The following is a 115,343-nucleotide window of genomic DNA, read 5'->3' as shown; positions in this document are numbered from 1 at the left end:
ACTTTCTATACCCCTACTTTTAAAAGAAGAAACCGTATCTGAATATTCTCTATCTGCAAGAGATGTCAACAAATGTTTACCTTCTTGTAAAGCAATAGCTAATGTATCACGCTGTCTATAATATGATCTAGTACTGTTTATCCAATAGTCAATATGGTTATATGTATATGTGTCACATTTTAATCTATTAGATAAAGATATTTCAATTTGTAAAGCCATCTTACAATCAAAATTATATAACCTTTGGCAATACTCAACAAATAACGTATTATCATCTGCATCTAATTTCCCCATCGCAGTCAATAAAGTACCTGCTGATTTAAAAATGCATGTTATAGGTGGTGAAGAAGTAATATATATCATAGCAGAACTCACACGAGGTGAAAGTTCATCAAAATCTACACTATCACCAACCTCAAATTCATGTAAATAACAACAAAAACAATAATGTGAATATCTTTCATGTTTAATATGCTCTATAAAATTATCTTGTATATGTTTTAAACTTGTATCATACTCCCAACCTTGTAGTTGAAATTTATCTCCTAAACTATTTGATAGTTCTATTATTTCCACTTGTCTCCTTTGCAGAGCTTCCAAATGTTCTATTTCTCTATCATATTTTTCTAAAATTGATTGACTGTGCTGCGTAGACTCTGCAAAGTCAACAGAAATATCTTCTAATGCTAATTTCTTTAACTCTAATAATCGCATTATAGATCGTTCAAAATCCTCATTCAATCCAATCTGTTGTACCTCTACTTTTTCCTTATGCTCTTCTGTAAATAAATCTACTAATAATTTATTCTTAAATTCAAGGTGATCAGATAAATATTTAGATCCAAAAACCAGAATAATAGATAGTAATGATAAAGCAAGAATTCCAGTTACTAGATGACCAATAACGCTCTCCTTTTTCAAAAATACTCTAATCAAATGTACTATTAAAAGCACCAATAACATAAAAAATGCAATACAAGCAACAATTGAATAATATTTAGATAATGTTTTATTAAAGTTTAACATCTTTAAGTTGTATTTTAATATATTAATTTTGATGCTAACACCTATTATTTTATTAATCAAGAATAAATATTAAGATTTTTATAATAAAAAGTTGATTATTATTAAAAAAGAAAAATAATATATGTGTGTTTATAATATATTTACTAGTATTTTAACTATATTATGATAGACATTTATCAATTAATATTATTATATCTAAAAGATATATAATTGATCATTAATATTTATAAAAATAGCACTTATAAAATAAAGTTCATTGATATAGATAATACATTACTTTTAATATATATTTTATATTTAAGCAATATCTTTAATATATTAAATTTATGCTTCTGCACAACAAAAATCATACACTAACTTATTAGTATCAGCATCAAGTTTGATTTTTACATTTCCACCATTAAATAATTTACCAAATAATATCTCTTCTGCTAAATACTTCTTAACTTTTTTAGAAATAATATTTTCTATATTTCTTACACCATAAGCATCATTATAACCAGACTGAGCTAAATACATTAACACATCATCAGCTACATCTATATGCACATTTTTCTTTGCTAATTGCTCTTTAAGCTGATAAATAAACTTTTTAACTATACGTAACATCACTTCTTGATCTAAAGATGAAAATGAAATTATAGCATCCAACCTATTGCGAAATTCTGGACTAAAGATCCTTTCAATTGCTTTTTCATTATCTCCATGAGTAAAACTTTTATTTCTAATAAATCCTATAGAACTTTTACTTAACTCAAAAGCACCAGCATTAGTTGTTAATATAATTACTACATTATGAAAATTAACCTTTTTACCATAAGTATCAGTAACACACCCATAATCCATTATCTGTAGTAATATATTATATATATCACTGTGAGCCTTTTCTATTTCATCAAGTAACAATACACTATACTGATGTCTTGAAATAGAATCAGTTAATAATCCTCCTTGATCATATCCTACATAACCTGGAGGAGACCCTATAATTTTAGAAATTGCATGAGATTCCATATATTCAGACATATCAAATCTTATTAATTTCATACCCATATGATTTGCTAACTGCCTCGCCAATTCAGTCTTACCTACTCCAGTTGGCCCAGAAAATAAATAACTTGCTAAAGGTTTGTTATAATTTCTAAGCCCTGCTTTGGCAATTTTAATCGAATCTACAAGATGAGAAATTGCAAAATCTTGACCAAATATATCTTTTTTTAGATTTTCTTCTAAATTTTTTACTCTATCCAAATCATTAAACAACAAGTTACTACATGGTATTTCAGTAATCCTAGAAATTATATGCTCAATATCACTTCCAGTAATAACTTTATTACCAGTGTTATGCAATTTACAATATACACCTGCTTCATCTATAACATCTACAGCTTTATCTGGAAGCATTTTTCCTGAAATATACCTGTCCGATAATTCTGCAGCATATTTAATTGCTTGATTAGTATACCTAACTTGATGATGTGATTCATAATAAGATTTTATTCCATCTAATATCCTTAATGTTTCACCAACTGATGACTCCTCAACATTAATTTTTTGATATCTTCTAGCTAGTGCTCTATCCTTTTCAAAATTATTATTATATTCTTTATAAGTAGTAGCACCTATACATCTTAATGTCCCTCTAGCTAAAGCAGGCTTTAATAAATTACTTGCATCAAGAGATCCACCACTAGTAGATCCAGCCCCAACAATCGTATGAATTTCATCAATAAACAATATTGCATTTTCCTTTGCTTCTATTGCCTTAATAACAGATTTTATTCTCTCTTCAAAATCTCCACGATAGCGTGTTCCAGCTAATAATGCACCCATATCTAAAGAATATATTACCATTTTTTTTAACTGATCTGGTACATCACCTTCTATAATTTTTAATGCTAATCCTTCAACAATCGCAGTTTTTCCAACTCCAGGATCACCAACGTATAATGGGTTATTTTTCCTTCTCCTTAATAGAACCTCCATTGTTCTCTCTAATTCATATGCTCTTCCTATTACATAATCTATTTTTCCTTTTTTTGCTGCTTCATTTAAATTAACACAATAGCTATCTAGAGTTTCATTATCCTTCAATATATCTTTATTTACGTTACCTATCGATTTTCCATACTCGTTATATTTTACAAATTCCTGATCTACATTAAACTCACCAGCATATAAATTATTATTAGAAGTATAATTTACAACATCTATGTATTTTATATTTTGTTCATGTAAAAAACATGCACTATAAGAATCCTTTTCTGATAAAATTTCAGCAAGAATATTTGCACCTGTTACCTCACTCTTACCAGAAGTATGAGCATGTATAATAGCTCTATGTATTAAGCGTTCAAAAATAGCAGTAGGCTTAACTTCTGAAATACCCTTATCAATTAAAGTAGGTATTTCATATCTCAGAAAATTTATAATTGTAATTTTCAGTTTATCAATTGATACACGAAAAGCATAAAAAACACGCCTTGCATCTATATCATCAGTTAAAGCTAATAAAAGATGTTCCAAAGTAGCATACTCATGATGAAAATCAAATGCAATTGACAGTGCCTTGTGTAAACTAGCTTCTAGATTCTTTGATAACACTGACATCTCCAATTTCATAATTTAAAAAACTCTACCACCTAAGAATTAAAAATAAGTTGAAAATAAAAATATAAGCATTACAGGATCAATAATATTCAATACATTTTTAATATTATATGCATTAAATAACATATAATATATACAACATTAACATCCTATAAAGCATCAGATATGGAAAGTTATATAACTCAATTTTTTACATTATTGATATTAGAAATAATTTTAGGAGTAGATAATATAATTTTTATCTCACTTGCTGTCACAAAAATATTACCTGAACTACGTAATAAAGCAAAATATATAGGGTTATCATTAGCATTAATAATGCGTATTGCTGTATTATATGGAGCATCAGCTATACTAGCTATGAATAATCCTATTATTTCATTATTTCAACTTGATATTTCTCCTAATAATTTATTTATGGTATTTGGAGGAATATTTTTAATTTATCAAAGCTTATCTGAAATATGGAACGATATTTTTAAGAAAAATGGTAAAATTCATAACTTAAAATCAAATTTTTATTATGTAATACTACAAATAATAATAGTAGACTTAATATTCTCTATAGATTCAATACTAACTGCCATAGGAATTACACATAACATTCTTATTATTCAAATAGTATTTGTTGTTTCTATCATATCTACAATTTTGTTTTCACATTACATCATAAAAGCAATTACCACATATAGTAATATTAAAACTATAGCCATTATGTTTGTATTAGTATTAGGCATACTCTTAACACTAAATGGAATACACATTAAAGTATCACACAACTACCTATACTTTACGTTTGCTTTTTCTATAATTACTGAAGGGATAAATATAATAAGAAAAAAAGTAAAATAATAAATATAATAGTATTCTTTAATATTCTAATACATTGCTTTTAATACCTGCAGCAGCAGAATGCATTACTTAGATTCTAGTATTTGATTTACTCTAACAAAATATTAAAACAATAATCTCGTCGCTAAAAACATATCTAGGCATATACCTAAGATCTACTTAAGAGTCTGCTTTTTCTATAATTACTGAAGGAATAAATATAATAGGAAAAAAAAGTAAAACAATGAATATAATAGTATTCTTTTTTACTATATTCTAATATATTGCTTTTAATACCTGCAGCAGCAGAATGCATTACTTAGATTCTAGTATTTGATTTACTCTAACCAAATTATCAAAACAATAATCTAGCTTAAAATATAATCTAGGTATATACCTAAGATCTACGTAAGAAAATATTGCTTTTCTAATAAAATAAGAAGAGTCATTTAATTCTTTTATAAGCGCTTCTTTATCTGAACATTCTTGAGAAATTATAACAAAAACAGTAGCATCTCTTATATCACTACTCACTTCTACTTTAGATATAGTTATATGACTATTAAACAAACAAATATCTTGCATTAATACTCTAGATATCGCCCTATTCAATACTGAAGCAACTTTTAAATTCCTAAAACTTTCAGATTTATAAATCATTTAATAACTCTAATTTCTTCTACTATCTCTAATATATGAATTATATCACTTTCTGGATATATTTCTTTTGAATAATCTAACAAAATACCACATTCAAACCCAGCAGCGACTTCTTTTACATCATCTTTAAAACGACGTAAAACCTTAATTTTCCCTTCATGAATAACATTATTATTACGAATCAATTTTACTAAAGCACCTTTCCTAACTATTCCATTTGTCACATAACATCCAAGTACACTTCCTATACTTCCAGAAGAAAACACTTTTCTTATAGATAAAGTACCAACTTGCACTTCTTGCTGTAATGGTTTTAACATACTACTTAATATCTTTTTTACATCATCAATTATATCGTATATAACTGAATAATGCTTTATTTCAATACACTTCTGCTTTGCCAATTCTTTTACTGAAGCATCTGTTTTGACATTAAAAGCTAAAATTATAGAATTCGATGTTTCAGCCAATAACACATCTGACTTTGTAACGTTCCCTACACCCTTATATAAAACATTCAACTTTATATCCTCATGAGTTATTTTACTGATTGAATAACATATTGCTTCAACAGACCCCATAACATCACACTTCAAAATCACATTTAACTCATCAACCACACCACAAGCTAATATGCTATTAGCATCCATTTTTGGTTTTGCATTTGCTTCTAATTCTGCATTAAATAACTCTTGTCTATAACTAATCAACTCACGTGCCTGCTTTTCAGAATCCACAACAATAAAATTAGTTCCAGAGTTAGGTACATTATTTAACCCTAACACTTTTACTGGCATTGACGGAATAGCAACTTTTTCACTTCTTCCATCACTATTAAACATATTACGCACTTTACCATATGAATTATGACCAACAACAATAATATCACCAGCTTTTAATGTCCCTTTTTGTACTATTAAAGTTGCTACCACCCCACAATTTCTATCAACTTTTGATTCAATTACTACTCCAGATGCTCTAGTATCATAAACAGCTTTCAACTCTAATAACTCTGCCATTAATAATATACTTGACTTCAATTGATCTAAATTTATCCTTTCCTTAGCAGATACAGGAACTACAATAACATCCCCACCTAAACTCTCTGCAACTACTCCATGATTAAGCAAACTATTAGTAATTTTATCAATATTAGCATCATGCTTATCAATTTTATTAACTGCAACTATCATCGCTACATTAGCTGCTTTTACATGATTAATTGATTCAATAGTTTGAGGCATAATACCATCATCAGCAGCAACAACTAATACTACTATATCAGTAACATTGGTACCACATGCTCTCATAGCAGTAAACGCCTCATGACCTGGTGTATCAATAAAAGTAATTCTCTTATCGCCATCAAGCATTATTTGATATGCACCTATATGTTGTGTAATGCCTTTAAATTCCCCATCTGCAACATTTGATTTGCGTATAGCATCAAGTAATGAAGTTTTTCCATGGTCTACATGCCCCATAACAGTTACAACTGGTGCTCTAGGAAGTAATTCCTTATCATTACCATCAGCATATAAATCTTCTTCTAATTTACCATCATTCACTAATTTAAAAGTATGATTAAAAGCTTCTACAATAACAGAAGCATGATCTGAATCTAAAAAATCTGTTGGCTTAATATCACGTCTCCCCATTTGAAATAACATATGTTGTACATCTTTTACTCGTTCAGACATACTACTCGCTAACTCCTGTACAGTAATCTTCTTAGGTATAAGAACCTTGCGAGTAATTTTATTCTTTACAGAACTAGTAGAACGATTCTTCCTACTTTTATGTGTTTGAATAACCTGCTTATTATTATCTTCTAATTCCTCTTCTATTACTAATTTTACATGCTTACTATACATATTATTAGAAACCCCTTTCTTAGGATTTCCTTTCTTTTCTTCATGCTCTTTTTCATACTTTTTAAGTTTTTTCTCTTCAATGCCTTTAGGCTGCAATATATCACTTATATTACTGCTTTCAACTTGGTTATCTACCTGACTCTCTTCTTGTACATTTTCAACAACATTCAAAGATACAGTATCAGTATTATCATGAGCCTCTTCAACTACCTGCTCTTCAACTTTTTTACTACTCTCTTCCTCAAGAGTAACATCATCACTTTCACTTTTTTCAACAGATGTTGACTCTGTTACTTGAAGATTAACATCACTTGTATCTTCTTTGATATCTTCCTTTTTTTCACATATATTAGCATTCTGTAGAGCATTCATACGAGAAATTTGCTCTTGTATAGTTAAGGAATTATTACTTTCATTATCCTGGTAAGCATTATCATTTTGCAATACTACAGAAGCTTGTTCAATATTATTAATATCTTTCCTTTTTTTACTTTTACGAACTTCTACAGTGGTCACAGACTTCTTTAAAGAAAACTTTGTACCTTGATGTATATTTGAAGACAGTTTTAACTTATCACTAAGCTTGAGTGTTGTACGTTCAATTTTACCTGACATCAACCCACTATCTACAACACTTTTAGACTCATTCATAGACAACTACCCAAAAAACAAAAGTTATAACCATCCTATTTTCTTACGAGACTCTAATATAACAGAGTCTACTTGATCCTTAGTCAATGCAATATCAGGAATAATATCAAAAAACTCATCTGTACACAATCCAGCAATATCTTCAAGACTGTTGATACCATTTTTCGACAACGCTATAATATCACTCGGCCTTAAAAATGGTAACATAGTAACATCCTTATCAACAGATAAATTATCTAAAATCTGTTTCATTTCAGCATCTTTACGCACTAAATAATCAGCTGCTCTACTTTTTAATTCCTCTGCAATTTCCTCATTGAACCCATCTATTGCAGAAATATCACTAACAGATGCTTGATCTATATCTTCAATACTAACAAACCCCTCAGTAAATAACAATTGCCCTATTATTTCTTCAACATCCAATCCTTCAACAAATATTTTTGAACCTGCACTCAATTCTTTCGCTTTTCTACTTGATTCAGTTTCATCTCCTATTACATTTATTTTCCAACCAACCAACTCAGATGCTAATCTGATATTCTGCCCATACCTACCAATTGCTAAACTTAGTTGATTTTCAGGAATAATTAACTCTACTTTTTCCTTATCTTCATCAATAATGACTTTTAAAACTTCTGCAGGAGCTATAGCATTAACTATAAATTTAGCAAGTTCTGGAGAATATAAAATCACATCAATCTTCTCTCCATGTAATTCAGAAATAATACCCTGAATTCTTACACCTCTTGCACCAACACATGCACCTACTGGATCAATATTTTTATCAGAAGAAAAAACCGCAACCTTCGACCTTGAACCTGGATCCCTAGCTATTGCCTTAATTGTAACTATTCCATCATATATTTCTGGGATTTCCTGCTTGAATAATTGCTCCATGAATCCTTTATTGATTCTTGAAAGAAATATCTGAGGTCCTGAATTTTCCTTTCTTACATCTTCTATGTGAGCTTTTACTCTATCACCCACACGAAATACCTCTCCTTTTATCAAATTTGAAGCTGATAAATAACCTTCATTTCCATTTAGATCTACAATAACATTATTATATTCTATACGCTTAGCAGTACCATAAACAATATCACCTACACGATCCTTAAAATCTTCATACTGTTTCTTACGCTCTTCTGAAATAATAACTTGAGCAATCTTTTGCTTTGCAATCTTAGCAGAACTATAATCAAGATCAATAACAGGGAGAGGCTCAAGCATTATATCACCAACTTCAACATTTTTATCAATTTGTTTAGCTTCTGCTAAAGTAATCAATTTATATTTGCTTACATCAGAAAAATCTATCTCATTTTCTTTGCCTTCAGGAACACTAATATCACCATTATTATTGATAACTAATACTTGCCTATAAGTAGCTACTACACCAGTTTTTTTATCCACTGTAACTTTAATCTTACAATTCCCATATCTACTACGACTAGTTAGTTGGATAGCTTCCTCTATAGCTCTTATTATAACATCCAAATTCAAGCCTTTCTGATCAGCAATATCCTTAGCCACCCTTATTAACTCTAAGTTATCAAAATTTTGTAGATTAACCATAAAAACCCTTAGTAAAAACCTATGTACAAAAAACTAAGATTTAGTGCACCTGATTATTTAAAAATGACACATATTCAGATAAAACCGCGGTAGGAGTTTATATTATAACTACTATTCAAGTCAAGTAATTTCTCCTTACACTAAACTTACTATACACCTCGTAAGTTCATTTGTTAATTTTATTATATTTCCCTATCATAAGCAACGCAGGAGTAAAAAATAAAGTAATCACAGTAGCTAAACATAAACCAATAGCTATAGTATAAGATAATTCAAACCAAAGCTGGCTTGACGGTGAATTATAAATAACTTGCCGATTAATAAAATCAAAACTTACACGTAACATCATAGGAACCAATCCAATAATCCCAGTAACAACTGTCAATAATATTGGCCTAACTCTAGATAAAGCTGCTCTTACTATAGCTTCTTTTTTATTACATATAGTATTCATATTAATATAAAAGGCATCAAGAAGCAGAATATTATTATTTACTATTACACCAGCCAATACAATAATACCTACTCCTCCCATAACTACAGAAAAAACATGACTTGTGATAAAAAATCCAAAAAATATACAAGTAGTTGATAGAAAAATAGCTGTCATAATAATTAATGTATTATAAATACTGTTAAACTCAGTAATTAGAACCAACATAATAAGTACTACTATTATAACAAATGCTTTAATTAAAAATTTTTGTGATTCTTCTTGATCTTTTATTTCTCCTTTTATTTCAACCAATACCTCTGAATCTAATTCCTCTTTAAATTTTTGATTTAAAAAATTGATCATCTTTTCTAATAAATACCCTTGAGATAAATCAGCCATAATACTTACTGTTCTTATACCATTAATATGATTTATTCCACCTTCTTTACGTTGAGCTTTATGAATAATAAAATCACTAACAGCAGTATATCCATGTAAAGTATTAACAAACAGATTACTCAACGTATTTAAATTACGATATTCCTTAGGAAATCTGAGAATAATATCTACTTCATCATTAATATTATCTGGGTGATACCTATTTAATAATACTCCTCCAGCTATCATTTTTATAAATTTGCTAAGTATAGAAATATCAACCCCAGATCTCATTGCCTTGTTTTTATCAATATCAATTTTCCACTCTATTTCTAAAGATGATCTATTGTCTGTAACATTTTCAAATCCTAAAGAATTATTCATAATAGATATTATCTTATCCGTTGTATCATTAATCTTATTTACATTACGTGAACTAATATCAATACGTATTGGCTTACCAGTGACTGGTTTCATTCTTTCTTCCACAATATTTATAATAACACCTTTCACATCTTGTAGCTTATTTCTTATCTCATTTAATATTTTGTCAGACTTCCTACAAATAGAGCATTTTTTTAATTCCACCTGAATTTTTCCAATAACATTATCGACATCCAATGAATACTCAAACAGACCAGCTTTTACATAAAAAAATTTTATCCCACCTATATCAGAAATCCGTTGTTCAACTTCTCGCAATATGTCATTCCTTTCATGGACAGATAAATTATTATTTGATCTTATAGTGATAAGCATTCTTTCTGATTCAATATTTGGAAAAAACTCTACACCCGGACCAACCATAAAATATCCAAACGTAGAGAAAAACAATATGCTAACTATTACACAAACAAATTTTTTAGGATGATTAAGTACATTATTTAAAATTCTACTATAACCTCTGGTAAATCTACCCAAATGTACAAAATCACCAGTATTTATCGCTATAATTTCTGCTACACTTTTTTTATCAGTCACTGATGGCATTCCAATAAGAGATCCTAAAACTGGAATAAAAATCAAAGCCATAATCCACGAACCACTTAAAGTTGTGATTAATGCAATAGGAATATACTTCATAAATTCCCCAGTAGTGCCAGGCCAAAACAACAATGGAATATATACTACTAATTTTGTTAAAGTAGCCGATGCAACTGGCCAAAACATATCATGTGCAGCTTGCTTAAAAGCTTCCATTTTATTCAAACCACCTATCATTTTTCTATCTGCATACTCAGTAACAACTATGGCATCATCAACAAGCATTCCAACAGCCATAATCAAAGAAAATAAAATTACTATATTTAAGGTATACCCTAATAAATACATAATGATAATACCAAACAAGAAAGACCCAGGTATTGATACGGCAACTAACAATGCAGTCTTAGTTCCCATAAATACCATCATAATTATCACAACTAATAAAACTGAAATTAAAATAGAATTCTGTAATTCATTTAAAACATTCGATATCTCTTCCGATTCATCTTGAAGATAAATAACTGATAAATTGTTTGGCAATATATTTTTGAGATTATTCATAAGTTCTTTTACTTGAGAGATAGTCTCAATAATATTCTTACCAGTTTGCTTTGATATTTCTAGAACTAAACATGGCTGATTATTTACTCGAACAAATTCCTTATTATCTTGATAAATTGGCTTTATAGTAGCAATATCACCTACAGTTACAACAGAATAACCATCAGTTTTTACTGGTATATTCATAATGTCCTCTATATTCTTTAAAATACCTGACAAATGCAGTGTATATTTACCAACTGTAGAGTCCAAATTTCCAATATTCAGAAACTGATTATTATTCAATACAGCCATTATCACATCTTGCATTTGCAAGTTATAGCTATTAATAACACCAGGAGAAATATTTATCTCAATAATATCTTTACTATTTCCAATAATCTTAACACTTTCTATATTAGGTAAACTTTCCAATCTAGATTGCAAATCACTTGCAACTTTAAACAATGTCCTGTTAGGTAAATCACTAACTAAAGCTATACTTAACACTGGAAATAAGCTAAAATTCTCTTCATTTATTATAGGAAAGGTTGCTTCTTGAGGCAATTTAGCACGTATCACATCCACTTTTGATCTTACATTTTCTAAAGCTTCTCTATGGTTAAATCCTGCACTAAATTCTAATATTACATTTGCATAGCCGTTTTTAGCCATCGAAGTAATTCTACTAATACCCTTCACAGATTTTATCTCTTGTTCAATAGGATACACTAAAAATTTCTCTACATCTTCAGATGACATCCCTTGCAATGTAGTATGAATAGATAAAATAGGTTTTTTAATTTCAGGATTCTTTTCTTTGGGAATATAAAAATAAGAATAACAACCAAATATCAATATAACCATCAACAGAAATATCGATACTCTATTCCTTTGTAAGAATATCTCAGCAATCTTTCTCATTACTTTATACTTACTATAATTAATATATTATACAATACCATGACACATAAAAAACATTTCTACAAGTAACAAAACATCATTTAGAACGTTCAATATATTTACAAGCTAGTATTGATGCTTCATACAATAATAACATAGGTATTGCTAATCCTATTTGGCTTAACACATCAGGTGGTGTCAGTATAGCAGCAAGAATAAAAATAACTACAATTGCTACTCTTCGCTTTCGTGACAAACCTTTTGCAGATACTATACCAATCCTAGACATTAATGTTAAAAATATAGGAATTTGAAATGCTACTCCAAATGCAAACATTAGCTGCAATACTAAATCTAAATATTCACTTACTGATGGCATGAATTCTATTGGTACGCCCATTGAAGCATCTCTATTTTCAAATGCAATAAAAAATCTCCAAGCTAAAGGAAATATATAATAATACACCATTGCAGCTCCAAGAATAAAAAGCACTGGTGTCGCTATCAAATACGGTAATAATATCAACTTTTCCTTTTTATATAACCCTGGAGCTAAAAACATATAAAATTGCCATGCAAAAACAGGAAAAGAACCCAATAAAGCAGCCATAGTAGCAACTTTTAAATATACAAAAAATGCCTCTGTTAAATCAGTATATATTAGGGAAAATTCAGAATTAGCACCTTCTAGATCTATTAAAGGAATTAATAAAAAGTTATATATTCTTTCAGAAAAGAAGTAACATACACCAAACATGATACAAAAAAATGCAAAACAAAAAAATACTCTATATCTCAATTCTTCAAAATGCTTAAAAAATAACATTTCGCCAGTTGTAGATTCCATAATTATAGATTACCTTTTTTACTATTGTTTGTAATAAACATTAACATAATTTTCGATAATTGATACAAATTGTTCAAAGATATTACCGCCTTCTAAAGTACACAACTTCTCTCCATTCTGATACACTGCAGCTACAGGCCTCTCACCATAGCCAGGAAGACTAATACCTAAATTTGCGTGTTTACTTTCACCTGGACCATTGACTATACAACCCATTACTGCTACAGTCATATTTTCAGATCCGGGATTATCATTTCTCCACACAGGCATACGTTGCTTTATATAATCATTAATATCTTTAGCTAATTGGTGAAAATACTTAGGATTAGTTCTATTACAACCTGGACATGAAGTTACCTGCGCAGAAAAATTTCTTAAACCTATACTTTGCAAAATTTCTTGACATAACTTGACTTCAATACTTCTTGCTTCACCAGGTTGTTGAGTTAAGGAAACACGTATAGTATCTCCTATACCATTTAACAATAAGTAAGATATTCCTGCAGCACTGCTAACCATTCCTTTTGTACCAGACCCTGCTTCTGTCAACCCTAAATGTAATGGATAATTACATACATTTGACAATACTGTATAAACAGGTATTAAATCTTGTATTTTACTTGTTTTACAAGATATAACTATCTTATTTTTAGATAAGCCAATTTCTTCTGCACGTTTAGCACTTGTTATAGCAGAAATTACCAATGCTTTCTGCAAAACTATATAATCTGGCTTAGGGTTGATAAGTAATGCATTATCATTCATTAATTTTGAAGCTAAATACTTATCTAAACTCCCCCAATTTACACCTATTCTGATAGGGATATCATGTTTTATTGCAAACTCAACAATATCTTCAAAATTCTTATCCCGTTTATTTCCAAAACCAACATTTCCTGGATTAATACGTATTTTTCCTAAAGCAGCTGCACAATCAGGATACTCATTTACCAATCTAGCAATTTCATATTGTCCACATCCTATTATCATCTTAGCACTAAAGCCATGATCTACCAATACATCTCTTATATACGGAACATTTTTCATAGCTTGTTCTGAATTAACTGCAACTCTTACCAATTCAGATCCAGCTTGCGCTAACTCTAAAACCTCATGTGCATCTTTATACACATCTCCAGATCCGCCTAACGCCATTGACTGCACTACTACAGGATTGTTGCCACCAATTACTACATCACCAACTTTCACTTCATAGGTTATTTTATTTTTATTTGCAATACAATTAAACAACCCATCTTCATTTAAAATTCTATCTACAATCTCACATTGCATACAAAAACATAACCTTGTATCAAAGCAAAATTATATACAGTTAACCCTAACAAATCTACCTAAAAATGTATTCTAGTCTTCATAGTACGCCATACCATCATCATCATAATAATACGTAATACTATAATCTTCATCATATTCTTTCATCTTCTTAATACTTTGTAATAACATCTGATTTTCCTCTTCTATAGATATTACTACTTGTTGATCATCCTTTTCAGATATTTTAACATTCTCTTCTAGTAAATTATCTTTTTTATCTTCTGTATTTTGTAGTTCTTCTGTCGTATCATTTTGATCTTCACTTGGCTCGTTTAAGAATGATAGAAAGTGTACAGCTTTATGACTATTTTTTTGTTCATCACTCTCAGATACTTGTTTAGGAGATTCTACATCACTTTTAGGTTGAGAGAACGTAGGCTCCTCACTATCATTAGCAATATTACCTGCGACATTATTATCAGAACCCTTACTATCATTTTCTATTTTTGTAAATTTTAATAATGAACGTAACCCTTTTTCTTTCTTGTCAGCCTTATGATCACCATCATCATTTAACTTAGATGTATCAATAATCATATTCTCAACTACTGGAAGCTTAACATCACTAGGTTTGTTATCTTTAACATCTCGCAGCTTACTCTTATCTTCAGCTTTAATTACCGGAAGCTTAACATCACTAGGTTTGTTATCTTTAACATCTTGTAGCTTACTCTTATCTTCAGCTTTAATTACCGGAAGCTTAACATCACTAGGTTTGTTATCTTTAACATCTCGCAGCTTACTCTTATCTTCAGCTTTAACTACTGGAAGCTTAACATCACTAGGTTTGTTATCCTTAACATCTTGTAACTTATTCTTATCTTCAGCTTTAATTACTGGAAGCTTAACATCACTAGGTTTATTATCCTTAACATCTTGTAACTTATTCTTATCTTCAGCTTTAACTACCGGAAGCTTAACATCACTAGGTTTATTATCCTTAACATCTTGTAACTTATTCTTATCTTCAGCTTTAACTACCGGAAGCTTAACATCAGTAGATTTGTTATCCTTAACATCTCGCAGCTTACTCTTATCTTCAGCTTTAATTACTGGAAGCTTAACATCACTAGGTTTATTATCCTTAACATCTTGTAACTTATTCTTATCTTCAGCTTTAACTACCGGAAGCTTAACATCAGTAGATTTGTTATCCTTAACATCTCGCAGCTTACTCTTATCTTCAGCTTTAATTACCGGAAGCTTAACATCACTAGGTTTGTTATCCTTAACATCTTGTAACTTATTTTTATCTTCAGCTTTAATTACTGGAAGCTTAACATCACTAGGTTTGTTATCCTTAACATCTTGTAACTTATTCTTATCTTTAGTTTTGACCACTGAACTTTTCACATCAACATGTCTATTATCGTGATCTATAACATCATCATCATTTTCTATAGGATCAATAAACTTAGCACCTGCAACATCAACTAAATTAACGCCATTACCATCTACCATTAAATCACAGTTTTCCTCTTTTAAAAGATCCCCATATTCCTTTAACAAGTCAACATCTCTAACTTGAACTTTTGGCTTTACTTTACGTCTTACACTAACTTTCTTACTGCTTTCATCAATACCTGAAACCAGTGCATTTCTACGTTCTTTATAAATTGAGTAAGCACGAGAAAACCCCACATCACTATCAAAAGCTTCACCATCAGGATTATAAACTGGAGAATATTTCTTACTAAACTGATATCTACTCTTATTTGAACACGAAATAACAAAACAGAAAATCAATACCAACAGTACATTCAAGATATTACGTCTAAACATCTAACACCTATAATACATGGTTTATTTGCTTTAATATATTTATACTAAATACACTATGTTAAGTAAACGCATTATTTAACAATATCAAAACAAATATATAACTATTTAAAAGAAATCGAATTTTACTAGTTAACAATTTTTTAAAAATCAAATACTATTAAGCAGTAACAATACTAACTATAACAACTGAAAAATACACATTTAACCCAACAATCAAGTAGAAAGGATAATACACTAATTACACAATATAGTAAATAATTTAATATATTAATATAACTTATCAATAGCACTACTTGCTACTCTTCTACTTACCAGATCACAATCAAGAATACTTGATAGAGAATTAATGCGTCCATAATTGACTAAGTTTAACGTCTCACATACCACACTTACAATATCAAGAAATCTTATCTTCTTATTTAAAAAAGCATCAACAGCAACTTCATTTGCAGCATTTAAAATAATGCTATTAGCATGAACATTAGACGTTTTTAATACTTCAAACCCTAACTTTATACCAGGAAATTTATAAACGTCAGGCTTTATAAATGTTAATTGATTACATGATGCCAAATTTAGTTTTTTACATAAAATAGCTGACCTATCGGGCCAGGACAATGTATACATAATTGGAATCTTCATATCTGGCACAGACATGAAAGCAATAGATGCGCCATCTACATAAGATACTATTGCATGTATTATAGACTCAGGATGTATGATTATATCTAACTTCTCAGCTTTTATTGAAAAAAAATAATAAGCTTCTATAATTTCAAGAGACTTATTAATCATGGTTGCACTATCAACAGAGATTTTTTTTCCCATTTTCCAAATAGGATGCTTAACCGTATCCTGAACTGTAACATTTTTTATTTGATCATAATCCATTGATAACAATGGACCACCAGATGCAGTTAAGGTAATTTTTTCTAAATTTTTTTTACTACTAGAAAGTATTTGATATATAGCATTATGCTCTGAATCTACAGGAACAATATTAACATTTTTTTCTTTTGCTAAACTAAGCAATAGTGTACCCCCACAGACTATGCTCTCTTTATTTGCTAATGCAATAACTTTAATACCAGAATTAATTAAATAAGTCATCGGTATAAGCGCTGCCATCCCTACAATAGCCATCATTGCATAATCCACATCTAAAGATGTAGCCATAACCATTCCGGAATCCCCTGCACTAACTTTAATATTAGTACCAACTAATAAATCTTTTAACTCCTGATATAAATCAACATTAGCAATAACAACCCTTTCTGCATTAATTAACTTAGCCTGAAATGCTAATAACTGAACATTTGATTTTGCAACTAATACTTTTACCTGATACTTATCAAGGTCAGCAAATATTATATCAATAATCATTTGACCAATAGCACCAGTCGAGCCAAATATTGAAACTGTTTTCACATGCTTTAATATTCAATAAATTTATTACATTATATATCGAATATTCAGATTATTATCCATTAAAAAAATTAAAATGTAAAAAAATAACCTATTAAACGCCTAACATCACCAACAAATACAAAAAATATACAATTTATTAACACTGTAAACAACAGAATGAAAGACAAATTCCTGTCTGCTAATGATATATTATTGGAAGTATCACTAAAATCAAAATACATTACCTTAATAATTCGTAGATAATAATAGCATGAAATAACACTTACAATAACAAAAGCTATTGCAACCTTTATAAAACCATTTTCTACCAAACTTAACAACACATCATACTTAGCATAAAATCCAGCTAGAGGTGGTATTCCAGCCATAGATAGCATAATCACAGCTATACAAAATGCTATTACCGGAGACCTATTATGTAAGCCTTTCAAATTTAATAGGTTACAATCATCATCACGATATTGTATTAAAATAGAAAAAAGTCCTATATTCATAACAATATATAACAATAGATACATTATTGTAGCTATATTACTAGCAACAGTATTCATTGCTAATGAAATTAACATATACCCCATATGCCCAACAGCAGCATATGAAAATAACCTTTTTAAATTATTTTGTCTCATTGCTCCAAATGCTGAAACAAATATAGATAATATTGATACACAAATCACTATATGTTGCCAGTCTTTAGATAAACTAGGCAATACTTCATTTAATATTCTAATTAATAAAAATACAAACGTACTTTTTGGAACTATAGAAAAAAATGCTGTCATAACAGTTGAAGTACCTTGATAAACATCAGGAACCCACATATGAAATGGGGCTGCTGATAATTTAAAGAACATACTAATCAAAACCAGTACTACACCTAAAACAGCACCTAAAGGTATATATTCACTATAAGAAAAGAAATTGTATAATTCATAAAAATCAACTTGTGTTGTATAACCATACAACATAGAAATACCATATAACATTATACAAGAAGAGAGCGCACTTAAAACAAAATATTTTATACCTGATTCAGAAGATCTAATTGCATTTTTATCAAAACATGTTAATGCATACAAAGTCACGCTTTGAATTTCAAATGACAAATAAAAAGAAAGTAAATTGTTTGCAGAAATCAAAGTAATTAAACCAAAAACCGCAAGCAAAATCATTATTGAAAATTCATAACAATATTCCCTACCAGATGCTAACATCATGAATAGAACACTACTGCTAGAAAATAAAATGATAATTTTTGCAATAGAAATATACAAACTAGATTTTAAAAGTCCATCAAAAATTAGCTTTGGTTCAACATCTAAATTAATTATGACAATACCAATAGTAACTAATAAACTAACCAATGAAAAAACATGTATAACTTTTTTATTCAGCACAATCCCCAATAATAAGAAGATTAAAGATGAACTAACTAAAAAAATTTCTGGTATTATATAAACAAAATTATTCCAATACATAATAAATAATCTCAAATGCTACTAAAGTACAAAGTTTCTTAAAGACAACTGCTCTATGAATGGAGTTAAGCATTTTAATAAGATATAATAAGGATATAATCCAAATAATAATATAAAAGCAGCTAAAATCACTAAAATAAATAACTCATTTTTATTAAGATTACAATTAATTAAATCACAATTTTGTACACTCCAGATTATTCTTTTACATAAAAACAGCATGTATAAAGCACCTAATATAACTCCAATAGTAATAAAGATTGAAAATAATTTAGAATAATGAAAAATTCCTAATATAGATAAAAATTCTCCTATAAAACCTGAAGTCCCAGGTAAAGCAATCGAAGCCATCGAAAAAAATATAAACATAATGGAAAATTTAGGCATTGTTTTTGCTAATCCACTATATCTTACTATCTCTAAAGTATGAGTACGATTATAAAGTATACCAACACAAATAAATAATGCTGCGGACACTAACCCATGGCTAATCATTTGAAATACAGCTCCTGATATTCCATATTCATTAAAAGAAAATATCCCTGCTGTCACAAAACCCATATGAGCTATTGAAGAATATGCTATTAATTTCTTAATATTAGTTTGAACAAAAGATATTAATGAAGCATAAATTACACCTATGATGCTTAATATCATTACAAAATTTGAAAAATACATACTAGCTTCTGGTAGCATAGGTAGAGAAAACCGTAGTAATGCATATGTACCAACTTTAATAAGAATACCAGCCAATAAAACAGATCCTACTGTAGGCGCTTGAACATGAGCATCAGGTAACCAAGTGTGAAAAGGTATAACAGGTATCTTTATCGCAAACGAAATAAAAAATGCAATCCATACCCACTTCTGTGCTTTAAGGTTCAAATAATTTGATAAAATATAAGTCAACTGTCCTATATCGCTTATTTTACCAGAAAAGAAATATATATATAATATTGCTATTAAAAATAATAAAGAACCACTTAAAGTATATAAAAACAACTTAAACGTAGCATATATCCTATCCTCATGTCCCCACATTCCTATAATGAAAAACATTGGAATTAAAACAGATTCAAAAAATATATAGAACATTACTATATCAAGTGAAACAAACACTCCTACGGTCAATCCTTCTAATAACAGCAGTAAAGCAAGAAATATGCGCAAATTATTTGATTGCATGTTATATAAAGCAAAAACAACAGATAATAAAAATAAAAAAGTTGTTAATAATAGAAGTGGCAAAGATAATCCATCTATACCGACTACAAAACCTGGTGCCAGATTATGTATAAACTGAAAACCTTTATATAAATAATCAAACTTTACAGCTACAATAATATTTATAAAAAATGAAGTTCCAGCACATAATAAAGAAATTACTCTTATAGATAACGAACTTGCCTTAAAATTACTAACTGCTAATAAACATGACCCCAATATTGGTAATAAAACCATCAAAAATAGCATATGCTTTAAAATCTTATATTATTATAAATTAACCACATGATAATACTTATCAAACCCAATAGCATAATAAATGCATAATCAAAAATAAAACCAGTTTGTATCTTAACACTACCCTTTGAGCAACAATTTACTATCTTAGTAATACCACCTAACCCAAAATAATCAATAATTTTTTTATCAACTACTTTAGAAAAGAAACTCGCTATATATCTAACAGGTATTATAAAGATAAGATTATATAACTCATCAAAATACCACTTATTATATAGAAATTTGAATAATCGATTACAATAAAAATTACCAAAACAATTGTAAAAATATTTTAAATAAGCACACACTATTCCAAGTATACTTAAAAATAATGGTAATAATTTTACAAATAATCCCACTTCTACATGCTCATGTATCTTTATACTACCTTTCCAAAATGCAACATCATTAATCAGTAATAAATTTTGTCCCCACATACCAGAAAATATAGAACCTATAGCTAATATCAATAAAGGTACAAGCATTACTTTTCCTGACTCATGTATTGAAAGACTTGTTGATCTTACTTTATGGAAAACTAATATAATCAATCTCCAAGAATAAAAAGCTGTTAAAAAGGCAACCAAATTACATATTATAAAGGCAATCTTACTAACATGATAGCTACTTTCAATAATAAGATCCTTTGAATAGAAACCAGCAAATGGAAAAATACCTGCCAATGCTAAAGACCCTATCCAAGTTAACACATATGTAAATGGTATTTGACGCCAAGAAGCATTCACCTTATGGATATCTTGTTCATGTGTAGCATGAATTATATTACCTGCACACAAAAATAATAAAGCTTTAAAAAAAGCGTGAGTCATTAAATGAAATATGGCTACACTATATGCTGATAATCCACATGCAATAAACATATATCCTAACTGACTACAAGTAGAATATGCTATTATCTTTTTTACATCACTCTGTACAATAGCAACAGTTGCAGCAAATAAACAGGTAAACGCACCAACAATCAAAATAACGTTGCGCGCCATAACTGATAATTCAAATAATGGAGAACATCTGGCAACAAGAAATACCCCTGCTGTTACCATAGTTGCAGCATGAATCAACGCTGAAGCAGGAGTTGGACCTTCCATTGCATCAGGTAACCATGTATGCAAACCAATTTGTGCAGATTTACCCATACATCCAATAAAAAGCAATAAACATATCATATCCAAATAAGGTATCGGATAACCAAAAAAATTAACTACACCTTCAACATATATTGAATCAAGCATGTTAAATATCTTATTAAATTCTAAAGATCCAAATACCCAAAATACTGCTACAATTCCTAATATGAAAAAAAAATCCCCTATCCTATTCATAATAAAAGCTTTCATTGCTGCTTTAGTAGCTGAAGCTTTCTCAAACCAAAAACCAATCAATAAATAAGAACATAAACCTACACCTTCCCAACCTAAAAAAAGTTGAGCAAAATTATCACTCGTTATTAAAATCAACATAAAAAATGTAAATAGAGACACATAAGATAAGAATCTAGATACACCTACATCATGAGACATATAACCCATTGAATAAATATGCACTACTGCTGACACTGTATTAACTATTATTAGCATAATCATACTTAATGAATCTATATACAATGACCAACTAACTTTTAATTTATATAATTCAATCCACGGAAATAAAGTAATAACATAACTATCTTTAAAATTAAAAAATAAGTACCATGACAATAATGATGCACAAACTACTAAGGATGTTGCAACTAATTGAGACATTAATCTATTATTCATCATACTAGCAAAAATAGAACCCATTAAAGGCAAAAAAACACATAATAGTTCAACTTTAACCATAAAACCTGTCCTAATTAATTATGATTAGTCAATAAGCACCTAAAAAATTTTCTACTCTTTCATCTTATTAGCTGTTTCAACATTAATATTTCCACAATTTCTGAAATATACTACAATAATAGCTAAGCCCACTGCAGATTCTGCAGCAGCAACTGTTAATATAAACATAACAAAGACTTGTCCTAAAATATTATCAAGGTATACTGAAAAAGCAGTAAAATTGATATTGATTGCTAACAACATTAATTCTATTGACAGAAGAATAGTAATGATGTTTTTGCGATTAATAAAAATCCCAGACACACCAATAGTAAATAAAATCGCACCTAAAATAAGGAAATGATCTAAAGTAATACCAGCTTCAGTTAGAATTTTCATAATCTACTCCTTGTCGTACTTTAACATTCACATATTTCACAGTAGATGATCTATTAACTTGAGCACCTACACTTTGCCTATATACATTGCCATTTTTAGTACGCAAAGTTAATACTAAAGACCCAATTATTGATATCAAAAGTAGTATCCCAGATAAATGAAACACATACATATACTTTGTATATATTAAGTTACCAATAGCAATAACATTACTTACATAAGAAACAGATCCCGTCACTAATTCAGTTGTTGCAGACTGCTTAATAACAAACACTATATTAACAAATAATATCATTCCACATAATAACCCTATAGCAAGATACTTCGTAAAGCCACTTTTCAATCTTGAATAATTTATATCTAACATCATAACTACAAATAAAAAAAGTACAGCTACAGCTCCAACATATACTATTATAACTAGCATTGCTATTAATTCTGCACCCAATAAAATAAATAATGTACTAGATATAAAAAATGTTAAAATTAAGAATAATACAGAGTAAACAGGATTTGAGACATAAACTACAGATATAGAAGATAATACTATTAATACTGCAAAAAAATGGAACAAAAAATAAATCATTATATTTATATTCTGTTAATAATTAACAAATTCAACAAAAGAGTATAACTACATCAAACATTGAAGTAAACTATTATTACAGCCGAAATGCATAAGTCAATAAGTATTACTAATAATCTATAATTATTGAATTATGTAATAAAATGAAGATGATTTTTTGAAAAATAATTAATTCCAATAAAGTAAAACTATCATGTAATGTATCCATAAACTAAGATCTTAAAATAAAAATCTTTTACAATAGTTTAGTATACTTATTTATCAACTCAGAATAATACTTACCTTATATTAATTGACTATCTTGTTTAACATATTTATAAAAATCTACTTTAAGTATTGCTTTCAACTAACGCGAATATCTGATAAATTATTATTTAAATCGCATAACAATAGAAAAAACATGAGTATACAATGCTTTCAGAATCTCATAATAAATACATTCTCATTGGATACTGGGTCTACTATAATGTGATCCAAAATGCAGACGTATATTTGATATTATTAAATCAGTAAATAAAAAGATTTTTTAAGGTATTATTGTGAAAAAAGGTTATAAATTTTAGTATGTGCTATTGTGACTAGGTTTAAAATGGTTACAGTACATACTGTATAATTGTTTGTATATTTTATACTGATATTAAGCTTCTGATATGAAACAATTTGCGAAATAACGTTTAGTGAGATTGAAGCTGATTTATCAACTTGATGATAATAACTGTATTAGAATAGGTTATTCATAGTACTTCATGTATTTATAGAAAGTAGTAGTAGTAACTTTTTAGTAAAAACTTTAATTTTAGTATGGAAAATTGATTTTGTCAATTATAATGTAGTAGAATATTAATATACTAAAATTTAATATATTTATATCAAAAAATTATATGAAACTAATATCATTGTTGACACAAAATGGTCTTGCTTTAATACCTGAGAACGAATGTATTTATGATAAGTCATCAGACGAGTACATTCCAAAAGATCAGAATATCAATATAATTACTCCAGTTCCTAATATTCATCCTGATTATGTACATTTGATACATAAAGCAAAATTTGGCCAACATTGCCTTATATCTAATGCAGTTTTGGCAAACGACATTTTCTTTATGTATGGTAAAAATCCACAAGGTAAAGAGTTATATTTAGGTTTTGTTGCTCAACATGGTTCTTTACATAATATATATTCTCTTGGATTAATGTTGAATGACGGAAGATTAATAACATGTGGAGAAATAACTACTCCAGGGATATCACCAGAAGAGCACACAATAAACTTGTTTCGTAATAGTCGGGAGTGGATAAAAATTCCTTTTAGGACCAATTCTTCTTGTACATATAGGTTTGATTTTTTTAATATGAGCGGAGAAGTGTTTCATAGAGAATATAGCACCACACATTTGGATCACATTATAGTAGATCCAGTATCCAATGAGAATGTATTTATTATGAGATTCTGAAAGCATTGTGTACTCATGTTTTTTCTATTGTTATGCGATTTAAATAATAATTTATCAGATATTCGCGTTCGTTGAAAGCAATACTTAAAGTAGATTTTTATAAATATGTTAAACAAGATAGTCAATTAATATAAGGTAAGTATTATTCTGAATTGATAAATAAGTATACTAAACTATTGTAAAAGATTTTTATTTTAAGATCTTAGTTTATGGATACATTACATGATAGTTTTACTTTATTGGAATTAATTATTTTTCAAAAAATCATCTTCATTTTATTACATAATTCAATAATTATAGATTATTAGTAATACTTATTGACTTATGCATTTCGACTATAATAATAGTTTACTTGAATGTTTGATGTAGTTATACTCTTTTGTTGAATTTGTTAATTATTAACAGAATATAAATATAATGATTTATTTTTTGTTCCATTTTTTTGCAGTATTAATAGTATTATCTTCTATATCTGTAGTTTATCTCTCAAATCCTGTTTACTCTGTATTATCTTTATAAAGTAGGTCTTCATTTATAATTTTTAAAATAGAATTCTGCTCTGGAGTAGATATTTATGCATTGACCTTAATCACTATCAATAATACAGTCTTTTTAGTAATTCAAGAAAATTTACTTTAAATAACAGTATCGGCTAATATATATTCTATAATGCTAATGCTGATTATTTAATAAGTTCTACTAAAAAAATTTATTCTTAATAAATAGAATTATAGCTTTTTATTACTCATCACAATCTTAAAAATAATTCTATAAAACTAAATCTCTATTCTATCTTCATAATATATCGTCTACTACCATCTACAGGATTCACGGTTACTCTATCCAAAGCTGTATTATGAAATGATGTGTGAAACAACTCACCATTCCCATTAACATAGTTAAACATCTGCATACGACACTGCCCAGAACTTGCATTTATTTTGAGATTACTTTTTAACTCATTAAATAACTTGATCACTTGCTCTTCTGTTGAAAGACCTAACAAGTCTTCACTAACTTTTCCATGTAACGGGATCAATGTATTATCTAACATTATACCATTCTTTGTTACATCACGAACAACGCCATATGGAAGTGTAAAGACCATAAATACAGGACAAGATAATACTGGACTATTACCAAAAATAAACATTACATTCATCTCAGAATTTGCACCACTTACAACAGCAAACTTTGTAAAGTTTGACCTATATAGATAACTATAAGGACTATCTGATGTAGGAATCCCTAATTGCTCATTCATAATGGGATCCATTGTATAAGCAACGCCTAGACTCTTATCATACTTACATGCTGCTTCAGGTAACAAAACAGGCATACCATTTCTAAGCAACAATAACGTTAAGTGCATATTAACTCCAAACTTAAAATTATTAATATCTTTATTAATAATAATAAAATTAAAGTATATATTACACCTATTTAGTTAAAAATTATATAAAAAATAATTAAATTATTGATATGTTAATAAAAGTTAAAAATTTACTTATATATAATCCCCTAACAGTACATTAACATGAAAAACAGATATATTTTTAAATACAAATAAAAACCATAACACATAGAGATTAAGTTAATTTATCATTATTATAATCCCTTATCCGATCTTCAATAACATTTCTAAAATGTCTAATTAATCCTTGTATAGGCCAAGCTGCAGCATCACCAAGAGCACATATAGTATGCCCTTCTACTTGATGTGTAATATTCAATAATAAATCAATGCTTTCAGATGTAGCATCACCTTTTACCATTTTCTTCATGATTCTCCACATCCAACCAGTACCTTCTCTACATGGTGTACATTGTCCACAAGATTCATGCATATAAAAATGTGATAATCTTTCTATAGCTGCTATTAGATCTGTTGATTTGTCCATAACTATTAGTCCTGCAGTACCTAACCCTGATTGTACAGCTCTTAAAGAATCAAAATCCATATTTACAGTGTCACAAATAGACTTTGGAAGCATTGGTACTGATGAACCACCAGGTATTACTGCTAATAAATTATCCCATCCTCCACGAACACCTCCTGCATATTTTTCTATAAGCTCCTTCATGGGAATCCCTAATTCCTCTTCTACATTACATGGGTTATTCACATGACCTGATATACAAAAAATCTTAGTACCAGTATTATTTTCTCTTCCGAGAGATGCAAACCAATCACTACCTCTCCTCATGATCTCACTAACAGTTGCAATAGTTTCAACATTATTAATAGTAGTAGGACAGCCATATAACCCTATTGCAGCTGGAAAAGGAGGCTTCAATCTTGGCATACCTTTTCTTCCTTCTAATGATTCAAGTTGAGCAGTTTCCTCACCACAAATATATGCTCCAGCACCTCTATGAATAAAAATATCTAAATCATACCCAGAATTACATGCATTCTTCCCTATTAACTTAGCTTTATAAGCTTCCTCTAAAGCTTTAGATAATACTAAATACTCATTATAAAACTCACCACGAATATAAATATAAGCTGTAGTTACATTCATTGCAAAACCAGCTATTAATATTCCTTCAATAAGCCTATGAGGGTCATATCTTAATATATCACGGTCCTTACATGTACCAGGTTCTGATTCATCTGCATTAATTATTAAATATGCTGGCTGTCCTTCTTTTCTAGTTTTTGGCATGAAGCTCCATTTCAATCCTGTAGAAAATCCTGCTCCACCTCTACCACGCAATCCTGATTTTTTTATTTCTTGAATAATATGTTCAGGACCTAAGTTTAATATTTCTAAAATATTACTCCAAATACCCCTACTTTTTGCAGATCTCAAAAACGGAGAATATTGACCACTAAGATTAGTAAATACTTTATCACTATCCTTTAACATAAAGCCTTATACAATATTAGAAATTACCAAAAAACTAACAGAATTAATAACGACCTATACAAACACCGCTAACATTAAGACTATACTAACAATATTACATAACTCCTAAAAGTAAAAAACACATCCATTAAAAGAACATGATTAAACGGGTGGGCCTGGGAAGAGTTGAACTTCCGACCTCACGCTTATCAGGCGTGCGCTCTAACCACCTGAGCTACAAACCCCTAAAAGCTACTATAATTTAAGAAACAGAACTAGCTTCTAAGACATCAACAAACGTCTTATTATACACACCTTTCCTAAAATGTACAAAACCTGAGATTTTAGAAAAGATAGTATGATCTTTTCCAATACCAACATTCTTACCAGGGTGATATTTTGTCCCTCTTTGACGTATTATAATATTACCAGGAATTACTTTTTCACTTCCAAACTTTTTTACACCTAACCTTCTACCTCTCGAGTCCCGGCCATTACCGGAGCTACCACCAGACTTTTTCGTAGCCATATTTACTCCATATTGTTAATTTTAGTAACACGTAAAACAGTCATGTATTGTCTATGACCATTCTTTCTTCTATAATTTTTACGACGTTTTTTCTTAAAAACTATTATTTTATCATTTCTACATTGTTCAAGAACTGATGCTGTAACAATTGCATTATGTGTAAAAACAATATTGTTATTCACATCAGCCAACGCAATCACTTTATCCAAAGTAACTTCCTCCCCTACAGAAGCATTTAACTTTTCTATCTTTATAACATCCTGCTCTTTTACCTTATATTGCTTCCCACCAGTTTCAACAATAGCAAACATAATATATCTCTTAACGTTCAAATCAATTATTATTTTTAGTAATTCTGCTCAATATAACATAATATGTCAATAACATTGTTACTCTTTTAAATTAAGTCAACATTGAGAATAAATTTACATTTCACATAAAAGATATTACTATCTTGTAGAATTTTTAAATAACATCATAAAAGCAAAAGGTAATGTTGTGTTTAATATAACAATTAGTAAAATATTAGCTAGACAAATTTTAGACAGTAGAGGGTATCCTACTATCGAAGTAGAAACAATACTATCAAATGACATAAAAGCAAAAGCTTGTGTACCTTCAGGAGCTTCAGTAGGAAAATTTGAAGCTGTAGAATTACGAGACAATGATAAAAACTTCTATAACGGATACGGTGTAACAAAAGCAATTAATTTAATCAACTCAGAAGTTGCTCCACAAATTATAAGTATGAACACTTTAAACCAAGAAAAGATAGATAACGCATTAATTGAAATAGACGGAACAGATAATAAATCAAGAATTGGAGCAAATTCAACACTTGCAATATCATTAGCAATAGCAAAAGCTGCAGCATTAGCATTAAACATTCCTTTATACCAATATTTAGGAGGAATCACAGCAAAAGTACTTCCTACTCCTCTTATCAATGTTATTAATGGTGGAATGCATGCAGATAATAACCTAGACTTCCAAGAATTTATGATTATTCCAAATGGAGCTAATAAATTTGAAGACGCAATAAGAATGTCAGCTGAAGTATTTTTTCAGTTAAAACAAATTCTTAAACATAAGAAACTCAATACTAATGTAGGAGATGAAGGAGGATTTGCTCCAAACATAAGAATAAATACTGAGGTATTCGAAATCATTATAGATGCTGTAGAAAAGTCAGGATATAAAATGTATGAAGATTTTTCATTAGGGTTAGATATTGCTGCATCTACATTCTACAAAGATCAAAAATATAAATTTGCAGATTATGAATTAAATACTCAAGAATTAGTAGAATATTACAAAAAAATAATTTCACAGTATCCCATCATATCAATTGAAGATCCAATAGCAGAAGAAGATATAAACGGGTGGAAACTTATAACACAAGAGTTAGGTAACAAAATACAAATAGTAGGAGATGATCTATTCGTAACTAACTGTAAGTTAATTCAAAATGGAATTGATAATAACATGGCAAACGCAGTACTAATAAAACCAAATCAAATTGGTACATTAACTGAAACTTTTAATGCTATAAGACTTGCTCAAAAAAACAATTACAACGTTATAATATCACACAGATCAGGTGAAACAGAAGACACTACAATTTCTCACATAGCAGTCGCAACAAATTGCGGACAAATTAAAACTGGTTCTTTATCTAGATCTGAACGCCTAGCAAAATATAACGAACTATTATATATAGAAAAACTACTGGGCATTTCAGCAATATACTATGGATCATTATGAGCTTTATCGATGAAGCAAAAGTCTACTTAAAAGCAGGAAATGGTGGAAACGGCTGTAGTAGTTTCCGTCGTGAAAAATTTATTGAATTCGGAGGACCAGATGGCGGTAATGGCGGTAATGGTGGCAATATTGTTTTTGCTACAAGCAATCACATTAACACATTACTATATTTTAGATATAAACAGCATATAAAAGCAGAAAATGGAAATCCAGGTTCTGGCAAAAAGAAATCTGGATCATCTGGAAAAGATATTATTATAAAAGTTCCTATAGGCACTCAATTATATGATGAAGATGGAATATTAATTGCTGACCTTAGTTCAGAAAATCAAAAGGTTATAGTAGCACAAGGGGGTAAAGGTGGAACAGGTAATGCTAACTATAAAACATCTACTAATAGAGCACCTCGGTATTTTACCCTCGGAGAAGCAGGAGAAGAAAAATATATCACATTAAAATTAAAAATTATTTCAGATATAGGAATCATAGGATTGCCTAATGCAGGAAAATCCAGTTTTTTAGCTTCATGTACTGACTCAAAAACAAAAATTGCTGATTATCCTTTTACAACCTTAGAACCACATTTAGGAGTAGCTTTTATTGACAATAGAGAATTAGTATTAGCTGATATACCAGGATTAATTGCTGGAGCACATTTAGGATATGGAATAGGTGACAAATTTCTAAAACATATTGAAAGATGTTCTACATTACTACACATCATAGACTGCACTCTAGATGATATTATTGATTCATATGAATGTATTAGAAAAGAATTATTACTTTATAATAAAGAGCTAATTAATAAACCAGAGTTCATAGTATTAAATAAAAGCGATTTACTAGAGAAAAAAGAAATTACTAAAAAAAAGCAATTATTATCACAGTATACAAAAAAAGAGATATTCGTATCATCGATAAAAGATAATCGATATGCTATTTTATCTACTTTAATTCAATATATACATAAAAAAAATGCCAATGCCGAACCATATATATATGATCCATTTAATATATAACAAATCTCAAACTTTCATTTAAAGTACACACTATATTTTTAATATAGCTCTCAGCTTTGCAGACCTAGACCTAGGATTATTCAATATTTCTTCAAAACTTGGCCTTATCACTTTTTTATTAATTAACTGAAATCCTATTGGTGAAATTACACTACTTCCACTACATAATGATTTAAACATTACCTTTACAATTCGATCTTCCAAAGAATGAAAAGACACTACTATTATTTTTCCACCTGGATTTAATAAATCAGCAGAATCAATTATGCCTTGTTCTAATTCTTCTAATTCTTTATTAACCCATATTCTAATTGCTTGAAATGTCCTTGTTGCAGGATCAATACTATGATTTTTACTACGTGAGATTACAGATCTTACTATAGATGCAAGTTCACCCGTAGTTTTAATTGGTTTCTTTTTTCTTGATTCAGCAATCGCTTTCGCTATCTTACGAGAATACTTTTCACCTCCATACTGATATATAACATTAGCTATCTCCTCTTCAAATGCCGTATTCACAAATACCGATGCATCAACATTACTTATAGAAGTACTCATCCTCATATCAAGAGGACCATCTTTAGAAAAAGAAAAACCACGACTAGCATCTTCCAATTGCATAGAAGAAACTCCTATATCAAATACTATACCATCAACTTTTTTTAATTGAGCTCCATGCAATATTTGCTTTATTTTACTGAATTTACTAACACAAAAATGTACCTTGCCCGGAAAATCATTAACCAGTTTCTCATAGAAAACATTAGTACATTCATCTTGATCAATAGCGTAAACCTGACAATTTGCAGATTTCAAAATTGCTCTAGTATATCCCCCTGCCCCAAACGTTGCATCAACATATACTTTCCCATCTTGAGGATTTAATATGTCTAACATTTCGTTCAATAAAACTGGAGTATGCATGTATAATTTCTTTAAACAACAACATTGTATTACACTTTTAACACAAAAGACAGCGTTTTACTATGCATTTCAATATACTGTCACTCAATTAATAGCCATAATGAACTGTACATTAAAACAATAATTTAAACATGAAAAAAAACTTATAAAAAAACACAAATTAAAGCCCAACGTATTAAAATCTCCAGATTACTTGCAATCAGATATTATATATTTTTATAAACTTTCTTTTCTGTAATCACCATATCTAAAATTTGATCATGGCTTTCAGTAGGTACTATATCACATAATTGTATATCATACGCAACACCTATCACTTTACAATTTGGTTTTAATTTAGAAATAGTATTATCATAGTACCCTCCTCCAAAACCCAACCTATTTAAACATTTATCAAATGCAATAAGAGGTACTATTAATATATTTGGAATCACAGAATTAATTGTATTCCATTGATGAAACAATAATATTTTACTATTTTCTTCTATTACAGGAATTGCTACTATATGTTTTTGCTGCATTAAATAATCCATTAACGGTAATACATCAATTTCACCATCTATAGGTATATATCCAGAAATTATAGACATTTCTTCTATGATAACATTATTGACATAATTCTGTAATAAAGAATAAGACGCTTCTTTTTTATTTTTTACTTCTTTCCTTAACTTTCTATATTTTTTTCGCAACTCAGCTTTCTTATTGACAATGTCTTCAACAACCATAATTCTACTACAACATACCATAATACTCTTTTACATAAGCTAATGCACTAACAACTGCTGTATCAACTCTCAGTATTGTTGTACCTAAAGATAACCCATCACAAAAACTATAGGCAAAGCTTAACTCATCATTTGAAAAACCACCTTCTGGCCCTATAATAATATGAACGTTATTCTTACCTTTTAAAACCTCTGATGGAGGATGACCTTTACCTGTTTCATCACAAATCACGAAATTGTTGTCATCAGTTTTCAACTGCTTTAAATCAATAAAATCAATAGGAAAAGAAATATCTGGTATATCAAGCCTTCCACATTGTTCAGCAGCTTCAATAGCCCATTTTTTGCATTTAGATAAATTTATATTACTTGTTGCTATATGTTGTGTATAAATAGGCTGTATAAATGTTACTCCCATTTCTGTTGCTTGCCTAATGACATTCTGTAATGCAGTATTTTTGACAATAGAAAGACACAATGTTAAACTTTTAGGTACATATTGCCTTCTAATTAACTCATTTACTCTAATTTTAGTATTGCTAGATAATTCAAATATTTCGCCTATCCATTCTCCATCCCTGCCATTAAATAACTTTACCTCATCTAATTTCGCAGCACGCATTACATGACATATATAGTGAGAAGCAATATTATCTAATATTACTATAGAAGATTTACTAAGAGTACAATCCACATACAACCTAACATTCAGCTTTTTTGCCTTTTGTATCATTAGTTTGCAATTTACATTATCTCTCTTATTATCTCAAGAACATTATCAACATGTCCACTAACTTTTACATTTCTCCACATTTTTCTTATTTTTCCATTTTTATCTATTAAAAATGTAGAACGATCTATACCCATATAAGATTTTCCAAACATATTCTTTTCTACCCAAGTACCATATTGCTTTGATAACTCAGAACTTTCATCAGATATTAATTCAAATAATATATTATGTTTCTTCTTGAAATTTTCATGAGATTTTTCACTATCCTTAGATACACCAATTACAACAGTATTTAAATCAGCAAAATCATCCATCGCATCTTGAAAATCTTTTGCTTCCCTTGTACAACCAGGAGTATCATCTTTTGGATAAAAATACAATACTATATTCTTTTCACCTTTATAAGCATCAATACCCTTAAAATGTGGTGCATCATCCCCTATTTCAACTGTCATATATTCCTCCATATAAATTTTTTAAAACAATGCTATAAATATTAATAGGAGTCAATAATTTTCACATATTTTAATACAACTCTGATTGCAGCTTCAATAAATATGTGTATAGTAAAATATCTATACTCAATAATAAACATTATGACAGAACATTACTCACAATTAACAGGAGAACCTGATTTCCCATCAATAGAAGAAGAGGTATTAAAGTTTTGGAAAGAAAATGATACTTTCAAAAAATCTGTAGATAACCGTGATGAAAACAAAAGATTTATATTTTACGATGGACCACCATTTGCAAATGGATTACCTCATTACGGGCATTTGCTAACTGGATTCATTAAAGATACTGTAGCTCGTTATAAAACAATGGCAGGATTTAAAGTTGACAGAAGATTTGGGTGGGATTGTCACGGGTTACCTGCTGAAATGTTATCAGAAAAAGAACTGGGAATATCAGGAAAGTTAGCAATTGAAAAATTTGGTATAGAAAAATTTAATAATCATTGTCGCAATTCTGTAATGAAATTTTCAAAAGAATGGCAGCAATATGTAGATAGGCAAGCACGGTGGGTAGATTTTGAAAATGATTATAAAACTATGAATCCATCTTTTATGGAATCAATAATGTGGTCATTTCATGAATTGTGGAACAAGGGATTAATATACGAATCTGTCAAAATTGTACCATACAGTTGGGCATGTCAAACACCTCTTTCAAACTTTGAAACTAGAATAGACAATGCATACAGACAAAAAACAAGCAAAACTGTTACTGTAGCATTTGAATTATTAGAAAATCCCAAGTTTCCTACAATAGAAAATGTCAAAAAATATAAAATGCTAGTCTGGACTACTACCCCATGGACTTTACCTTGCAATCTTGCTCTAGCTATAAGCGCAAGCATTAAATACTGCGGAGCTATTATTAATCAAGAAATGTTTATTTTTGCTAAAGGATATTTAAAAATTTTCGAAGAACATTGTAAAAAAAATAAAATAGAATATCAGTTATATAATAAAGATATTTTATCTATTAATTTAGAAAACTTACATTATAAACCTCTATTTGAATACTTCGCAGATATTAAAAATGCATTTAAAGTTCTAACAGCAGATTTTGTAGTAGAAGGAGAAGGAACTGGAATAGTACATATTGCTCCAGGATTTGGAGAAGATGACTTTATATTATGTCAAAAGCAAGGTATTCCAAACATTGATGGAGATACATCTAGTTTACTATCAACTATTTGCCCTATAGACGATGGAGCAAAATTTACTAATAAGATTTCAGACTTTGCAAACATGCATGTATTTGATACAAATGATGAAATTATCAGTATATTAAAACAGAAAAATCTTTACTTTAAGACAGATCAATATTTACACAATTATCCACATTGTTGGCGCACAGATACTCCATTAATATATAGAGCAATGTCATCTTGGTACGTTAAAGTCACAAAAATAAAAGATAAGATGATAGAACTTAATAAGACTGTAAACTGGATTCCTAATTATATACGCAGTGGACAATTTGGTAAGTGGCTAGAAAACGCTAAAGATTGGGCAATATCACGTAACAGATTTTGGGGAACTCCTTTGCCAGTATGGAAATCAGATAACCCGAATTATCCAAGAATCGATGTATATGGATCAGTAAAAAAAATATTCGATAATGTCAGAGCATTAGAAGAAGATTTTGACATATCATCTATAAATGATCTACACCGCCCATATATTGATAATCTAGTACGTCCTAACCCAGATGATCCAACTGGAAAATCAATGATGAGACGTGTTAATGATGTATTTGATTGTTGGTTTGAATCTGGCTCAATGCCTTATGCACAACTTCATTATCCATTTGAAAATAAAGAATTTTTTGAAAACTACTTCCCAGCAGATTTTATTACTGAATATATTGCTCAAACTAGGGGATGGTTTTATACATTATTCATATTATCCACAGCATTATTTGATAAGCCACCATTTATAAATTGCATATGTCACGGTGTAGTGTTAGATACTCAAGGACAAAAATTATCCAAAAGACTTAACAACTATGCTGATCCCATGCAAATGTTCAAGCAATATGGTTCTGATGCTATGCGATTCCTAATGTTATCACACACAGTACTATATGGTGGAGATCTATTACTAGATAAAGAAGGAACAATGATACGAGATGTACTACGTAATGTCATAAAACCAGTATGGAACAGCTACAATTTTTTTACTATTTATGCAAATATAGACAAAATAAAAGCAGAAATTATTACAGATCTCAACGGAATAAACAACATAATGGACAGATACATAATATACGAGTGCATCAGTACTATAAAGTCTATATTTAATGCTATGGAAGAGCTAGACAAATGCTCTAATAACTTTGGGTATAATATAAAACTAGCATGCAACAATATTACTCAGTTTTTTGAAATATTAAATAACTGGTATATTAGAAGATGTAGAAGTAGATTCTGGTCATCAGAAATCAATCAAGACAAAATAGATGCGTATAATATATTATATACCGTCATATATTTCATGATAAAAGTTTCTGCTCCATTTTTACCTATTATTACTGAAGCAATTTGGCAAAAATTAAACTTTCAAAAAGAAGAATCTGTACATTTATCATCACTACCAAATATGAATAACTTCATGTTAAGTGATAAAGATCAACAAAATACTCAATTTATGAAATTAACAATAAGCATATGTAATTATGTGCTATCTATCAGGAATATTCATAATATTAGGGTCAGACAACCTCTTAATAAAATAGTTATATATAGCTATAATTGTCCAGAATTACTCAATCTACCTATAGAATACCAAAATATTTTATTGGAAGAAATAAATGTAAAAAGTATATCATTTAAATCTGATATATCTGATATAGCATCGTTCCAACTAAAATTAAACTTTCCAGAACTTGGAAAAAGGATACCTGATAAAATTAAACGTTTAATATTTTTATTAAAAAATAATCAATGGGAAATATTAGAAAATAATCAGTTACTTCTTGGTACAAAAGAAGCAGAACATTATATAATAAATAATAATGAATATACATTAACTCTTAAAGTGCATAATGATTTTGCATGCACTATTAACTTAGACCAAAATTTACTTGGTGTAGTGTTATTAGATCATGAACTTTCTGATGATTTGATAATGGAAGGCATAGCAAGGGATATAGTAAGAGTAATACAACACTCTAGAAAAGATAATAAATTTAATATCTCTGATAAAATAGATGTTATGATATATACAAAAGATAAAATAGTACAAGACTCTATTAAAACATGGTCTCAATATATAGCGCAACAAACTTTATCTATATCACTTATTGCATGTGAAGAGATTACAGATGTTAAAAATATCACAGAGTATTGTAAAACTACAATAAAGGATAAAGATGTATCTGTGTTTTTAAAAAAATCAAACACTTCAGTTTGATTAACAGTCTCATTGACTATTGGAAGAACACTGTATCTAATACTACGTATATTATTTCTATTATAATTACATTATCTAAAACACATCTTTAAAAAAACATATACTACAACTGTTAATGCATTTCCTCTAAAGGAACTATGGAAAATATTTTTAACCCACTACTGATAATATACGCAACAGATTTAGCCAAATATATCCTTGCAGATGTAAGATTAACATCATTATCTATAATAAAACGTCTATTTGCATTCTTATTTCCATATCCCCATAACACATGAAAAGCTTCAGCAACTTCTATTAAATAAAAAGTTATGCGATGTGGCTCTGCAGTTTTTGCAGACATCTCAACTACATTTGGCCATTTTGCAAGTAACTTAATTAACAGTATTTCTTCCTTTGAAGATAACACAGAAAAATCCGTATCCTCTATTCCTAAAATATTTGGAGCATTACGCATTAATGAACAAACACGAGCATGAGCATATTGTACATAAAATATTGGATTATTTTTAGATTGTTCAACAACTTTAGCAAAATCAAAATCCAAAACTACATCACTCTTACGAGTTAACATCATAAATCTGACTACATCTTTACCAACTTTTTCTATAACATCTCTTATAGTTAGAAATTCACCAGATCTTTTCGACATCTTTACTTGCACTCCATCATCAAGAAAATTAACAGTATTGTGCAATTTTATATCTACAGTAGCATTATTATTACTTAATGCCTTCACTGCAGCTTTTAATCTTTTTACATAACCAATATGGTCAGAACCCAACTCTAAAATCATATGTTGAAAACCACGTGATATCTTATCAAAATGATAAGCTATATCGTTTGCAAAATAAGTCCAACTACCATCAACTTTCTGTAAAGCTCTATCTACATCATCTCCGAAATCAGTAGATTTAAACAACATTTGTGTTCTAGGCTTCCAATTTTGCATTTCTGTCCCTTTTGGTTGCTCTAACACTCCATAATATATTAATTGCTTATCTTCTAAAAGTTTCACACACTTTTCTACAATATTATTTTTTAATAACTCAGCCTCTGACGTAAAAACATCATGCTCAATTCCCAACAATGCAAGATCTTCTTTAATAAGATTCATAAGATATTCAAGAGATACATCACGTATAATCTTCATCTTACGGACAAAACTCATCTCTAATAAATCTGTCCCATATTTTTCATATAGAAGCTTTCCTATCTCTCGTAAATATAATCCTGGGTACAACCCACTGCCTATTACAATATCTTGACCTGTAGCTTCTTTATATCTTAAATATACAGATTCAACTAACACGTCTATTTGTGTACCAGCATCATTAATATAATATTCCCTAACAACTTGATATCCTACTTTTTCCAATAAATTCGCTAATACATCACCAAATATAGCACCACGAGCATGTCCAATATGCATTGGTCCAGTAGGATTCGCAGAAACAAATTCTACATTAACTTTCTGTCCATTTCCTATATTAACATTAGCAAAACCCTCTTTTAACATATTAATAGAAGCTACTACTTCATACCATACATAAAGAGAAATACTAAAATTAATAAAACCTGGCTTCACAACATTAATGCTAGATATTTCCTTAATATTAGAAAATTCAGATAGTAAAATTTCTGCTATCTCTAGTGGACTTTTTTTTATATGACTACTTAAAATTAAAGCTGCATTAGTATACAAATCCCCATGATTATGATTATTAGGATAATCAACTATTAACTTACTTAATATAACATCATCCAGCACTATTAATTTCTTATCACTTAATATATGTAACTTTTCCACTATACAATTTTTAACAGTATTAATTAAATTCATCGATAGTAATCTCTTATAATTTCCACTATAACTTCCACTACATTATACAGCTTTCCACCAATATTAAAAGTAAGCAATATAATATTTATTAGCTCACAATATTAGGTACCTACTAAATAACTTGTTGACCATACAGAATTAAATTTCACATCATAAATTATTAATAAACAAAAATTTAAATTATAAATGATTTTATGCTAATTATAGTATAATTCCCGGACATCATTAATTAATACTTAACTAAAGTATATTAAGTCACATAATTATCCAGCAGTAGTTAAATATAATAACACAAGTAATAAATTATATATTCCCCAATTTTACTTACATATGTATGATAGTACATCAACTACTATAAAACGAGCTTTAATGTGAGGTGGCAGGATCAAGGAATAGTAATTGCAATAAGAAAATACGGTGATGATCAAATTATAATTTCTATATTTACTCAAAAACATGGTTTAAAAAAAGGATTAGCAAAGTATTCCAAAAAAGCAACTCACAGGTTACAAATAGGAGATTATGTTAATGTAACATGGAGCTCAAGACTAATAAGTAATCTAGGTTGTTTTAAGTATGAATTAATTAAATCCACTCTATACCACTATATACAAGATAATCTTAAAACAATGTGTATAGCTTTTTCTACTGTTATATTAGATCAAGTATTACCAGAGAATGAAGAAAATTACATTATTTATAATTGCCTAGATATTTTTATTAATTCAATACAATTTCAGGATATTAATTGGAAAATTAAATACCTTAGATTAGAATTAACTCTATTATCAGAATTAGGATTTGGGTTAGATCTATCACGATGTGCTGTAAATAATACAAATGAGAACTTAACATTTATTTCTCCAAAAACTGGAAAAGCAGTCTCAAAAACCGTTGGATTACCATATAGCAAAAGTTTATTACCCCTACCTCAATTATTATATGATGTGTATAATAATTATGAATACAAATATTCTAAAACAGATTTTAAATTAAGCTTAAATGTATTAGGATACTTTTTCAAAAAACACTTTCTGACAGAAAAAAACACAATTTTAATAAAATATAGAGAAGAAATAATAAAACTTATAGATCTACGAGATTAACTTTTTCTTACGCCAACCAACTAAAAATATCTTCTATTAATGCCACTGATTTTTATATAAAACACTACCAACTTGCAGTAAATCCTATTTTACATTACACAATAATTTATTTTTATCAAACTCAAATAATACACATATTAAAAATATATTTACAATTATACAATATAATATAGATTATCATTTTTCACTTAGTAATTAGTCTATGGAAGGAAATGAAAGTGGCGGAATAAATGTGTCTGCATTGCAATCTTACCTGCATCAACAGAATACCGGCAGTGGAGGAGCACCAGAAGATGAAGAAACAGTATTTTCCGTTTTTGTATTTCTTGCATGGTTTTACAAAAATGTACCATGTTTTCTTGACAGTGCAACTGGAAATGTGATTGCCTCAACCACATGTTTAGGAGCAAACTTACCAACTACAGTAGTGTTTGGATCAGAAATGACAAAAAACATTTTTGGATTGCCAAAATTATTACCAGACTCACAATCAGGAGATGCATCTGGCGAAGGAGGAGGTGAAGATGCAGCAGCTGCCAGTGGGGAAAATGATGGAGAAGGTATACAAGCAGCACACCCTGATGATCCATACGCTCACGATGATTACCCACATGCTAACCAAGAGGTTGCTGAGGCTACCGGCAATGGACTCAATAATGTAAATCACGAACTACAACAAGAACCTGAATATCATCATGATCGTTCGCCTAGCCCTACTCCCACTACACATCAACCAAGTCAGTATGACCACGATTTCCATTAATATTATCAAAGCAGCATTACATGCATTACACACTTAACAATATTAAGCAATAATAATTGCAGTTAAGTTTATAGGCCATTAAGCAACTTATCAACCTGCTCTATATATAAACAACATACTAAACAGCAGCATTCTATAGGCTTTAAAGATGGCAATGGTCGGAGCGGAGAGATTTGAACTCCCGACCACTTGGTCCCAAACCAAGTGCGCTACCAGGCTGCGCCACGCTCCGTAATAGATATAGATATGGTATCAAGAATATACATTATATCAATAAAATAATTCTTGTCACCAGACAAAAATAATTTATCATTTTACTTTAACGTAACAAATGTAAACATATATCTACTATCGTAAAAACTGCTAAAGGGCGTAAAATTTCTTCCACACGGTGGCTGCACAGGCAATTAAATGACCCCTATGTTTCATTAGCAAAAAAACAAGGTTATAGATCTAGGGCTACGTTCAAGTTGATAGAAATGGATAGCAAGTTTTCTATCTTTAAAAAAGGACAGTATGTATTAGATCTTGGATCATCCCCTGGAGGGTGGTCTCAGTTTGCAGCACAAAGGGTATCACACAACAATAATAACCCAGTATTTGCTGTTGATATACAAAATATGGATGCAATTCCCAATGTAATATTTATTCAATGTGACATTATTAATGATATAGAACTCTTAAGTGATAAATTTCATAATAAAAAATTTGATGTAATATTATCTGATATGGCACCAAAGGCTTGTGGGAATAAACAAGTTGATCATGCAAATATAATTAATTTATGCGAAATATCTCTTGATATTGTAGTAAGATTTACACGTGAAAACGGAGTTTTCATCACTAAAATTTTACAAGGAGAATATGAAAAAGAATTCTATCAATCAATGAAAACTTATTTTCAATCAGTAAAGTATTTTAAACCAAAAGCAAGTAGAAAAGACTCATCAGAAATGTATTTAGTAGGACTAGGATTTAAAAAAGATTCACAAGATATTAAAACAATTGAATCATAATACAACATTATACTAATCAATAAATATTTATAAAATTTCTTAAAATATTAAGAAATTACTTTACAAACACAATAATAAATACGATATATAAAGTTGTAATGAACAATTAAGAAACTAGTAATGCCGACCTTATATTCACACATTAATTAAACACCTTATGATGGCACGAATTAAGAGTATAGGCTTTTACGGAATACACACAATAAATGTTGATGTACAAATACACGTTGCAAAAGGCATACCTGCTTTTAATATTGTTGGGTTGCCAGATAAGGCAGTTGCTGAATCTCGTGAACGTATTAGAGCTGCTCTAAACTCAATCAATATATCGTTACCCACACAAAGAATTACTGTAAATTTATCCCCTGCAGATTTATTTAAAGAAGGAAGTCATTATGACTTACCTATTGCTATAGGCTTACTAATGATTATTGGGATAATACCAAAAATCAACGACTTACCATACATTATACTAGGAGAGCTGTCATTAGATGGCTCAATAACTTCAGTTTCTGGAATATTACCCGCTGCTATAAGTGCTTATAAACAAAAAACTGGTATAATATGCCCATATAACAATGGAGCAGAAGCATCATTTATCAAAGACATTGCAATATTATCTCCTAAACATCTTATATCACTAATTAATTACTTCAATAACAATGAACCTATACCTGTTTCAAATGATAAACTTTCAATAGAAAATCCAGAATATCTAGATATGAAAGACATAAAAGGACAATTGATAGCAAAAAGAGCTTTGGAAATTGCTGCAGCTGGCGGTCATAATATATTAATGGTTGGTCCTCCAGGTACTGGAAAATCAATGTTAGCAAAAAGATTACCAGGAATATTACCAGATTTAACTTATGAAGAGATAATAGAAATAAATAGCATAACAAGTATTATCAAAAAATCTAACAAATCAATATCAACCATACGTCCTTTCCGTGATCCTCACAGTTCACTATCAATAGCAGCTATGGTAGGAGGTGGAAAAAATATCAAACCAGGAGAAATTACATTAGCTCACCAAGGTATATTATTTTTAGATGAACTACCAGAATTTTCAAGATCAGTATTAGACTCCTTAAGACAACCATTAGAAAATAAAGAGATTCTTATATCCAGAGTAAACACTCATATAAAATATCCAGCAAATTTCCAATTAATTGCAGCAATGAATCCATGCAGATGTGGCTATTTTGGTGATCTATCAAAATCTTGTTCTAAGACTCCTAAGTGTGCTATTGAATATCAAAGTAAAATTTCTGGTCCATTAAATGACAGAATAGATATACACATAGAAGTACCATATATCAATATGCTATCATATGATAATCATAAAAAAGTAGAAAGCTCAAAAACAATAAAAGAACGTATTATTCTTGCAAAAAAATTTCAAAAAAATCGTTATGGTAAGTTTTTTAACGATATGATAGTATCAGAAGATATTATAACAAAATTTTTAACTCCAGATAAATCTGGAATACAACTTCTTAAACATGTATTAAAAAAACAAAACATATCTGCTAGGCAATATACAAAAATTCTTAAAGTTGCTAGAACAATAGCTGACTTATCTTTACAAGAACTCATATCATATGATCACATTGCAGAGTCTTTATCTTACACTCAACAAAAACATATAAAAATATGAAGCTATCAACTAAAAATATATAAAATATTAGTAGTATATTTATATATCTTTTTAAAATATTAATATATTTTCTTGATTTATATTAAATATATATTTAATATTAAATTAAATAATTAATTTATAAGGTTAATAACCATGATACATAACGGTAATAAAAAACATTCTGCTACCAATGCACTTCTCAATGTAGCAACCGTAGTTTCTGCTTTAGTAATGACATTCTCTGCATTTTGCACAATATATTCTGGATTAAACCTTGCATTTAATATAAAAATACCTGGTACTCCTCAAACATCAATGGGTCTTTTTCTTGCATTTGTTCTAACTTTTACAGCAGGTAGCCTATCACTTATAAGCGCAGCAGTAGCAAATAGATTATCACAACCATTCGTTTTAACACAAGAAACATCAAGAAACACATCACAACAAAATACTTCTGAAGATGATCAACATAGGTTAAGAAGCACATCACAACAAAATACTTCTGAAGATGATCAACACAGGTTAAGAAACACATCACAACAAAATACTTCTGAAGATGATGATCAACACAGGTTAAGAAATACATCAGAACTAGATGGCCAAGATAATAATAGTCCACCATCTTCTGTTGTTAGACAATCTACTATGCAAGGAATTCCTAGTGCACAACAAGAAGTATAGAATAGTATTACTCTATACGCAACTTCTCTATGAAAAAACCAGAAAAACATGTACTTAACTTACATCAAGTATCTTATAGCATATATTTTTCTAGTACGACATTATATTTATATAGTGTCGTACACACAAATTCTTTTCCTAAATAATTCAATGTTAAATAAACATGTTTTTTAATCTGTAGTTGAGTTCAGCTCCATATATAAAAAATATACTTAAAATATAGAAAAACAACAATGATGCTATAATGCTGGCTAAACTCCCATATATTATATTCAATTGGTGAAAAGTTTTTATATACCAAGTAAAAACAAAGGATGAACATGTCCATAATAAAGTAACTAATATTGCACCTGGTATTACATCCATTAAACTTTGTTTAATATTTGGTACAATAAAATACAATAAAGTAATAGATATAAACAATACCAATTCACTCACAGTATATTTTAAATATCCTAAATCCTTATTTAACATTTCATAAATCACAGGAAGTAAAATTATACATACCATAGCAATAATTATTGTCAAAGTGATCACAAGAAATTGAAAAATACTTAACAATCTACGAAAAATATAAGAAGGTGGACTAGAAACTCTACATGCTTTATTTAATATAGTCCTTATTCCTTCTACAGCAGATGAAGCAGTCCATATTGTCCCTATAACTGCTAATGTTAATAAGCTATGAGGAGGTCCTGAAATTATTTCTTGAATCCGTGGCATAAGTCCTGAAATAACTTCATGAGGGATATTATCATTGATTAATATAATCAATTTATCATTAATACTAATATCATAGTGGTTTAATAACTGAGCTACGTTCGACACTAATGCCATAAAAAATACTAAAAAAGGAAAGATTGATAATAATATAATAAATGACAAATAACCTGCATGTTCTATCCCATCATGTCTGATCATATCAACCATTGCATAATATATACATTTCAAAAGACATTTTATTTTTTCTTTTAACATATTTTCATTGCCTTTTAATAAATAATTACTGAATTACTAAAAATTAAAATATAAATTTCATCTCTTCAAAACTAAAACATTAAATATTAATACTACAACTATGTTATAACAAATTATATATTTATTTAAAAAAACATATAGCTAGAGAATAATATGCAAGAATTCGAATATATTAAAAATTACATATATAAATTAGATGATGATTCATTAATAGGAGATGATGCTGCTACTATAAATTGTACACAAAATAAATTATTAGTAACAAAAGATATACTTATAGAAGGTGTACATTTTTTAAAACAGTGCAATCCAAATATATTAGCTAAAAAAGCTCTTAGATCAAACTTATCAGATATTGCAGCAATGGGAGCTATACCTTACGGCTACTGCTTAGGATTAGTACTACCTAATAACATATCCCAAGATTGGTGGAAAAATTTTACTGATAGCTTAAGAGAAGAACATGAAAAATTCTGTATAAAACTATTAGGAGGTGATACAACATCTCATAAACAAGATGAAATTATAGTAAGCATTACTGCATTTGGAACAAGTAATGGTAACATACTAAAAAGATCTGGAGCAAAAATTGGAGACTTTATCTATGTTAGCGGCAATATTGGAGATGCTGCACTTGGATTACTTGTGTATCAAAAAATAATCAACAAAAACTATTACAAACTAAAAAATAAATATGATATACCTCAACCAAGAATTAATTTAGGAATCAGCATTAATAAAATCGCGTCTTCATGTATAGACATTTCTGATGGATTAATACAAGATATTGAACATATTTGCAACTCATCTCAAGTAGGCGCATCAATATATTTAGATAAAATACCTTTATCAAATGAAGCCAAAGAAATAATAAACAATACACCTCAATATATAAACTATATTTTATCTGGAGGAGACGATTATGAATTAGTGTTTACGATAAATCCCAAATTCTCTCACCTAATACAAGACATATCTTGTAAAAATAAAGTAAAAATAAGTAAGATAGGAGAGATAACACTAGGCAATTGCGTCACACTATATGATAATAACAGAAATATTATTACACCAACAAATAAAGGATTTAATCATTTTATGTAATAAAATATATTAATACTCAAAAGATACTAAAACATTATACTTAACACCAAATATGAATTAATAAAGACCTTATTTGTTTTCATACAAACAATACCTACATTATCTATGTATACACTTAGCAGTTTAACTAAAAATCTTTTAATCAAAACAGTATATTTTTGAAAACGATACTTTATATCATCACAATAAACTAAAGCATAAAGTATATTACTCGGTTTTTGTATAAAATATGTTATTCCAAATAGGATTTTTTATTTTTTCTAACAACATCTTATGTTTTTTTATTTCTTCCTCACTTACTTCATAAATTCGTGGTTCTATACAAAGATTTTCACATCTTTTATCTATATTACTAGCACTTGAAACGTTATTATTATAAGAAAACTCCAAAGTCTTTGTAAACCCCCCATCAATTGTACATATACCTTTCCTAGCAACGTTGCATCTAATAATGCCCCATGAAACTTTCTATCCTGTAGAGAAATATTAAATCTTCTACATAAAGCATCTAAAGTAGATGAAACTCCAGGAAACTTTTTCCTAGCTAAAACAAGAGTATCAACAACTTGAAAGTCAGAGTTATAACTTTTATTAATCCTATCAAGTTCCATCTTAATAAATTTAATATCAAATCCAGCATTATGAATAACTAAGATGCCATTATCAATAAATTCCAAGAACTTATCGGCTATTTCTGAAAACTTAGGTTTATCTTTTAGCATATCAATAGTAATGCCATGAATTTTTGTTGCATAATAAGGTATATCACGCTCAGGGTTAATATATTCATGAAATACTTTGCCAGTAAAAACACGATCTATTAACTCTACACATCCTATTTCTATTACTCTATCTCCTCCATCTGGATCCAATCCTGTTGTTTCAGTATCCAATACTACTTCTCTAACTCCTTTATAATATGACATATATTTTTCTACCAATCTTTTTACATCTTAAAACATTTAAACACTAAAAAATATTTTTCGCGTACACAATATACTAGATAAAAAACATACAATAAAAAATATTACACTAATAAAATATACAGAAAGAATTAAATAGAAAATCTCTTAAAATTACATATCAAATAGAAACAAAACTAATTCTATTTTTAAACAAAAGGCATAGTAGTATGTATTAATCAGATAGTAATTTATACATACTACATACAAGTAAGTTATAGTAATTCTATCACAAAAATACAATTAAATCTTAGAATTCATACTTAACACCTAGTAATAGCACACTACCATCACGTGAAACTTTAAAATTCTTATTATCTATATTAAAATAATGATAATTTCCAAAAACTTTGTATTGTCCCTTATGACTACTACTTAGAGATAAATTATAATCAATACCTAAACTAAAGTCATAGAAGTGAGTATTAACTTTATTACTTCTAAAATAAGATGTACTAATTGAAGCGTTACTGTACACATATTTTGCACCAATGTTCCAATAATAAGTATACTGATTATCAGGAGAAAACATTTTTAAAGGAGCTTCAGTAGCAGAATAAATCGTATTAATATAACCTGATTTTCCCAAATATCCATAAGAACCTGCAACTATAACATCACGATAAGTAACAGATGTACCAATAGCAAAAGCTGCTAAATTTTCAGCAGATGGATACTTTGAGTATGACTTTAACTTATCAATATCAGTAGATCCATATTCTCCAACAACAGATGCTTGAAAATCAATATCATTAAAAGAATGATTATACGATAATCCAGCACTTACAATATTTTCATAACGTGCTTGCAAAAACTCTATTTTAGACGGAACTATACCTTCTATAGTGACATCTTGAACTTTTTCTTTACCTAATGCATTATATAAAATATTATCTTTATCATTAGGATTTGCTTGTATCTCAGAAGTTGTATCTGCACTTATTACAGGAGGTAGTGTTAATTTTTTAATATTATAAGAACTCACACTTTCGAATAAGTTACTATCATAACCTGTTGGAGAATAACTAATACCAAATTTTACACCCATAAAATTCGGAGATTGATAAGATATCCTGAATGGCAAATTATTAACAAAATCCTTATCTTTAATAGAAATAACATTATTATTACTCCTGTTAAACACACTTTCACTATATAATCCAGGAAATACTTGATACTGTACTTTTCCATCAAGGTTTGATAAGTTTGTGTATTGTAACCAAGCAATACTATTATCTCCAGCTCCTATACTAGAAGCATCTATTTTCATTATAGACTCAACACCTTCTTGATATCCAAATGATAAATTCCCATAACCAGATTCAACAAATAATTGTGCTCCTCTATTATATGCTTTCATCGAAGGAATAAAATTCTCACTTTTCATAGCAGGTATAGCCAATTGAAAATTACCACCATAGAAAATTCCAAGATCAGAATTATTATTTATAGATTTTATATTTAAAACACCATCTAATTTTACTCCATGATCTTGCATTTTTTCTGAATTATTAGTAAACCAAGCATAAGACAATACTTTTCCCCCAAGATCAATTCTATGATAACTCTTAATTGATGGATGCAAACTTGCTTGTTTTACATATTCATTATTTTTTATAAGGTTTACTAGTTTTTTCTGATTTTCATGATTTTTATCTATATTATCTACTGAAAAAGCATCAACATTATACAAAAGCAAGAAAGAAACAAAAGCAGTAGCAAACGAAAACTTTTTCATAAAGATTACCGAAATTAATTTAATAAATAAATATATTAACAATACTTAATCAAGTATAATATACAATGTCAAGAAATAATCTTTATATTGTTAATAAATAATATAAAAATATAATGATGTATATAATTTTTTTACTAAAAATCAAGACAAATCTAAAAAATAATTAAAATAACAATACAAGCAATATAATAAAATTGAAAGGATATCAGAAAAAAATTTAAATAAAAGATAATAAACCTAGCTTTATCAAAAGAACTAAACTATATTCTTAGATGAACACTATCAATACAGTAACGTTATTATGTAGCTATAAAAGACATAAACACATAAGGTATTAAAATATAAAAGTATAGCACTACCCAAACATACACACGCTATACTCAAAAAACACATTACAGAAATTCAAACATACAACATAACCTTTCTCAGCAAATAATCAATAGTAATAATACAAATATTTAAAACTCTAATTTAGCACCTACTAAAAATATGTTACCTGATCCATTACTTGCATTTCTGATAACATTACTTTTATCAAGTCCTGTACCTATGACAGGAGAAATACCTGGTTTTGCACTATTATCATAACCATCGTCATAACGAACATTATCTACAGCAATAGTAATTTCCGAAAATTTATAGTGGTGATAATTTCCAAATAATTTGCACTTCATTTTACTTTGCTCTTTTAATAAATGATACTCAACACCTAAACTAATATCCTGTAATATATTACTACTCCTATTACTCTTAAAATATGTAACACTAATATTAGAAGATTTATATTGATACCCAAAAGCTATATCCCAATAATAAGTGTTAGACCTTTCACACATTGTATATATAGCATTAGATTCCCCATTTCGTGCTGTCTTTTTATGCAGAATGTAGTGCTTTGCAAAACCAGAATGCCCCAAATACCCATAAGCAATAGCAAAGCTAACATTACTATAACTCAATAGAGAACCAATAGATATACCTTGTAAATTATAGTTTTCCGGATAAATATCATAATTTTGTGTATTAAAATGTAGCCTAGGATGAGCATACTCACCTACAAGAGAAGTACTAAACTTAAAGCCATTACTTAAATCATAGCTATAAGCTATACTACCACTTAATATATGTTCATATTTTGCACCAAAAAACACCTGATCTGATTTATTTTTGGAACGTTTTGTTACTATAGATTCCCTTTCCCCTTTTTTAGTGACTTGAGTATCTCCTTTTTGAATAACTGGTAAGTTACTGTCAAACTTTTCTAAATCTGGTAATGTAATTGTCAAGTTTTTTAACTCAATCTGAGATATAGGGATCTTAACTTCTTCTATACTATCTACTTCAATACCAAATTCAATAGGATCATGAGAAGACACTCCTGCTCCTGGCACACCAAGTAACTCAATTTTACCTTTACATGGTAGATATCCTTCTTCTTTGTCCTTAAACTTAATATGAAGAGCATTTTTATCCAGTTCTTGCTGCTTAGACAACTCTAATTCAGCATCTAATTTAGCTGTTCCCAACTTTTTAACTAATTCACTTAAATTGACAGTAGCAGATGGTAACTTTACTTCAAAAGTAGGAAGTTGATTAACCACTTTGTTTGCCTTAACAGAATATATATCAAGTGTTCTACCAAAATGCTGAAATTTATAACCTAAAGGAGAATAACTAAAACCAAACCTCAATCCCATAAAATTAGGAGATTGATAGGATATCCTAAAAGGTAAATTATTAATAAAATCCTTACTACCATCCACAGTAGATGTCATATTATCATTATTCCGAAATACGTTTTCACTATATAATCCAGCAGAAAAAAGAAATGGATACATTGTATACCCTAAAGCATTCTTTTTTTCAGATAATACACCTCTCAGATGCTGTGTCCAACTGCTACTTTCATCTCCAGCCACTATATTAGAAGAATCTATCTTCATCATAGATTCTACTCCTTCTTGATACCCCATTGAAAAATCACCATATGGAGTAGAAGCAAATATTCTAGATCCTCTATTTAAAGCAGCTTTTTTTTCAAAATTTTTCCCTTGAACATGAGGTATAGCTATCTGAAAATCTGCACCATATTTAACACCAGAATCATTTGATTTTATTTCAGCCCCTAAACGTAATATAGCATCACAATTCATACCCCAATCATCTGCACTACCAGATATATCATAGAAACTTTTCTTTTCATCTGATGAAGCCCACATATAAGATATAGCTTGCCCACTTACTAAAGCACGACCTACTTTTGATGAACGATCATACTCGCCATTTCCTGAATCCTTTGTCTTAAAAAGATTTTTTCCATTAATACCATTAGATTGTTTGTTATTTCCATCATTAGGATTAAAAATACCAACATCACCTAACATATCTGCTGAAAATAAAATATTTCCATATAACACAAAAAAAGAAGCTAAAGCAGATGCTACTAAAGTAAATTTCATAACATAACCATCTAGTATTAAGTAAGTTAGATATTAATCACCAAATAATAGTAAGTAAAGTACTTTATACAATTTTTACTAGAATATTAGTTAATACTGGAGGCATTATCATAAATAATGACAAATAATGTTAAAAAAAATAATTATATCCATTAAAAACAAAATTATAAAATATTGGACACACTTAGCATATGAAGTAAAAGAAGTAGTAAAGAACAGAATCTCTACTACATGGCAATACCATAATACGTAAAAAACAACAATAAATTAATAGGTAAAAAAACAGAATATAAAATCACTACACTATTATTAGAAATATCAAAATATACTATGAGCCCTGAGATTTACATTATGTATGATCTAAAGAAACTGCAAATACTTTCAATAACATACTAGACATTTCAAAATATATAACTAATCAAAACAATATATTATATCTCTTAGTACTGCTTATTACATATAACTACACTGTGATTACTAATAAAAGTATTAAACAAAAACTATAGTTTTACATGATAACAACATCTTTCTAAAATAATGAAAATTTAAAAACTTAACTTTGCACCCACTAACAATATACTGCCCTTACCATTCACATGAATCCTATAAGTGTCACTAAATTGGCGAAAAGTATAATAATTGTAATTAGCAAACAAACTACTCTTAAAACCGCTATATTTTAAAATATCATATTCAATGCCTACATTTACATCACTTAATTCATTACCAACCCTATTACTCATAAAGTAAATAACACTTAGACTTAAAGGTGCATACTTATAAGCAATACCTATATCCCAATAGTAATCCATGTCTTTCAAATACAGCCAGTGAATAACACTCCTATATACATACTCATAAGGAACTCCATGTATAACACACTTATCATAAGGAATTCCAGCACTATTCAATTTTCCATAAGACCCTGCTAATTCTATTTTATCGTAACCAACATTCCAACCAATGGATACTGCCTTTAATGTATTATGCCTATAATATCTATTATAGTGCGCTTTATAATCATGCTCTTCATCACCATATTCACCTATCACGGAAGCACTAAATTTTAAATTTTTAATATTATAAGTATAAGAAATACCTCCACTAACAATATGTCTATACCTTGGCCCAACCAAAATTAAAGTATCACTGTTTCGATCTTTTTGTAATTCAAACAATCTCTGATCATACCCAAAAGGAGAGTAACTTACTCCAAACCTTAATCCCATAAAATTCTGTGATTGATAAGATAACCTAAATGGCAAATTATTAATAAAACTCCTAGAAATAATACCAGTTCCTAAATAATAGTCTATGTCATCAAAAACAATATTGTCACTATTACGAAATAAACTTTCACTATATAACCCAGAGTTAAAATTGAAATAATATACTGAATAACCACTTTGACCATCTTTTTTTTCATGCAGAATATTCCTTAAATGCTTTGTCCATATATTAGAATCATCACCAGCAACTATACTAAAAGCATTTAATTTCATCATGGACTCTACACCTTCCTGATATCCAACTGAAAAGTTACCATAAGGAGTTTTAGCAAATATTTTTGATCCTCTATTAAATGCAGCATTATTACCAAAACTTTTTCCTGCGACATGTGGGATATTTATTTGAGAATATGCTCCATATACAATTCCATGTTTATCCGGATTTGAATCAATTTCAATACTAAACATACCATCATGCTTAGCACCAACATTATTAATATTCCCTCCCGTATCTATATCAAAACGCTTACTAACCCTACTAAATTTATTCGAATTCCTAGTATCATCACTTGAATACCAAGTATAAGATATCATATCACCAGCAAATTTAATACGTCCACCTTTTACCAACGCCTTATTATTAATTCCTGAAAATGAATTCTTAGTATTATTTATAAATTTATTATTACTTCCAAAAATACCATCTAATATTTCATCAGAAAAAGCATTATAGGAAGACATCATTAACAGAGAAGTAAAAGCAGAAATCACAAAAAGATTTTTCATAAACACACCCAATTAGTTACACACTACACTAATTACACTATTGCTAAAACAGCAATAATATTATGATATATGATATATATACTTACTAAAAAGTATTATCAATGATAAAATTGCTCTAATTATCCTAAAAAATACAATTTATTATGTTTTAACATAATATAGTATACTGTATAACATATTTTAAATATTAAGAAATTAATAAAATATACCTTATAATACTAGGAATTTATTCTAGTATGCACCCTAATTTGCTAGATAAAAAAATCATACATTAACAAGCTGAAAATAAGGTCTTTTATTACATTGAAATTAAGCACTTAATTTAAGTAACAAGATTTATCATCTACATAATTAACATGTAACTGTCTAAATCAATCATTATAAGATCAGAACATTAGCAAAAAAAACACTTCATTAGAAAAATGTTATAAAAGTACATTTATTTCTTATAAAGATCTTTCCATAATCTTTTATTTGCGAGTATTACAAAAATTGTCAACACTAATAAGAAACTAATAACCTTGATTCCTAATTTTTTACGGGTTTCCATCTCAGGCTCAGCTGCCCACTGTAAAAAATTAACTACATCATAAGCCATATTCTCCACTTTAGAATCTGTACCATCTGTGTATTGTACCAAACCATCAGACAGTGGAGGAGCCATAGACATTTTTCCAGTAGTAAAATAAGGATTAGTATATAATCCACTTTCATCAGGATCATGACTTTCATAGCCAGTTAATAAAGAATATAAATAATTAGCACCATTATGTCTCGCTTTAATTATCAAAGACAAATCAGGTGGAAATGCACCTTTATTAGCAGCCATAGCAGCTTCTTTATTAGGAAAAGGAGGAATAAAGTAATCTGATTTAATTCCTGGACGTTCAAACATTTCACCAATATCATTTGGTCCATCTAAAACCTGATATGATGCTGCAATAGCTTTTACTTCTTCTTCAGAAAATCCTACATCACGTAAATTACGAAATGCTATTCTTTTCATAGAATGACAAGATGAACATACTTCTCTATACACCTGATAACCACGCTGTATAGACTGTTTATCAAATGAACCTAATATACCATCGAATTTCCAATTAATTTTCTTAGGAGATAGATGTTTAAATTCTTCTGCAGCACATACAAATGACACACAAACAAAATAAACTATAAGAAGAAACCGCATTAATATCATTATTTCATCTCCGGCACTGCATCACTTATCGTTTTTGGAAGCACAACTGGCTTTTCATACTTAGACAATATAGGCAACACAATAAAAAAATATGAGAAATAATATAATGTAGATAATCTACTAAGTGTTACAAATGGTTCTCTTACTTCTTGTCCACCAAGCCAAGCTAAAAAACAAAAATTCACTACAAAGAACAGATAAAAGATTCTAAAAATCGGACGATGACTACCACTCTTGACCTTACATTTATCTAATACAGGTAACAAAAACCACACTGCTATAGAGCCAATCATAGTAACTACCCCTAATAATTTATTAGGAATAGAACGCAACATAGCATAAAAAGGCAAAAAGTACCATTCAGGAACTATATGAGCAGGTGTCACCATAGGATCAGCTTCAATATAATTATCTGGATGCCCTAAGTAATTTGGAATATAAAATACAAACAAAAATAAAAGAATAAAAAATATACCAAATGTTATACAATCTTTAACAATAAAGTAAGGATAAATTGGAATAGTGTCTTTACTAGATTTTACTTCTATTCCACTCGGATTACCTGATCCAAACCTGTGCAATGCTATAACATGTAATGAAGCAAGCATCACAATAATAAAAGGTAACAAATAATGTAACGCAAAAAATCTATTCAACGTAGGATTATCAACAGAAAAACCACCCCATAGCCATTGTACTACATCCTGACCAATTAAAGGTATAACAGAAAACAAGTTAGTAATTACAGTTGCACCCCAAAAACTCATTTGCCCCCATGGTAATACATATCCCATAAATGCTGTAGCCATCATTGCAAAAAAGATAAAAATACCAACAAACCAAACTAATTCTCTAGGACTTTTATAAGAACCATAATATAAACCACGTAATATATGTATATACACAACTATAAAAAAGAATGAAGCACCTACAGCATGAGTATATCTTATTAACCAACCATAATTAACATCACGCATTATCCTCTCTACACTACTAAATGCATGTGCAACATGTGGTGTGTAATGCATTGCTAAAAATATCCCTGTGATAATCTGTAGCATTAGTGCAATACCAGCAAGAGAACCAAAATTCCAAGCATAATTCAGGTTCTTAGGTACCTGATATGAAGCTAACTCTTTTAAAAAAGCACCAATCGGCATTCTATATTCTATCCAAGCCCTAATGCCACGCCCTTCCGTTTTTTTTATATTGTCATGTTCAGACATTAACTAATACCTCTTACCTTATATTTATGCAACATCAGTTCCCTTCACTCCTATAACAATAACGTCTTTTTGAGAAAAATAGTAATCAGGAACAGGAAGATTAAGTGGTGCAGGCCCACTAATAATTCTTCCAGACGTATCATATTTAGAACCATGACAAGGACAATACCAACCTTTCTTTCCATCATCTACTTCAACTGGAACACATCCTAAATGTGTACAAATACCTACCATTATTAACCATTCTTCCCTTCCTTGATGAGTACGCTCTTGATCAGACTGTGGATCCCGCAAACTATCTATTTTTACAGCTCTGGCTTCTTCTATCTCTTGTGTAGTACGTTTACGTATAAAGACAGGCTTACCTTGCCACTTTATAACTTTAGTTTTCCCTTCTTTAATATCTGATAAATTTACTTCAACAGTAGACTGTGCTATAACTTCTGCAGATGGACTTAAAAATTTTATCAAGGGATATACTGATGAAAACAACCCAATACCTGCCATAGATAAAGTAGTCAAGCCTAAAAAATCTCGTCTTTTAACTTTTGTCTTAAATACAGAGTATTTATCCTCATCATTATTCATAATTACCCTTCAACATTACAACATAGATAATACTAAAATGCATAACACTAGGCTACATTATAAAAGCAATATCAGGTTATACAAGTACATTTTATTAATTTACTACCCATTTTATACAGTAACATTATACTACTTTTTAACTTTGATACTATCAAACAAAACTATGTAAGGTACTTTATATAGCTATTTCAATTCATACACTGCTTACATAAACAGATTTATATAATATTATGATAAAAAGTAAAGTATCAATATAAACAAACCCTATAGACTCTTAATTCTTACATATATAATTTCTCTCATTATTTAACGTATACTATATAATTTACGTAAGTTACATGTTCAGAGTGAAATAGTAAACTAAAATGTTAATTATGCAAACATTTATATATCTTCAATCAAAAATTTTATAAAATTAAACTATGCAGTATAAAAAAATTATATGAGATCACCTATTATAAAATACATTTTTTCACTTTACAATTAAATTGAGTAATGTGTATTAAACTCTATCTAAAATATCAAATATTTTATTTTTATACTTTTCTAATGTACGAATATTGTTTTCATTTACTAATTCTTTCTCAGTAAGTATGTTATATTTTGAGACTTCTTGTAATAAAACAGTATACATTCTCTTTTTCACATTTAATTCAGTATTTAAAGTATCAATAATACTCTTACTATTCTGACTGATAGATTTATAGTTCTTTTCACTATAAAGAGCTAACCGATCTATTATAAATGTAAACAGAAATAATGATATTAACACATAATACATAAATAATCCAACCAAATCAAATTTCTGACTAAGAACACTATAAAAAGACTCACACAAAAATACTACTAATGCTATACTAAAGGTAACAAATTTTGCTGTTTTGCATAAAAAACCAATATCATAAAATTTCTTATTAGCTGGCAATAAGTACTCTTGTTTTATATCAACGCAAATTTTAGTATCAGAACATAAATTATCAAAAAACCATTCTATTTCCCTTTTCATAATATTAAGTTGTATTTCTAAATTAGCTATATCAATTTTCAAAAAATAAATTTTCTTATTTTGCTCTCTAAATTTGGAATAACATTCACTTTCTTTTCTCAACACTAAATTAGCAATACAAAACATTATTAAACTACTAGCCAATAGCATCACATACATTTTAATATTAACAAATGTTAATGAATGTTCATTCCTACCATATATTTGAAAAAAAACAGTAATTCCAATACTAAACAATAAAATCACAGCTATAGAAACATTATTACTCCTTTTACTACAACGTCGCATTAACATATTAATGCTAAATATCAATAATAGAGAACCTATAACAAAACCAGTAGTACGGATAATTAAATTTTTAAAAGATGACATAGTATTACTTACATTATTTATAATATTATACTAATTCTAGCATAATTTTTAAAAAAAACTACCCTAGTACTAAAATTAAATATAAATATTAATCTATTAATCTATTAATACAGTACATCACTAATAAAAATAGGAATGACACCATAATAATCAAAGGACCAGGAAAAATATCGAATTTTTCAGATAATAGAAGTCCTGTTATACCAGAAAATATAGAAATGATTGTAGAAATTACTATCATTTGTAGTGGTGTTTTTGACATCAACCTTGCTGCTGCTGCAGGAATAACTAAAAAAGCAGTAATTAATAATATCCCTACCAATTGAGCTGCAAAAGCAATAAATACAGATAATATCACTAGAAATTCTAATTTTATAAAACCTACATTCACACCTTCAGATGCAGACAAATCATTACTTACAGATATAATTAACCAATATTTCCATCTATATATTACAAGAGTAATAATTACCAATGCTACTAAAGCCATTATTATAAGATCTCTATTAGTTAACATTAGTACATCCCCAAATAACGAATGTATAATATTATTACTTGCAGATGGGAAGAAAGATAACAATATCATTCCTGAAGACATAATAACGTTAGTAACAATATTTAAAACCGTATCTATAGAATAGATTTTATTAATGCTATAAGACAACAACAACGCAAAAATAATAGAAATACATAAAATTCCACTAGATATACTAATATCCAACAATACAGCTAAAGCTACACCCAAGATAGATGCATGAGAAATACTATCCCCCAAATATGAAAGATTCTTCCATATCATAAATGACCCTAGTGATCCTGTCACTAAGCTCACAATTAATATAGCAATTATTCCATTAACAAAAAAATATTCATTAATAATTTCAAAAAACATAAGAACTTATAATGATATTAACGCTGCACAAACATTTCTATCTTCATATAATAGAACATTATATGTCCGGCAAACTGCTCCTGTAGACATATATTCAATATTAAAACCACGTTTTAAAAAATTGTTTTTCACTTCATTAGGCAAAAATATATGATTTTTACCAGTGCCAATTAATACTATATCTAAAGTTTCATCCAATAATTCAATTATATTTTCTAAGTTAAAAATATTAAGATCTAAACAAGAAATAATTTTATTTGGAAAAACTATGTGAGACCCCAAATAGACATTATCATTTATAAAAAACTCACCTGTACCATAGCCAGTAATTACATTTTTATTAGCACAAATAATAGGCGTAATATCCATAATCTCTCATTTAACAATATTCTTTATCTTATAAATTAATGCTTTACAAAAAACACATAAATATCTTATCAATTTTAATATATATTCTGCAATATATAAAAGTACGTGTATAATTCATGCTACAGAATACAGATTGTCAACTATATAATGAAATACATACACAATGTTAATTCTTAATACAAAGCAAAATACAGTTAACCTAATAAAAAGCATTATACATAGTAACTGTATAAAAATTATTATACAGCTACTATAATAAAATACACTAACTACATAAAAATTGTATACAAGCCATAAACAACTAAGATAGTATACCTACCATGTCCTACAAATTTAAACTATAAAAATACTAACCTTTATAGCATTATTTACTAATGACAAATAGCTTATACCCTACAAGATTAATACTTGCACCCAATTCTGATTCTTTTTTCTTTATTAATTCAGAAATTGTTAATTGATTATCCATCACAAAGATCTGCTCTAATAAAACAACATCTTGGTAAAATTTAGCTATTCTACCATCTATTATTCTTTCTGCTACTGACACTGGTTTATTTAATTGGTCGACCTGCTTCTTTATAATTTCACGTTCCTTATCCAAAATATCTTTATCTAAAAGATCCACAGATAATGCTTCTGGTCTTGCAGCAACAATATGCATAGCTATTTGTCTTGCAAGTACATTTAATTTGTCATTATCAGCAGTAGACTCTAAAGCAACTATTGCTCCTATTTTACCAAGATTATTAACCACAGGACTATGTATATACCCACCTACAACACCAGCATTAACAGATAAGTACCCTATTTTATTAAGATGAATATTTTCTCCTATTACTGCAATATTAGTCATAATTTCATCATGAATACTAGTTCCACTAACATATTCATGTTTTAAAAAATCTTCTATATCTTCAACAGCATACTGATTAGCTAAAGAAACAAGATTTAACACCAATTTTTGAAATTTTTCATTACGAGCAACAAAATCAGTTTCCGAATTCACTTCTAAAATTGCGCCTTGGTTTCCATTAACATGAACTGCTACTAAACCATCTGATACATCCTTAGTAGATTTTTTGTAAGCTTTTGCAATACCTTGCTCCCTAAGATAATTTTTTGCTTTTTCTATGTCACCACCACAAGAATTTAATGCTTCCTTACAATCACCAACACCAGCACCTGTCAAATTACGCAATTCTTTTACTGCATTAATATCAACTTTCATTATTACTTCCTCCTACCAGATTTTCTTCCTTAAGATTTTCAGCATTATCAATAGTACTATTATTTTTATTGTTTTTATGATCTCGATTATTTGCTCTCAAAAGATCTTCTCTTTTTTCTACTGAAAAATCCTTAATACCATCAACATTAATTCCAGATTTAGCTAAATCAGAACGTATTGCCTCTAATATAGTATCTGATACAATTTTACAGAAGAAATCAATTGAACGTACTGCATCATCATTTCCAGGAATTGGATAATCTATACCAGCAGGATCAGAATTAGTATCCAATACGGCTATAACAGGAATATTTAACTTATTAGCTTCCTTAATTGCAATATGCTCCTTATTTGTATCAATTACAAACAAAGCATGCGGTAATCCACCCATATTACAAATACCACCTATAGACCTATCAAGCTTTGCTCTTTTTTTCTCAAAAAGTAATAATTCCTTCTTTGTAAATTGATTATCAACATTTTCTATTAATTTTTCATATTCCTTTAATTTTTTTATTGATAAAGAGATAGTTTCCCAATTCGTTAACATACCTCCCAACCATCTATTATTTATATAATATTGTCCACAACGTACTGCTTCATCAGCAATAATAGCAGAAGCCTGAACTTTAGTACCTATAAATAATACTCTACCTCTCTTAAGAACTATATCATACAGAGCTTTCAATGCATTCTTAAGTAAAACTACAGTATTTTGCAAATTAATAATATGAATATCGTTATGCACTCCATATATATATGGAGCCATTTTAGGATTCCATCTACTTGCTTTATGACCAAAGTGAACACCAGATTCTACTAAATCTCGCATTGTAAATTTTGGCAAATTAACCATTTCATTCTCCTAATTTCATAATAGTTACCCCTCCATGATAACAACCTGCTAAATACAACAGGACCATTATGTTATATCATGTGTGAAATACAATTTTAATGAACAACTCAACAGACAGTATATAATCAATATATTTTAAAATACCTATCAACAAATTATTCTTTAAATGCTTACCATGTTAGCAATTGCTACTATTCTTAGCAAGAAATTTATTATCATCAATTACAGCACTATAATTAGCGTACAATACAAAATAGTCACACCATTAATAGCAACTTATAACTACAGTTTGGATCTACTACATCAATAACTATAACTAAGAATCTATATACTAAAATATTGACTCAAAATAGAATAAGTTTCATACAATGGTAACCCTATAACAGAAGAGTACGATCCATTAATTGATAATACAAACTTACCAGCACTTGTCTGTATACTGCATGCTCCTGATTTTCCTTTCCATTGTCCAGACATTATATAAGAATTGATCTCCTGCATGGATAAATGTTTAAACTTGACTATTGTCATCACATTTCTACAATGCAATTTATTATAAGGAGTATATAAGCAAACAGTTGTATACACTCTATGTCTACGCCCTGATATTAATCGTATACATTCAAGAGCTTGTTCTTCTGTTTCTGCCTTGGGCAATACTCGCCTACCACAACATACAACAGTATCTGCACTTAATATAAATTTATCAGGATATAATACCCTTACCTTTGTTCCTTTTTCTTTAGCTATACGTATTGAATAAACTTTCGGTAATTCCTTCTTTAAAACCACTTCATCTATATCAGGAGATACTACTTGTCCAGGAATTACACCAATCTGTTCTAATAAAGACAACCTTTGCTCTGAAGAAGAAGCTAATATTAAATTATCAAACTTAAGCATCTGTAACTTTCAATCGTCTAATAATTCTACCTTTTCCGACTTCACCTTTATTAATACCATAAGTACTAATTTCTACTAACACCCTGTCATGCATTAGTATACGTATTTTACTTTTTCTTATTTTTCCTGAAGCATGTGCTATAATTTCATAATTATCATTAAGCCTCACCATAAAAGTTGCATCACGCAATAGCTTAATTACAATACCTTCAGCTTCAATTATACCTTCTTTTGTTACCACTATATTTTATAAACAATGAACTTCCTACATTGTAGAATACACAATACCAACCTGCAACATAATTTTTATAATACTGAAAAAGTTATACTAACTTATAAAGTCGCTTGAATTTACTAATTCCGCAGAATTATGACAGATTAAACCTAATTTCCTATTACCTTATACCAATATACGCATTATCTTTCACATACTCATGACCTAAAGTAATTAACTGAATAGTATCAGGAGAGTTAGCTACCCAAACATCACCATTGTCTTCACTATCAATAACCTCAACAGGTATAAACTTTACTCTTTTATCAACAATCACTTTAATTCCCAAATCCCCATCATCTTGTAAATCTAAAGCAGAAGGTGAAATTCTATGAGCTCTATAACTCCCTATAGGAACTTTTACAGAATAAACAGCGCCTTGGGTAAAAATTTTTAAATCATTATTATCAAGTACCATTTCTATCCGATAAGTCCTTGTACTACGATTTATTATTTTGCTAATAAAAACAATAGGAGCATCTACCTCCTCATTTTTTGCAATTAAAACCTTACAAACATCACCTAACTTTAGCTTGCTTAAATATTTCTCTGGAACATAAGTAACAACTCTTATTTTATCAAAGTTAACTAATTGTAGTACTGATAATCCTGAACTAGCAGATACTAACTCACCAACTTGTACATTCACCTTATCTACAAATCCAGAAAAAGGAGCCTTTATCTCCGTACTCTCTAAACTAATCTGTGCTTTTTTCACATCTGCCCTAGCTGATTCCAAAGCAGCAAAAGATAATGCATCATTTATCTCAGACCTATATCCATGCTCATTTAAAGACTGTGAAGCTTTATATTCAAGTTCTCTTTGCTTTAATAGAGCTTTAGTTTGTTTTAATTGTTCTTCTTTTTCATATTTTTCTATTTTGACTAAAATATTTCCTTCTGTTACATATTCACCATCTTTTACTAATACATCTGATACTTTACCAGCAACTTCTGGTACAATATTAACATAACGAAAAGCTTCTACTTCACCTGTTAAAGATAAATATACTACCCTATCTTGAGCATTAGACTCCACTACCTTAATGTTAGGAGAATTATCATGAATAACAACACCTTCTTCTTTTTGCTGATTATACTTTTTCAATACTCCACTACTAATCCACACAATAGCTAATAATAGAATTACAAATGCTATTTTATATTGTAACTTTACTCTTAATAGCTTATGCAACACAATACTTAAACCTCATAAATCACTTTAAAAATGCTGCTTCACATGCATCTTTAAATGCTTCATTAACATCTGGATGTGAATGACAAATGCGGAATATATCTTCTGATGATGCCCTATAAGCCATAGCAACCGCAGCTTCATTAATCATAGTATCAGCATATGCACCAATAATGTGAACACCTAAAATAGCATCATTTTCTTTAGAAGCCAATACTTTTACAAACCCTGATACATTATCTGTAACCTTTGACCTACCATTTGCAGAAAAATTAGACTTACCAACATTATAACTATAATTAACCTTCTTTAAACTTTCTTCTGTTTTACCAATCGATGCAACAGCAGGATGAGTATATATTACGGATGGAATAATTTCATAATCCACATGTGGAACATGCCCAGAAATTAATTCTGCAACAGCAATACCTTCTTCTTCTGCTTTATGGGCAAGCATTGCTCCACCAATAACATCACCAATAGCAAATACACCAGGTATATTTGTCTCATACTTATTATTCACTTTAATAAATCCTCTAGCATCACATTCTATGGAATTATTATCAATCAACCCATTCGTATATGGAACACGCCCAATAGATACAAGAACCTTATCTGCCTCTATTATTTCAGACTTACCATCTTTCACAGACTCAAGATGCACAGCTAAATTACTTCCTTTTTTGTCAATTGAACTAACTTTTGTTGATAATTTAAAATTAATTCCTTGCTTTTTTAAACTTGTAAGCAAAGCTTTACCAATATCACCATCCATACTAGGAGCAATTTTATCTGAAAATTCAACAACAGTAACTTCAGATCCAAATCTACTCCATACAGATGACATTTCTAAGCCTATAGCCCCAGCCCCTATGACTATTAATCTTTTTGGTGGCTCCTTAAAAGACAAAGCTGCAGTAGAAGATACTACTCTTTCTTCATCAATATCAGGAAAATTTGCAACATCAGATCCAGTAGCAATAACTACATACCTACTTATTATCTCCTGCTTACCATTATTTCCAGATATAACAATAATAAAATTATTAGGCCCTACAGACTGTATCTTACCAACACCACATAAATAATCTATTTTATGGCTAGAAAACAAATAACTAATACCATTTCCTAACTCAGCAATGTTTTTATCCTTAAAAGACATAATTTTTTCTAAGTCAAAATTTAAGTTATCAAATGTTATACCAACTTCAGATAAATTATTCTTCAAATGATAATACTCATGAGAGAAATGCAATAAAGCCTTAGAAGGAATACATCCTACTCTTAAGCATGTACCTCCTAAAATTTCATTTTTATCTATACATGCAACTTTTAATCCAAGTTGAGCTCCTCTAATTGCACACTTATAACCCCCAGGACCACCACCAATAACTACCATATCATAATTTTGCATATTTATACCTTATAGTATCATTCAATGAAAAATAACTACCTTACCCTTATTTGTTACAACATAAAGCGAAGAATTTACAAACACTGGAACATAATAAGTTGATGGTAATATATGATTTATTAATTTTAAAGCTCCAGATTTATAATCTATTAATACCACACAGCCATCATCTCCTATGACTAAAACTTCATCATTCATTATAATAGGAGCATTCCATTGATTTTTAGGTTTTCCATGTTGCAACAAGTCATATTGCCATAAAAAATCTCCTGTACTGATATCCATTAACACAAGTTTATTGTCTATCACAGTTGCTATATTACCTCTTTCAATTTTAGAAATACCTTTAACTTTTAAATTTTTTGACCATCTGGTTTTACCAGACTCAATATCAATATTCGATATACTATGTAATTTATCAACAGCAATTACAGTACCATTTGTTGCCTCTAAAGAAATTCCATGAGCAAATGCAACATTAGTATTTGATGCATCGCTTTCCCAAATTTTTAAACCACTTAAAGAATTAAATGCAGCAATTTTTCCATTAGAAAAAGAGAATATAACTGTTTCACCATATGATGCTGAAGACAACGAACTATAGCTTTTTACTTCAGGAAGTGATTCCTGATTACTTGATATTAGTGATCCATCAGACACATTAAAAAAGTATAAACAATTATCTACAGTAACAACCATTAAATGATTTCCAATAATAACAGGAGATCCAGCAATCACACTCCTTAATTCTTTCTGCCATTTTATTTCTCCAGTTTCAAAATCAATACAATAGACATTATCATCTGCTATATAAAATATCATATTTTCAGAGTATAATATACTTGCCCTATACAAATTAGTATGTTTTGTAATTCCTAATTCCCAATAGCATTTTTTAACATTCCCACTATCTACAGAACGCAAGACACCATCTTTAGCTAAAAACACAATCTTATTACCAACAAACACAGGAATAGCATTTTTATGCATTTTCAAAGAAATCTTATCCTTGCTTATCAAACTATCATATTGAACATCATGATCTTTAATATGCTCAACATCATAATTATCACTAGCTTTATATAGATCATGTTCTTCTATTACCTCACTTGCCAATAACAACATAGGGTTAAAGAAAACCAAAACAATTAAGAGTACAATACTGGATCTTATCATTTATATATCAAAAATTATTACATTACTAAACTAACTATATTACTTACAAAAAGAAATCAACTACTTTTACATTATTACGGGATGAACACTTTTCAAAATTGTCAAACCTTTTAAAAAATATTCTACATTTTTCACTGAAATTAATTTTATATATCTAAACACAAGCATACAATAATACTACTTATTACACTTTTACTATTAAAAACTTTAAACCTAATATAATAAATAAAACTAGTATATCAGATAATTAACATTCATTCTTTAACTATATTGTTATATAAATGATAACTTTGCAAAATTCTCAATCATACAATCGTTAATTTCAAGTATGCATTAACACTTTAACAATGTATTCAATCTCCATATTCTTCTGATATCTCAAATGTTTTACACAACATATAATCGTAGCAAAACCTATGTTGCAATTTAAAATCTTAAGTTGTAAAGCTATTGTTCTACTCCTATCAATGTATTCAATACTCTGCTTTCAGTACTTAAATTTTTATAGAATATCCCAGCATAACAAAATCTATACTTCACTTTTAAATAATGTATTTTACTCATCAAAATTATTATTCGAGTATTTCTACACTATACTCAATACACTATTTATTACGTCAAAACATACCATTATTACAAAATCCACCATATCGCACTATAAATCACATATTAATTTAAATATTACAGATTTTCAAAGATTAAACTAAAATTCTTAAAGGAATATCATAATATAAAAATAGATTAATATAATTACTATATTCCCATTCACTCTAAAAATATATCTACTATATCTTAGCAACTATGATATAACATATAATAGTGAAATTTTTCATTGAACATATGACTAACCATTCTGTAATTTTATGCATATTAGATGGATGGGGTAATAGCGAAAATAGTCAATTCAATGCTATTGCTCAATCTTACAAACCCTGCTGGGATAATACAATTCTACAATATCCAAAAAGCCAATTAATTACTCATGGATTAAATGTAGGACTTCCAGATGGACAAATAGGTAATTCAGAAGTTGGACATGTTAACTTAGGAAGCGGCAGGATTGTTTTACAAGATCTATGCAAAATAAATAATGAAATAAAATATATAAAAAACAACCGTTATTTATTAGAATTCATAAAAAAAATAAAGCAAAACAATGGGATATGCCATATAGCTGGTCTGCTATCTGATGGAGGTGTGCACTCTCTTCATACACATATGTTAGATATCATTGATACATTATCTAATTTTCAGATACAAATAGCAGTTCACATATTTTTAGATGGACGTGATACTCCTCCAATATCAGCAATTAAATACATTAATATCTTACGTGAACATATCAAACATTTAAATAATGTAAACATTGCAACAATAAGTGGTCGATATTATTCTATGGATCGTGATAACAAACTAGATCGTACAAGAACAGCATATAAAGCCATGGCATTTGCAGATGCTAAACGTTATACAGATCCATCATTAGCTATCCAGGATAGCTACAATGCTGGTATTACAGACGAATTTATATTACCGTGCGTGATTGGTGATTATAATGGGATGAATCCACAAGATGGGTTCATCATGACAAACTTTAGAAGTGATAGAGCAATACAAATTATAAAAATGATTATAGGAGATATAAAAACCGACAATCATATTACATTAGAAAACACAATAGGTATGGTTAAATATTCAGAAAGCATTAATATCCCATGCCTATTTCCAAACAACAACATCACAAATACATTAGGAGAGGTCATAGCAAATCACAAATTACATCAACTAAGAATCGCAGAAACAGAAAAATACGCACACGTTACTTTCTTTTTTAATGGTGGTAGAGAAGACACGTTTGAAAATGAAGATAGAATTATAATACCATCACCTTCTGTAACTACATACAATTTAATGCCAGAAATGTCTGCAAAAGAAGTTACTAATACAGTTATTGAAAGAATAAAATTACAAAAATATTCTTTAATCATTTTAAATTATGCAAATGCTGATATGGTTGGACACACCGGAAATATAGAAGCAACAAAACAAGCTATAACTGCTCTAGATCAATGCTTAAATAAAATATTAAACTGTATACAAGGTACTAATTATGTATTAGTGATTACTGCTGATCATGGAAATGCAGAAGAAATGTTTGATGTAAAAAACAATATGCCATATACAGCACATACATTAAATCCTGTACCATTCATAATTTGTAATTATAGTAAACAAATTAGATTAAAAAATGGAAGATTATGCGATGTAGCCCCAACGATCTTAGAAATACTCAATATAGAAAAACCAAAGGAAATGACAGGTATTTCATTGATTGAATACATATAAAATTATAATAAAATTCAAAGTCATTGATACTAATCTTAACACATTCAATTAAGAAATTGCTTTAAGATTTAGAATAACTATCATCATATGGATTCTTATTCTTTTTAAAATTTAACCTTATTGGAATCCCATCAATAGAAAAATGCTTCCTCAAACTACTCATTAAATATTGCCTATAAGTTAAATCAATACTATAAGAACCATTAACAACTGCAATAAAAGTTGGAGGTATTACTTTAACTTGTGTAATGTATTTGATCTTCACTACCTTGCCATTACACAATGGAGGTTTATGGTATTCTACAGCTAATTTTAACCATTTATTCAGCACAGAAGTACTAATACGCATTGTCAGACATTTATATAGCTCTATGCTTGTTTCTATTATTTTATTACAATTAATATTTTTAAGTGCAGAAACTTCAATAACCGGAACTTTAAAATTCAATTTATTATAATTACAAATATCTTTTAGCAACTCAGATCTATCTTTTTTAGCAATCATATCCCATTTGTTTAAAGCAATAATAATAGCTTTACCTTTTTGTATAGCAAGTTCAGCAATAGATAAATCTTGTTGCTCTATACCATAAACAGAATCTATCATCAAAATCACAATATCAGACCTATTAATTGACTCAATAGTCTTGTGAACAGAAGTCACTTCTATACTTTCAGTTACCTTTGCTTTTTTACGCATGCCAGCAGTATCAATCAATGTAAATTTCTGACCTCTATATGTATATTCTACATCTATAGAATCTCTAGTTGTTCCAGGTTCAGGACTTACAATCATTCTATTTTCAGCAAGCAACCTATTAATAAAAGTTGATTTACCAGCATTTGGTCTCCCAACAATAGAAAGCTTAATATTATGTAAATCTAATGTATTTAAATCATATTCTTTAATAAATGGCAACAACGCTTCATATAAATCCACTAAACCTAAATTATGTTCTGCAGAAATATAAACTGGACCTATAAAATCAAAATACCCTAAATAATCTATACTATAACATCTCTTTTGACTTTCACATTTATTCGCAATTAATATTATAGGTTTTTTTACCTTCTTTCTTAAATATTTTGCAAACTCTATATTTTTATCATCATGTTCAATCCTTGCATCAACAACGAAAAATATTATATCAGACTCTTCTATAGATAATTTTACTTGATCGAGTACTAATGAAGATAATTTTATTGTATTATCCACTCCACCCGTATCAACAATCTTAAATTTCAATCCACATAAATCAGCATCCCCTTCCCTTCTATCTCTTGTCAAATTAGGAATATTGCTAACAATTGCAGATTTTTGACTAGTTAATCTATTAAAAATAGTAGATTTTCCAACATTAGGTAACCCAACTATAGCTATTTTCAACATAAAAAATTCTACACTTATGATATACTATACAGCCAGACATTATTTAAAGTTATTGAGTATAGCACAATATTACTGTTGATCCTATGGATAACATATTATCAAATTTATAAATCATAGATAATACGTAAAAATACACATTCAACAAACCTCATAAAAGTAAATTATATAGTTAACTTTCAAAGAATTTGCTATATAATTCTCGAGATTTGTTAGATTTATTATGTAAACAATGTCCCAATTAACAAGTTATTATAATTCTATTCTTGTATTATCAGATGGAAAACATTTTTTTGGAAAATCAATAGGAAAGAAAATCTCCACTGTTGGAGAAGTATGCTTTACTACTTCAATGACAGGGTATCAGCACACTATAACTGATCCATCATTTGCAGGCCAAATAATTACATTTACTTTTCCTCACATAGGCAATGTTGGAATAAATTACAAAGATTTCGAAGATCGCAAAATATTAACCCACGGGATCATAGTGAAAACAATATCAGAAGATTCCCACTCAAGTTCATATTCAAATTTAGAACTCTGGATGATAGAAAATAATCTAACTGGAATCTCTGAAATTGATACCAGAGCATTGACATGTCATTTGCGTCAGCATGGCTCACAAAACGGAATAATATATCACTTTGATAACATCAACTCAATAAACTTAGCAAAATTACAAAAAAAAGCTTCTCAATACAATTATAGAGACCATTGTTCATCTATATCATTTGTAAACAACTATAACTCAACAGATGATGATACACTGCTCTATAACATAGTAGTAATTAATTTTGGAATAAAACTAAGTATACTAGATGCTTTATCTAAACTAAGATGTAAAATTCACATGATTTCAGGAAATGAAGATAATTTATCTGAAAAGGTATTATTCATAAAACCCCAAGGCATAGTTTTGTCAAATGGTCCAGGAGACCCATCTGCAATCCCTGAAAACATCATAAAACAAATAAAAACTATTATTGAATCTAAAATACCAATATTAGGCATATGTTTAGGACATCAACTCATTTCATTAGCTTTAGGAGCAAAAATTATCAAAATGTTATTTGGGCATCGAGGAAGCAACCACCCTGTTTACAATAAAATAAATAATAACATAGAAATTACAAGTCAAAACCATGGATTTACTGTCAAAGAAGATTCTTTACCCACAAATGTTCAAGTAACTCATAGATCTTTATTTGATAATACAATAGAAGGTATTCAAGTAAATGATTATCCTATAATTTCAGTGCAATATCACCCTGAAGGAAGTCCTGGACCTAATGACGCAAGTTATATATTTAACCATTTTATTAACTTAATAAGAGAAAATGACTAAAACCTCCTTATATACCATTAAAATATAAAATCTTTTTTATATGAACCTTATAGGGTTTATACTTTCAGGTTTAGTAAGTTTTATGAACATACTTAAAGTTCTATATCTTAACTATAACATAACCCTCAACTTTAAAACGATAACTTACATATCAGAATTACAGTTCATTCAATATTAGGTATCTAACAGTTATACGATAAACAAGGAAAATATATTGATAATTATTAATATTAAGAATATTACCGTTTAGACAATTAAAACGTCACTAACGGTAAAGTTTAATTATTAACTTATCTTGCTATTATTGAAATCTCAAAACCCTATTTCAAATTACATTATCTAAAAGCAATATTACTTTTATAACTGCTATATTACAATATGTAAATTCCAACAAGCAACATATTTTTCAAACTCTAATCTACTAATTTACAATAAAACCAGAACTTTTAATACATAAGACCAAATGGAATATCATTGCTACTATTGGGCATTACTATAACTTGTATATTGCAATATTTTATTATCAATATATAATTAGGTAGATAAAGTTAGGTATGTAAGTGCATCAAAATTTAAAAAAAAATGTTGAAGTGATACTTGCTAATCCAAGAGGATTTTGTGCGGGAGTTTCTAGAGCAATAGAAATCGTAAAGCTAGCAGTAAAATACCATAGTGACAATAGAAAAGTTTACGTACTACATGAAATTGTACACAATAAATATATAATTAATTCCTTAAAGGAAATGGGTGTAATTTTTATAGATACATTAGATCAAGCTGAAGATGGATCAATATTAATATATAGTGCACACGGTATTTCAAAAGAAATAGAACACCTAGGACAATCATGCAACTTAGAGATTATTGATGCAACATGTCCATTAGTAAATAAAGTACATAAGGAAGTGCAAGCTTATGATAAAAAAGGATATCAAATAATTTTAATAGGCCATAAAGGGCATCGTGAAGTCGAAGGTACTATGGGACAAATAACCAACCCTGTACTATTAGTACAAAACCTATCTGACATTGATAATATAGAAGTAACAAATTCAGATAAACTTGCATATGTTACACAAACAACTTTAAGTGTAGATGACACAAAAGAAATAATCAACAAACTAAAACAAAAATTCCCAAATATTAAAGGGCCAGATTTAAAGGATATCTGTTATGCTACTCAAAATAGGCAAACTGCTGTAAAACAATTATCAGAATTAGTAGATATCATATTCGTATTAGGAAGCAAGAATAGTTCAAATTCAAATCGTTTAAAAGAACTAGCTGAATTAAAAACTCCTGCTTTTTTAATAGATTCTTATCAGGAAATTAACTTAGATATTTTAAAAGATGTAAACAAAATAGGAATAACTGCAGGAGCATCAGCCCCAGAAATACTAATCACAGAAGTAATAGATTTACTGAAACAGCACATGAATATCAAGTTATCAGATTTAGAAGTTATAAGAGAGAACGTTGCATTCAATATACCAAAACAATTAAGAGAATACAAACTATAACATATCTGCTATTTTCACAATGGTAAATTTTCTATCTTGCACTTCCAGTATTAAAAAAATTACTCTATTCATTATATATATTCATGGTAGACTTGGTAATAGATTTATTGAATAATACAAATTAAAATCACAATTATAGGAAACTCATGGAGCATTCTATCATTCCAAACATGTCAATTAAGGTTATTAAGTTAACCAAAAATAATCTGCCTCTTCCATCATATTCAACAGATAATAGTTCTGGTATGGATTTATATTCAGCAGTTGTCACAGACGTTATATTAGAACCAGGATGCAGAGTGTGCATTAATACTGGTATTGCAATTTCTGTTCCTAATGGATATGAAGCTCAAGTTAGACCAAGATCTGGACTGGCACTTAAATTCGGTATAACTGTACTCAATACTCCAGGAACTATAGATGCTGACTATCGTGGAGAAATCAAAGTTATCTTAATTAATCTTGGAAATGAAGCATATACTATAAAATACGGAGATAGAATAGCACAAATGATAATAGCTCCAATAACGCGTATTTCATGGGATCTCGTTGAAGATTTTGACAATGATAAAACAAAACGCGGAGCCCAAGGATTTGGTTCAACTGGAATATAAGTTTTTCTTTAGTATTTGATTACATAAATCTCAACATGCATATATAATACCTATACCTAGCATATTATTCATTATAAAAGTGTAATCCTAATATCTAGAACAATAAGCATGATGTTTAATTACTATTATTATCATTAAATAATCAGTACAAAAGTATCTTTATACCTACAATTTTAAAATACATTTTACATAACTAACAATAACAATGACATTCCATGAAATAAGATTTCCAGAAGATATTTCTTACGGGTCAACTGGTGGACCAGAATTTTCAACAAACATTATTGAAACAAATAATGGAAGTGAATATCGTAGAATCAATCTATCATACCCACGCAACAAATACAATGTAATGTATAACACAAAATCAAAAGATCAATTAGTAAGATTAATTCATTTTTTTTACATTCATAAAGGTAAAGCTATTGGATTCCGTTTTAAAGATTGGCTAGATTATAAAGCAAAAAAACAACAAATTGGTATAGGAAATGATCAGCAAAAAAATTTTCAAATAATCAAAACATATAGTATCGATCAATACTCATACACACGTATAATTACAAAACCAGTTATGAATACAGTAAAAATTTACTACAATAACATTATAAAAGCCGATGGGTTTTCTATAAATTTCTTAAATGGTCAAATAGAGTTCAACAATCCACCACATAATGGAGTAAAAATACATGTAGATTACGAATTTGATGTGCCTGTAAGATTTGATTCAGATTACTTACCATACTCTATAAATAATTATAAAGAATATAATTGCAACAATATTGCACTCATAGAAGTAAAAGTTTAGATTTATGCTAAAATTGATATAATCTTTAATATATTTACATATAGAAGTTACTTTACACTGCCTTATAGAAGTTTATATAATAAATAAACATAAATTTCCCTTAACTCTCTATTCAACCTAAAATACTACTAACTCTCTTATGATAGTGGAATTATTCCTGATTCAATAAATTCTGAATTGTAGATTCTGCTTGTTTAATACTTTCTTCTATCGCTTTCATTTCATCAGGATCTGTCACCTGTGCTTTTCTATCCTTTAATGATTCTATCATTGCCTTAAGCTGCTCTATCATTAATGCAATATCTTGTTTTGATAATCTACGTTTTTGTTTACCACTTTGAGGATCTATAAATAACTTATCAAAAGCTTCAGATAATTTATTTGATAATTCTTGCGTACATTGACTCAATATTACTTTAAAAGTTTTCTTTAAAGACTTTGGAGTCACAGTTGCTTTAGTTGACTTTGCTTTTTTATCAGAATTCTCAACTTTGCTTTTGCTAGATTCTTTCTTCTTCTTTTCTGTATCTTTAACATCCAATTGATCACTTGGAATACCCTTATTATCTAGAACTCCGTCCCTATCTTTCATCGATAATATAGCACTAGACTGTACAGATTGTGTTTTTACATTTTGAGTTATCGTACTTTCTTCACCAATAGATGCTAAACTAGCTAACCCTTCAACATCGGATACACTATCACTATTTCCTGAACTATTTTCATCTGTTTCACTATCAGATATATCATCAGCACCCTCTTTAAGATCTTCATGTTCTAAATCCTGAAGTGTTTCATCAACCTGAGTATCAGCTTCACTTACTTCCTCCGGTTCTGTCACACTTTCAGATACAATTCCTTCAGTAAACTTACCTTCTTCTTCATGAGTATCGTCAATACTTTGATCTACAGTATCCTCATGTTCCACAACACCATCTTTATCATCATGTTCCACAACACCATCTTTATCATCATGCTCTACAATATCATCTTTATCACCATGTTCTGCAATATCACCTTTATCTCCTGATGTACTATCTTGAGCATCATAAGGTACTTCATCATGTACTCTTTCATCCTCAACTTGATCCGAAGCACTACTATCACCTTGAGATTCTTCATTATTAACCTGAGTGTCAGCTTCACTTACTTCTTCTGGTTCTGTCACACTTTCAGATACAATTCCTTCAGTAAACTTACCTTCTTCTTCATAAGTATCGTCAATACTTTGATCTACAGTACCCTCATGTTCTACAACACTATCTTTATCTTCATGCTCTACAATATCACCTTTATCACCATGTTCTACGACATCACCTTCATCTTCTGATGCACTATCTTGAGTATCATCTTGACTATCATAAGGTACTTCATCATGTACTCTTTCATCTTCAACTTGATCCGAAGCACTACTATCACCTTGAGATTCTTCACTATCAACCTGAGTATCAGTTTCACTTACTCCTTCTGGTTCTGTCACACTTTCAGATACAATTCCTTCAGTAAACTTACCTTCTTCTTCATGAGTATCGTCAATACTTTGATCTACAGTATCCTCATGTTCTACAACACCACCTTTATCATCATGCTCTACAATATCATCTTTATCACCATGTTCTGCAATATCACCTTTATCTCCTGATGTACTATCTTGAGCATCATAAGGTACTTCATCATGTACTCTTTCATCCTCAACTTGATCCGAAGCACTACTATCACCTTGAGATTCTTCACTATCAACCTGAGTATCAGCTTCACTTACTTCTTCTGGTTCTGCCACACTTTCAGATACAATTCCTTCAGTAAACTTACCTTCTTCTTCATGAGTATCGTCAATACTTTGATCTACAGTACCCTCATGTTCTACAATATCACCTTTATCACCATGTTCTACGACATCACCTTCATCTTCTGATGTACTATCTTGAGTATCATCTTGACTATCATAAGGTACTTCATCATGTACCTTGTCATCTTCAACTTGATCCGAAGCACTACTATCACCTTGAGATTCTTCACTATCAACCTGAGTATCAACGTCACTTACTCCTTCTGGTTCTGCCACACTTTCAGATACAATTCCTTCAGTAAACTTACCTTCTTCTTCATGAGTATCGTCAATACTTTGATCTACAGTACCCTCATGTTCTACAACACTATCTTTATCTTCATGCGCTACAATATCACCTTTATCACCATGTTCTACGTCATCTTGACTATCATAAGGTACTTCATCATGTACCTTGTCATCTTCAACTTGATCCGAAGCACTACTATCACCTTGAGATTCTTCACTATCAACCTGAGTATCAGCTTCACTTACTTCTTCTGGTTCTGTCACACTTTCAGATACAATTCCTTCAGTAAACTTACCTTCTTCTTCATGAGTATCGTCAATACTTTGATCTACAGTATCCTCATGCTCTACAATATCATCTTTATCACCATGTTCTGCAATATCACCTTTATCTCCTGATGTACTATCTTGAATATCATAAGGTACTTCATCATGTACTCTTTCATCCTCAACTTGATCCGAAGCACTACTATCACCTTGAGATTCTTCACTATCAACCTGAGTATCAGCTTCACTTACTTCTTCTGGTTCTGTCACACTTTCAGATACAATTCCTTCAGTAAACTTACCTTCTTCTTCATGAGTATCGTCAATACTTTGATCTACAGTACCCTCATGTTCTACAACACTATCTTTATCTTCATGCGCTACAATATCACCTTTATCACCATGTTCTACGACATCACCTTCATCTTCTGATGTACTATCTTGAGTATCATCTTGACTATCATAAGGTACTTCATCATGTACTCTTTCATCTTCAACTTGACCTGAAGCACTACTATCACCTTGAGATTCTTCACTATCAACCTGAGTATCAGTTTCACTTACTCCTTCTGGTTCTGCCACACTTTCAGATACAATTCCTTCAGTAAACTTACCTTCTTCTTCATGAGTATCGTCAATACTTTGATCTACAGTATCCTCATGCTCTACAATATCATCTTTATCTCCTGATGTACTATCTTGAGTATCATAAGGTACTTCATCATGTACTCTTTCATCTTCAACTTGACCTGAAGCACTACTATCACCTTGAGATTCTTCACTATCAACCTGAGTATCAGTTTCACTTACTCCTTCTGGTTCTGTCACACTTTCAGATACAATTCCTTCAGTAAACTTACCTTCTTCTTCATGAGTATCATCAATACTTTGATCTACAGTACCCTCATGTTCTACAACACTATCTTTATCTTCATGCTCTACAATATCACCTTTATCTCCTGATGTACTATCTTGAGTATCATAAGGTACTTCATCATGTACTCTTTCATCTTCAACTTGATCCGAAGCACTACTATCACCTTGAGATTCTTCACTATCAACCTGAGTATCAGTTTCACTTACTCCTTCTGGTTCTGTCACACTTTCAGATACAATTCCTTCAGTAAACTTACCTTCTTCTTCATGAGTATCGTCAATACTTTGATCTACAGTATCCTCATGTTCTACAACACCATCTTTATCATCATGTTCTGCAATATCACCTTTATCTCCTGATGTACTATCTTGAGTATCATAAGGTACTTCATCATGTACTCTTTCATCCTCAACTTGACCTGCAGTACCACTGTCATCTTGAGATTCTTCACTATCAACCTGAGTATCAGTTTCACTTACTCCTTCTGGTTCTATCACATCATCAGATAGCATATCACTGAGTTCTTCAGTCTCTGTACTATATTGCTGTGACATATCATGTTCAGGCTCAATATCAGGATTATCTACATTACCTTCTAAATAACCTAAATCTAAAACACTATCACTCAAACCATCAACATCGGTGTATTTAGAATCCTCTGTTCCTTGTTCCATATCCGCAACAGCCATATCACTTACTGATACTGATGAATCTTGTGAATCTACATCATGCTGCGCTACAACTTCCGAAGGTAAATCACTCCCTTCCTCGGTACTGAAATCAATGCTTTGCTCACCTACAAATGCAGCACTATCTGACTCCGAAGTAGCATCAAATAATGAACTTTCACCACTAAAATCTGCAATATCATTCGTAGAATGAGTTGTGTCCAAATCTTCTAAATCTACATCTTGCGGTAACACATTTTCTTTTGGATCCTCTACAGTATCTGTAGCATCAGTATCATCTCTTGCAGACATACCTAAAGGAGTACTTAAACTAGCATCACTACAATCTTGTATAACATCAGCAAATCCTCCTGGAATTTCATCTAGCATTGATTCGTTTGAGGATCCCATATCCTTATCAATTTCATATCCATCATTACCTTCTAAATCTTGTTGTGATATTTCTGAACTTGTATCATCTGCAGAAGATACAATATCCAAACAAGAATCTCTATCTTCGGTACTATCATATACTTGTGTCACATCATCTGAACTTGAGGTAACTTCAACATCTGGAATATCACCTGATACCACATCTAAATTCTTCAATTCCAGATCTTTATCTAGAGATACTTCAATTTCACCATTACTCGCTAAATCTTGTTGTGATACTTCTGAACTTGCATCATCCGCAGAAGATATAATATCTAAACAAGAATCTCTATCTTGAGCACTATCATATATTTGTGTCACATCATCTGAACTTGAGGTAACTTCAACATCTGGAATATCACCTGATACCACATCTAAATTCTTCAATTCCAGATCTTTATCTAGAGATACTTCAATTTCACCATTACTCGCTAAATCTTGTTGTGATACTTCTGAAGACACATTATTAATAGAAGATGTAACATCTAAAGGAGTACTTAACTCAGCACTATCATATAGCTGTGCCTCAGTACCTGATGCTGCTTCCATACCTTTTAATTCCATTTGCTCCAACAACGCATCACGTTTCGATATATCCATTGATACTTCAACTTCACTTCGATTACCATCTGCCGAACCCTGTTGTAATACATCTGAACCTATATCACTACCTACCTGCACCTGTGTACCTAAATCTATAGCATTCAGATCTCGAAAATCTGAGGAAGCACTAATTTTAGATAAATCTTCAGTAATTAAATCTTGAGGATGACCCATTGGATCACGAGAACTAGCGTAACCCTGTGTAACATCATCAAACTTATCACCTAAATATTCATGTAAAGCATTATCAAGTCTATCACAATCATACTGAATAGTTTGCAACGCAGTGTCATTTTCAGCATTATCAAGCATTGTTTTAAGCTGCTCTCTTACTTCAAGTGCATGCTCTATATTCCCTTCACTTACACATACATTCCCATATCTATCCAATAATGTACTACCTTCAGTAGGTAATCCTCCTTTAATAATATCACTCCCATTACCACCTTTATATCCATCTAATAATGCACTACCAGCTTCACTACGTAATCCTTCCCTAATAATATGACTCTTATCACCATCTTTATAATCATCTGATAATGCACTACCAGCTTCACTACGTAATCCTTCCCTAATAATATGATTCTTATCACCACCTTTATATTCATCTGGTGATACAGTACCACTTTTGTTACCTACTGTTTCTTTAGAAAAAGGATTCCTTGCATCATCATCCTCTGTTTCTTTCTTTTTATTAGGAATATAAGGGCTTGGTCTATGTTTCTCAGGTCCTAATATATGTGCTTTCAAACTATCCAAAGCAGCTTTACGATCTTCAATTGCATTGTGAATTAATCCACCATCCCTATTACCAAGCATTTTGCCAGCAACATGACCACCTAAATATTTCAATGCATCCAACGGAGAAAATCCTAAATGAGCACCTATAAAAGCTCGAGCATAATTTAACCGCTTAAAGTTATTACTAAAACTCCTATCATATTCATTATATGAAGAAGTCAATGCACCAGTAACACCAGCAGTAAATTTAACAGCTGCACCTAGATAAGGAATACTCTTTAACGCATTTAAAGGCATACGAGCAACTGCAGTAATGTAATTACCTACCGCAAATTTTAAGCCATCTATACCTTGATCAATCTTTTGGAACACAACACCTACAACTGGAATTCCTGAAAAAATCTTCATGAATCCACCTTCATACATACTAGCAATAGTTTGAGACATCATATTACCGCCAGCTAGAGATACTGCTACACTTTGAACAAACGCACGCATCTGCCATATTAATAACGCAGCTAATAATAAAGAACCAACTTCTGTCCAGAATATTAAATATCCAGCCCTAACCCTTAAGATTAACCAATAATCGTATTGCTTATTCAATTCTTCCTGAGGAGTACGTTCTTGAGCAGCACTCCCTATAACATCAGCAATAATACTATCAATTATTTGAGATTTAAAATCCTCATCTTTATATTTCTCTAATTCACTTTTTTTCTCAGAATTATCTTTAGTTCTTCTCTGCTGTATAATTTGTAAAACTTTATTTTTACTGTTCAAGCTTATAGTACCGTTTTTTTCTAAAACATCTAACTCATCTTCTATATCCTTTACCAACCTTGCAGCTACATATTTTTTATTAGAAGAAAGTAATGCATTAATATAATAAGATAACTGTCTAAACGGACTATCTTGAGATACAGTCACACCAAACGGATTCCCATCAGTTTTAGCATCTGGATCAAGAAAAGGATAATCTACGTATCTAAAATCCTTATGCTTACGATCAGGAGGAACATCAATATATGCACCTCCACCAGTAAATTTATATCTTGCACTACCAGAAGACTTACGATCATTAAGATTAAAATCTGTTGTCAATCCAATAACTTTTGGATCATAAGTTTGCCCTGGAGTCCATCCAAAAATACTTTGATCAACTATACATCCAATTTTACCTAATACACATATCTTTACCTTCAGCCACTCATTATAACATGTCGTAAACCCAAAAATACGGTAATAATAATTCATAATAAGTGCACCAAACAGGGAAATCAGAGTGAACATTAATATTGCCTGCATAGCAAAACTTACACATTGTGTTAACCAACCATCAAATAAGCTCTTAAATTGAGAAAAAAGAATACCTAACAAAAATAATGGGAATAACCCAATCAAAAATGTAATACCAACAAATGCTGTTAGATATATAACACATCCATACATACATAAAGCAATGTAGATGAATACGGCAATAATAATTACACATACAGCAAATATTGAAGAAAAATCAGCGATGATTAATGCTCTGATCTTTATCTTCCAAATAACTGGAGAAAATATTTTATTTACTATCATGTCATCCAGAAAAGAAAAAGGTTCTTTAGGATTATAAGAACCTGTATGACTATTAATTAGCGCAATAATCTGATCTATACCATGAATAAATAAAGCAAGTAAATGGTTATAAAAGAACTCCCAACTACTTGGAGAAATCAATAATATTACTAACGATATTTTTAATATTCTAATAATAATATCACCAAATGGGCTCTGTACCATACCAAAAATATAAGCTAAAGCCCCAAATACTAAAAACAAAGTTAACACACTAAAAATAAAATTTTTAAATATCGGGTTTCCAACTAGATGTCTAAAAACTTGTTCACCTGCTTTATCTAGTTCACCTCTTACCTGTTTACGAACCCATTCAAAAACAGAAAATTGTTTTTCTGTTTTTACACCTTCAAGGAATGTGATTGCATATCCCCCAACATTATCATAATAATACTTATCTAATATTTTTACATATATCTTCCACCCTGGCTCCAATTGCACCTTTTGACAAAGGGAATTCATAATTGGTTTATTTTTAGTAGAAAAAACATCACTACCAGCCAATTCTAATGGCTTGTATCCTATATGCATTACAGGAGACACCGGATATCTCATATGATCCAACGTTTCATTTGGTTCAGGGTCATCTGGTCTCTTAAATAATAAATATGCACCATATCCATTTTTGAACCAACAAGGAGGTCCATATGCCCCTCTTTCCAAGTCATCTTTAACTCCAGTGATTAGTTCACATGATACCTTACATTCACTATGACCATCAGGAACAAAAGTCTTTTCTATTTTATTATAAGGCCCACAAATTCTCTCAACAGACAATATTTGATTATAATGTTCCGAATCTTCATCACCAAAACTTACACTTTTTTCAGCACTAACATCATTGACCCATGCAGTCCACATCCCCTCAGCTTTTAATACAATTGGACGACCATCTGTCACATATCCAGTATATTTCCACCGTACTACTTGATCATTTTTTACAATATTTCCCAATGACTTATTATCAGCAATAAAATCTTCTGATCGTGAATCAAAATATGCTGAAACAGAAGCTGTTCTAGTTTCAGTAAAGACATCAGCTGGTACACATCTAGGAACTGGATGTTGATTAGATTCACATGCAGTTATTACCAAAAGTAATAATAATTTTATAAAACCCTTTTTAATAAAATTACACATATTTACTCTTTATCATTATCACTTAACTTTCCAAAATTCTATTCTTGCTGATCTTTTTTACCACGTTTCTTAACAATTCCTCTTTCATATGATTCTTCTTCCACTGCTATTGCCGACTCATGACCTGCAATTTTTTCTGCAACACTAGAGTATTCATCCATATAAAGCCTTTTACGTTGTGGACCATCCAAAAAGTTAATATCTTTTCTTCCTCTTTTTCTGCCATCACTATCATCACTATCAGAAGATTCAACAACACTAGAAGCTTTGCCTGCTTCTTCTTGTACATCAGTATCATTATTTCCAGACGTATTTTCATTACCATCAAGAGTATTATCTGTACTTTGATCATTACCAAGATTATTATCTCCATCACTAGTACTTACTTCTGTACCATCACTAACAGAATCAGCATCTTGTTCAGTAACACTTGAAGCACTATCATCATTCTCATCGTTATCACGTGAGCCACCCTGTGCTTCATCACTCTCATCACTACTAGTATCCTGCTCAGCAACACTTGAAGTATCATCAGCGTTCTCATCGTTATCACGTGAGCCACCCTGTGCTTCATCACTCTCATCACTGCTAGTATCCTGCTCAGCAACACTTGAAGTATCATCAGCGTTCTCATCGTTATCACGTGAGCCACCCTGTGCTTCATCACTCTCATCACTGCTAGTATCCTGCTCAGCAACACTTAAAGTACTATCACCATTCTCATCGTTATCACGTGAGCCGCCCTGTGCTTCATCACTCTCATCACTGCTAGTATCCTCAGCAACACTTGAAGTATCATCAGCACTTTCACTGTTATCACGTGAGCCGCCCTGTGCTTCATCACTCTCACCACTGCTACTATCTTGTTCAGTAATACTTGAAGCATCATCAGCACTTTCACTGTTATCACGTGAGCCTCCCTGTACTTCATCATTCTCACCACTACTAGTATCCTGCTCAGTAACATTTGAAGCATTACCAGCATTTTCACCGTTATCACGTGAGCCGTTTTGTGCACCATCACCTTCATTATCACCAGTATCTTGTGTAGTAGCAACATTACCAGTATCACCATCACCATGCAATTCCGAACCTGCATCACTACTAGCATCTTGTGAATCCATTCCTGAAGTACCATCAGCACTAGTATCATTTCTAGTCACAGATGGATTACTATCTAAATTATCAGCACCTTGCATTTCATTATAACTTAATGTGAATGGTGTAGTATCAAGTACGCTGCTACTACTTAGGGGTGACACATCATTATGCAACTGCTCACTAGCTCTTCCCGTTTTACTATCTTCTTTAATATCATCACCTGATTGAGGTTGTTGAGGCACATTATCACCTTTATCAGAAATACCAGTCCGCAAACCACCATCATGACCTTTGGGAGGTAAATCAGAATCACTACCACCACTTCTTTCTACAGATTCCCCCCTACTTTCAGGATTAGGATTACTTCTACTAACGATATCAACATCCGATTTACCGGTAGATTTACGGTTACGCATTGCTTCCTTAATTATATTTTGTGTTTCTTGATCACGTCCCACTATAGAAGCTAAAGCCTGAGTAGCACCATATACACTTGCACTAAGACCAGCAACGCTCCCTGATATAGAATGAGCAATTGTCTCAGACATACCCTTAAATCCTCTCATAGCATGAGCCGCAAGAAGCAATATTAACGCTGATGCAATGTCAAACGGTAGCCCTAACAATCCACCATTCCCCTGAACATAAGATTCTCTTATTGATTCAGTAATAGATAAATCAGGTGAATATCCTACAGGTAATAACACAGACACTAGGCAAATATCATAGGGAGCACCTTCTTCAACAGCACTAGTAGGAAGATCAAAACCTAAGTAACATTGATTACAAACAGTAAAGCTTGTTACCTTATATAACACTGTTAACACAACTTGATTTAAAAATGCAAGTGCAGCAAATAAAATTATAGGCTGTAATGAAAAATTTACTAACATTTTGACCCATGCATCAAAAAGTGTCTTTGTCAGTTGAAAGAAAATAAAAGTTATAAAGATAGGTGCTAATGTTGCTAAAAAAGCCACAGCAACAATAGTCAATAAATAAGCTATGATTGCTTCAATAACACACATAAAAAATACAAAAAAGGCCCAGAAAATTATATAAAATATTAACCATCCTATAGGTCCTGTAAGTATCAATGTTAATAATCTAATCCACACCTCTCCTGTCAATAATATTCCTAAAGTAGTATCCAAAAATCTAAATGAATTATCCCCATCCAATTCACCATTAAATGCAGCTACAAGGTCACTTGTTCCTTGAATAAATATTGAAAAGAAATGATCACTAAAAAACTCCCAACTACCTTGACTTATCAAACCAACAACAATTGCTATTTTAGCAATCCGTACTCCCAAGTCATACTTAGTAAATTTTACAACACCTATTGCATATCCTAATACCGTAAAAACTATATATAGACTACATAACGCTTGTAATGCTCTCCATAATGATCCTGCACCAGTTTGATTAGCATATATGCTTTGTATTGCACCTTGTGATTTACTGGTACGTGCCACATCTAAAGCTTGCGCAATATTGTCAACCTGCGTATCCTTAGGTACACCATACAAAATCCTTAAAAGGAAATCCCGAATCATAACAAATACTTTAGAAAAATTTGGATTCCATCTTTTTATAAAAAAATCCACAAAATATTTATTAGCTGATTCAATTCCTGGTAAACTACTATAATCAAACTGATTTTCATAACCTCTAACATCTATTCCTAAATAAATTTTCCCAGATTTTTTTTCAGAACCATCTTTGTTAATCATATACACTCCTGTTCCAGATTCTGGATTTTCAGGATCAGGTACAAATAATTCAATAGTACCTGGATCACCAGGAAATATGGTTGGAGGATTATCTCCTATATACATATATAACTTTTTTCCGTACATAAAATTACATATACGTTCTACATGAATGTTATACCCACCAGAATATGAAGCATATTTTTGTTTTTCACCTATTACTGCAAACCTCAACGTAACACTTTCATCAGAATCATATGCATAACTAATATTAGATTTTAAGCTATTTGAATCAATATTTTGGGAAGAAATATCAGCATAACACGAACCACCCTGAACTTTCTGCGGGAAACAATAATAGTTTCGTGCATCTTTTTCTTGTTTATGTGTTACTCGCGTACCAAAAAAAGCAGTCAATCCTTGTATTATTGGGTCAGAATTATTAGCATTCTTACTAATGTCTTCTAATTTTGCCTTGCTAATTTCTTCAAATGTAGCATCTTTGTTATATTCATAACTACCACTAATAATACAATTTCCATCTGAACCATAGTTCGATATCGTAGCAATTTCCTTACCAGTAACAAGCTTTGATTTAGAATTACATATAGTACCACATACACAATTTATATCATAAGTTGTAAAATTATTAATAACATCTATCAGTTCTTTAATTATATCTGTTGTAATATCACCTTGAGCTTTTTGTTTTTGATAATATTCAAATTGAGAAGTACTTATAGTATCAACATGATTTATAATTTTCTTCTCATTCAATTCCTTAATAATTGTACAATGTTTTTTTAACGTCTCAACATTAACTTTTTGATTTTTAATTATTCTAGCATCATAAACAAAAGGAGCATTAATCCAATTCTTTTTCGCATCTTCACTATAAAAAATCTTATTTCCATAAGGAGTATCTGTATTATCTACTAATGCTGAAACTTCAGTACCTTGCAAACGAGGTATTGCACCAGCCATTCCTCCAGATTCCTTACATTCTTGATTGACTTTCACATAAAATTTAGGAACACCATTCTGACAAATATTTTCAGCTGGAATAGCTTGCTGACAATTACTATCTTCAAAAATTTCATCATCAGAATAGTATATGACACCCAATTCTTTTAATGCAGCAGAGCTACAGTCTGTTACTTTCACCTTTCGAGGAATTAAACTAACTTTAAATGCATCCCCTTTATTTAATCGAAAAGCACTAACAGTGTGTGCAACTCCTGACAAATACTCTGAGTTTGCAGCTTTAGTTCTCAAAGAAGCATTACTACACACATCTTTTATATTTTGATAGGTAGACTCATCTTTATAAGAAATGTCCTTAATATCACTAATACAAGAAACTGCTGGAACAATTAGATTTTTTGGATTTAAAAAATCTTTGGGACACATATTTAACGCTCCAGTAACTGCTACCCTCATTGGAGGTTGATCCTTACTAACTCTTAATTCAGTGTCAATCCAATTAGGCTGCAATACTTTTGATACTTTCTTTACTGTTGGACTAACTTCCACAACAACTGAATTCCCACTAATACCTTTACTACCCTCAATACAATTAACCCCACATCCTGTAACAAAAAATAGTAATAATATTATAAACTTTTTCATACTCTACCTACCGAAACTAGATGGAGGATTTTCAGGTATTGATACACCACCACGTGATGTCCTGTTGGTAGAGTCATCACTTCTTGAAGGCGAATGCAAGTCAAGAGGATCACGTCGACGTTCACCATCGCTATCTTGATTATTCATCTCATTCATTTGCTGATACCTTGACCTTTGCATACGGCTATTTTGATCCATACCAATAATGCCTAATGCACTTTCTTTAGCACCCTCAGCCACCATAGATAAATTAGCAAATGAACCAAAAATTGATGTACACATTTCCCCAGAAGAACCAACAAAATGCTTTGTCGCATTTGCCATTATTACAAATATTAATATATTAACAATAGGCATTGGTAATCCTATAAACATAACTGTATCACTATTCACTGAATCTCTTACATTATCAGTAAAAACTGATACAGGAGAGAATCCTAAAGGGAGCAAAAATTCAAGTAAACAAAAACCTATTGTCGTAATTCCTATGTCAAACTCAGGACGAAGTACACATACATCACATGATTCAAAATTAAACATAGCATATATTATATTATCTATAACTTGAGTCAAAAGAGCAAAAGAAGCAAATATTATCACTGGTTGCATAGCTGTCTGTACCAAAGACTTAATCCACGAATCAAAAATTGCTTTAGTACGTCTAAATAAAATACAAATTATAAAGAAAGGTGCAATACTAAGCAACAATCCTATAAGAATAATAGATATCAAATAAGTAATAACTGCAGTTGCTATAGTGAGAAATAAAACTACTAATCCCCAAAAAATTAGAACTACACTTACCCATCCTACTGGACCAGCAAACAATAATGCTAAAATCTGTAACCAACTCTCAGATAAAGAAAACCGATATAAGATTATATCTAAAAATTCAAAACTTGTACTAGTATCAGGATCTTGACCTGTCATTATAGAAATTAATTGTATTGGTGCTTCAGTGAATAATTTAAACAAATGATTATTAAAAAAATCCCAACTATTAGGACCAATCACATAAATTATTATGCTAATTTTTAATGTTATAGTTAACAATTCAAAAATAGAAGCCTTAGAAAACCCAGCACAATAAAACAGTGCATTCATTAATATATATAATACCAATAATGAATTCACTATTTTAATAAAATGCATATTTTCTATAATACTATTATATATTATATTAACACCACCAGAATTAGTAGATGATGTTCCGTATAATCCTCTTTCCAGTGAATCTTTCAATCGTTCTACCATATATGAAATCACTTTTGGTATTTTCTTTTTCGCAATTACTGTAATATTAAAATATCCTGTATTATTTTCATAACCATCTCCATTATCTTTTACACCAAAATATAGTTCACCAACTTCATCATTACCCGTTAATTTGACTATTGTATCTTCATTATTTATAAAATTAAGTGGTGTAGTCCCTTGTTCTCCTGGTTTTACTGTAGGTGGACCTTTAGATATGGTATAATATAAACTATCCTTGACGTGATTACTACAATCCTTGGTTACTTCAATTGTATACTTACCTATTAACTCTAAATCATCTTTGACACGCAATTCTAAATAAAGATTTTTATCTAAATCTTTACTAATAGAATACTGGTGATTAGTCAAAAGACCAATATCAGAAGAAGAATTGTTATCTGCCTGCCATTTTTTAACTGCATCATCAACAGTAATAAAATTCGTTATACCTGAATCATGTGTTAAATATAAAAAAGGCAAAACAGTACTATATTGTCCTGCTTCATTTAAATTACACCCTGATATACCACTTTTCTCAATAGTACAACTATTAAGCATATTATTCGTTTCTACAACAAAACAATTTTTATCCAATTTTTGTTTATCATAACCAGGAATATTACATAAATTTCCGCATAGCATATTTACAGTATACGCATCATATAATTTTTGATATTTCTTTCTAACTGCATCCCGCTTCCTTAAGAGAGATTCTTTTTTCTCTGATATTAGTTGCTCCTTTTTATCTCCTGAATAAGCAGTATTGCCACTAGATGTTTTGTTTAACATATCTTCTACAATTTTAGTTACATATTCATTCAGCCTCTTATCCGTAACACAAAGATAGAAAAGATCATTATTATTTTGATAACGATCACTAGATAACTTAGAAATATTCATCTGACTCACATCTCTATATGTTTTTCTATCTAGATGATATAAAATTTTAAGTGGAAAATTAATCCAGGACTTCTCCTTATCTTTATTTGCTGAACCACGATCTTTCAAATACATGAGATTATTCATTTGAAAATCGTAATTATCAACCGGAATATAATATTCCGTATCAAGATAATCCTCCATGCATTTACTAGTATTCTGAACATAAACTTTAGGGTTGTTATTTTTACATATATCTTTATCCACAGTAAATTTCAAAGCTGGAGATAACCTAAAATTTAACTTTTCCCCCTTCATTATATTAGGGATGTTAACAGGAAATTTTTTAGCACTGGAATCAAGAGTACTCCCTTCACTAGAAAAAATATTTACCACATCTTTTGTATTATTACAAAAATTAACATTCACTGTATCAACTTTTATAGTAAGGAACTGTCTTCCAGCTAGTACCAAATCCGATTTAACCCAAGCAACATGTTCTTTTTTCCCATCTTCTAATCCAGCTTCTACAGTAGTTGAATATTCATCAAATAGTACACTCTGCGGTTTAATACAACCATGATAGCCACAACTTGAAAGAAGAAAAATACTGATTATCAAAACTATTTTAAACATAAAATCAGCTCTTCTACCCTAAAAAAATAACATAATCACATTAAATCAAATATCTTGATAAAATTTTCATAAATAACCAAACTTTAACAAAAGTACTTACTTAATCCCTTTCTCCATAACTAAACATCAAAAATAATATCATATTGAATAAGGAGTATTTCTAGCTTCTATCAGCACTTACTAGAAACTTCACATTTTTATCCTCCTCCTCCACTAGCAGCACCACTTCCTCCAGCACCTCCTCCAGCACCTTCTGCAGCATCACCAGCTCCTTCAGAGCTTCCTCCAGAAAGCTCATCTTTTCCTCCCCCATCAGATGCAGATTTTTTACGATCATCTAACTTATCAGTTATAGCTTTCTTTGCCTGTTCTCCTACACTACCCTGAACTTTAGCTGCAAGACCCACAATAGAAGCCAACATCGACTTTGGAGTAAATGATGATCCAACATGACCAGCTCTTGGATCACCTGCAAGTTCAGCTGCTATATAAGCAATAGAAGATAAGAAATGATAAAATAAAAAGCCTATCAATACCATCATGAGCAATTTCATCCATAACATCTCAGCTCCATGTTTAAAATCAGGAGCATAGGCATTAAATCCAAAAAATGCAGGCTTTGTAATAAATTCTATATTTCCAAACATACAAGCTAAATTATTATCATATTTTGGATCATCACACTCTCTTGGATCATTCAACGTGAAAGTAATTCTTTTCTGACCTAAAACATTAACTTCCTTTCTCTTAAATTTAAGATCCTCAAAATATAAATTATCAAAAACAGTAAATAATAATGCTAGAAAGGCAAAAAGTATTACAGGATATAATGTATAAACCATTAACTGTCTTATCCAGCCATCAAAAAATCCCTTTGTAGCTTGAAATAACACCATAGGAATCATTAATGGAGAAATTAATATCAAAATAGTCAGTGCAATAAGCGATAATAAAAATATATAAACTAACCATATCATAATTAGTAAAAGCATTATTACTGCAAAAATTGCAATCAAACATAACATCAATTTCATATTAAACAGCATAGTAGCAAAGAAAAGACCCGCTGACAAAAGTACCCCTAAAACAATTGTTGCGGCTCCACCATTTACTTGTTGTCCTAAGTAAAACAATACTCTACAATCTAACCTATCCCATGGAGCTATATATTTATATTTATCTTCGTAATCACTCTGACTATAATCACATATAGTTTGTGATCCACCTGCTTGCAATACCATATCTGATAATCCTATGGATAACTTTACTATTTGATCATAATAATGTGACATAGCAGATCCCTGAGTAAAGTAGACTACCAATGCAAATTTAATTATTAACATATACAATTCAGCTGGACTTTGTATCCCACCCAATGCTGCTTTTATTGCAAATAATATTAAGGCCAATACTAAAACTGCCATTACTGCCTTTTTTAACTTATCTTGAGCAACTTTCAAAAAACCAACTTTTTTGCTAGCATTTTGACCACATTGACCAGTTAATATATTGCTCAAGGACCCTTTTATACAAGAAACTATTATTGAAGTCATTGGGAATACAGATTTTATATGAGGTCCAACTTCACCTCTACATGCAGGATCTATATAACAACTATAACATTTAGAATTATCATAACTTACAATCCTCTTATTATCATCTGACATAACTGGTGTAGACTTCTCACACATTGGAACTGGAGGTCCACTGGGGCGCATATGACAACCAATCTCAACTTGAGGCCACAAAGGAATTCCTATAGATTTAGTAGCATAAACACATAACTTATCTGCTTTTTCTACAGCCTGAAAAGTAATCGTATGTATCACTTTTTCTTGACCAGCTTGTAAAACCTCACATTTTACTTCTCCCTGCATAGCATATTTAGCAACTTTTATTTCCTGAGTAGAGTAATCACCTTCCCTTGGATATTCTCCTTTTTTCAATAATTCAGTAACATTACCCGATGAAGCTTCTGATGCTCTTTTAATCATAGTGATAGGATTAAGGCTACCTATGGGATTACGATAACACACTTCTATATAATTAGAGCTAGATATTCTATTTTTAGGCCAATAATATTTATCTACTTTTTTAAACTTTTGAGATGCACATACAGGTTCATTTTGTTTAGCATTGTTTATACTAACAGGTTTAGTACTATCTTTATCACCAGTTACAAGACACCTAAAATATTCCTCCTCTGAACCAAAATCACGATTCGTACAATCTGGATAATTCTTAGTAGGCTCTTCACATTCTTTATAACTACCTTCAGTATTACCATTTCTTTTTGCATCATGAGTATCGAAACGCATAATCGGATGACGCACAAAAGACCAATTACAAGCAAAAAATGGAGCAGCTTTAGCAGCAGCAAAAGCAATAGCTGCCATACCTGCAAGAAACATCCCTAATGCTACATACCAAGTTGCAGGGTTGAGAAAGAATATACTACCAATAATAAGAGCAAATCCAGCAGTAAATCCAGCAATACCTATATACTTAGCATGTTCACTTACTTTAGCATATAAAGGATTACTAGCAATTGTAGTTCTATATACAGCTACTTTTTCACTTTCAACTTCTGCTGCTAACGTAGATTTAGCACATATAAAATTAACATTAATCAAAAATAACATTAATACATATATTATACTCTTACTAACTTTTAGCATAATCAACTCTTTTATAAAGAATATTCTTAATTATTAAATTTACACATGCTTTACTCTTTCATAAAATATAGGCAACCAAACATTTGGATCATCTCCTACTTCTTTTATTAAATCATGTAACATTAATACTGTTTCTGCCCTACCAGATAAAACACTTATTATATCTTCAAGTCCACTCAAATTAATTCTTGCAACTACTGCACCTACTCCCTGTTTCACTAAAAAGAACCTTGTACTTGGATCAGTATGCTTTATTAATGTATATTCCCTTTCAGTTAACATAAATACATTCCTATAAGCACTCGTAGCTTTTAAATTAGGTAAAAATATTTGAGTAGCAGTTTGTTGTACTAAAGTGTCACTAATCGCACTCTTACTAGCATCCTCAACACTTTGAGTAGCAAAAATTACAAATGTATTCAATTTTCTTAAAACTTTTAACCAATCTTTTATTTTTGGTGCAAACACTGGATTATCTATTAGTGCCCATGCTTCATCTAAAACAATAATAGATGGAGTACCATCTAAAGAAATACTAATTCTATGAAATAAATATAACAATACAGGAGCAAGAGATACTGGATCTTTTAATAAATGGCTCATTTCAAAACCAAAAACTCTTGATTTATTAAAATCCAATAAATCTTCCGCATTATCAAAAATTGCTGCATGAGATCCACTACTATGCCACATAGATATAGCTCCAGCTAAAGTATTAGGACCATCCAACCCTAAAAATGGTACTAAATTACACAATACTCTATGTTCTTTTTTTAACTTAAAGTTACCTTCTATTGCATCATTAATACGAGTTATATCTTCAGAAGTAAATTTATCATTAAATACCGATATTAAAGATTTTATCCACTCCATTAAGAATGTACGATTATCTGGAGTATCATCAAGATGCAAAGGATTGAATCCTGTAGGATGTCTTGGTTCTATAACCATATACACCCCACTCAATGCTCTAATGAAAATTTCAGCACCATAATCTTTATCAAAAAAGAAAATCCTTGGTGAAAACTTCATAGCCTGAGCACATAAGAAATTCATTAATACTGTCTTACCACCACCAGTAGGTCCTATAATTGCAGTGTGACCAACATCACGAATATGAAAATTAAAAAAGAAAGGAGTTCCAGAAGTAGTATCAAATACTGTTACTGCTTCTCCCCAATGATTGTTAAATTTCTTTCCAATAGGATAATTATGCTGAGATGCAAACCCAGCCATATTTAACGTACTGATTATAGCTTTACGAACTATATATTCAAAATTACCTGGCAATTGAGCCCAAAAAGCTGGTTCTAAATTAACTCTCTCCCTAACCGGATATACACCACAGTTAGATAACTCAGATTCTATTAAAGACAATGCATTATCAAGAGTTTTGAGACTTCTTTCTGTACATAAAATAGTAAGATGATGCTGTCCAAAAGCAATTCTACCACTCATTGCATCATCCAAAGCTTGACTTATTTCTACTACCTGTGATACTGCTTTATCTGCAGATTGTATCATACGGTTTTGTTGAATCTGCATTTTGGTAATAGCACTTTGTCTGTTAGTAAACTTAAAAGATTGTGTGATAATAAACTCATATGGCAATTGTAAAAATGCATCTAGCATACCAGCAGATGTTGTTTGACCGTATTCTTTTAAACTAATTAACCCTGCATATTTACATTCATTATGCGCAACTATTTGTATTGTTTTATGTCCAAAATATAACCTATGCATAGGTAAGTACTTTGATACATTCCCCACATGGAATAATACACGTTGAAAAGACCCACAATTTACTACCTGTAACAAAAATTCCATAATTTCAGAAAACACCCCCTTTGGTGTTTCTCTAATACCTAAAATTCTGGGTGCATAATTACGTAAACTTGTAAAAACACGATTAGTTACTTCATCTAAATCTTCAGAAATAGCCTGTAAATCTTTAATCCATGAGTCCTGTGATGCAACTTTTCCAAATTTATCAAAAATACTAGATAAAAATTCTACTCCTTTTTTACCACCTTCTCTAACTATTGTAATATATAAATCATTAGTAAAAGATTGCTTTGTTGCATGTTTTTCCCGCCATCTTACATTTACATAATTGGCAAACGAACTAGACACTTTATCGCTTGCAAACCCTTCTGAAAAAGCATTTCTTCTACGTCTAATTACATGAAAATATAAGCCAAAAGATGCAGAAGATATACTTCTTAACATTTGATTGCGTATAGAGTTTTGTATAGATAAATCCTCATCATCTGCAGTTTCAAAAGCATAACCAGACAACTTAATAACCTTAAGCATAGATCCATCTTTTGTCATCAATGTAGAAGAATTCCAATGTTCACTATAGGGAATAAAATTAGATTCATGATATTCCCTCTTAATTACTTTTCTTTTTTTCGTTTGCAATTGTTGAAATTTTAACATCACATTACATCATAAGAATTAGCATTATGATAAAATCTATTCAAACATTTACTACACTTCTTCATCCTCAGCATAAATAACTCCAAGAATAATGGTTCTTTTGATGAAGCTAAAAAACCCACTGAATGTATTCCTGGACCTAAAATAAACAATGCACGAAAATCATTAGTATACATAAATATCATGATACAAATCATAAAATTCAACATTGCAAATATATAACTAACACCAAAAAGCATCGTAGGTCTAGTTAATCCCTTAAATAACTGATCTGCTTTAACAGTACCTGCCATAATAAATACCAAATTAAATATATTTACATAATCTAAACACCAATTGCAATCATATAAGGCAATGTTTTATTTTATATTAAACCCCTTCCATTAAAGGTAGATACGCATTAATCTTAAAAGTAACAATAACAATTTAATAAACCATTAATTCTCAACATTTATTTGTAATTGAAATAAAAGCATAAGTAGAATTTCCTTATGATATAATTAAAAATGATACCTTTTAACTTAAAACTAAAAGGTATCATTAACCAACATTAAATAAATTAATATCTATAAACTAAATAATCAATAAAAATACTAAGAATATCTCAAAATTTAGAAAAGTAATAACTTAACATAGTTAAAATTTCATATGTGTCTTCAAATCGATTACCTTTAACAATAAAAAATAAATTAAATTGCTAAAAATTTCTGAGCTGCAAAATCCCAATTCACTAAATGTTGTAAAAAAGTTTCTACGTAATTCTGACGTACATTAAAATAATCTAAGTAATAAGCATGCTCCCATACATCCATAGTTAATAAAGGATGTGTTTTTGGATATTGTGTAATAGGAGTATCTCCATTACTAGTACATACAATCTTCAATTTCTGCTCATTTACATCAAAAACCAACCATACCCATCCGCTACCAAAATGACTTTTTCCAGCATTAATAAAAGCATTATTAAAACCATCCATGCTCCCAAAATCCTCATTTATTTTATCTAATAATTTTCCTGTAGGAGATCCTCCACCATTTTTCTTCATAGATTCCCAGTAAAAATTATGATTCCATACTTGACCAGCATTATTAAATATAGCTCTAGATCCTAAATCTCCAGATGTAACCTCAATAACTTTTGGTAAATCCTCATTAGTACACTTACTAAAATCTGTACCTGTAACAAGAGTATTCAAAGTATTAACATAACCCTGATGATGCTTATTATAATGATACCCTAATATTTCAAGACTTAAATATGGCACTAAATCATCTTGTTGATATGGAAGTTCCGGTAAAGTAAACATATGTCCTCTATTAAATAAACACAACTAAAAAGTCCAACTTTACATAAAATCTACGCAAAGTTAAGATGTACATGAATTATTACATAATATTTATTCGAGTACACTAAAATTCAACTCTATGCCAAATTAATATATTTCCATTTTACATAAAAATACTTTTAATAAGAAAAAATCACAGATAGAATTAAAAAACTATATACAGTAAAGGTTAACATTTATAATAACATGCACATACGAAAAAAATTAGGTAAATTACTAAAGTATCGTCATATTGCTTCCCGTATATCCTTAAAAAATAGGAAGGATCGTATCTTATCAATCCTATCAATGACTGCACTTGTTAGTTCCTTAGGTATACTTTTTATAATTTTAGGAAGTATCGTTAACAATGGATATAATGCACTAACAACAACAAAAATTTTATTATCAATTACAATCAATAATGATACTATAGAACAACAAGATAAACTAACATTGAGAAACAATCTAATATATTTTATTCATCAATCCTTAGAGGAACTATTTTCAAATGTTATAGATCTTTCAAATCCTGACAATAGAAAAATCATTTATAATATAATAAATGATACTGCTCATCATAATTTAGCAGATTTTCTACTTAAGAATCCAAAATCCACTAAATTCAACATATGGTTTCAATCTTCCACTACATTTAATAAAGCTATCAAAAACAAAAACATAAATCATGCAATATATCAAAAAGTTATTGCAAAATTACAAAATGAAAACAGGATAAAAGTATCATTTAATGACGCACTGTTTACAAAATATAACTCTAGATCTCCTGAAAATACTGGGATTCTTGGCTCACTAATAGGATCCATGTTTACAATAATTATATGTTTAACATTCGCATTACCTATAGGTATCACATCCGGCATATGTTTAAGTGAGCTCATACCAAAAAATAAAATATCTTCTATTATCGAAATCAGCATAACAAATCTTGCATCTGTACCGTCAATAATATTTGGCATTTTAGGGTTAGCAATATACATCAATATTTTTGATATACCACGTTCATCAGCACTTATAGGTGGTATGACTCTATCATTAATGATGTTACCAAATTTGGTAACATCTACAAAACAAGCATTTGCAGCAGTGCCACCATCCGTAAAAGATGCAGCTTTCTCACTAGGAGCATCAAATATGCAGGTAATTCTACATCACTCATTTCCAATAGCATTACCTAGTATCATGCAAGGTGCTATTTTAAGTATTGCAAGAATCTTAGGTGAATCTTCTCCGTTAATAATGATTGGGATGGTAGCATTCATAGTTGATATTCCAAAGGATTTTCTCGATCCAACAACTGTATTACCTGTACAAATATATATGTGGGCAAGTAATCCACATATTGAATTTATCCAATTAGCTGCAATTGCTATAGTAGCTCTACTTTTAATGTTATTAATTCTAAATCTTATAGTAACTTTTATAAGGAAAAAGTTTGATCATTTTATTTTTTAAAATACTTAAATTCAATGATTCACTCTTCAATTAATACATTACAAATAATAATTCCCCATATATATTAATAATCATAAAGCAACATTAACTAAACTATCATTACCAAACTATGAAAAAAGAGATAACATCAACAATATTGTTGCTCCACATTAATATTTTATAATAACATAAAAAATAAGTGCACTTAGCAGGATTTGAACCTGCGACTTTTACCTCCGGAGGGTAACGCTCTATCCACTGAGCTATAAGTGCGATATCAAACTTATAAAACGTATTAAGAAATCTTACAAGCATTTATAATAAAATAATATATTAGTCGATACCATTGTAAAAATGGCTCAACGTTTACCTTTTTACCTCAACCTCACATAATATATAATCAGATTTATATCTAGATTCTATTTTTCTATTAAATATACAAAAAATTTACTTCTAATATGTATAGCCTACTTTCTCTCAATCACAAAAACTTTCCTCAGATTACAACCAACTACACTACCGATTAACTATCTAAAAAATTAAATATCATATAAAACTAATGAAAAACCCTTCTGGTATAAACATTCAAACTTCTAAAAAATATTAACTACCATGTTAATTCTAATTGCTTTTAGCATGCATGAACATAGCAGCACGATTTTTCTTTAACCTTTGAAAATCCTCTCCAGCATGGTATGAAGACCTTACTAAAGGGCCCGACGCAACCATTAAAAACCCTTTAGAGTATGCAACATACTTGTAATGATCAAATTCTTCAGGAGTTACATACCTATCAACTGCAGCATGCTTAGGAGTAGGCTGCAAATATTGACCAATCGTTATAAAATCAACATCCGCAGATCTTAAATCATTCATTACTTGATATATTTCTTCTTTTGTTTCACCCAATCCTACCATAATTCCAGATTTAGTAAATACTTTAGGATTTTTATATTTAACTGTTTTTAACAAATAAAGAGAATGAAAGTAACGTGCTTTTGGTCTAATTTTTGCATACAACCTTGGAACAGTTTCTATATTATGATTGTAAACATCAGGAGCAGCATCAGCAACCTTTTCAATTGCACCATGTTTATTCAAAAAATCTGGAGTTAATACTTCAATAGTAACATTCTGATCGTTTTTTCGTATTTCTTCTATACACTCTACAAAATGTCCAGATCCACCATCTTCCAAGTCATCCCTGTCTACAGATGTAATAACAACGTGCTCAAGTTTAAGTAAACCAACAGCCTTAGCTAAGTTTTGAGGCTCATGAGGATCCAGTTTATCTGGAATTCCAGAAACAACATTACAAAATGCACATGCTCTAGTACATGTAGAACCTAAAATCATTACTGTTGCATGTCTTTTATTCCAACACTCACCAATGTTGGGACAAGCTGCTTCTTCACACACAGTATTTAATTTATACAATTTCATTAAATTGCGAACTTGATAAAAAGTATCCCCTGTAGGCATCTTAACTTTTAACCAATCAGGTTTACTTCTCATACAGTAAAATTTAGAAATTCTTATTAGTTGAGTATAAATAACAGTGGTATTAATGTCAAGAAAGGATAACATTTGATACCACTTACAGTTTATTAAGTGTATATTTTACACTACTGCATGTTATAATATATAAATTTACATAATAAAAAAATTACTCAAAATTACAGATAAGTATCCCTTAATTCAAACAATAAAAACTAGTATATACATCAAAACATACTACTTTGTAACTAATCGCAAATGTTGTAAAGATTATTATATACATTTAAACTTTTAACTGTATTACCACTTTATTCTTTTAATATAAACGCTATACAAATTTAACTAATTAACACTTAAATAATCTTTAAAGCATATTCCTAGTAAGTAAAAAAAAACTTTAGCAACCATGAAATAAATGTGTTGTTATATATATGTATTAATAACCACGATATATCATTGTACTACTTTGCATACTGCTATAAATATTACATAATAAAAAAATTACTCAAAATTATAGACAAGTATCCCTTAACTTAAACAATAAAAACTAATATATACATCAAAACATACTACTTTGTAACTAATCGCAAATGTTGTAAAGATTATTATATACATTTAAACTTTTAACTGTATTACCACTTTATTCTTTTTAATATAAACGCTATACAAATTTAACTCATAATAACACTTAAATAATCTTTAAAGCACATTCCTAGTAAGTAAAAAAAACTTTAGCAACCATGAAATAAATGTATTGTTATATTATATGTATTAATGACCACGATATATCATTGTATTACTTTGTATACTGCATTGCACTACACTTATATTGTCTAGGTAACTATTATTATAAACCCCAGAACACGAAAATTTTAACTCTCGGTGGTAATTTAAAGATGATAAAAGACCAGTCGTACACTGAAAGTCAGTAGCAGTACTTTGAACAAAATTCATACGTGCTGTACAAGCATAATCTATAGTACTATGAGATTGCTGACCAACACGATCAAAATCATGAAGTCCTGAAGATTTGTTAGAATGCTCAAAAATATCTAATTTATCTACAGCTTTTTTAACAGCATTCGCCACTTTTCGTAAAGCCTGATCTATTGCATTCATTATGGTAGCTACAGCAAAAAAAATCCCCTGCACACCATATTGAGGACCCAGCTGAAGTGATGCATCTCTTACAAAAAAATACTGATCTTGTAACTTGTAAGATACATCATTTATCTTACCACGAAAAACATCTAACGTATAACCATATACAAAAAAACTTAACGGAGGAGTCACAACAAGAGTTTGAGAAGCAACAATACTATTGCTGTTTGCATCCAAAACCTTCTCATTACCTTTGTGTAAAGATAATCCAAGTACTTCTGCTAATTTAACATACTGCTTAGCAGACGAAGTATCCTGTTGTAACCCAATAAGAGAACTTACAAAACTTGCAAATAAAAAAAAGCGAAAGAGTAAGTTAGAACCAATTCCATATTGAATCATTTGAGCTCTTAACTCTGTAAGAAGCATTAATCTTTCTTGTAATAATTTCCTTCGTTCAGGATCCAGCTCATTAACTAATTCCTCTTGCAACTCTGAAATCTGCTCATCTAATAACTCCTTGAGGTTAAGAGAACGACCACTACGTAAAAACCTTTTTAAAAACTCTATAATGGATTCTAATATGAATTTTTTCTTTTTCCTTTTACGCTTCAAAGGATCAAGTTCATAGTCAAAATCTATATAATCTTCATTTTGCTCGCATAGTTCACTAAAAAAATCTAATATCTTTTGTAAGAAAGATTCTTCTATCTCAAAATTGTCAAGATCAAGATTTTGAACTTCACCTGCAGATGCATCATAATCATATTCATGACTTTGTATAACACCGCTATATTCTCCACTATGCTCTATAAGAAATTTATTAAATGCTCCATCAAGCTCCAAAATAGATTCTTGGACTTCTAAATCTTCTAACTTAACTTTACCAAGAAACCTAAAATCATCGTCCTCATTAATATTACTAAATGCTAATGTTTTTACATCATGTAGAACATCACTAACTTTCTCATTAGCATCTTCACTGAGCCCATTTAAGCTACTTGACTTTGTTTTGTAACTTTTATCATCTACCATAAAAACATACCATCCACACTTTAAAAACGGACTCTTGAAATATAACACTAACGATCAATACTTAACTCCAAGGTATGATCAACATCACTAAGAAATAACTCTCCTCTTTGCCTACGACAACCTACTTCCTGCACTACTTTTACATCAGCAGAATAATAACAATCAGACACACATTTAGTATTAAACAATACTGAATTTGACGCCATATTCTCATGTAACATAAAGTATTGAATATTATATACTACCTTCTTTTTAAAATAATTAACAAGTTGTTGTACTCCCTTTATAAACAACCCTTCACATAAAACTTCTATAAATCCATTAATCATTTGTGATATCTTCTCCTGTGCAGGATTTCCCCTATGAAAAGAAGATGAATATATAGAGTAATTAATATCTTGACAATGCAAACTACCTTGAACTGTTTGTATATTATTATACAGCAATCCTAAATCAAATTCAGAACACATAAACATTATATCTTTAAACAAAATACCTTTTTGATAAAATTCAACTAACAATAATTTACCAAAATCAGTACAAGTAAAATATTCATATAACCCATCTAACATTACTATATCTAACGCATGATCCGTTATTTGTGTAACATAATCAGCAATACTAAGTAAAGTTATTGAATTTGTTAAACGGAGTAAATAATACAATATAAAAGATATAGAAATGCTCTTTGGATCTTGAAAATATTCTATAAATTCATAAATAGACTTTTTAATACGGGACATACAAGATACTGTTCCTTTATCAATTTTAATATAATTAGCTAAATCTTTAGCTTTATCTGAAGGTTTTTTTAATAATAAACTATTAGAATCAAAAAAGTTCTCAACAAATATTCTTATACTTGATGTCTGGCTGTTAAGCATACTATTATCATCCAGTGACTGTAAAACATGATATACATCCCTTATATATGGAGAAAAATTACTATCAATATCAGTATCTATAAACTTTTTAGAAATTAATTTACCAAATTGCAGTTGTTTGCGGTAATTCTGTAATCTTAATATACAATCATAAAGCACTACAGTCATACTATGGTCCACTTTAGTATTTAAGAATACCGGCTCTGATCTATTTTTGATATTATAAACATCATGAACATCTAACATATGTATTGCCCATTTTAATGATGCAATTTTTGCATCTAATAATTCTACTGTTACAATATCACCCATAGTATTTGCTTCAGCAAATATACGCTCTACATCTCGTGTATTGCATATTTTAACGCATGAATCCTTATGAAAATATCTGGTCTGTAAATTAACAGCAGTAATCTTGTCATAAAGTGCTGATCTCTTTTGAAAACTATTTAGAATATTCAACCTGTCTGTATCACTACAATAGTTAATCTTTTCTGTATAATTATTTAATAAATAAGAAAACTCATATTTTAATTTAATATAATTTACATTACCTACCACATCCTGAGGCAATTTAGAGGTATGACTTTCAAACTCTTTTAACAAAAACTCAGGTTTGGGCTTATTACAACATAGAATCTGATCAATCTGCGAAGATAGCTCTCGTGTCATACTAATAATGCGTGATGATAGACCATCACTGACCTTCACCTTACCATAAATCTGTTCCAATGCTTCTATCAAACCACCATTAATATCATACCCCTGTTCACTAGATTCTCTTTGTTGCTGACAGGTCTCAAACTCCCTATGCTTAATAAACCAAATCTTACTCAATAAAATAATACATGAATACTTAAACCCATAAATTTTCAAAAATTCATAAATGTTTTCACATACCTTATAAACATGCTTACATATTAAATATACCAACTTTATAAAAAACCTTATACACTCTGAGAGCAAACCACATAACAAAATAAAATCAAGTACCCTAACAATAATACCTGCAGTATCTAAAATCAAACTTAACCCTTTATCTACTATAGTATCCAACCCTACTACTACACACAACGAATCAAATATCCCCTGCATTCCATAAATAAACTTACCAATAAAAACACCTGGTATAATATTAAAATGCATAAGTATCCTACCAACAATTGCACTTATCAGTATGATAACAAACATAAGACCAAAAAGTACATAAGCTACAAACCTATTAGATAATAGTCTTATTTTCAGCTTTTCAAATCTTCCTGCTATATTATTGTCCTTACGAATTCTTTTCTTTAAAAACTTAGCTTCATAATAACTTTGAACATATCTTTCTTCAGAATTGCATAATTTGATATTTTCTATAATTTTACTTGAAAATGATGTAACAGGAATTTTTTTATTTTGTGTATATAATTTTTCCTTAACATTATCACCTACATAACCTGGCGTAGTACGATAACGACTAGGATTAATATAATAACGCCATATAGAAGAAAATGGTATAAAATGTGAAATTCTATATAAAACTTGTAACACTCTCAAAGATTTACTAACTTTAACATCATAAATAAATTTTTTATCTGTATGACTATTGTTTATAATAACTCGTAAGATACCGAGAAATTTGCTATCACTTATTTTCTTATCCCATAATTCATCAAGAATATCCAAACAGTCTATGTTTATATCTAAGTAATCTATCAAAGAATGCAATTTTAATTGACGTAAAAGCCACTTATTTTTCTCTTTGTTTCTTATTATCCACTTTCCATTAACACACACTATTGAATCAATTAATCCAGGAAAATCTATAGATGATATTAATCGATTATCTTTTAACAACTGTGTACTTAATATTGGATGATTATCTACTATAAAACCAATAACTCTTTCGCTAAGAAAACTCTTGTTTATATTCTTTGCCCTTATACTATCGTTCATATACCTGACAATTTCTTTCAACAAAAGTACCCTACTATTGGTATATTGTGTCAATTCCAAGAGTTCTTTTTTCGTAAATTTTAATATTGCATTCCTGTCAACAATCTTTTTCTGCATAAAGAAATCATATGCAGCAAGCAATCGATTAATATCATCATGAACATTTTTACAAGTAACCTTTAAAAACAAATCTAAATCTTTTATTACTAAAACATCTTGGAACTTCTGCAAAAAATTAATCTCTGCTTCTACAAGTGCAGTCAATCCCCTAAAATACTGTTGAGCACGTAAAATCCCTTTATCACTATTCATTTTAATAAAAAAATCAAGATTTGCTGTAATATTGAACTTCACATTTTGTAAACTCAATATAGCTTTTTTCACTGCTAAATTATCTTCCGGTAAATTATTTCCATATAATTCATAATATATATCATGTGCTTTCTCTAACCCTTGTCCATATACATCAATACCATATTGTTTTTTATCTTGAAAAAACTTATAAGCAACATGATTTATCATATCATGTAGCTGACGTTCTCTTAATAAACCTTCAATTTCTTTTACTATTACCTGATCACTTATTAAAATATTTAACGCCTCTAGAAATACATGAAATGGTACCGCTAATGAATTAAAGCAATTTACGTCTGACAGACAAGCAATAAAATACTGCAAACATTTTTTCTGATCCAATATTTTTAATAATACACTATCATCAGATGATTTAGCGCTTTCTAATTCCAGCATTTGCAATTTTTTTGTAATTACTTTAAATAAAACACTATCTTCATATTCTTTTATAGTAGATAAAAAAACATAATATTTACCATCAGAATGTATACATAACTTACTCCTTAACAACTCCGGGTTTGGAAAACATAAAGGATTCAAATCCCTTACACAATCTTCACCCATTCTTCCAACACATTCTTTACTTTTAAAGAAATAACTCATCAATTGCTGGAATATTCCTTTACATTCACGCTGATCATGCTGATAATGACCTTTTATAGAACTATAAATATCACAACAGTGTAATTCCCAAAGATCTGTTGCTTCAAATATCAAATACATCATTAATCTGATGTTATATTCATTATTACCAGCTGTCGCACGAAAAGGATTATGAAGTTGCGTTTTAAAAAAAATTAAATCTGATTTTTTTACCGTTAATCTACAATCTACTAGATCTTCCTGAATAACACCACGAGGTAAAACATTTAAAATTTTTTTTCTGTCATCATCACTGTTATATATTATATCAATGTATAAAAAGTGGTTCTCCAATCTCACATTATCTATTTGAATCATGGAACTGAGGAAATCAACTAGCGATTGACTTTTATATGTACTACTTAATAACATACATTACCTCAATACTTAGATAATCACAATTTTACTTTATATGAATTATCTAAAAATATACGCCCCCCGTCTAAATATACTTAAACTTTTATAAGACTATAACGACTTACTTTTACAAAAACTTGTAATCGTATTTTAGCACAATCACAATTTATATCTATTAATTTATTAAAATCTATACTATTAAGGTGTAAGCAGTCTTTATACAATAAAAAATAAATATAACCAACTAAAACTCTATAATAACATCACCAGTAGCTACACTGTTTCCTTCTGAAAATAATACAGATTTCACAATTGACTTTACATCTGAATATATCACATTTTCCATCTTCATAGCTTCAATTACTAACAAAGGTTGACCTGGTTGAACTTCTTCTCCTTGTTTAACATAAATTTTAACTATCATACCAGAAATAGGAGAACATACATTACTAGAATATAACTCTTCCCCACTAATCTGAGGCATTATAGGTAGTAGATCAGATACACAAGGTTTATATACTGCACACAATGCACTCATAGCAGAATATTTAAGTTGATATTTATTTAATCTACTATCAACCTTTACATGAAATACCTCATCATTATTTACTTGGATCTGTAATATTTTAAAATTCACATTCCATGTACTTACAACTAAATACTCACACTGGTCATAAATTGCCAAAACTCTACCATTTTCATATTTAGCACTAATCAAATATTTTTGACCATCAACATAAACAGCTAATTCTCTATTTTCACATAATTCAACCCCATGAATACCATATTCATCTTGAAAGAATATACATAGTGAGGTCAAAATAAAAAGTTTAATACAAGCTTTGGTTAGAGGATTTCCTTGAAACCCATCAAAATAAAATTGCTCAATAAACTTCGTATTAATATTTCCAGATATAAATACAGGATGATGAAATACAGATAACAAAAAGTCTATATTATTAGCAATGCCACCAATATAAAACTCATTTAAATATCTTTGCATAAAACTCACTGCTTCATCTCTATTTTTACCATAAGTACAAACTTTAGCAATCATAGGATCATAAAACATGCTGACTTCTGCTCCCTCAAATACCCCACTATCAATCCGTAAATTATCATTAGGCATAGGAGCAGAATAATAAGCAATTCTTCCACTAGAAGGTAAAAAATTCTTTGTAGGATTTTCTGCATAAACTCTTGCTTCTATTGCCGAACCAGTAAATTTCACATCTTGTTGAGTAAATCTCAATTCTTCACCATCAGCAATTCGAATCATTTCTTCGACAATATCAATTCCAGTCACAAGCTCTGTAACAGGGTGTTCAACTTGTAATCTAGTATTCATTTCTAAGAAATAAAATTGCTTATCTTGATCAACTATAAATTCAATAGTACCAGCAGAATAATACCCTACTTTTTTCGCAAGATTCACACATTGCTGATACATTTTTTGCCTCGTTTCTTCGTCAAGAAACGGACTAGGAGTTTCCTCAATAACTTTTTGATTATGTCGTTGTATAGAACATTCTCTTTCACCCAAACACACAATATTGCCATGCTTATCAGCTATAATTTGTATTTCAATATGTCTTGGTAACTCAACGTATTTTTCTATAAAAATTCTACCGTCCCTAAAATTTTTTGCTGCTTCATTTGTTGCAGAAGTAAAAGCTTGCTCTATTTCTTCACTTGACTTCACAATTCTCATACCTTTACCACCACCACCAGCAGTAGCTTTTATCATTACTGGAAACCCTATAGATTTAGCTATTTCTTTTGCTTCATGAACAGAATCAACAATTCCCATATATCCAGGAATAATATTCACCTTTGCAGACTCGGCTATTTTTTTAGAAGTAATTTTATCAGCCATCATTCTGATTGAGGTAGAACTTGGACCAATAAACTTAATATTATACTGCTCAAGTTTTTCAGGAAAATCAGCATTTTCTGATAAAAAACCATATCCAGGATGCACAGCGTCTACACCTGTATTACAAGCTACCTCACAAATTTTCTCCATATTCAAATAACTCTGATTTACTGGAGCAGGACCAATATTTACTGCTTCTTCAGCAGATAAAACATGTAATGAGTACACATCTGCATTTGAATATACTGCTACACAAGATATTCCCATTTTACGAGCAGTTCTCATTACTCTACATGCAATTTCACCTCTATTTGCTATTAATATTTTTTTTATCATTATCTTAAATACTCTTAATTAAAAGGTAATTCCTTCATTTATATATAAAGATAGTCTAAAATTTTACTTATATACAACCATACCACAAGTAATATTTCACTATTTTGACTATAACTAGTGATTACAGTATATTACTTCGACATAAATTATAATATAAAAATGCTAGAGAAAAAAATTTTTATTAAAAGTGGAGATGAAAATAACAGATTAGATAAATTTATAGCAAGTAAATTAAACATATCTCGTAATCAAGTACAACAACTAATAAAAGACAGTAAAATTCTACTTTTTGATACCATAATAAGGGACAACAATCACATAACAAAAGTAAATGACATTTATAATATAAGCATACCTATAAAAACAATCAGTGACACAATTACCCCTAATCACTACATACCAATTTCAGTAGTATATGAAGATCATGATATAATAATAATAAACAAAGCCCCTGGAATAACTGTACATCCAGGAGCAGGAACAAATAATAATACACTAGTAAATGCACTAGTTGCACATTACGGCAACAGTTTAAGTCATGTAGGAAAAGCAACAAGACCAGGAATAATTCACAGATTAGATAAGGATACTAGCGGACTAATGGTCATTGCAAAAAATGAAAAATCATATTATTTTTTATCTGATCTACTACTCAAAAAACAAATAAAAAAAGAATACTTAGCAGTAGTATGGGGGTTACCTAACCCTAAAAGTAATACTATCAAAAACTATATCTGTGTAAAACCCAATAATAAACAAATGATGACTGTGACGCATTTACCACATAAGGGTAAATTAGCAATAACTGAATATCAAACCCAAAAAAGCTTCAGTAACATAGCAAGTTTAATAAAATGTAGAATACATACAGGTAGAACACATCAAATACGTGTACATATGAGTTACATAGGAAACTCTATAATAGGAGATCAAAAATACGGAAAAAACAACAGTAAAAGTGTAAAATATGCTAAACAAAGTACCATTATCAATACATTAAAACGACAAGCCCTTCATGCCTATAAATTAGGGTTTACTCATCCTACGAGCAACACATACATAGAATTTCATTCTTACATTCCTAATGATATACAAATGCTAATTGACGAATTAGAACAATTAAGCCAATAAACAATGTTTACTGATCAAATATACTGTCTTAAATAGCTCTATAGTAGCCAAATCTTTCCACATTTTTATAGGTCTTTACACTATATAAAGTATAAATTCTTATATTTATCAACATCCTATTAGCTTACTATGACATTATTCTCCATATACAAGTTTAAATATTATTCTGACAAACTATAACTTTTAATTTGTAATAGAATATTATAAATGATTATAAATTTATGTTATATATTAGGAATATTATATAAATTTAAATCGCTAAAACTTGGAGCGTTGTATGATCTTTCTTGCTAATCCATTTTTTCATTATAAAAACAACATACTCAGTATAGAAAACGTAAATGTATTGGATATTGCAAAAAATGTCGGAACCCCTGTCTATTGCTATTCTTTAAATGCAATAAAAAATAACTATAGACAATTCCAAGAAAATCTACCTAATAATTCTATAGTATGTTATGCAGTTAAGTCGAATTCTAACTTATCTATTTTAAGTTTATTAAATTCACTTGGAGCAGGAGCAGACGTTGTATCTGAAGGAGAAATACGACGTGCTATTGCAGCTGGAATTTCACCAAATAAAATAGTTTTCTCTGGCGTAGGAAAAACTGAGCAAGAAATAAATTTCGCATTGGACAATAGAATACTACAATTTAATGTAGAGTCTATTGAAGAGTTATCTCTCATAAATACAATAGCATGTCAAAAAAATATAATTGCACCAGTATCTATTAGGATTAATCCGAATATTAATGCAGATACAAATGATAAAATCACAACAGGATTGAAAGTTAATAAATTTGGTATACCAGAAGAATTACTTGATCAAATTTTCAATAAAGACTTTACTTGGATTAAAATTATAGGAATATCCGTACACATAGGTTCACAAATTTCCAATCTACACATATTCCAAAATACAATTGACAAAATAAAAAAAATTATAAAAATTTTTAAGCAACATAATACTCAAATTATCAGGGTTGACCTTGGTGGAGGACTTGGAATACCATATAAAAGTTCTGATACCTTCCCAACAATTCAAGAATATGCAAACTTACTAAAAAAGAATTTTGAAAATGAAAATTATCAAATCATATGTGAACCTGGTAGAGCATTAGTAGGAAATACTGGTATACTATTAACAAAAGTACTATACCGTAAATATAATCAAGAAAAAAGTCACATTATATTAGATGCAGGAATGAATGACCTAATACGTCCAGCATTATACAACGCTGAACACACAATAATACCAGCAATTTCTTCAACATCAACACAACTACAACCATGCGATATAGTCGGCCCTATATGTGAATCTGATGATACTTTTGCACATAATTATCATATACATAATTTACAAAACGGAGAAATAGTAGCAATATGCACAGCTGGAGCTTATGGATCTTCAATGTCAAGTAACTATAACTCCAGATTATTAATACCTGAAGTAATGGTTAACAACAGTAGTTATGACATTATTCGTTCTAGGCAAACTTATGAAGACATGTTAAAAGATGAGATCATATTAGAATTTTAAATATGTGATTAAATATCCTTCCAATAAGTATATTTTTCACTATTAGCACTATTGCATAACACGAAACAGATATTAAAACTTATAAAATTTTAATCGGTATTGCTACTTAGGAAAGAACATTTACTGATAACCTTATTCATATACTTACATAACACAACAAGTATGAATTAAAACAGAAAAAATCTCACTAATATTCAGATACAACTAAGTATTACATTACTTCTATGGTCACATTAGTAGATATATTTTTTGATACAATACAATTATGCATCAGGTAAAAAACTTTACATCAACATTCCAGAAAACAAACTAATACTATTTTTAAATAAGTAAGATTTATAACCTTATATTTAATAAGTATACCTGCTCAAGAAATATAAACCAGATATAAAAAAATCTTGCACACTTATATAGAATACCCTGCTCTAATAACTATTACTCAAACAAGAGCTGTCATCTAACAACTTTATTTTTAAATAAGCAAGATTTATAACCTTATATTTAACAAGTATACCTGCTCAAGAAATATAAACCAGATATAAAAAAATCTTGCACACTTATATAGAAATACCTGCTCTAATAACTATTACTTAGGAAAAAGCAAACATCTAACAACTTTACCATTCAACACAAATAACACTAAGTTCAGATTTAAAAAACGTACTTACAAACCTACAGTTTATGATATACAATATTTTACCCACTCATATCTGCCATATTACTCACAATCATATTGAACAAACAACACCCTATACACTCCTCCTCTTTTTATTACACTTACACTTGATACTTTATATTAAATAGAGGACTTAGCTTAGAAATAAAAGTAAGGAATTATAGAAATGAGTGCATCAAATTGAGTTTCAAATTATAAAGAAACTTTCACACCTTTTGCCACAGCATTTTTAACTAGTTTTTTTATTTTTTGAGCTTTATCAGTCAACTTTCTAGACGATGTGTTAAGCAAATATAAATCCAAACCACCCTTATAATTTACTGTCCTTAAAGTACGACTAGATACTTTAAATTTAAACTTCCTATTCAAAATATCGCTTACTAAAGTTACATTATGTAAGTTAACCAAATAAGCCCTTTTAGTTTTACGATTAGAGTGTGATACCTTATTCCCAAAAGACTTTCCCTGACCTGTAATATCACAAACCCTACTCATTTTACAAACCTAAAACACTAACTAACAGGCATTCATTATAACAATACATCAACATTAGTCAAACACAAATTCTTCAGATTATTGAGATTCAAAATAACTAATTACTATAAATATAATGTACCTTGCTGAATTACACGTTAGTTACATGCTACAAGCAATATCTCTTAATATTCATTAACAATAACTTATTGTCTTATCTATACCCAATAACAATTTACATAAAATTTACTGGATCAACATCTATAGTAATCCTAATTTTATTTGCTTTTGCATAATACTCCTTATACTTAGCAAGTAGTTTTTGTATAATAACGTTATGCTGTACCTTAATCAAAATTCTATATCTATATTTCCTATTTAAAAAACTTATAGGAGCAGGAGCTGGACCCAAAACAGTCAAAGTATGGGGAAGACTCTTTACTATTTGCTTCGACACATTTATGACATGAGTTTCATCCTTACCACTAATTATTATACCTATTAATCTTGTATATGGTGGCATTTTAGTTAATAACCTAGATTCTAGCTCTAAACTATAAAACAATTCACGATTATAAGATGACAATGATTTAATCAATGGGCTATTGGTATCATAAGTTTGTAAAATTACTTCACCGTTATCTGCAAATCTACCAGAACGCCCTGATACCTGATGCAACAGCTGATAAGTTCTCTCTGTAGCACGCAAATCACTATTATTCAAACTTAAATCAGCATCTATTATACCAACTAACGTTAATCTGGGAAAATTATGACCTTTTGCTATCACTTGAGTACCAATAATAACATTTACCTCATTACGCATAATCATATCAATCATAACACTTACATCCTTACTACTAATATCACTGCTAATTATCGCAACTTTAGCATTTGGTATTAGTGCAACAATGTCCTCTGCTATTTTTTCTACACCTACCCCATATGATATAAGAGAAGATTTATCTGAACAGTTAGTACACTCATCTTGCATGGGACAAGAATACCCACAATAATGACATAATAATATGTTTTTCTTTTTATGTTCTACAAGCCAAGTAGCACAGTTTTTACAGTTTATTTTAAAACCGCAAGCTTTGCATAATCTCAATTTTGCATATCCACGACGATTCAAGAAAAGCATAACTTGATCTTGCCTTTGCAAAGTTTCCAATATACTATTATAAAGTTTATTTGATAACCACACATTGACCATCTTGCTCTTACATAAATCAACAATCCTCACTGATGGCAATTTAGCATTTCCAAACCTTTGCGTTAATTTCACATGATAATACTGAGACTTTAATACATTGTTGATCGCCTCTAGAGATGGAGTAGCCGAAGACAAAATTATTGGTATATCCAAATTTTTTGCCAACACAATAGACATATCACGTGCATTATATAGCACTCCACATTCCTGCTTAAACGATGAATCATGTTCTTCATCTACAATAATCATCTTAAGGTTTTTATATGGTAGAAATAAAGCAGATCTTGCACCTATAACAATCAAAGACTGCCCATATGCTATGGATAACCAATATTCCTTACGATTCTTTAATGTTAAATTTGAATGCCATTCTACTGGATAATAACTATCAAAATAATGCTTTATACGCTTTATTAACTGCAATGTTAACACTATCTCTGGAAGTAAAATTAATGCTTGTGCTGTACTATCCCTTTTTATTAATTCACGTATAACTTCACAATAAACTTCAGTTTTTCCAGAGCCAGTTTCCCCATCTAATACTATAACTGAATAACCTGAAATCTTATTAACAATACTATTATATGCAATCCTTTGTTCATTAGATAAATTAATTTCTACACTATTACATCTGTCATTTTGTTTTGCATAAAATTTTAGCTTACTAAAAGATTTAGCATTTACTACATTACTGAACACCATCTTTAATACTAAACCTGCTGGAACAATATTATAGTCGCTCACCCATTTAATAAAATTAAGTAACGCAACATTAACTCTTGGCAAAGAATTTTTAGAAATTACAACTTTTAATTGTAACTTTTCTACATTACAATCTGAAGGTATCATATCATTCAATTTCAATATAACACCTACCAAGGTTCTAGCTCCAAAAGGTACAAGAACATATTCACCAACACAGAACATATCATTCTCTGGAATAGTGTAATAAAATGTCTTATTAATCGGTACCGGAAGTAAAATTTCAGCTATCATCTAAACATTTAAATAACAGAGCTGTTTTATTATAACAAAAGAATCAAAATTTACACCTTTACTTGTAAAGCTATCTTTCAACTACACATTTTTTTAAATACTAAACTGTTGAATACAAAACTAATAACATTATAAAAACCACTATACTATCAATACATACAGAAAACATAAATATAATTAAACAAGTAGCTCCTTCACTACTTATACCAAAGTCAAAAATCACATCATACTAGATAAGTAAACATATTTACTCAAAATACGCACTCGTTAATATAAATTTGTTTATCTCTAAATCTCTTCAATCACGAAAAAGAAAATCTTTAATTATTGCATCCGCAAGCATAATTGATGTATCTCTACTTGTATTGTCCCCAAATTTTCTTTCGGCATTAATCATTAAGTACTCTGGATGAAATTGAAAATATATATTACCATATTTATCCTCTATCGCCTCTATAACACCATCCTCCGACATAGCAGCAATTTTATATCCCAAATTATACATTTTCATCACATTCTCTACATTGCTATCAATTGCTTCTGAATGTGCATCTGGAAAATATATAATTTGATCTTTAGCCAATTTCAAATCAACTGCAATATTTGATAACCTAGTGTTAGGAAAAATTTTGATTTTATGTAAATTAGCATACACACTTCTAGGATCAGGCATTGACACAGTATGTGATTTCACAGAAATATCAGAATTAACTATATCCTTCACCCTTGTGATTTTAATTCCATTTGCATACATTATACCTTGTAAACCACCACAAACACCAAGAAGATGTATACAATGATTTTGATTATGAATTATTTTAACGACAGCATTAGTAACCAATTGTCTATCTAAAGACGGAGCAATTGGTAAAGAACTAATATTATAGTGGTTTCCTGGTATAAATATTCTATTGATATTATGCTCTTCTATAAACTTTAGAACCACACTTTCTATAATATCGTATCTTGATATCTTACAATTTGCTTTATAGGTTTTATTAATCTTTACTATTTCATCTTTCACTAACTGCATAATTACATTATAATCCATAAGAACTACACGAACACCATAACTCTGAAGTAATTGTGTAATTCCCAAAGCCGTTTTATACTCATTAGGGTAACTAATAAACT

General features: G+C 29.7%; 75 protein-coding genes, 3 tRNA genes and 1 pseudogene (2 of these 79 only partly in view). 19 read left to right on the top strand and 60 right to left on the bottom strand.

Translation table 11 applies throughout. The features are described from left to right. Together ECH_RS02385 and clpA are read right to left on the bottom strand one after the other, a co-directional pair. On the bottom strand, nucleotides 1-1,026 hold the 5' end (the start) of the coding sequence (locus ECH_RS02385; RefSeq protein ID WP_011452683.1) for a hypothetical protein. It extends 3,375 nt beyond the left edge of the window; the window shows 1,026 of its 4,401 coding nt (coding positions 1-1,026); its start codon is at nucleotides 1,024-1,026; its stop codon lies beyond the left edge, outside the window. A 324-nt stretch (nucleotides 1,027-1,350) separates the two neighbouring features. Further along, a complete protein-coding gene (gene clpA, locus ECH_RS02380; RefSeq protein ID WP_043881629.1) occupies nucleotides 1,351-3,630 on the bottom strand; it encodes an ATP-dependent Clp protease ATP-binding subunit ClpA in 2,280 nt (759 codons plus the stop codon). 171 nt (nucleotides 3,631-3,801) lie between these two features. On the opposite strand from clpA, the gene ECH_RS02375 reads away from it, so the two are divergent. Beyond that, nucleotides 3,802-4,488, top strand: coding sequence for a TerC family protein (locus tag ECH_RS02375; protein ID WP_011452682.1), 687 nt, complete (start codon nucleotides 3,802-3,804; stop codon nucleotides 4,486-4,488). A gap of 294 nt (nucleotides 4,489-4,782) precedes the next feature. Here ECH_RS02375 and rbfA read toward each other — a convergent pair whose 3' ends face one another. From rbfA to ECH_RS02310, 13 genes are all read right to left on the bottom strand, one after another. Then, nucleotides 4,783-5,127, bottom strand: a complete 345-nt coding sequence (gene rbfA / locus ECH_RS02370) for a 30S ribosome-binding factor RbfA (protein WP_006010790.1) — start codon at nucleotides 5,125-5,127, stop codon at nucleotides 4,783-4,785. Next, nucleotides 5,124-7,652 (bottom strand): translation initiation factor IF-2, encoded by a 2,529-nt coding sequence (gene infB / locus ECH_RS02365; protein ID WP_044148381.1) that lies wholly within the window; start codon nucleotides 7,650-7,652, stop codon nucleotides 5,124-5,126. The genes rbfA and infB overlap by 4 nt, the downstream gene beginning before the upstream one ends. A gap of 24 nt (nucleotides 7,653-7,676) precedes the next feature. Beyond that, entirely contained in the window at nucleotides 7,677-9,230 is a 1,554-nt protein-coding gene (gene nusA, locus ECH_RS02360; protein WP_011452679.1) for a transcription termination factor NusA, read from the bottom strand. A gap of 166 nt (nucleotides 9,231-9,396) precedes the next feature. Next, nucleotides 9,397-12,495 carry an efflux RND transporter permease subunit gene (locus ECH_RS02355; RefSeq protein ID WP_011452678.1) on the bottom strand — a complete coding sequence of 1,033 codons (3,099 nt, stop codon included), beginning with the start codon at nucleotides 12,493-12,495 and terminating at the stop codon, nucleotides 9,397-9,399. 76 nt (nucleotides 12,496-12,571) lie between these two features. Continuing rightward, the gene (tatC, locus tag ECH_RS02350; protein WP_011452677.1) at nucleotides 12,572-13,321 is read right to left on the bottom strand and encodes a twin-arginine translocase subunit TatC; all 750 of its coding nucleotides are present in this window, start codon (nucleotides 13,319-13,321) and stop codon (nucleotides 12,572-12,574) included. Nucleotides 13,322-13,342: 21 nt separating this feature from the next. Continuing rightward, entirely contained in the window at nucleotides 13,343-14,614 is a 1,272-nt protein-coding gene (ispG, locus tag ECH_RS02345) for a flavodoxin-dependent (E)-4-hydroxy-3-methylbut-2-enyl-diphosphate synthase (protein WP_080502264.1), read from the bottom strand. A gap of 72 nt (nucleotides 14,615-14,686) precedes the next feature. After that, nucleotides 14,687-16,438, bottom strand: coding sequence for a TRP75-related protein (locus tag ECH_RS02340; RefSeq protein ID WP_011452675.1), 1,752 nt, complete (start codon nucleotides 16,436-16,438; stop codon nucleotides 14,687-14,689). A 267-nt stretch (nucleotides 16,439-16,705) separates the two neighbouring features. Then, entirely contained in the window at nucleotides 16,706-17,866 is a 1,161-nt protein-coding gene (gene dxr, locus ECH_RS02335; protein WP_011452674.1) for a 1-deoxy-D-xylulose-5-phosphate reductoisomerase, read from the bottom strand. Nucleotides 17,867-17,934: 68 nt separating this feature from the next. Then, nucleotides 17,935-19,344 (bottom strand): NADH-quinone oxidoreductase subunit N, encoded by a 1,410-nt coding sequence (locus ECH_RS02330; protein ID WP_011452673.1) that lies wholly within the window; start codon nucleotides 19,342-19,344, stop codon nucleotides 17,935-17,937. 21 nt (nucleotides 19,345-19,365) lie between these two features. Beyond that, entirely contained in the window at nucleotides 19,366-20,817 is a 1,452-nt protein-coding gene (locus ECH_RS02325; protein ID WP_011452672.1) for a complex I subunit 4 family protein, read from the bottom strand. A 5-nt stretch (nucleotides 20,818-20,822) separates the two neighbouring features. Then, nucleotides 20,823-22,688 carry an NADH-quinone oxidoreductase subunit L gene (gene nuoL, locus ECH_RS02320; protein ID WP_011452671.1) on the bottom strand — a complete coding sequence of 622 codons (1,866 nt, stop codon included), beginning with the start codon at nucleotides 22,686-22,688 and terminating at the stop codon, nucleotides 20,823-20,825. 51 nt (nucleotides 22,689-22,739) lie between these two features. Next, nucleotides 22,740-23,066, bottom strand: coding sequence for an NADH-quinone oxidoreductase subunit NuoK (gene nuoK, locus ECH_RS02315; RefSeq protein ID WP_011452670.1), 327 nt, complete (start codon nucleotides 23,064-23,066; stop codon nucleotides 22,740-22,742). Beyond that, a complete protein-coding gene (locus ECH_RS02310) occupies nucleotides 23,050-23,652 on the bottom strand; it encodes an NADH-quinone oxidoreductase subunit J (RefSeq protein ID WP_006010547.1) in 603 nt (200 codons plus the stop codon). Before ECH_RS02310 ends, nuoK begins: the two co-directional genes overlap by 17 nt. Nucleotides 23,653-24,533: 881 nt before the next feature. On the opposite strand from ECH_RS02310, the gene ECH_RS02305 reads away from it, so the two are divergent. Then, nucleotides 24,534-25,109 (top strand): hypothetical protein, encoded by a 576-nt coding sequence (locus tag ECH_RS02305; RefSeq protein ID WP_006010548.1) that lies wholly within the window; start codon nucleotides 24,534-24,536, stop codon nucleotides 25,107-25,109. A 784-nt stretch (nucleotides 25,110-25,893) separates the two neighbouring features. On the opposite strand, the gene ECH_RS02300 is transcribed toward ECH_RS02305, so the two are convergent. The 5 genes from ECH_RS02300 to rplU form a co-directional block, all read right to left on the bottom strand. Then, nucleotides 25,894-26,481: a hypothetical protein gene (locus ECH_RS02300; RefSeq protein ID WP_011452668.1), complete on the bottom strand. Its 588-nt coding sequence runs from the start codon at nucleotides 26,479-26,481 to the stop codon at nucleotides 25,894-25,896. Between the two features lie 217 nt (nucleotides 26,482-26,698). Continuing rightward, nucleotides 26,699-27,982 carry an NADH-quinone oxidoreductase subunit NuoF gene (gene nuoF, locus ECH_RS02295; protein WP_006010550.1) on the bottom strand — a complete coding sequence of 428 codons (1,284 nt, stop codon included), beginning with the start codon at nucleotides 27,980-27,982 and terminating at the stop codon, nucleotides 26,699-26,701. A gap of 150 nt (nucleotides 27,983-28,132) precedes the next feature. Next, a tRNA-Ile gene (locus tag ECH_RS02290) sits at nucleotides 28,133-28,206 on the bottom strand. Between the two features lie 17 nt (nucleotides 28,207-28,223). Then, nucleotides 28,224-28,490 carry a 50S ribosomal protein L27 gene (gene rpmA / locus ECH_RS02285; RefSeq protein ID WP_006010551.1) on the bottom strand — a complete coding sequence of 89 codons (267 nt, stop codon included), beginning with the start codon at nucleotides 28,488-28,490 and terminating at the stop codon, nucleotides 28,224-28,226. Nucleotides 28,491-28,492: 2 nt separating this feature from the next. After that, nucleotides 28,493-28,801 carry a 50S ribosomal protein L21 gene (rplU, locus tag ECH_RS02280; RefSeq protein WP_006010552.1) on the bottom strand — a complete coding sequence of 103 codons (309 nt, stop codon included), beginning with the start codon at nucleotides 28,799-28,801 and terminating at the stop codon, nucleotides 28,493-28,495. Nucleotides 28,802-28,988: 187 nt separating this feature from the next. On the opposite strand from rplU, the gene eno reads away from it, so the two are divergent. Further along, nucleotides 28,989-30,254: a phosphopyruvate hydratase gene (gene eno / locus ECH_RS02275; RefSeq protein WP_006010553.1), complete on the top strand. Its 1,266-nt coding sequence runs from the start codon at nucleotides 28,989-28,991 to the stop codon at nucleotides 30,252-30,254. Then, a complete protein-coding gene (obgE, locus tag ECH_RS02270; RefSeq protein ID WP_006010554.1) occupies nucleotides 30,251-31,273 on the top strand; it encodes a GTPase ObgE in 1,023 nt (340 codons plus the stop codon). Before eno ends, obgE begins: the two co-directional genes overlap by 4 nt. Before the next feature lie 30 nt (nucleotides 31,274-31,303). On the opposite strand, the gene rsmH is transcribed toward obgE, so the two are convergent. The 4 genes from rsmH to ECH_RS02250 all read right to left on the bottom strand — a co-directional run bounded on the left by rsmH (nucleotide 31,304) and on the right by ECH_RS02250 (nucleotide 34,113). Further along, the gene (rsmH, locus tag ECH_RS02265) at nucleotides 31,304-32,197 is read right to left on the bottom strand and encodes a 16S rRNA (cytosine(1402)-N(4))-methyltransferase RsmH (RefSeq protein WP_011452667.1); all 894 of its coding nucleotides are present in this window, start codon (nucleotides 32,195-32,197) and stop codon (nucleotides 31,304-31,306) included. A gap of 206 nt (nucleotides 32,198-32,403) precedes the next feature. Next, nucleotides 32,404-32,925 (bottom strand): 5-formyltetrahydrofolate cyclo-ligase, encoded by a 522-nt coding sequence (locus ECH_RS02260; RefSeq protein WP_011452666.1) that lies wholly within the window; start codon nucleotides 32,923-32,925, stop codon nucleotides 32,404-32,406. Nucleotides 32,926-32,932: 7 nt separating this feature from the next. After that, a complete protein-coding gene (locus ECH_RS02255; RefSeq protein ID WP_006010561.1) occupies nucleotides 32,933-33,658 on the bottom strand; it encodes a 16S rRNA (uracil(1498)-N(3))-methyltransferase in 726 nt (241 codons plus the stop codon). Between the two features lie 11 nt (nucleotides 33,659-33,669). Beyond that, a complete protein-coding gene (locus tag ECH_RS02250) occupies nucleotides 33,670-34,113 on the bottom strand; it encodes a peroxiredoxin (RefSeq protein WP_011452665.1) in 444 nt (147 codons plus the stop codon). Between the two features lie 141 nt (nucleotides 34,114-34,254). On the opposite strand from ECH_RS02250, the gene ileS reads away from it, so the two are divergent. Then, complete coding sequence (ileS, locus tag ECH_RS02245; protein ID WP_011452664.1) at nucleotides 34,255-37,584, top strand: isoleucine--tRNA ligase; 3,330 nt, start codon at nucleotides 34,255-34,257, stop codon at nucleotides 37,582-37,584. Between the two features lie 112 nt (nucleotides 37,585-37,696). Here ileS and argS read toward each other — a convergent pair whose 3' ends face one another. Then, nucleotides 37,697-39,427 (bottom strand): arginine--tRNA ligase, encoded by a 1,731-nt coding sequence (gene argS, locus ECH_RS02240; protein ID WP_011452663.1) that lies wholly within the window; start codon nucleotides 39,425-39,427, stop codon nucleotides 37,697-37,699. A gap of 371 nt (nucleotides 39,428-39,798) precedes the next feature. On the opposite strand from argS, the gene recO reads away from it, so the two are divergent. Both recO and ECH_RS02230 read left to right on the top strand, forming a co-directional pair. Further along, the gene (recO, locus tag ECH_RS02235; RefSeq protein WP_006010978.1) at nucleotides 39,799-40,533 is read left to right on the top strand and encodes a DNA repair protein RecO; all 735 of its coding nucleotides are present in this window, start codon (nucleotides 39,799-39,801) and stop codon (nucleotides 40,531-40,533) included. Between the two features lie 202 nt (nucleotides 40,534-40,735). Continuing rightward, nucleotides 40,736-41,296, top strand: coding sequence for a hypothetical protein (locus ECH_RS02230; protein WP_011452662.1), 561 nt, complete (start codon nucleotides 40,736-40,738; stop codon nucleotides 41,294-41,296). 155 nt (nucleotides 41,297-41,451) lie between these two features. Here ECH_RS02230 and ECH_RS02225 read toward each other — a convergent pair. Then, nucleotides 41,452-41,528, bottom strand: a tRNA-Pro gene (locus ECH_RS02225). 247 nt (nucleotides 41,529-41,775) lie between these two features. Between ECH_RS02225 and ECH_RS02220 the strand changes: the two genes are divergently transcribed. From ECH_RS02220 to ECH_RS02210, 3 genes are all read left to right on the top strand, one after another. After that, nucleotides 41,776-42,312: an RlmE family RNA methyltransferase gene (locus ECH_RS02220; protein ID WP_044147926.1), complete on the top strand. Its 537-nt coding sequence runs from the start codon at nucleotides 41,776-41,778 to the stop codon at nucleotides 42,310-42,312. Nucleotides 42,313-42,469: 157 nt separating this feature from the next. After that, a complete protein-coding gene (locus ECH_RS02215) occupies nucleotides 42,470-43,972 on the top strand; it encodes a YifB family Mg chelatase-like AAA ATPase (protein WP_011452660.1) in 1,503 nt (500 codons plus the stop codon). Nucleotides 43,973-44,107: 135 nt separating this feature from the next. Beyond that, nucleotides 44,108-44,635 carry a hypothetical protein gene (locus ECH_RS02210; protein WP_006011582.1) on the top strand — a complete coding sequence of 176 codons (528 nt, stop codon included), beginning with the start codon at nucleotides 44,108-44,110 and terminating at the stop codon, nucleotides 44,633-44,635. Nucleotides 44,636-44,788: 153 nt separating this feature from the next. Here the strand turns inward: ECH_RS02210 and ECH_RS02205 are convergent, their stop codons facing one another. After that, nucleotides 44,789-45,613, bottom strand: coding sequence for a YihY/virulence factor BrkB family protein (locus tag ECH_RS02205; RefSeq protein ID WP_006011584.1), 825 nt, complete (start codon nucleotides 45,611-45,613; stop codon nucleotides 44,789-44,791). 153 nt (nucleotides 45,614-45,766) lie between these two features. On the opposite strand from ECH_RS02205, the gene thiL reads away from it, so the two are divergent. Continuing rightward, complete coding sequence (gene thiL / locus ECH_RS02200; RefSeq protein ID WP_011452658.1) at nucleotides 45,767-46,714, top strand: thiamine-phosphate kinase; 948 nt, start codon at nucleotides 45,767-45,769, stop codon at nucleotides 46,712-46,714. 207 nt (nucleotides 46,715-46,921) lie between these two features. On the opposite strand, the pseudogene dnaQ reads toward thiL, so the two are convergent. From dnaQ to ECH_RS02115, 17 genes and pseudogenes are all read right to left on the bottom strand, one after another. Further along, nucleotides 46,922-47,640, bottom strand: a pseudogene (gene dnaQ / locus ECH_RS02195) (DNA polymerase III subunit epsilon). 286 nt (nucleotides 47,641-47,926) lie between these two features. Then, the gene (locus tag ECH_RS02190) at nucleotides 47,927-49,414 is read right to left on the bottom strand and encodes a hypothetical protein (RefSeq protein ID WP_011452657.1); all 1,488 of its coding nucleotides are present in this window, start codon (nucleotides 49,412-49,414) and stop codon (nucleotides 47,927-47,929) included. A gap of 458 nt (nucleotides 49,415-49,872) precedes the next feature. Next, a complete protein-coding gene (locus ECH_RS02185; protein ID WP_011452656.1) occupies nucleotides 49,873-51,873 on the bottom strand; it encodes an ECH_0525 family surface protein Esp73 in 2,001 nt (666 codons plus the stop codon). A gap of 545 nt (nucleotides 51,874-52,418) precedes the next feature. Next, nucleotides 52,419-53,888 carry a porin gene (locus ECH_RS02180; RefSeq protein WP_006011585.1) on the bottom strand — a complete coding sequence of 490 codons (1,470 nt, stop codon included), beginning with the start codon at nucleotides 53,886-53,888 and terminating at the stop codon, nucleotides 52,419-52,421. Between the two features lie 439 nt (nucleotides 53,889-54,327). After that, nucleotides 54,328-55,086: a cytochrome c1 gene (locus tag ECH_RS02175; protein ID WP_011452654.1), complete on the bottom strand. Its 759-nt coding sequence runs from the start codon at nucleotides 55,084-55,086 to the stop codon at nucleotides 54,328-54,330. Beyond that, nucleotides 55,086-56,312, bottom strand: coding sequence for a cytochrome b/b6 (locus ECH_RS02170; protein WP_011452653.1), 1,227 nt, complete (start codon nucleotides 56,310-56,312; stop codon nucleotides 55,086-55,088). The genes ECH_RS02175 and ECH_RS02170 overlap by 1 nt, the downstream gene beginning before the upstream one ends. Nucleotides 56,313-56,336: 24 nt before the next feature. Next, on the bottom strand, nucleotides 56,337-56,900 hold the full coding sequence (gene petA, locus ECH_RS02165) for a ubiquinol-cytochrome c reductase iron-sulfur subunit (protein WP_006010906.1): 564 nt from the start codon (nucleotides 56,898-56,900) through the stop codon (nucleotides 56,337-56,339). A 502-nt stretch (nucleotides 56,901-57,402) separates the two neighbouring features. Continuing rightward, on the bottom strand, nucleotides 57,403-58,278 hold the full coding sequence (locus tag ECH_RS02160) for a hypothetical protein (protein ID WP_011452651.1): 876 nt from the start codon (nucleotides 58,276-58,278) through the stop codon (nucleotides 57,403-57,405). Between the two features lie 88 nt (nucleotides 58,279-58,366). After that, a complete protein-coding gene (locus tag ECH_RS02155) occupies nucleotides 58,367-59,170 on the bottom strand; it encodes a metal ABC transporter permease (RefSeq protein WP_011452650.1) in 804 nt (267 codons plus the stop codon). Nucleotides 59,171-59,176: 6 nt separating this feature from the next. After that, complete coding sequence (locus ECH_RS02150) at nucleotides 59,177-59,539, bottom strand: Mth938-like domain-containing protein (RefSeq protein ID WP_006010911.1); 363 nt, start codon at nucleotides 59,537-59,539, stop codon at nucleotides 59,177-59,179. Between the two features lie 364 nt (nucleotides 59,540-59,903). Next, nucleotides 59,904-60,770, bottom strand: coding sequence for a translation elongation factor Ts (gene tsf / locus ECH_RS02145; RefSeq protein ID WP_011452649.1), 867 nt, complete (start codon nucleotides 60,768-60,770; stop codon nucleotides 59,904-59,906). After that, entirely contained in the window at nucleotides 60,760-61,626 is an 867-nt protein-coding gene (rpsB, locus tag ECH_RS02140; RefSeq protein WP_006010913.1) for a 30S ribosomal protein S2, read from the bottom strand. Before rpsB ends, tsf begins: the two co-directional genes overlap by 11 nt. A 324-nt stretch (nucleotides 61,627-61,950) precedes the next feature. After that, a complete protein-coding gene (locus ECH_RS02135) occupies nucleotides 61,951-62,529 on the bottom strand; it encodes a Maf family nucleotide pyrophosphatase (protein WP_006010914.1) in 579 nt (192 codons plus the stop codon). Then, nucleotides 62,522-62,770, bottom strand: coding sequence for a translation initiation factor IF-1 (infA, locus tag ECH_RS02130; protein ID WP_006010915.1), 249 nt, complete (start codon nucleotides 62,768-62,770; stop codon nucleotides 62,522-62,524). The genes ECH_RS02135 and infA overlap by 8 nt, the downstream gene beginning before the upstream one ends. A 154-nt stretch (nucleotides 62,771-62,924) precedes the next feature. Further along, nucleotides 62,925-64,001 carry an efflux RND transporter periplasmic adaptor subunit gene (locus ECH_RS02125; protein ID WP_011452647.1) on the bottom strand — a complete coding sequence of 359 codons (1,077 nt, stop codon included), beginning with the start codon at nucleotides 63,999-64,001 and terminating at the stop codon, nucleotides 62,925-62,927. A gap of 19 nt (nucleotides 64,002-64,020) precedes the next feature. Beyond that, nucleotides 64,021-65,412, bottom strand: a complete 1,392-nt coding sequence (gene lpdA / locus ECH_RS02120) for a dihydrolipoyl dehydrogenase (protein WP_011452646.1) — start codon at nucleotides 65,410-65,412, stop codon at nucleotides 64,021-64,023. A gap of 21 nt (nucleotides 65,413-65,433) precedes the next feature. Continuing rightward, nucleotides 65,434-66,537 carry a PQQ-binding-like beta-propeller repeat protein gene (locus tag ECH_RS02115; RefSeq protein ID WP_226988434.1) on the bottom strand — a complete coding sequence of 368 codons (1,104 nt, stop codon included), beginning with the start codon at nucleotides 66,535-66,537 and terminating at the stop codon, nucleotides 65,434-65,436. 891 nt (nucleotides 66,538-67,428) lie between these two features. On the opposite strand from ECH_RS02115, the gene gpmI reads away from it, so the two are divergent. Next, nucleotides 67,429-68,934: a 2,3-bisphosphoglycerate-independent phosphoglycerate mutase gene (gene gpmI, locus ECH_RS02110; RefSeq protein WP_011452642.1), complete on the top strand. Its 1,506-nt coding sequence runs from the start codon at nucleotides 67,429-67,431 to the stop codon at nucleotides 68,932-68,934. 61 nt (nucleotides 68,935-68,995) lie between these two features. Here gpmI and der read toward each other — a convergent pair whose 3' ends face one another. Then, nucleotides 68,996-70,324 (bottom strand): ribosome biogenesis GTPase Der, encoded by a 1,329-nt coding sequence (gene der / locus ECH_RS02105; RefSeq protein WP_006011069.1) that lies wholly within the window; start codon nucleotides 70,322-70,324, stop codon nucleotides 68,996-68,998. Between the two features lie 229 nt (nucleotides 70,325-70,553). Between der and carA the strand changes: the two genes are divergently transcribed. From carA to ECH_RS02085, 4 genes are all read left to right on the top strand, one after another. Beyond that, nucleotides 70,554-71,669 carry a glutamine-hydrolyzing carbamoyl-phosphate synthase small subunit gene (gene carA / locus ECH_RS02100; RefSeq protein WP_011452641.1) on the top strand — a complete coding sequence of 372 codons (1,116 nt, stop codon included), beginning with the start codon at nucleotides 70,554-70,556 and terminating at the stop codon, nucleotides 71,667-71,669. Nucleotides 71,670-72,229: 560 nt separating this feature from the next. Then, nucleotides 72,230-73,189 carry a 4-hydroxy-3-methylbut-2-enyl diphosphate reductase gene (gene ispH, locus ECH_RS02095; RefSeq protein ID WP_006011931.1) on the top strand — a complete coding sequence of 320 codons (960 nt, stop codon included), beginning with the start codon at nucleotides 72,230-72,232 and terminating at the stop codon, nucleotides 73,187-73,189. Between the two features lie 146 nt (nucleotides 73,190-73,335). Further along, nucleotides 73,336-73,803 carry a dUTP diphosphatase gene (dut, locus tag ECH_RS02090; protein ID WP_006011929.1) on the top strand — a complete coding sequence of 156 codons (468 nt, stop codon included), beginning with the start codon at nucleotides 73,336-73,338 and terminating at the stop codon, nucleotides 73,801-73,803. Between the two features lie 205 nt (nucleotides 73,804-74,008). Then, nucleotides 74,009-74,608: a DUF2460 domain-containing protein gene (locus tag ECH_RS02085; protein ID WP_011452640.1), complete on the top strand. Its 600-nt coding sequence runs from the start codon at nucleotides 74,009-74,011 to the stop codon at nucleotides 74,606-74,608. A 151-nt stretch (nucleotides 74,609-74,759) separates the two neighbouring features. Here ECH_RS02085 and ECH_RS02080 read toward each other — a convergent pair whose 3' ends face one another. From ECH_RS02080 to ECH_RS02050, 7 genes are all read right to left on the bottom strand, one after another. Next, nucleotides 74,760-83,036 carry a type IV secretion system protein gene (locus ECH_RS02080; protein ID WP_011452639.1) on the bottom strand — a complete coding sequence of 2,759 codons (8,277 nt, stop codon included), beginning with the start codon at nucleotides 83,034-83,036 and terminating at the stop codon, nucleotides 74,760-74,762. Between the two features lie 38 nt (nucleotides 83,037-83,074). Next, complete coding sequence (locus ECH_RS02075; protein WP_011452638.1) at nucleotides 83,075-87,481, bottom strand: type IV secretion system protein; 4,407 nt, start codon at nucleotides 87,479-87,481, stop codon at nucleotides 83,075-83,077. Between the two features lie 3 nt (nucleotides 87,482-87,484). Next, nucleotides 87,485-90,253, bottom strand: a complete 2,769-nt coding sequence (locus tag ECH_RS02070) for a type IV secretion system protein (protein WP_006009887.1) — start codon at nucleotides 90,251-90,253, stop codon at nucleotides 87,485-87,487. A gap of 197 nt (nucleotides 90,254-90,450) precedes the next feature. Further along, nucleotides 90,451-92,931, bottom strand: a complete 2,481-nt coding sequence (locus tag ECH_RS02065) for a type IV secretion system protein (RefSeq protein ID WP_011452637.1) — start codon at nucleotides 92,929-92,931, stop codon at nucleotides 90,451-90,453. Between the two features lie 39 nt (nucleotides 92,932-92,970). Further along, nucleotides 92,971-95,373 (bottom strand): VirB4 family type IV secretion/conjugal transfer ATPase, encoded by a 2,403-nt coding sequence (locus tag ECH_RS02060; RefSeq protein WP_006009894.1) that lies wholly within the window; start codon nucleotides 95,371-95,373, stop codon nucleotides 92,971-92,973. Next, nucleotides 95,373-95,666 carry a type IV secretion system protein VirB3 gene (locus ECH_RS02055; protein WP_006009897.1) on the bottom strand — a complete coding sequence of 98 codons (294 nt, stop codon included), beginning with the start codon at nucleotides 95,664-95,666 and terminating at the stop codon, nucleotides 95,373-95,375. Before ECH_RS02055 ends, ECH_RS02060 begins: the two co-directional genes overlap by 1 nt. A gap of 396 nt (nucleotides 95,667-96,062) precedes the next feature. Further along, entirely contained in the window at nucleotides 96,063-96,680 is a 618-nt protein-coding gene (locus ECH_RS02050; RefSeq protein WP_006009899.1) for a superoxide dismutase, read from the bottom strand. A gap of 225 nt (nucleotides 96,681-96,905) precedes the next feature. On the opposite strand from ECH_RS02050, the gene ECH_RS02045 reads away from it, so the two are divergent. Next, nucleotides 96,906-98,174 (top strand): PstA family ABC transporter permease, encoded by a 1,269-nt coding sequence (locus tag ECH_RS02045; RefSeq protein ID WP_006009901.1) that lies wholly within the window; start codon nucleotides 96,906-96,908, stop codon nucleotides 98,172-98,174. 179 nt (nucleotides 98,175-98,353) lie between these two features. Here ECH_RS02045 and ECH_RS02040 read toward each other — a convergent pair. The 5 genes from ECH_RS02040 to ECH_RS02020 all read right to left on the bottom strand — a co-directional run bounded on the left by ECH_RS02040 (nucleotide 98,354) and on the right by ECH_RS02020 (nucleotide 108,176). Further along, a tRNA-Arg gene (locus ECH_RS02040) sits at nucleotides 98,354-98,426 on the bottom strand. A gap of 348 nt (nucleotides 98,427-98,774) precedes the next feature. Next, nucleotides 98,775-99,668 carry a lipoyl synthase gene (gene lipA / locus ECH_RS02035; protein ID WP_011452636.1) on the bottom strand — a complete coding sequence of 298 codons (894 nt, stop codon included), beginning with the start codon at nucleotides 99,666-99,668 and terminating at the stop codon, nucleotides 98,775-98,777. A gap of 753 nt (nucleotides 99,669-100,421) precedes the next feature. After that, the gene (locus ECH_RS02030) at nucleotides 100,422-101,786 is read right to left on the bottom strand and encodes a hypothetical protein (RefSeq protein ID WP_006009904.1); all 1,365 of its coding nucleotides are present in this window, start codon (nucleotides 101,784-101,786) and stop codon (nucleotides 100,422-100,424) included. Between the two features lie 47 nt (nucleotides 101,787-101,833). Beyond that, a complete protein-coding gene (locus ECH_RS02025; protein WP_044147959.1) occupies nucleotides 101,834-105,979 on the bottom strand; it encodes a hypothetical protein in 4,146 nt (1,381 codons plus the stop codon). Between the two features lie 229 nt (nucleotides 105,980-106,208). Then, a complete protein-coding gene (locus ECH_RS02020) occupies nucleotides 106,209-108,176 on the bottom strand; it encodes an acetyl/propionyl/methylcrotonyl-CoA carboxylase subunit alpha (protein WP_011452634.1) in 1,968 nt (655 codons plus the stop codon). A 159-nt stretch (nucleotides 108,177-108,335) separates the two neighbouring features. Here ECH_RS02020 and ECH_RS02015 point away from each other — a divergent pair, with 159 nt between their 5' ends. Both ECH_RS02015 and lysA read left to right on the top strand, forming a co-directional pair. Then, a complete protein-coding gene (locus ECH_RS02015; protein ID WP_044160972.1) occupies nucleotides 108,336-109,307 on the top strand; it encodes an RluA family pseudouridine synthase in 972 nt (323 codons plus the stop codon). 277 nt (nucleotides 109,308-109,584) lie between these two features. Next, on the top strand, nucleotides 109,585-110,847 hold the full coding sequence (gene lysA / locus ECH_RS02010; protein WP_006009913.1) for a diaminopimelate decarboxylase: 1,263 nt from the start codon (nucleotides 109,585-109,587) through the stop codon (nucleotides 110,845-110,847). Nucleotides 110,848-111,715: 868 nt separating this feature from the next. Here the strand turns inward: lysA and rpmB are convergent. The 3 genes from rpmB to ECH_RS01995 form a co-directional block, all read right to left on the bottom strand. Further along, a complete protein-coding gene (gene rpmB, locus ECH_RS02005; RefSeq protein WP_011452632.1) occupies nucleotides 111,716-112,018 on the bottom strand; it encodes a 50S ribosomal protein L28 in 303 nt (100 codons plus the stop codon). A gap of 214 nt (nucleotides 112,019-112,232) precedes the next feature. Continuing rightward, nucleotides 112,233-114,209, bottom strand: coding sequence for a replication restart helicase PriA (gene priA / locus ECH_RS02000; protein WP_011452631.1), 1,977 nt, complete (start codon nucleotides 114,207-114,209; stop codon nucleotides 112,233-112,235). A 298-nt stretch (nucleotides 114,210-114,507) separates the two neighbouring features. Further along, nucleotides 114,508-115,343: the 3' portion of a glutamine amidotransferase-related protein gene (locus ECH_RS01995; protein WP_006011234.1), read on the bottom strand. Its footprint extends 139 nt past the window's final position; 836 of the gene's 975 nt are visible here — the last part of the coding sequence; the start codon falls outside the window, past its right edge; its stop codon occupies nucleotides 114,508-114,510.

Source organism: Ehrlichia chaffeensis str. Arkansas, from assembly GCF_000013145.1.
Taxonomy (GTDB): domain Bacteria; phylum Pseudomonadota; class Alphaproteobacteria; order Rickettsiales; family Anaplasmataceae; genus Ehrlichia; species Ehrlichia chaffeensis.
Note: the sequence above shows the minus strand (reverse complement) of the source record. Positions and strands in the feature narration are given on the sequence as shown.

What these genes read in the sequence shown, in the direction of transcription:
- ECH_RS02375 (WP_011452682.1), top strand. Translation starts at nt 3,802, where the DNA reads ATGGAAAGTTATATAACTCAATTTTTTACATTATTGATATTAGAAATA.
- rbfA (WP_006010790.1), bottom strand. Translation starts at nt 5,127, where the DNA reads ATGATTTATAAATCTGAAAGTTTTAGGAATTTAAAAGTTGCTTCAGTA.
- infB (WP_044148381.1), bottom strand. Translation starts at nt 7,652, where the DNA reads ATGAATGAGTCTAAAAGTGTTGTAGATAGTGGGTTGATGTCAGGTAAA.
- nusA (WP_011452679.1), bottom strand. Translation starts at nt 9,230, where the DNA reads ATGGTTAATCTACAAAATTTTGATAACTTAGAGTTAATAAGGGTGGCT.
- ECH_RS02355 (WP_011452678.1), bottom strand. Translation starts at nt 12,495, where the DNA reads ATGAGAAAGATTGCTGAGATATTCTTACAAAGGAATAGAGTATCGATA.
- tatC (WP_011452677.1), bottom strand. Translation starts at nt 13,321, where the DNA reads ATGGAATCTACAACTGGCGAAATGTTATTTTTTAAGCATTTTGAAGAA.
- ispG (WP_080502264.1), bottom strand. Translation starts at nt 14,614, where the DNA reads ATGCAATGTGAGATTGTAGATAGAATTTTAAATGAAGATGGGTTGTTT.
- ECH_RS02340 (WP_011452675.1), bottom strand. Translation starts at nt 16,438, where the DNA reads ATGTTTAGACGTAATATCTTGAATGTACTGTTGGTATTGATTTTCTGT.
- ECH_RS02330 (WP_011452673.1), bottom strand. Translation starts at nt 19,344, where the DNA reads ATGTATTGGAATAATTTTGTTTATATAATACCAGAAATTTTTTTAGTT.
- ECH_RS02325 (WP_011452672.1), bottom strand. Translation starts at nt 20,817, where the DNA reads ATGCTATTTTTGATGGTTTTATTACCAATATTGGGGTCATGTTTATTA.
- nuoL (WP_011452671.1), bottom strand. Translation starts at nt 22,688, where the DNA reads ATGGTTAAAGTTGAACTATTATGTGTTTTTTTGCCTTTAATGGGTTCT.
- nuoK (WP_011452670.1), bottom strand. Translation starts at nt 23,066, where the DNA reads ATGAAAATTCTAACTGAAGCTGGTATTACTTTAGATCATTTCCTTATT.
- ECH_RS02310 (WP_006010547.1), bottom strand. Translation starts at nt 23,652, where the DNA reads ATGATTTATTTTTTGTTCCATTTTTTTGCAGTATTAATAGTATTATCT.
- ECH_RS02305 (WP_006010548.1), top strand. Translation starts at nt 24,534, where the DNA reads ATGAAACTAATATCATTGTTGACACAAAATGGTCTTGCTTTAATACCT.
- ECH_RS02300 (WP_011452668.1), bottom strand. Translation starts at nt 26,481, where the DNA reads ATGCACTTAACGTTATTGTTGCTTAGAAATGGTATGCCTGTTTTGTTA.
- nuoF (WP_006010550.1), bottom strand. Translation starts at nt 27,982, where the DNA reads ATGTTAAAGGATAGTGATAAAGTATTTACTAATCTTAGTGGTCAATAT.
- rpmA (WP_006010551.1), bottom strand. Translation starts at nt 28,490, where the DNA reads ATGGCTACGAAAAAGTCTGGTGGTAGCTCCGGTAATGGCCGGGACTCG.
- rplU (WP_006010552.1), bottom strand. Translation starts at nt 28,801, where the DNA reads ATGTTTGCTATTGTTGAAACTGGTGGGAAGCAATATAAGGTAAAAGAG.
- obgE (WP_006010554.1), top strand. Translation starts at nt 30,251, where the DNA reads ATGAGCTTTATCGATGAAGCAAAAGTCTACTTAAAAGCAGGAAATGGT.
- rsmH (WP_011452667.1), bottom strand. Translation starts at nt 32,197, where the DNA reads ATGCATACTCCAGTTTTATTGAACGAAATGTTAGACATATTAAATCCT.
- ECH_RS02260 (WP_011452666.1), bottom strand. Translation starts at nt 32,925, where the DNA reads ATGGTTGTTGAAGACATTGTCAATAAGAAAGCTGAGTTGCGAAAAAAA.
- ECH_RS02255 (WP_006010561.1), bottom strand. Translation starts at nt 33,658, where the DNA reads ATGATACAAAAGGCAAAAAAGCTGAATGTTAGGTTGTATGTGGATTGT.
- ECH_RS02250 (WP_011452665.1), bottom strand. Translation starts at nt 34,113, where the DNA reads ATGACAGTTGAAATAGGGGATGATGCACCACATTTTAAGGGTATTGAT.
- ileS (WP_011452664.1), top strand. Translation starts at nt 34,255, where the DNA reads ATGACAGAACATTACTCACAATTAACAGGAGAACCTGATTTCCCATCA.
- argS (WP_011452663.1), bottom strand. Translation starts at nt 39,427, where the DNA reads ATGAATTTAATTAATACTGTTAAAAATTGTATAGTGGAAAAGTTACAT.
- ECH_RS02230 (WP_011452662.1), top strand. Translation starts at nt 40,736, where the DNA reads ATGGAAGGAAATGAAAGTGGCGGAATAAATGTGTCTGCATTGCAATCT.
- ECH_RS02220 (WP_044147926.1), top strand. Translation starts at nt 41,776, where the DNA reads ATGGATAGCAAGTTTTCTATCTTTAAAAAAGGACAGTATGTATTAGAT.
- ECH_RS02215 (WP_011452660.1), top strand. Translation starts at nt 42,470, where the DNA reads ATGATGGCACGAATTAAGAGTATAGGCTTTTACGGAATACACACAATA.
- ECH_RS02210 (WP_006011582.1), top strand. Translation starts at nt 44,108, where the DNA reads ATGATACATAACGGTAATAAAAAACATTCTGCTACCAATGCACTTCTC.
- ECH_RS02205 (WP_006011584.1), bottom strand. Translation starts at nt 45,613, where the DNA reads ATGTTAAAAGAAAAAATAAAATGTCTTTTGAAATGTATATATTATGCA.
- thiL (WP_011452658.1), top strand. Translation starts at nt 45,767, where the DNA reads ATGCAAGAATTCGAATATATTAAAAATTACATATATAAATTAGATGAT.
- ECH_RS02190 (WP_011452657.1), bottom strand. Translation starts at nt 49,414, where the DNA reads ATGAAAAAGTTTTCGTTTGCTACTGCTTTTGTTTCTTTCTTGCTTTTG.
- ECH_RS02185 (WP_011452656.1), bottom strand. Translation starts at nt 51,873, where the DNA reads ATGAAATTTACTTTAGTAGCATCTGCTTTAGCTTCTTTTTTTGTGTTA.
- ECH_RS02180 (WP_006011585.1), bottom strand. Translation starts at nt 53,888, where the DNA reads ATGAAAAATCTTTTTGTGATTTCTGCTTTTACTTCTCTGTTAATGATG.
- ECH_RS02175 (WP_011452654.1), bottom strand. Translation starts at nt 55,086, where the DNA reads ATGATATTAATGCGGTTTCTTCTTATAGTTTATTTTGTTTGTGTGTCA.
- ECH_RS02170 (WP_011452653.1), bottom strand. Translation starts at nt 56,312, where the DNA reads ATGTCTGAACATGACAATATAAAAAAAACGGAAGGGCGTGGCATTAGG.
- petA (WP_006010906.1), bottom strand. Translation starts at nt 56,900, where the DNA reads ATGAATAATGATGAGGATAAATACTCTGTATTTAAGACAAAAGTTAAA.
- ECH_RS02160 (WP_011452651.1), bottom strand. Translation starts at nt 58,278, where the DNA reads ATGTCATCTTTTAAAAATTTAATTATCCGTACTACTGGTTTTGTTATA.
- ECH_RS02155 (WP_011452650.1), bottom strand. Translation starts at nt 59,170, where the DNA reads ATGTTTTTTGAAATTATTAATGAATATTTTTTTGTTAATGGAATAATT.
- ECH_RS02150 (WP_006010911.1), bottom strand. Translation starts at nt 59,539, where the DNA reads ATGGATATTACGCCTATTATTTGTGCTAATAAAAATGTAATTACTGGC.
- tsf (WP_011452649.1), bottom strand. Translation starts at nt 60,770, where the DNA reads ATGAAAGTTGATATTAATGCAGTAAAAGAATTGCGTAATTTGACAGGT.
- rpsB (WP_006010913.1), bottom strand. Translation starts at nt 61,626, where the DNA reads ATGGTTAATTTGCCAAAATTTACAATGCGAGATTTAGTAGAATCTGGT.
- ECH_RS02135 (WP_006010914.1), bottom strand. Translation starts at nt 62,529, where the DNA reads ATGCTTAAGTTTGATAATTTAATATTAGCTTCTTCTTCAGAGCAAAGG.
- lpdA (WP_011452646.1), bottom strand. Translation starts at nt 65,412, where the DNA reads ATGCAAAATTATGATATGGTAGTTATTGGTGGTGGTCCTGGGGGTTAT.
- ECH_RS02115 (WP_226988434.1), bottom strand. Translation starts at nt 66,537, where the DNA reads ATGTTGTTATTGGCAAGTGAGGTAATAGAAGAACATGATCTATATAAA.
- gpmI (WP_011452642.1), top strand. Translation starts at nt 67,429, where the DNA reads ATGACTAACCATTCTGTAATTTTATGCATATTAGATGGATGGGGTAAT.
- der (WP_006011069.1), bottom strand. Translation starts at nt 70,324, where the DNA reads ATGTTGAAAATAGCTATAGTTGGGTTACCTAATGTTGGAAAATCTACT.
- carA (WP_011452641.1), top strand. Translation starts at nt 70,554, where the DNA reads ATGTCCCAATTAACAAGTTATTATAATTCTATTCTTGTATTATCAGAT.
- dut (WP_006011929.1), top strand. Translation starts at nt 73,336, where the DNA reads ATGGAGCATTCTATCATTCCAAACATGTCAATTAAGGTTATTAAGTTA.
- ECH_RS02085 (WP_011452640.1), top strand. Translation starts at nt 74,009, where the DNA reads ATGACATTCCATGAAATAAGATTTCCAGAAGATATTTCTTACGGGTCA.
- ECH_RS02080 (WP_011452639.1), bottom strand. Translation starts at nt 83,036, where the DNA reads ATGTGTAATTTTATTAAAAAGGGTTTTATAAAATTATTATTACTTTTG.
- ECH_RS02075 (WP_011452638.1), bottom strand. Translation starts at nt 87,481, where the DNA reads ATGAAAAAGTTTATAATATTATTACTATTTTTTGTTACAGGATGTGGG.
- ECH_RS02070 (WP_006009887.1), bottom strand. Translation starts at nt 90,253, where the DNA reads ATGTTTAAAATAGTTTTGATAATCAGTATTTTTCTTCTTTCAAGTTGT.
- ECH_RS02065 (WP_011452637.1), bottom strand. Translation starts at nt 92,931, where the DNA reads ATGCTAAAAGTTAGTAAGAGTATAATATATGTATTAATGTTATTTTTG.
- ECH_RS02060 (WP_006009894.1), bottom strand. Translation starts at nt 95,373, where the DNA reads ATGTTAAAATTTCAACAATTGCAAACGAAAAAAAGAAAAGTAATTAAG.
- ECH_RS02055 (WP_006009897.1), bottom strand. Translation starts at nt 95,666, where the DNA reads ATGGCAGGTACTGTTAAAGCAGATCAGTTATTTAAGGGATTAACTAGA.
- ECH_RS02050 (WP_006009899.1), bottom strand. Translation starts at nt 96,680, where the DNA reads ATGTTTACTTTACCGGAACTTCCATATCAACAAGATGATTTAGTGCCA.
- ECH_RS02045 (WP_006009901.1), top strand. Translation starts at nt 96,906, where the DNA reads ATGCACATACGAAAAAAATTAGGTAAATTACTAAAGTATCGTCATATT.
- lipA (WP_011452636.1), bottom strand. Translation starts at nt 99,668, where the DNA reads ATGAGAAGTAAACCTGATTGGTTAAAAGTTAAGATGCCTACAGGGGAT.
- ECH_RS02030 (WP_006009904.1), bottom strand. Translation starts at nt 101,786, where the DNA reads ATGGTAGATGATAAAAGTTACAAAACAAAGTCAAGTAGCTTAAATGGG.
- ECH_RS02025 (WP_044147959.1), bottom strand. Translation starts at nt 105,979, where the DNA reads ATGTTATTAAGTAGTACATATAAAAGTCAATCGCTAGTTGATTTCCTC.
- ECH_RS02020 (WP_011452634.1), bottom strand. Translation starts at nt 108,176, where the DNA reads ATGATAAAAAAAATATTAATAGCAAATAGAGGTGAAATTGCATGTAGA.
- ECH_RS02015 (WP_044160972.1), top strand. Translation starts at nt 108,336, where the DNA reads ATGCTAGAGAAAAAAATTTTTATTAAAAGTGGAGATGAAAATAACAGA.
- lysA (WP_006009913.1), top strand. Translation starts at nt 109,585, where the DNA reads ATGATCTTTCTTGCTAATCCATTTTTTCATTATAAAAACAACATACTC.
- rpmB (WP_011452632.1), bottom strand. Translation starts at nt 112,018, where the DNA reads ATGAGTAGGGTTTGTGATATTACAGGTCAGGGAAAGTCTTTTGGGAAT.
- priA (WP_011452631.1), bottom strand. Translation starts at nt 114,209, where the DNA reads ATGATAGCTGAAATTTTACTTCCGGTACCGATTAATAAGACATTTTAT.